This window comes from Herbaspirillum sp. UBA812, from assembly GCF_002296545.1.
Lineage (GTDB): Bacteria > Pseudomonadota > Gammaproteobacteria > Burkholderiales > Burkholderiaceae_D > Herbaspirillum > Herbaspirillum huttiense.
In genome coordinates this window covers 12,988-98,767 of sequence record NZ_DBIC01000257.1, presented here as the reverse complement: position 1 = coordinate 98,767, position 85,780 = coordinate 12,988, and the positions used below count along the sequence as shown (strand labels likewise).

Genomic DNA, 85,780 nt, shown 5'->3' with positions numbered 1-85,780 from the left:
GGCGACGTTGCCACTTGGCTTGAAAACAAATATGGTGTGATGGGGGCCTTTTCCGAGGCAAAAATGGACCAGATCACCAATGCGCTTACTGACTCAATTGAAGGCGCTATCGACAACTTGCTGATGGGGGCACCGGTGAGTGCTAATCCCTTCGCCTCCGCTGAATCAAAGATCGCCTCCATGTTCAAGGAGTTCATCCAGAACGCAGAGATTGAGCGCATGGGGATCCCCGGCGTGCCGACAGAGGCAGCCAAGAAAGGCGTCAATCACCGACTCAAGAAAAAGCGCGGCGAACGCCGGCCGTCCTTCATGGACACACACCTGTACAAGAATTCCGCCATTTCCTGGATTGACTGATGCCATCTCTTACCGAAACGTCCGCCGCCAAATCGCAGTTGGCGGCAGGGCTGGCCGAGGGCGTCAATAATCTATCGCAAGACCAGAAGATCAAGTTCACCAAGTACATGCGCTTGGTACTTCCGCTAGACGGCTATGTATTCTGGGTGAAGGCCGATCTTCTGAGCGACTCATCGCAGCTAGGTGGAGCCGCGATTGGGAAAGTTCCATTCGGCGTGCCGCGAGAGGTTTTAGAGGCAGCAAAAACCGTCGAGGTAATGGGTTCGTTGCACTACGATTCGTACACGGACCAGCGGGAAGATGAAACGCTCGGCGTGAATCGCGTGATTTTCACAGCGCTGAGCGAGATTCAAGAATTCAACATCATTGGTCCAACCGTGATGTATATCGGTGAATTCCAAGGTATCCGGTTCTCATTCAATCGGCGCCAGGAGTTCTACCAGCAGGCGGATTTGTACCACTACGTCGGGGATGCAATCTACCCGACCATGGAATCGCAGATCATTGATTCGATGAGCGGCTTTGATTCTAAGAACGTCATCGTTTCTGACAGCCTGCCGATCTGGCTGAGCCTGAACCAGATATGCCCGATGTATCCCTCGTTCTTGATTCCAGACAATTTGCGGCCACCATATGCCGCAGTTCACATTTTTCCAGACCAGACCAGGGCGATCCAAAGCGTCCCGATGTATGACCGCGACGGTTCGCATTACCAGTTGGTCGCCGACCGCGTGCGCATCACCCTGTACGGCATGCGAAATTTCAACGCATTGGACTTCCAAGATTACATCCTGGAATACATGAGCAACGATGAGAACGCTCTTGGGCTGATGAACATGCCGGTGATGCGTGATGAGAAGCGAACGCAATCTGAGCTCACCGTGATCGCTATGAAAAAGACGGTCGAATTCGAGGTTTCGTATTACCAGAGCCGCGTCAGGGATGCTGCGCGGCAATTTATTCTGAGCGCCATCCCGAACTTTTATTTCCAAGACTGACGGCAGATTTCTGCTGGATTCAAACCTTGCCCGCCTTGTGCGGGCTTTTTTATTTGAGGAACGACCATGCCCCAAGGAGCTCTGCCGTACAACAACGCGATCACCCCGACCGGTTATCGCTCCCCGCTACAGCTGGACGGTAGCAAGAACCTGCTGATCGGCACCGGCGCATCGAGCAAGTTGAACGTATCCGCTGCCACCGTCGTCAAGGCTGCGCCGGGTCGCGCATGCCGCCTGATCGTGCAGACTGCGCCTTCGGCAGGCGCCATCACCGTCAACGACACCACCACCACCGGTGCCGCCGCAGCAGCCAATCAGATTTTCACGATCGCTTTCGGCTCGGCCCCTGCCGGTTCCATTTTCAACCTGGATTTCCCCTGCTCTTCGGGCATCGTCATCTCGTCCGTCGGCACCGGAGGTGTGGTCGCTTTCTCGTATGTCTAACTGAGGCAGAAATGACGCAGATTGTACAAATCAACGTCTCGCAGACCGTCGCCCCGACTCCGAGTACGTTGCAACGCACTGGTGCGTTAATTTCTCAGGGTGGTACCACCCTGACACCCGGGGCAAAAACTCTCATCACGCAGTTGGCTGATCTGACGCCAATCCTGCAGACTCCGAAGGCCATCACATCGTTGGCATGGGCTACCGGTGTGGTCACAGTGACCACGACTGCCCCGCATGGTTACACCAATGGCACCACCATCGGCCTGACCATTGCTGGCGCAGCGCCGGCGGCCTACAACGGCTCTTTCCAGGCAACGATCACCGGCGCCAGCACTTTCACCTATCCCTTGGTCAACAACCCGGGATCGGCGACCGTGCAGGGTACCGTGGTCAGTTCTTCGGTAGCAGAACTCACTGCCATGGCAACGACGTTCTATGCCCAAGGCGCGGCGCTGTCAGTCTATGTGCTGGAGCTCGGCGCAGTTACCAATGCGGCAGCTGTCACAGCGCTCGGAACCTACATCGCCAACAATCCGGGAACCATCTATTCCTATGAGGTTCCCCGGGCCTGGGCCGATGAAGCCAGTTATGTGACCTTCGTGACGAATTACTCTTCGAATACCTCGAAGACCTATTTCTTCACCCGGGTGACCGAGGCGAATGAATCCAGTTTCCCGACCACTGTGAAATCGGTGTTCAAGATAATCGAAGCACCGACCATCCCGGCTACTGAATTCACGGCCGCGGCGCCACACTGGGTCACACTGAACTACAACCCCAGTCCAGCAAACCAGGTTACCCCGCTGTGCTTTGCTTATCTGCAGGGCGTCACCACTTTCCCCGCCACTGGCCCGCAGCAAACCACGTTCAAGGCTGACAATGTCAACTACGTGACCACGGGCGCCGAAGGTGGAATCAGCAATCTGATGTTGCTTTGGGGTCGCATGTCAGACGCTCGGCCGTTCAACTACTGGTACTCGGTCGACTGGGTGCAGATCAACCTGCAGCTGAGCATTGCCAACGAGATCATCAACGGTTCGAACAACCCGCTGGCACCGCTGTACTACAACCAGGCCGGCATCAACCGTCTGCAGGCCCGAGCGGCCAAGACCATGACCAGCGCTGTCAGCTATGGCCTGGCGCTTGGCCAAGTGATCACCACTGCTCTGCCGCAGGCCGAGTTCGTGCAAAACCTTGACGCCGGGAAATACGCCGGTCAGATCGTCATCAATGCGATTCCGTTCGCTGCTTATAGCGCACTGAACCCCAGCGATTACAAGGACGGCATCTATTCTGGCCTGTCCGCCGTCTACACCCCGGCGCGCGGCTTCGAGCAGATCATCTTCAATCTGAACGTCACTGACTTCGTTGCATAAGGATAAAACATGGCAACCAATCCTTTGATCGCACAAGGCACGCTGAACCGCCTGCGCGGTAGCGTCGTTGTGACTGACGTCCCGGAATTGAACGTGACCGCATCTTATCTGGGGAAAGCCGGCATTTCGCTTTCCCTGGATGGCGACGCAACCACCTTCATTCCCACCATGACAGGTGCCGTGACCTCGGGCGAGCCATATCAGATGGTCACCATGACCATCAACCTGCTGAAAACGCAGGGCCTGGCAAACCTGTACAAGCAGCGGGCAGAGAACCTGTCTACGCTGGGCGATCTGGTCATCACGCCTGACGCTTCCACCCTCGGAACCTATCCGCTGACCAATTGCGCTATTGGCAGCGTGCGGGAACTGAGTTTTGCCGGCGAAGATGCCGGCTATGTCGTCACCATCCGCGGCTACTACCTGATCAACAACAGTCTCTGGGACTTGACCTAAGTAGCCGCCCAAAATCACAGGGAGATTTTGAGTGAAAATCAATCGTAACCTCAACTTGGTCATGGAAGTGGACAACGGAGATTCCAAAATCTTCGTCCACTCCATGCCGATTTCTCGGCAGGTGTTTGATACCTACTACCTGCCGATTTCCAAGGCCTTCAGCGCCATTTACAGCCAAGGTCTGCACACGGCTGCCGGTCCGCGCGTGGCCAAGAACCTCCTGCGTGATGCGGCCAAAGATGTCGGCATCTGGGAGGGGCCGGAGGGAGTCGAGAATGGCCTTTTCAATGAGATCCGTCGGTTGACCAACGTCCTTGTTCCCATTTCGGGGAAGGGCTGGGAAACCATGGTCCTGGATCAGGCTATTAAAAACGGCCTGATCGATGAAGACCAGCTTTCGGAGATCGAAAACAGTGTCACTTTTTTTATTGTCGCCTCAGCCATGCATATGGCGAAGGAAAGAGAAGCGATTCTGACGGGCGCGGGGAATATCTGGGGCTGGCAAATTTCATCGTTGAATTGTACGGAGTTCGCGAAGTCCTTGCCGATATTGACCGAGGAAGAGAGTTCTGGCGAGACGGTTCAAGCATCATCCATTCCACACTAGACTGGATCTCCAACGAAGGCTTCCCGTTCTTTTTTGGGCATCAAGGGCTGGGTTTTGAATCAGCCCACGAATTCCGCCAACGTTATATGACTCGGGCTCATCGAGGGGGGTAGCATGTCGAATAAAAAAGTCATTGATATTGCCATCAATGATGGTGACTTCAATGCCTTCGTCAAAAAGTATCAGGAACTGCAGGAATCTTTGAAGTCCTCTCCCGAGGCATGGAAATCCTTCAACAAGGCCATGAAAGAGGCCACCAAAGAAGTGGCCCAAGCGGAGAAGCAAGAGCAAAAAGCTGAAGTACAAGCAAAAAAGGAGCAGCAGAAGGAGGCGTCCAGACAAGCCAAGGCTGCGCAAGACGCTCTGCGCGATGGCGAGAAAGAATCGCTGCGCTTAGCGCGCGAAAAGGAGAAATCTTGGCGCGAGATGAGCAAGAGCGCCGGGGCGTTCGCCAAGAATGTGGCGAGCTCCACAGTCTCCATCCTGAAATGGGCGGCGATCTCGGGCGGACTTGGCCTGCTTGGTGCCGGCGGCGGCCTTTTCGGCATTTCTAGCCTGGCGTCATCCGTTGGAAGCTCCCGTCGCTCCGCGCAGGGCCAGGGCATTTCTACCGCTCAGCAAAAGGCATTCGGCCTGAACTTTGGTCGTTATGTTGATGCCGATAGCAATCTTTCTCGCATCAACGAGGCAAAGAGCGATTGGGAAAAGCGCTGGGCCTTCGGCGCCATGGGGATTGGCCAGCCTGATGTCGATCGCAAAAACGCTGCGCAGCTCGGCGTCGAGATGGCGATTCGCGCCAAGGAAATTTTTGACCGCGGTGACCAGAGCCAGCAGTACGCCAAGTCCAACGGCTTGCTTGAGTTCTACACCATGGACGAGTTGAGGCGGCTGCATGCCACCTCAATGCAAGATCTGCGCGAGTCCAGTGAAGGATATGGACGCGACGTCTCCCGCCTGAACCTACAGGACGACACGCAGAAGACCTGGCAAGATTTCAGCATCCAGCTGTCGCGTGCTGGCGAGCAAATCCAGAACGTTTTCGTCAAGGGCCTGACGCCTCTGATTCCGCAGCTCAACAAGCTTTCGGACTCCTTCGCCAATGCGCTTTCTGACATTCTGCAAAATCCGAAGCTGACCAAGTGGGTTGATAACTTGGGCGGCGGTATTGAACGATTCTCGAAATATCTGCTGTCGGACGAATTCCAGCGAAGCGCGGATCGTTTTGTGACAGCGATTGGCGCATTGGCGGATGCGACGGTTGGCATTCTTGAGTTTTTCAATGTCTTGCCGTCATCAAAGAAGCCTGCACCGCCAAAGACCAGTGGTGGATCTGAGCCGACGCAAGATGAGGCGAAGAAAGCCGGATTCGCACCGCGATGGTGGAATTTCAATGGCGCCTTTGATCCCACTTACCAAAAGTGGAAGCAGGGGCGTCAAGTTGAAGGATCGGTGCCGATCGCGTCCGGCGATCAGCAGAAATACTTGTCCGAGTTGGAGAAGAAGTATCGCCTGCCATCCGGCATCATGGATAACGTCTGGCTAGCCGAATCAAGCCGCGGCAAGAAGATGCTTTCTTCTGCGGGAGCGCAAGGCCATTTCGGCTTCATGCCTGCCACACAGGCTGAATATGGCCTAAAAGACCCCAACGACTTCAACGAGTCGGCGGACGCGGCCGCGCGGAAGATGCGCAATCTACTGCGCTATTTCAATGGCGACAAAGAGAAAGCCGCCGCAGGGTACAACTGGGGCGAGGGTAACGTTTCTCGCCAGATTCGGAACTATGGTGATCAGTGGAAAGATCATCTTCCCACCGAAACCAGCGACTACATACCAAAGGTCACCCGAAACACCGGGCCGGTAGTGGTGGAAATTCGAAACAACACTGGTGGCAGCGCGATCGTCACCACTAACCAATTGGCATATTGATGAGCACAGGGCGCACTTTATTTAAGCTTGGCTATGAGGTGTCGCCCATCATCTTCACCAATGGTATTGCCAGCGCAATTCCAGGCAATATGCTTCCCATCATCTCGATCACGGAAGCGGCGAATTTCACGTTGGGCCTGCTCAATGGCGCGGATCAAAGTCTGGACACTTTTTTTGCTCATTTCCGCCCATTGCCAGGAGCCACGCTGCAGAACAACCAAGTCGGTAAGTATCCCTTTGCCAGCCAGGAAACCGCTGCCAATGCGGTCATTACACAGCCTTTGAGTGTTTCGCTTGTGATGACGTGTCCGGTGCGCGCGGTCGGAGGCTACACGTCCAAATCGGTAACCTTAACAGCCCTCAAAAAGGCCATTGATATACACGTGGCCTTGGGCGGAACCTTTATCGTGGCCACCCCCTCCTATATTTATCAGAATTGCATTCTGACGAATTTGCGGGACATTTCCTCGGGAGAAAGCAAGCAGGCGCAGACAGACTGGCAGTGGGATTTTGAGCAGCCGCTTTTGTCCCTGCAGGATGCCCAAAAATCGCAAAGTGCGCTGATGCAAAAAATCAGTTCAGGCACGGCGATTGATGGCACTCCCAGCTGGTCCGGCTTGGCGACAAGCGTAGGCAGCCAGGTCAGCGGGCTTGCATCCAGCGTGGTGCAGAACGCTCAGAACCTGGTCGGGTCGGCAATTACGAGCGCGGTATCTCTGCCCTCGGTGACGGTAAATCAGATCCCATGACGACACTCGTAACCTTCGCCCCGACGCAGTCTGCCTCGTTTCAATTCCAGGCCGTATTTGATGATACGGCCTATACCGTGGTCGTCACGTGGAACCTTTTTGGGCAGCGGTACTACGTCAATGTCTACACGGTGACTGGCACGCTTATTTACTCATTGCCCTTGATCGGCTCGCCTCAGAACTATGATATTTCGATGAATGCGGGGTACTTCGCCACCACATTCATCTATAGGACACAGAACCAACAATTCGAAATCGGTAACTGATGCGCTATTACGATATCCTCATTTCCGACCCGGATACTGGATCGACCGTCAGGCAATATACGTCGTACAAGAACGGGAAGAGCGACCCGAATGCGCTTCTGGTGGAAATGGATCTGCCGGTTGCGCCATTCAATACTCCTTACGGGAATGCATTTGCCCGGGTTTGGGGAATTACGCGCAACGATATTAGCCAGGCCACCGACCTGAACGGGAAGCGGATTACCATTTCTGGCGGCATGCAGAAGGGGCTACCGCTCGCGAATCCGGCGCAGTCTGGCGTCCTTGTTCAGGGAGTCATACAACAGGCGTTCGGGAACTGGATTGGTGTTGACATGACGCTTGATATCGTCATTTCCACTGGCACCGGATCGTCAGTGGCACCGCGGAACATCGTTTTAGACTGGAAGGCCGGCACGCCATTGTCGCAGGCGATCGCCTCCATGCTGTCGGCAGCATTTCCAGGGTATCAGCAGCAAATCTCCATTGACTCTCGTTTGATCCTGGCCAGCGATGACCCTGGATATTACGAATCGATGGAGCAATTCGCGGCCTACATCAACGGCCTGAGCAAGAGCATCATCGGCGGAACCTATGGCGGCGTGAGCATCTACTTGCGCGAGAAGACATTCTTTGTCTATGACGCGCCGGACAGCACAAAGCCGCACCAGCTGCAGTATCAGGACATGATCGGGCAGCCGACCTGGAAGAATCCCGGACAGATTCAGGTGACGCTGGTCATGCGCGCGGACCTGTCAATTAATGACTACGTCAAATTGCCGCCGTCCATCATCACGACGACGGCCAATGCGCTGCCAGCGTACCGCAAGAAGAGTATTTTTGACGGGGCCTATCAGGTGGCAGCAATTCGGCATGTCGGCAATTCCAGGCAGCCGGACAAGGAATCTTGGGTGACAGTGATAGACCTCAATCTGATCGCATAAATGTCTGACAACAGCAAAAAAACACCGCTCGGGCAATCACTCAACACGTTTGCCCAGAAGAAGGTTGCAGATGCCATCCAGGTGCTGGGGAAGGCGCTCCCTTGCTCTGTGGTCTCGGTCAGTGGTGCGATTATCACGGTCAAGTTCGAAATCAATTCGAGTTTTACCCTGCCAGAAGTCACGATACCCCTCTTCGGCCCGGAATACATCCGATACCCGATCAAGGCTGGCGATAAAGGGATGGTCCTGCCGGCCGATACCTACCTCGGTGGCGTATCTGGACTAGGTGGCGGCGTGGCGGATCTGACGCAGCGCGGAAACCTCAGCGCGCTGGCGTTTCTGCCGTTGGCAAATACAGAGTGGTTTTCGGTTGACCCTAATGCAGTCACGATTTACGGGCCCAATGGGGTGGTGCTCATGGACCAGGCCAGCTCCTGCACATTTGTGCTGACGCCGGAGAGCATCACGATGGTAGCGCCGAATAGTGTCAAGGCGACGTCTGGCGGCACGACGATGGAATTGACGCCAGCAGGATGGTCGATTAGTGGCCCGTCGGGGAATATTCAGGACGGCACCAATCACACATCGCCGGCGATCATGAACGCTGCCTGGATTGCCCTCGTTACTTGGGTCAATGCCCATACCCACACCTCGGCATCTCCAGGTAACCCGACAAGCGCGCCAATCTCCCCATTCACTGGATCGTCAATCGCACCGAGCTAAATATGCGGACATACGGAAGACTTGTACAGCCTGACGGCTCCTATAAATGGGTCGAGGTCACCACGGATGCCAATGGGTTTGATGATGATGTCTGGGTAACGACGCTGATCCAATGCCTGAAGCTGTCAATAGGAGAATCCCCTTTCTTTGCCAACTATGGCATCCCGGCTCAGCGCAGCGTGATCCAGCAGATCTTCCCGAACTTCTATGTGACCCAGACCCAGACGCAGTTCAGCCAGTATTTTGCGAGCCTGATTGTTTCGATCGTGAATTCGGCGACGCCGACGTACAACATCAACGTCACCAAGAACCAGGGTGCGAAGCTGGCTATCAGCATCCCTGTTTAGGGTGGACATCAGATAAACAAGGCGCCTTCGGGCGCCTTTTTCTTTGCCGAGAACGATGAGCATCCCAATTGTTATGACAAAAGCAGGGCGGACTAACCAGACGCCAGATGCTCTAAATCAGCAGATCATTGATGCGGCGACCGCCCTAAGCCCGGGCCTGACGGCAAACTTGCCCGGCTCGTTGATCGAGGACATTTCCAGCACCGAAACGGCCGCGGCGCTCGTCTCGGATGCTGCAGTGACTGAGCTGATCAATTCCATTACCCCATATGGCGCGAACCCCTTTTTACTGAATCAGCTTGGGGTGCTGTACCTGGGAGCGCTCAATGGTGTCCAAGGTGGTACGTCGACCAACAGCGTCAATGTAGTGATCAGTGGCCCGGCCGGATTCCTGATCGCTGAAGGCTTTACCGTATCCGATGGAACCTATCAGTACGTCGTGCAAGATGGCGGGATTATCGGATCAGGTGGACAAAGCCCTTCGCTTTATTGCCTTGCGACCCAATCCGGGTCTTGGGCAATCCCTGCGAATTCGGTAACACAGATTGCAACTTCGGTTCCCTCTGGGATCGCTCTGACAGTTACCAACCCGACTACTGGCACTCCGGGTGCACAAGCCGAAACCGAAGAGGCTTACCGCGCGCGCGTGCTGATGGCAGGGATTGCCTCTGCCGAAGGAATGGCCACGTTTTTGAAAACCCAACTCCGGAAGGTGTCTGGCGTGCAAGCTAGGCTCGTTTCTGTGCGTCAGATCACCGGCGGCGGTTGGGAAGTCATTTGCGGAGGGGGCGACCCGTACCAAGTCGCCTATCAGATTTACAGTGCGCTTTTTGACGTCTCAACGTTGACCGGCTCAGTGCTGAGTGTTGAAAGTATCACCAAGGCCAATCCTGGCGTTGTCACCACAGATCTGAACCATGGATTTTCCAATGGTCAGGTCATCAACATTGCTGGCGTCGTTGGAATGACTGAGGTCAACAATACGCCGCTGACAGTTACCGTGTTGACCGAAAAGACATTCAGCATTGGGAACACGTCAACATTTGGCAATTATGTCACTGGCGGCGTTGTCACCCCAAATTTGCGCAATCAGCTGGTGTCGATCAATGACTACCCTGATACCTACGTCATCCCATATGTGATTCCGCCTCAGCAGATCGTCACGCTGTCGCTGACATGGAATACCTCATCGACCAATTTCATTTCGCCGGCAGCGGTTGCCCAGCTGGGGACGCCTGCGCTGGTGAGTTACATCAACAGCATCCCAGTCGGGGCTCCGATTAATGTATTCGAACTGCAGAACGCATTTCAAGAAGCGATCGTTTCGGTTGTCCCTACGCCGCTGCTGACTCGCATGGTGTTTTCTGTGTCGATCAATGGAATCGGCGTCTCGCCGTCGCCAGGCACCGGAATTATCGCCGGCGACCCTGAGTCATATTTCTTCACCAATGAGTCGGGGACCGGCATCACAATCACTCAGGGGTGATACGTGCTCACACAAACCATTCCGGCATACTTGTACACGCAATATGCCGACGATCAAGATCTGCAGGCCTTTGTGCAAGCGATCAACAACCTGCAGCAGCAGTATGTTGATTTGTTCAACTCGTTGAATTTGCCGATTTATACCGGAGACGCAATCAGCGGGGACTTGCTGGACTGGGTGGCAGAAGGTCTTTATGGAATCACGCGACAGCCGCTTCCAAGCGGCAGTAGCCATGCCATAGGGCCAATTGCGACGATCCCGTTTGGGAAATACCCATTTGGGATGTACAAGCTTCTGGGGCCAGCAAACTATTACGTCACCAATGATGATGTGTTCAAGAGAATCATTACTTGGCATTTCTTCAAAGGCGATGGGAAGGTTTTCAATATCCGCTGGCTGAAGCGACGAATCATGCGGTTCCTGAATGGCGTCAACGGCACCGATTACAACATTGATCAGACATATCAGGTAAGCGTCACGTTCGGCACCGGGAACCAGGTCAATATCCGCATTTTGTCGGGCTTTACGAAATACATCAATGGAGCAATCGGAACCTACGCTTTCGGCACCCAGGCGTTTGGGAGAGCCAATCTTCAAATTCAGCATCTGACGCCTATCCAATTGGCGCCAATTCTAAAGTCAGCGATACAAGCCGGCGTATTGGAGCTCCCGTTCCAATACACCTACATCGTCACCGTCTGAGCAAATAACCACGTTCTGAGCCGCCCGCAGAAATGCCGGCGGCTTTTTTATTTCTATTCTCGGGAAAGACATGGCCCTCACGCAAATCTTTGCCAATCAGGCTCAAAGCACCTTGGCCGGTGCAATCACCCCTAGCTCACTTACCGCTAATCTGTCTCCCGGTACTGGCGCGCTCTTCCCGTCGCCCGGCGCAAACCAGTATTTCACCATGATCTTCAATGATGCGGCCACAGGCCTGATCTATGAAGAAGTCTGGGTAACTAACGTTACCGGCGACACGATCACCATGATTCGCGGCCAGGAAGGCTCCACCGCGCTGAACTGGACCGCCGGCGATATCGCTTTTAATGGTTGGACTGCAGGCAGCGCGAACAACTTAGTACAGGCAAGCCAAGCACAGTCAAACGCATTTGTCTACGCGGCAGACACTGGTGGCGCGGCCAACGTCTACGCGATTGCTTTAACTCCATCAATGCAGACTGGCATTGATGGGGCAATTGTATATTTCAAGCCCGCCCATACCAATACCGGGGCAAGTACGTTGACGGTGAATGCTGGTACCAGCTATAGCCTGTTGGGCTCGGCGCATTCTTCCCTGCAGGGCGGTGAGGTTTTTGCAAATGGCTTTGCTGCCGCTGAATTTAATTCCACGCTCGGCGCCTATGTTCTGTTGTATTGCACCGGCGGATCTCAGCAAGTCGCAGCCGCATCAGCATCAAATCAAGCGGTCCGCTTCGGTCAAGTGTCTGGCGTGGTTGGCCAGTCTCGCAACCTGAATATGAACGTCGGAACCGCATCGGCCACTGCTACTTTGACCGCTGATGAGATCGTGGTCGAGACGGCTCTTGGCGGCCTTCGCTACTGCTTGGGCAGCTTTAACCAGTCCATCAACCTGGCGACGACCGGAGCCGGTGGCATGGACACGGGCAGTGCGCCGACTAGCGGGTATGTCGCAATCTACGCGATCTACAACCCGACCGGAAACACACGCGCGCTAATGGCCGTGAATGCTTCTTCCACTGCGGCGCCATCTATTTATGGTGGCAGCAACATGCCGGCCGGCTACACAGCTAGCGCGCTGGTAAGTGTTTGGCCGACCACCTCCGGGGGCTTGCTTGGCTTGGCTAACCAGACTGATCGCGTAATCGAGACTCAGGCAATTACTGCATTGAATACGACCACCCAGTATTCAAGCTATACATCCGTGTCAACAGGGACTTCTATCCCATTTAATGCGAGAACCATTTTTGGTACGCTCGCAATTGGTTCAGCAGGAACAAGTGGAGGAACTATTAATATTGCTTCGACTGCCAATGGTGTCGGGAGTGTTACATTCAGCCAAAACACTACCAGTGGTGGTGCAACCCCATTCCTCTTGTCACTACAAGCTGCGCGCACATTCTTCATTAATAATGTTAGTGCACAAGGAGGCGCTACATTTAGTGTTTCAATTTCTTCATATGCTTTTTGAGGAGCATACTAGTGACAACCTTATATGTTCAGTTTTATGACTCATCGGAACAGGAAATAATTGCCCTGTTTGGCGGCCCTCAAGACCCTGATGTTTTTCCAAATCAGGGTACTGTTGATACAAGCGATACTCGCTGGAAAGCTTACTATGATAAGCAAGATGCATTCATAAAAACACTTTTGCCAAAACCAGATTGAAAATTGAAGTCGTAGAATTCTGCATCATTGATTTTCGATTCCGGCGCGTATATTCAGTCTTATACCAGGCTTGAAATGACACAAGACTAGGTTTTCGATTTCCTTTACCACGCCCGAGCAGAGTTCGATGGAAGTCTCCGGATACCATACGCTGCTCTTGTCGAACAACAAAAGCAGATCAGTTTTCCCTTGAAGCAGTGCGACTGGTTCCGGAGCAGTTCTATCGTAAAAATGCTTCCCGCTGGCTAGTTGGTATTCGGGGAATTGCCACCATCCGCTGGTCAGTACCTTTTCTGGAGCTGCCTTGATGACCGATGCCATGCTCAGCGCGCGTTGGTCAGCGGGGAACGTTTGAAAATCCGACCTGTTTAATGCAAGAAGTTGGCTCACTTGATCCGGATTCAAAGCCAGGGCCTTCCGTATGTCTTTCTGAAAAAGTTGCGGTACGACTAGAAAAAGAATGGCTGCGATATAGAGAACTGGCAAGCTACCAGAGCTCAATAATTTTCCGTTACGTTCCTTCATCTCTTCCAGCTTTTTGGAGGCGACCCAGGCACCGGCCAGCAGCAGAGGAAAGAAGATCGGTATTGCTCGGCGCTCATACATGCCGGAAATCAGGAGACAGGCGATCAAGAGGACGAGCGGGCTCCAGAATAGGGAGAACGTTAAGAGCAATCCGATCGCGATGAAGATCAAAGGCAAGGTCACTGCGTTCGAAAACGAACCGAAATGAAGCATCATTTCTTTTGGGGACGTTGAGCCCTGCCAAAAGTGATGCTCAATAAATTTCCAAAGGCCGGGCGCGCTCGGCGGGATTTCCGCGCTGCCAGCGTGTGCAAACTTCACCATGATCTGCGACATGAAGGTGGAGAAGTAGAATTCCGCAACGAATACCGCGAGCGCGATGATGCTCACTTGGATCGCTCGCACAGTGGTCGATTTGAAATTCGGCCAAGTCAGTTTCGGATCATGAGTGGCGCAAGCACCAAACGCGAGAAAGGGAACCACGATCCCGCTGATCAACTTAGTAGTGGTGGAAAATCCGAAAAATAATCCGGCCATGACGATAGCCGCGGCATCCGATCTGGCGGCGGTGCGATTGCTCAGCGTATGCAGGCCGAGAATCACGAACCCCATGGCGGTGATCTCCCCCATAAACGAAGTCAACTGATCGGAGAAATTCGCGCTCGTAAAGACGATCGTGATACACAGCAACCAGGCCGCCGGCGAATACTTCTTCGCAGCGTAAAAAAATGCTGCCGCTACCAACGTCAAGGTGAGTGCCAGGCCCAGGCGGTTACCGAAGACCGAGAGCAGAAGGGCGCATAGATATTGAAGCGGACCATTGGTTGTGACGCGGTAATCGTGGATATAGCCAGGGTTGTATGTGGACGAATAGACCAGGTCACTTGCGATGCTCTTGGCGATCTGCAGGTTGAACGCAGCGTCGTAGCTGAGCTCTTTTGTCATTGCCGTTACAAATACGCAGATCAAGGCGAAAAGCGACAGGAGGATAAATCCGACATTGATGAAGCGTTCCGTTTTTATCGATCTTGTGATGGATGTCATTAAATGCTTTCGTCCGAATTTGTAAGGATTAGCAGGTAGGTTAGGGGCGACATCTTAACATTTTGCTGTTTTTTCAATGGCCCGCCTTGAGCGGGCTTCTTCATTTTTGGGGGCTGAATGCCAGAACCAACAACCAGCGCGGCGACGGGGTACGCCGTTGCTGTGGGCACGGTCACGCTGACCGGATCGTTTCTCGGACTGCAGTATGACCTGCTGCTGGCCGGGATTTTCGGGGGCTGCGTGGCGCTCTCGTTCACGCGGCAGACGCCGCTGCTGCGCATGGCCATCACGCTGATCACCAGCGCCTTGGTGGCGGCCTATGGAGGTCCGGTGGCCATGGCCTGGGCCGCGCAGTCGTCCTTCTTCGAGTGGACGGCCAAGATTCCAGAACAAATGCGCTTCTTCAGCGCTTTCGCCATCGGGGTGTGCTCGCAGACGTTGGTGCCACTGGCGCTGCAGCAGCTGCAAAGTCGATTCGGAGGGGGTAATCCACAACCGGGAGCGCCCCAATGACAAACCATTACCTGCTGATCATCAATCTCGTAGCCGCCGGCCTGATCCTGGCGCACGCCGTATGCGCGCTCAACAAGATGAACGCCGGTGCTGAGCACCATTCTGATCGGCTGTTTTTCTCGTTGGTCGTGGCTGGTGAAAGCGGGATCCTGCTCGGCCCATTGTTCGGCTACTTGGTGAGGCCTGAAATGGCCTACGTGGTGCTGAACGTTGGTTTTGCCGGCCTCTATGCTGTTCCCTGGCTGTACGTAGCCGCGCGCGACCGCTTGAAAGGACGAATTCCATGGACCTCACGATAGACCAGCTGCGCCAGATCATGCCCGCCTCGATGCGGGCATCGTCTTTTCTGGGGCCGCTGAACGCCGCGATGCGCGAGTTCGGCATCAATACCGCCCAGCGCCAGGGCATGTTCCTGGCCAACGTCGGGGCCGAGTCCGGCCAGCTTTCCACGCTGGTGGAGAACTTGAGCTACAGCGCTGACCGGATCCGCCAGATCGGTAATGCGTCACCAGCAGGATCACGCTGGCGCTCGCTGGTGCCGCGTGCGGCAGACCTGGCCGGAAACCCCGAGCGCATGGGCAATGCAGTCTACTGCAACCGAATGGGAAATGGCGACGAGGCCAGCGGGGAAGGTTTCCTGTATCGTGGCCGGGGCCTGCTGCAGACCACCGGCAAGACGAATTACATGGCCCTGATGATGGCCCTTGGCATTGACTGCGCAGTTCACCCAGAACTGCTGGAGCAGCCAGAAGGTGCGGCGCGCGCTGCCGCCTACTACTGGCACGCCAACGACCTTAGCGAGTATGCCGATGCCGGCGACTTCGACGGGGTGTGCGACATCATCAACATCGGGCGGAAGACTGCCGCTGTGGGTGATTCCATGGATTACGCCAAGCGCTTGGCCATCTACAAGAACGCGAAGCAGGTGCTGTCATGATGGACGTCCTCGGAATGCTGCGTATCGTCCCATCCTGGTGCTACTGGATCTTGGCCCTGGTGGCGCTGTGCCTGGGCTGTGAGATCCACGGCGCAGGGCGCGTGCAGGCAAAGTGGGACGCGCAGGTGAAACAGCAGGCGGCCGCCGCCGAAGCTGCGCTGGAGCTGCGGCGCGAACAAAACCGGGCCATCGGCGCCGAGCAGGCGCTCAAGTCGGCCCAGATCCAGAAAGGCTATGATGATGAAATGGCAAAAGTGCGCGCTGATCTGCGCAATTCTGAGCGGCTGCGCCTCGGTGCAGCCTGGTGCGACGGTGGCACTCCCGGAGCCGCCCAAGCCGGAAGCCCCGCCGGCGGCGATGCAGGCGGTGCCGCCGGCCGGTCACTTCCTCCAGAGCTGGACAGCGCTGTTCGCGCGCTGATCGGCGAGGCTGAAGAAGCGGCAGCCACCGCGCGCGCCGCGCAGCAGTTCATCCGAGAGAACGGCATGGCCCCGCCGTGATCCATACCCCGAGCTTCCCAAGTGGAGGCTCGGGGCTTTTTTCGTTTCCGGCTTGCTATACTGTGTTTTTATCCAGTATAGCAATGCCGAAAAGCAAGAATCTCAAGCCGCCGCTGTCCAGCCAGGAACTGCGCCAGCTCTATCAGAAGAACCCGACGCCCGAGCTAGCCCGCGCGCTGTGGGAGATCGCGCGCCTAAAATTCAGGATGGAGCAGTTCACCGACGACTACATCAAGGTCATGGCCATGTGGCCGCGCGGCGTGGAAGAGCGGCCGGTGATGCTGGAGATGCTGAAGTCTTCGATGCTGGTCGAAACCCGGGAGGCCTGGCCGCGCCCGCGCGAGCAGGAAAAGCCGCTGGACTTCACCAAGGGAACGATCTTCGAAGACCTGGACGATGAGCATCCGGAGGACCGGGCACTGATGGCCGAATGGATTCGGAGGCACGGGAAACCGCCGGAATGACTTTGCCGCCCTTGTAAACCGCACATGGGCGGCGTAAACTGATCGGGTAGCATCAATACGCATGCTGATTTGCAGTCGGAGATGTGTCAGTTCGCTGTGACGACGGCGTTGAGCACAAGATGACCAGTGATAGCAGGGTGCGCACCTGTGGAGTTAATCGCCCACACACACGCAAGTCAGCAGCCGTATTGGTGTATGCCGCCGTTGCGATGCGGGAAAATGGCCCTTTGTGGCTTTCGGTAAATTGTCCGATAAGCCGGTTCGCTCCCGGCCACCAATAACCTACATGCTGCTTTAGCTCAGATGGTAGAGCATCGGTTTTGTAGTCCTAGGGTCGAGGGTTCGAAGCCTTCAGGCAGCACCAGAATTGGCGAATGCGCAGGCTGATGCGCGACTACGTTCTAGGGTGGACAGTGTGGCAAGCGGCTTAATATCGGCAGTACCGCTGTCGATGCGTGATGAACGCGCCGTGATGGAAACGGGAACGAGAGAAGCAGCCCAAGCCGGAGATCAGTACCGGCCGTCAATAGTCCCCGGCTTCGGCTGGGGATTTTTTTTGGCGGCAGTGGCAGAAAAATGCACACTACGATAAAAGAAAAGAGGGCTGCAATTGCTTGCAACCCTCTTGTTTTCTGGTAGGCCGTGCGGGATTCGAACCTGCGACCAACGGATTAAAAGTCCGCTGCTCTACCAGCTGAGCTAACGACCCGAAAGACCGCTATTATAGGCAAACTCTATCGGCGGTGTCAACACTGTGCCTTCACAAACGATCATGATCGTTCATCAAATACCACCACCGCGATGAACCCGCTTACTTGAGCGACGCCATCCTATCCTTGCCGGTCTGTGCGGCAGGAGTGTTCGGATACTTGGCGATCAACTGTTCCAGGGTCTTCTTGGCCGCTGCCTTGTCCTTCAGTTCAGCTTGCGAACTGGCGATGTTGAGCAGGGCGTCAGCGGCCTTGGGGTTGTCCGGATAATTCTTCACCACCACCTGCTGCGCAGCGATGGCACCCTTGTAGTCGCGCTGGGCGTACAGGGCATTGCCTTGCCAGTATTGCGCCGAGGCGGCGTAGCCGGATTGCGGATAGCGCTTGATGAAGTCGGCAAAGGCGTTGGCCGCTCCCTTGTAGTCGCCACCCTTGAATTGCGACAGGGCCGCATCATAGGCCTGCTGTTCGGACACGCCCACAGCCACGGTCTGGCCATCGACTTGCACCTGCTGCGGCTCGAGCTTGCGCAGGCGTGCATCCAGGTCGACGTAGAAATCCTTCTGGCGTTGCTGGGCGTTGGTAATCTCGTTGGTCAGCACCTCGATCTGGCCGCGCAGCGCCGCAATCTGGGATTGCAGGTTGTCGTTGCGGTCCGAGAGCGTCAGGACGCTGTTCTTGTCAGCCTTGTTGGCGACGTCACGCTGCAGGGCTTCGATCTTGGAACGGATGTCGAGGATGGCCTTGCGCGCCTCGTCATCATCAAACAGGCCGGCACGGGCGGTAAGCGGTAGGAAAGCCGTGGCGGCCAGCAAGGCCGCCACGGTTACCGATTTCAGTTTGAAAGCGGTATGCATGTCGATTATTGGTAAGCGATGTCAGCGCGACGGTTCTCGGCGTAGGACGATTCATCCTGGCCCAGTGCCTTGGGCTTTTCCTTGCCGAAGGAAACCGCTTCCACTTGTGCATCCGACACGCCCAGCAGGACCAGTGCCTTGCGGACGGCTTCTGCACGCTTCTGACCCAGGGCCAGGTTGTACTCGGCGCCACCGCGATCATCGGTGTTGCCCTGGATGATGACCTTGCGGTCCTTGTGGGCCACCAGGTACTTGGCGTGGTTTTCGATGACGGTACGGTATTCCGGCTTGACCGTGTAGCTGTCGTAGTCGAAGTACACGCTACGCTTGGCCAGCACGCCTTGCGGGTCGTTCAGCGGATCAACCGAACCGGCGTTGACGGTGCCGACGGCACGGGTGTCAGCGGCGCCGTTGCTGGCACCGTTCTGCACGGGAGCGTTGGCCTTGTCGTCCAGCTTGGTCGACGAGCAGGCGGCCAGCAGAACAGCGCTGGAGACGATGAGGGCGAAGGTACTGATAGTGCGCATTTTGGATTTCTCCTTGTCGTGATGAAAGCAATATTGGATTTCTTTATTTCATGAACGGACCCCAGGTCGGTTCCCTGATATCACCGGCCTGCGTCGTCAGACGCTGTTTGATTCGGCCATCGACGGAAACGACGGCCAGGGATCCGCGACGACCAGATTCCGTCGCGTACATGATGTATTTGCCATTGGGCGCAAAGCTGGGCGACTGGTCGCGGCTGCCATCGGAGAGGCGAATCTCCTGGCCATTGGTCAGGTCCAGTGCATACAGCTGGAACAGACCGTCGCGACGCGAGATGAAGGCCAGCGTCTTGCCATCCGGCGAAATGCGCGGGCTGATGTTGTAGCTGCCATTGAAGGTGACGCGCTGGGGCGAGCCACCATCCAGGCCCACCTTGTACACCTGCGGGCCGCCGCTGCGGTCGCTGGTGAAGTAGACGCTACCGCCATCAGGCGAAAACTGCGGTTCGGTATCGATGCCGGCACTGTTGGTCAGGCGGCGCAGGCCCGAACCGTCGGCATTGATCACGTAGACCTGGGTCAGGCCATCGCGCGTCAGGGCCACGGCCAGGCGCGAGCCGTCCGGCGACCAGGCCGGGGCCGAATTGCTGCCCTTGAAGTTGGCCACGATGGAGCGCTGGCGCGTCACCAGGTTCTGGATGTAGACCACCGGCTTCTTCATCTCGAAGGAAACGTAGGCGACCTTGGTGCCATCCGGCGACCAGGACGGCGAGATGATCGGTTCATTGGAGCGCAATGCCACCTGCGTGCCTTCCCCATCGGCATCGGCCACTTCCAGGCGGTATTCGTTGCCGGACTTGGTCACATAGGAGATGCGGGTGGAGAAGATGCCCGGGATGCCGGTCAGCTTCTGGTAGATGTCGTCGGCGATCTTGTGCGCGGTCAGGCGCAGCAGCTGCGGCTGGGCACCGATGGACAGGGCCGAGAGCTGGCTCGACTGCACCGTGTCGAACAGGCGATAACGCACGTCGAAGCGGCCATCGGCCAGGCGCGTGACGCTGCCCACGGCCAGCGCATTGGCCCCGCGCTTCTGCCAGTCGGCATAGTTGATGGCCGAGGAATCCGAGAGCGCATCGCTGTTGTCGATCAGCTTGAAGATGCCGCTGCGGGCCAGGTCGGCCTTGACCACCGAGGTGATCTGCTGCGGAGCGGATTCTTCACCCGGGAAGGCGGCGATGGCCACCGGGATCTGCGAGGCACCCACGCCGGTGATCTCGAAGCGGATCTGCGCCTGCGAGGCCGGGGCGAAGGACAGGCCGGCCACGGCCACCATGGCAGTGGCCATGCGGGTCAGGGACAGGGTCAGGTAACGGGCTTTAATCATCGTTTACTGATCTTTCGGATAATGGGTGAATGTGAAGCTGGACGGCACCTTGCCATCCGTATCGGCCGGGAAGGGCTGGGACTTCATGACGGCAGTCCGCACGGCATCGTCGAAGCCAGGAACACCTGAAGGCTTGTTCACACGCACGCTGCGCACCGTCCCGTCCGGGAACAATTCGACAGTGTACTCCCCGGCAGGGTTTCCGCTGACGCCGCTATTGTCGAAGACCGTGTTGCTGCGGATCTTGGCGCGCAACTTGTTGGCGTAGTTCGGGCTGCCCTTCGGACCTTGCGATTTCTCGGCGGTGCCGGTCCCACCGGTGGCACTGGTAGCCTGGCCCATCATGCGCTTCAAGTCTTCCTGGCGACGCGCTTCAGCCGCCTTGGCATCGGCCGCGGCTTGCTGCTGCTTCTTCTTGTCGGCAGCCTGCTTCTCGGCGTCGGCCTTCTTCTTGGCTTCTTCTTCCTTCTGCTTGTCTTCCTTCAGCTTCTTCTGCTTCTCGGCTTCCAGCTTTTCCTTCTTCTCGCGGTCAGCCTTGTCCTTCTCGGCCTGTTCCTTCTTCTCGCGCTCGGCCTTTTCCTTCTCTGCCTTGAGCTTGTCGGCCTTTTCCTGTTTCTCCTGCTCTTCCTTGCGCTTCTTTTCCTTCTCTTTTTGCAGGGCGATATCGGGCTTGTCGAGCTTGGGCTCGTCGATCACCTTGGGGGCGACGGTCTTGGGCTCGATCACGGGCTGCGGCTTGGGCGGCTCGACCACCGGATCAGGTTCGGGCTGCGGCTGTGGCGGCGTGGGCAGGGGCGCGGCTTCCTTGTACTGCGGATCCCAGATCTCGGCTTCCACCGTCAGCGGTGTTTCGCTCTGCCAGCGGATGCCGATCCAGAAGAACAGGAACAAGGCCACGTGCATCACCAGCGCCAGCGTGATGGCGCGCCAGCGGCCGGGTGGCTTGGGGATGGTGTAGTGTGCGTTATCGCTCATATCACTCGGCTGTGCGCTTACTTGGTGGCCAGGCCGACCCGCGCGATTCCCTGTTTCTTGGCTTCCGAGATGACTTGCACCACGTCGTCGTACTTGATTTCCTTGTCGGCCGAAATCATCACCGCCAGGTCCGGATTGTCCTCATGCAGCTTTCGCAGGCGTTCCGACAGGTCGGTCTTGCCGGTCACGGTCTCGGCCTTCTTGCCGCCGCTCTTGGGGCCGTTGATGCGGATGGTGGCCTGGGCGTTGGGCTTCAGGGCGATCTCGATGTAATCCGACGGCGGTTGCGTGGACTTGCCCGCCGTGGGCAGGTTGATCACGCTGGGATTGGTGATGGGCGTGGCCACCATGAAGATGATGAGCAGCACCAGCATCACGTCGATGTAGGGCACGACGTTGATCTCGGACTTGAACTTGCGGGGACGGCCCCCGCGCATCGATGAGCCAGCCATTAGCGTGCCTGACGTTGCAAGATGTTGGAGAACTCTTCGATGAAGCTCTCGAAGCGGATCGCCAGACGGTCGATGTCGTGCGAATAGCGGTTGTAGGCCACCACCGCCGGAATCGCCGCGAACAGGCCGATGGCCGTGGCGATCAGGGCTTCGGCAATGCCGGGTGCAACCGCAGCCAGGGTGGCCTGCTGCACGTTGGCCAGGCCACGGAAGGCGTTCATGATGCCCCACACGGTACCGAACAGGCCCACATACGGGGACACCGAACCGACCGAGGCCAGGAAGGCCAGGTGCGATTCCAGCGCATCCATCTCGCGCTGGTAGGCGGCGCGCATGGCGCGGCGGGCACCGTCGAGCAGCAGGGCGGGTTCGACCGCACCGCCACGCGCGGCCACCGACGCCTTGGCCTTGGTGAATTCACCCATGCCGGCCTGGAAGATACGCTCCAGCGCGCCACCGGCACCGGCCTTGCGGCGGTTGGACAGGGCATCCTGGTACAGCGCCGACAGGTTGCCGCCGGACCAGAAGACGCGTTCGAATTCCTCGGTCTGCACACGCGCCGAGCGGATGGTGAACATCTTGCGGAAGATGTAGGTCCAGCTGATGATCGAGGCCGACAGCAGCAGCAACATCACGAGTTGCACCAGGACGGACGCGTTGGCGATCAGTGAAATGAAGGACAGGTCTTGTGTGACGTTCATGGGAAAGTGTGGCGGCTTGAAGGCGGCGTTGGGGTAAGGAGGCTAGGTTAAAAATCTGTTGTTTTGTGTGAACGTTCAGTGAGGCGGTGACGCTATATGAAACGGTACGAAACAAAAGACGGCAAATGTGCAGAGAAGTTTTCCATGGCGCAGATTGTCCCAACCGACGGGAATGTGTCGCCACAAGGCGACAGTCCCAGCACCATAAAGGCCCGGATGAGCTTTTCCGTTGACATCATGTGGCCTTCTTGATGCGATTCAGCAAATCGTCAGGAATCGGACGCGGCCGGAAAGTGGCCTGGTCCACACAGACTACGGTGATGCTGCCTCGTGCCAGCAGACGCGGTGCGCTGCCATCGGGGCCTGCGCTACCTGAGCCGTCCCCCGACGGCAGGCGCCAGGCCTCCTGGATGAATTGCATGGAGGCATTTCGAAATTTTTCGACCACTACGGTCAGGCGGAGTTCATCGTCCAGCCGGGCGGGCGAGAGATAGTCGACGCTGGTGTTCTTGACCACGAAGATGGCACCGGTGGTCTCGGCGAGGTGCTGTTGCTGGAAACCGAAGGAGCGCAGCCATTCGGTGCGGGCGCGCTCAAAGAACTTCAGATAGTTGGCGTAGAAGACCACGCCTCCGGTGTCAGTATCTTCGTAATAGACCCGGATCTTCCAGTCGAATGGACTACTGGCGGCACTCATATGCTTCTTGTTATTGGGAAATCTGCTGTGGCAGGGGAGAAAGAATCAGGAAATCAGGAAAAGTGAACCAGGAAATCCATCGCAGTCCGCGATGATGCCGTCAGGCAAGCGAACGAATTGACGGCCGCTCGCTGCCTGCAGAACTTGTCCATCAGCCAAGGTCGGGCGAGGATGGCGTTCTTGCGGTGCCAGGGCACCTTCGGCAAAAACGCCATTCTACTCCATCCCTTACTGTTTGCGCTTGATGTTGAAGGGGCTGAAGCCCTGGCAGGTCGGCATCAGTTCCATGTAATTGATGTTCACATGGGCGGGCATGGTGGCGACCCAGAAGGCGGCTTCCGCGATGTCTTCGGCCGTCAGCGGGGTGGTTCCTTCATAGACCTTCGCCGCCGCGCCATCGTCGCCCTTGAAGCGCACGTTGGAGAACTCGGTGCCGCCGCACAGGCCAGGCGCCAGGTTGGTGGCGCGCACGCCGGTACCGACCAGGTCGGCGCGCAGGTTCAGGGTGAACTGGTCGACGAAGGCCTTGGTGGCACCGTAGACGTTGCCGCCCGGATAGGGATAAGCACCGGCCACCGAGCCCAGGTTGATGATGGTGCCGCTGCCGCGCTTGACCATCTCCGGCAGCAGGGCGTGGGTGATGGTGACCAGGCCCTTGACGTTGGTGTCGATCATGGTTTCCCAGTCCGACAGCGCCACTTCGTGGGCCGGGCCCAGGCCCAGCGCCAGGCCGGCGTTGTTGACCAGCACGTCGACCTGCTTCCACTCGCCCGACAGGCTCTCCAGGCCGGCCTTGATCGATTCCTTGCTGGTCACGTCCAGCACCAGGGGCAGCACCTTGTCGGCACCCAGTTCCTTGACCAGGTCATCCAGGCGCTCCTTGCGGCGACCGGCCGCGATCACCTTGTGACCGTTGCCGGCAAATTTGCGCGCCATGGCGGCACCGAAGCCTGCGGTTGCTCCTGTAATCAACACGACCATCTCTTGATTCTCCTGTTGTGTGGCGATGAGACCGGCGCCGGGCAGGGAAACTGGATAAAGCTTCACACCGGCGATCCGGAAGTAAAAACGAAAGAAGCGAAATTGTAGCCCAAAGCCGCTTTTTACGAGGATGGGCTCGCTTTTTTCGGGTTTTTTCCAGCTTTTTCTTTCATATCGGCTCTGGAGCGGGGCTGTTGCGCGGCCACCATGGTTCTTGCCCAAATCGCCCCGTTTCACTACAATGCGCTCACCATTTCGTCTCACGTGACTGGCGAAACGCCGGGTAAAACCGGCCAAGATGGGGATCCATCGGGAAGCGTGAGATTTCAACAGCCGTGCGCCTGGGCAGCCGAATGGACAGTACGACTGAGGCTGCCCGCAATCCCATTCCATTTTTCCGGCCCTCATTCGATTTCGGAAGTCGAGCCCCCGGCATGTCCGCATGCTGCCGGTGACGCGATCTTCGGCCCCAGCTCATCAATTTGGAGAAAAGCCATGTTTGACAAGAACCAGACTCTCGCGAAAGTCGATCCCGACCTGTGGTCTGCCATCCAGAAGGAAAACACCCGCCAGCAGGATCACATTGAGCTGATCGCGTCTGAAAACTACACCTCGCCGGCCGTCATGGAAGCGCAAGGTTCGCAGCTGACCAACAAGTACGCCGAAGGCTATCCGGGCAAGCGCTACTACGGTGGCTGTGAATTCGTGGACGTGGCCGAGCAGCTGGCCATCGACCGCCTGAAGGCCCTGTTCGGCGCCGAAGCCGCCAACGTGCAACCCAACTCCGGTTCCCAGGCCAATCAGGGCGTGTTCTTCGCCATGTTGAAGCCGGGTGACACCATCATGGGCATGTCGCTGGCAGAAGGCGGCCACCTGACCCACGGCATGGCACTGAACATGTCGGGCAAGTGGTTCAACGTGGTTTCCTACGGCCTGAACGACAAGGAAGAAATCGACTACGACGCCATGGAACGCCTGGCCCGCGAGAAGAAGCCCAAGCTGATCATCGCTGGCGCTTCGGCTTACTCGCTGCGCATCGATTTCGAGCGCTTCGCCAAGATCGCCAAGGAAGTCGGTGCCTACTTCATGGTGGACATGGCCCACTACGCCGGCCTGATCGCTGCAGGCGTGTACCCGAACCCGGTGCCCTTCGCCGACTTCGTCACCTCGACCACCCACAAGTCCCTGCGCGGTCCGCGCGGTGGCGTGATCCTGATGAAGGCCGAGCATGAGAAGGCCATCAACTCGGCCATCTTCCCGGGTATCCAGGGCGGCCCGCTGATGCACGTCATCGCGGCCAAGGCCGTGGCCTTCAAGGAAGCAGCTTCGCCGGAATTCAAGGCGTATCAGCAGCAAGTGGTGAAGAACGCCGACGTGCTGGCCAAGACCCTGATCAAGCGCGGCCTGCGCATCGTTTCCGGCGGCACCGAGTCGCACGTGATGCTGGTGGACCTGCGTCCCAAGGGCCTGACCGGCAAGGAAGCCGAAGCCATTCTGGGTTCGGCCCACATGACCTGCAACAAGAACGGCATCCCCAACGATCCGGAAAAGCCATTCGTGACCTCCGGCATCCGCCTGGGCAGCCCGGCCATGACCACCCGTGGTTTCAAGGAAGCCGAAGCTGAAAAGGTCGGCAACCTGATCGCCGACGTGCTGGACAACCCGCACGATGCCGCCACCATCGAGCGCGTCAAGGCCGAAGTGAAGAAGCTGACCGAGGCCTTCCCGGTCTACGGCTGATTGACGACGGAAATGCCGGCCCGTTGTGGGCCGGCGTGAAGTTTTCTGCCAAAAAGCGGAAACTGCACCTGTCGTAGAAGTTGTTCCGGACGGCGCCCGTTACTGCGGGCGCCGTCGCTTATTTGGACCGGCCGGTTTGCCCTCGCATACGATGGCCGGGCCGGCCTGGGGATGCAACACTGTGGTGCTTTCCATGGCGTGGCCGGCGCATCATCGAAGTACCGGGCCCCGGCCCTCATTGTCCAGCTCAATCCAACTACTGCCTCACTGCCACCATGAAGTGCCCATTCTGCAATCACGAAGATACCCCGGTGCTGGATACGCGCCTGTCCGAGGACGGCCATTCCATTCGCCGCCGCCGCCGCTGCGGCAATTGCGACAAGCGCTTCACGACTTACGAGCGCATCGAGCTGACCATGCCGGTGATCGTCAAGAAGAATGGCAGCCGTACTGACTTCGATCCGGCCAAGCTGCGCGGCAGCCTGATGCTGGCGCTGCGCAAGCGCCCGGTATCGGCCGAGGCGGTCGATATGGCCATCCAGAGCATCCAGGACAAGCTGCTGCAAAGCGGCGAGCGCGAGGTGATGTCGGGGCAGGTCGGGGAACTGGTGATGCGCGAACTGAAGCGCCTGGACAAGATCGCCTATATCCGCTTTGCCTCGGTCTACAAGAGTTTCGAGGACGTGACCGAATTTCAGGATGTGATCGATGAAGTGGGACTGGAGCGCAAGGGCGCGAAGAAACGCGAGAGCTGAGTGAGGCGAAGAGGAGGGGCTGCTTGCTCCTCCATCACGCCAGCAAACACGCATAACAAAGAGGCATTGCAAGCAGGCATCAAACAAGTATCAAAAAGGCATAAAAAAACGGCTGCGAATGCAGCCGTTTTTCTTCAATCCAAGTCCCGCCTGTGCCGCTGTGCCGGCATCCTGAACCTGACGGTTCAAGTTGGCTGCGGTAGTTCAATTTCGGGTTCATCGGACTAGCGACGCTCACGCCCATCGAACAATCCCACAGCCTATGCTCGTAAATGGTTCAAGGAATATATGGCAATCGCGAACACGGCAGGAGTACGAAGTCTAACCGATTCATCTTCGTCCTCCAAGAACTTCCTCAAAAATAAGCCGACGATTTTGTAACCGGATTTTCTTCACCGGAAGTGCTTGGTCCGGGAAAGCAAAATGGCTGCGCAAGGCAGCCATTTTCTCAAGCACGCGTAAAGAATTTCCGCGTGTCAGCATGGCGCTGACAGCGCACTCAAAACAGTTTTTCCTGCGGTGCTAGCGCCTGGTCCACCACCTCGGTGATGGCGGCAATCTGCTGCTGCCATTGCGCAATGGTCAGGCCGGCGAAGGGACCTTCAGCACGTTGCATGCTCAGCAACTCGGCAGCGATGCCCAGTCCGGCCATCACGGCGATGCGGTCGGTGCCCTTGATGCGGCCGGCGTCGCGGATGGCGCGCATCTTCTGGTCGAGATAGGCCACGGCATGATGCAGCGCGGCCTGTTCGCCTTCCTGGCAGGCCAGCGTATAGGACTGGCCCATGATCATGGCATTGATCTGGATGGTGGTCATGCGGCCTCCTCACCGGCGGCAGCCGCTTCTTCTTCCACTTCGGCCACGGGCAGTTGCGCCAGCACGGCGGAGACGCGCTGGTAAGCCTGGTCCACGCGGGAGGCGAGGGTGGTGTTGTCTTCGGAGAGCAGTTTGACTTTCCGGCGCAGCTCGGCATTTTCTTCGCGCAGGCCTTGTGCCAGCTTGGCGAGCTGAGTGACTTTTTCAGCCAGTTGCAGGAATTCGGAACTCATGTGTTGATTTGTTCGCAGGGATGGGATGACGCCGGCCGGCGTCAACGTATGTCAGAGATGTTCAGGATCACAACGTCTCAATCGCACAATTATAAGCGCATTGCCACGCCACCTGAACAAGAACGGCCGCACGGAGCGGCCGGATGGGTTTGGTCAGCGGTCAGCGCCTTTGGTTCCCCTGCGCCAGGCCGATCGCCTATTCGCTGCGCCGCGTCGCCTGGCCGTGCATGCGCATGTAGCCCTGTTGCAGGACGAAGTTGTCGAAGGCCGTCAGCAGCGGATGATATTTCTCGCTGTTGCGTTCCAGCTGCATGAGCGCGTAGCCGGTTGCTTCCAGCGTGGCCAGCTGTTCGGGCTTGTGCGACTTGCGGATGGTGTAGCGCGAGGTCGGGGTATCGATCAGCATCATGCGCGGCAGGGTTTGCAGGATCGGGTTTTCGAACAGCATCTTGCGGCTCTTGCGCCAGGTACCGTCGATGATCACCAGGCGCACGCGCTTGAGCGTCTCTTGTTTGTCCACCATCATGGTGCGCGCATCGAAGTAGCGGGTCTCGGGCGTGCAGACATCGTCCGTGTACAACAGCACCGGATGCACCGGTTCGGTCGAAGAGACGCCGCGCAGGCGGGATGGTGCATGCATCATTGCGTGCAGTTCCTCGGCATCAAATACCGAGCCGACCACCAGCTTGCTGTAGGGCAGGCTCAGGTGCAGCAGCCGCACGCTGTTCTTGGCATTGCTCACTTCCAGCGGATGCTGAAGGATCAGCACATCGACGGCATGATCGATGGGAGAGGTCCAGTGGCAGATGCAAGCCGTCAGCGCGCGTTGGCAGATGGGGCAGAGCAGTCTGCGGGCCAATTGTTGATCGTGGTTGGAAACCAAAATGTTCAGCCTTCTGTAGTTAGCGATGGTCATCCGGCGCAACGGGAAGCCGGTGAACCAGCGTGCGCCGCGCGATCCTTCATGAACCCGTTCACCGTGGGCCGTAGATTGGACTCAGTACTGCTGTCCGTCAATCGACATAAAGCGAAGAAATTCTCGATTTTTGCGGAAATGTGGTTGGCATTTTGCCGATTTGCGTTTGCAGCCCTTGCACTGGCCTGCCGCGTGAGAGATGCTGGAAAGCTTTGCAAAAGACCAAGCCCGAAGCCCGGCGAGGCGGCCTCTGCGGCGGCCTTCGCGGGTGTTTCATACCTTCAGGAAATCTTCCCGTCCGCCAAGCCAGCGGGCCAGATGGCGATCCACGATATCGGGCGTATGCTGCAGGAGTGCCTGCGCCGTATCGCGCGCTTTTTCCACCAGCCACTGGTCGGTGGCCAGATCGGCAAAACGCAGCATGGCCTCACCGGATTGTCTTGCGCCCAGGAACTCACCCGGCCCGCGAATATCGAGGTCGCGCCGTGCGATCTCGAAGCCGTCGGTAGTCTCGCGCATGGTCGCCAGGCGCTGCTTGGCGGTGCCGCCGAGGGGGCCTTGATACAGCAGCAGGCACACGCTGGCTGCCGAGCCCCGCCCCACGCGTCCGCGCAACTGGTGCAGCTGCGACAGGCCAAAACGCTCGGCATGTTCGATCACCATCAGCGAGGCATTGGGCACGTCCACACCGACTTCGATGACGGTGGTCGCCACCAGCAGGTGGATGGCCCCCCGGCTGAAGCCTTCCATGACGATCTGTTTTTCCACCGGTTTCATGCGGCCGTGCACCAGGCCGATCTGCAGGTCCGGCAGCGCGGCCGAGAGGGCTGCATGAGTGTCGGTCGCAGTCTGCAACTGCAAGGCCTCGGATTCCTCGATCAGCGGGCAGACCCAGTAGATCTGCTTGCCTTCCAGCGCCGCCGCATGCACCCGTTCAATGACTTCATCGCGGCGGTTCTGGTCGATCACGCGGGTGACGATAGGCGAGCGGCCTGGCGGCAGTTCATCGATCACCGAGACTTCGAGATCGGCGTAATAGGTCATCGCCAGCGTACGCGGGATGGGGGTGGCCGACATCATCAGCTGGTGCGGCACGGCAGCCGCTTCGCGGTCGGCCGGATTGAAGCTCTTGTTGCGCAGGGCCAGACGCTGGCCCACGCCGAAGCGGTGTTGCTCATCGACGATCACCAGGCCCAGGTTCTCGAATTGCACCGTGTCCTGGATCAGCGCGTGGGTACCGATGACCAGGCGCGCCGCACCGGATTCGATGTGGGCCAGGGCTTCGGTCTTTTCCTTTTTTTTCTGGCTGCCGGAGAGCCAGGCCACGCCGACATTGAGCGGTTCCATCCAGGCCGCGATCTTGCGGAAATGCTGTTCGGCCAGGATTTCGGTCGGTGCCATCAGCACCGCCTGGCAACCGCTGTCGATGGCCTGGGCGGCGGCCAGCGCGGCCACCACCGTCTTGCCGCTGCCCACATCGCCCTGCAGCAGGCGCTGCATGGGGAAGGACTGGCGCAGGTCGGCGCGAATCTCTTCGAGAACGCGCTGCTGGGCACCGGTCAGCTGGAAGGGCAGGACCTTGGTCAGTTCCTCGGTGATGCGCCCGGTGACCGGCAAGGCGCGTGAGGTCTTGGCGCGGCGCGCGGCCTGGGCGCGCTTTAGCGAGAGCTGCTGGGCCAGCAATTCATCGAACTTCATGCGGATCCAGGCGGGATGGGAACGTTCGATCAGGGCATGCTCATCCACGTCCGGCGGCGGATTGTGCAGCAGCCGCACGGACGGTTCGAAGCCGGCCAGGTTCAGGGTCTCCAGCATCGAAGGCGGCAGCGTATCGCTCCAGTCCAGTCGGCTCATGGCATTGGCGATGGCCTTGCGCAGATAGGCCTGGGAGAGGCCTTCGCCAGCCGGATAGACGGGCGTGAGGACATCGGGCAGCGGAGCGCCTTCGTTGACCACCTTGTAAGAGGGATGGACCATCTCGGCGCCGAAGAAACCATGCCGCAATTCGCCGCGCACCCGCACCCGGGTGCCTTCGGCCAGCTGCTTGGTCTGGCTGCCGTAGAAATTGATGAAGCGCAGGGTCAACTGCCCGCTGTCGTCGCCGACTGTCACGATCAACTGCCGGCGCGGGCGGAACTGCACGTCGCAGGCAGTGACCACGCCTTCGACTTGCACCGTCTGCAGGCCCCGCATGGAGGCCTCGGCGATGCTCATGAGGGTGGTTTCATCCTCATAGCGCAGCGGCAGGTGCAGCACCAGGTCCATGTCATTGTGCAGGCCCAGCTTGGCCAGCTTGTTTTCGGGCTTGGCAGCAGGCTTTGCGGCGGCTTTGGCAGCGGGAGCCGCTTTTTTCTTCGAGGCCGGCGGGGTGGTTTTCTTCGCGGTAGCGGGCATGCGGTCGGCGTTGTATGGACGGAGGGCCATTGTGGCTAGTCGCACGCGCATATGGGAAAAACGCGCAGACAGCGTAAAATAACGGGTTACGCTATTTTACTGTGAATATTTACAGTATCAATCCCGCCGGCAACACTTCTTGCCCGGGAAGTGCCCCGGCACCGGGCCATTTGGCCATGTTGGCTGCCGTGCGCATCGCCTCCACCCATATTTTGCAAGCATGTACTCTCTTTCCGACTTCGATTTCGAGCTCCCCCCCGAGCTCATCGCCCAGACCCCGCTGGCAGAGCGCAGCGCTTCGCGCCTGCTTCAGGTGCAGGGTGCACAACTGACCGACCGCCGCTTCTCCGACATCGTCGAGCTGCTGCAGCCCGGCGACCTGCTGGTCTTCAACGATACCCGCGTCATCAAGGCGCGCCTGTTCGGTGTGAAGGAAACCGGCGGCAAGATCGAGGCCCTGGTCGAGCGCATCCTCGATCCGCGCACCGTCCACGCTCAGGTACGCGCCTCCAAGTCGCCGCCACCAGGTACCCGCATCCGCCTGGCCGATGCCTTCGATGTCACCGTAGGTGAACGTTTCGGCGAATTCTTCACCCTGCATTTCCCCGCCGATGCCTTCGAGTTGCTGGAGCAATACGGCAGCCTGCCACTGCCGCCCTACATCGACCACGAGGCCGATGCCTATGACGAGACGCGCTACCAGACCGTCTACGCCAAGGAACCCGGTGCCGTCGCTGCACCGACCGCCGGCCTGCACTTCGATGAAGCCCTGCTGCAGCAACTCGCCGCCCGTGGCGTCAAGCAAGCCTTCGTGACCCTGCACGTGGGCGCCGGCACCTTCCAGCCGGTGCGGGTGGAAGACCTGTCGCAGCACAAGATGCACAGCGAGTGGTACACCATCTCGCCCGAGACGGTAGAGGCCGTGCGTGCCACCAAGGCCGCCGGAGGCCGTGTCATCGCGGTGGGGACCACCAGCATGCGCGCCCTGGAGTCCGGCTCGCAGAGCGGCCAGCTCCAGGCCGGCAGCGATGACACCCAGCTCTTCATCACGCCCGGCTACACCTTCAAGACCGTCGACCAGCTGGTGACCAACTTCCACCTGCCCAAGTCGACCCTGCTGATGCTGGTGTCAGCCTTCGCCGGCTATGAACACATCCGTGCGGCCTATGCGCACGCCATTGCACAGCAATACCGTTTCTTCAGCTATGGCGATGCCATGCTGCTGACCCGTACCTGAGAAACCCGGAAAGAAAACAGAGAGCACCATGCTGGAATTTACCCTGCTGAAAACCGACGGAAAGGCCCGCCGCGGCCGCGTCAAACTGAACCACGGCACCGTCGAGACGCCCATCTTCATGCCGGTGGGCACCTATGGTTCGGTCAAGGCCATGTCGCCGCTGGAACTGAAGGAAATCAACGCCCAGATCATCCTCGGCAATACCTTTCACCTGTGGCTGCGCCCGGGACTGGAAGTGGTCAGCAAGTTCGGCGGCCTGCACAAGTTCATCGGCTGGGACAAGCCCATCCTGACCGACTCCGGCGGCTTCCAGGTATTTTCGCTGGGCGAGATGCGCAAGATCACGGAAGAGGGCGTGCACTTTGCTTCACCCATCAACGGTGACCGCCTGTTCCTCTCGCCGGAGATCTCGATGCAGATCCAGCGCGTGCTCAATTCGGACATCGTCATGCAGTTCGATGAATGCACGCCTTATGAGATCGATGGCCGTCCCGCCACTCGCGAAGAAGCCGGCAAATCCATGCGCATGTCGCTGCGCTGGGCCAAGCGTTCCAAGGATGAATTCGATCGCGGCGAAAATCCGAACGCGCTCTTCGGCATCGTCCAGGGCGGCATGTTCGAAGGCCTGCGCGATGAATCGCTGGCCGGCCTGGAAGAACTGGGCTTCGATGGTTTCGCCATCGGCGGCCTGTCGGTGGGCGAGCCCAAGGAAGACATGATGCGCGTGCTGGAACACGTCGGCCCGCGCCTGCCGGCCGACAAGCCGCACTACCTGATGGGCGTGGGTACGCCGGAAGACCTGGTGGAAGGCGTCTCCAACGGCGTGGACATGTTCGACTGCGTCATGCCGACCCGCAATGCGCGCAATGGCTGGATCTTCACGCGCTATGGCGACGTCAAGATCAAGAACGCCAAGTACAAGAACGACGACCGTCCCTTCGACGAGAGCTGCGACTGCTACGCCTGCAAGAACTTCTCGCGCGCCTACCTGCACCACCTGCATCGCGCCGGTGAAATCCTGGGTGCCCGCATGAACACCGTGCACAACCTGCACTACTACCTGCAACTGATGCAGGAGATGCGCGACGCCATCGACGCCGGCACCTTCCAGGACTTCGTCAAGAAATTCAAGGAAGACCGCGCACGCGGCGTGGACTGATCCATTGATGCGTCAATCCGCTGATGTGTTGGTGACCGCAATTGCGCATCAACACATCATTGCGGATGCACGCCGCCAGCCTTCGCCGCCAGCCGCAGCAGTGCCTCCCACAATTGCGCCGGGGCCACCGGCTTGTGCAGCATGGGAATGCCGCTTTCGCTGGCTTCGCGCAGCCGGGCCGGTGCCGTATCCCCGGTGATGAGCAGCGCACCGACGTGCTCCCGGCTGGCAGCGCGTACCGCCGCGATGGCTTCGGTGCCATTGCGATGCGCACGCAGGCGGTAGTCGCTGATGACCACGTCGAATTCCTGTGAGTGGGCCAGCGCTTCCGCCTCTTCCAGGCCTTCGACGTCGATGCAATGGCAGCCCCATTGGCCCAGCAGCTGCGCCATGCTGTCGCGCACACGCTGGTCGTCATCGATCAGCAGGATGCGCAGGCCGTGCAGGTCGCGCTGTGCCGTGAGCGCCGGTGCCGGCTTGCCCGGATGCGCCGGCAGCGGCATGAGCGCCGCCGGCAGTTGCAGCCGGAAGACACTCCCTCGTCCCGGCCGTGACTGGACCGTCAGCTGCAAGCCCTGCATCTTCGCCAATCCCTCGGCAATCGCCAGACCCAGGCCCATCCCCTTGTTGTGATCGCGTTCCGGATTGCCCAGCTGGTGGAATTCGCGAAAGATTTCCTGCTGCTGCTCCGGCGCGATGCCGATGCCGGTATCCCATACCTCCAGCCACACCTGTGGACCCCGCTGACGGCAGGCCACCAGCACGCCACCACGTTCGGTATAGCGGATCGCATTGGACACCAGATTGCGCAGGATCAGTTCGGTCAGCCCCGCATCGGCGCTGGCCACTGCCTGGCTCTCGCGAGTGCGGAACACCAGGCCCCTGGCCTCGGCCTGCGCGGCCATCTCGCGGCTGATGCGATGGATCAGCGCCTGCGGGCGGAAAGGGGCTAGCTGCGGTGTCACCACGCCCGCTTCGATGCGTGAGTAATCCAGCAGGGTGTGCAGCATGTCGGCGCAATTGTCGGCGGCATTGCGCAGGCGGCCGACCACCTCGCGCTGCATGGGATCGAGCGGGGTATTGGACAGCACTTCCAGGAACAGCCCTTGCGCATGGATGGGTTGCCGCAGGTCGTGGCTGGCCCCGGCCAGGAAACGTGACTTGGCGGCATTGGCCTGTTCGGCCTGCTGCAGGGCCTGCTGGGTTTTTTCGGATTCGCGCTGCAGGCGCTCGATGAGCGCATTGTTCTCGAAGCGCAGCATGATGGCCGCGCGCGCCGCACCTGCACTGTTGCGCGCCTGGACCATGAGCGAGGCGACGTAGAGCAGGGCGGCCACTGCCAGTACCTCAAGTGCATCTTCATGCGTATGCCAGGCGCTGGCCGCCAACATGCCCAGCTCCACCAGGCAGAAGGACACGAAGGCCGGCAGCACCGGCGACAGGATCGACATGGAATTGCCGGCCACCCCCGCCAGCACCCCGATGAGCAGGATGCTGCCACCCGGGCTGGCGGTATCCAGCGCCAGCGGTGCCAACAGGCCCCAGGCGGCACCATCGATGCCATGCAATACGACCAGGCGGCGCTTGATCTGGTCGATGTTGGCGGGCGTGATTTCCATGCGCAACATGCGCCGCGCATCGGCGTAGTCGAACAGCTTGGAGGCGATCACCCCGGCAGCCCACCCCAGCAGTGGCCACAGACCGGCGCTCTCGCGCAGTGCATAGGCCACCAGCAGCGCCACCAGAATGCCCGGCAGCACCGAGCTGCCCAGATTGCCGCACAACAGCCGCACCTGCTCCACGCGGACGCGGTGCAGCGTGTCGTCGCCCGTGGCGTGCACGGGTGCGCTTGCCAGCGCGCCGTCGCTCTTCATGCGCTAGCTCACCAGACCGCGCCGGCGGGCGGCAAAGGCGGCTTCGGCGCGGTTGTCCACATCCAGGGCCAGCAGGATGGCCTGGACATGGCCGCGGATGGTGTTTTCGGAAAGATTGAGCCGGCGGCCGATGGCCTTGTTGGTCAGGCCCTGGCTGAGCAGGCCCAGTACCTCATACTGGCGCGGAGTGAACTGGGGTTTGCCGGTGGCATCGGCGGCGACATCGGGCACAGGCAGGACATGCCGTCCGCCAGCCACCTCCAGCAAGACCCGCAGGATGTGGTCAGCGGTAGCTGCCTTGGAGACGAAGGCAGCCGCGCCGCGCCGGGTGGCTTCACGCACGGTTTCGTCGGTATCGTCGGCGGAAAGAATGATTACCGGCACTTGCGGCCACTTGCGCGCCAGCACGGACATGCCGTCGATGCCATTGAGTCCGCCCAGCTGGATGTCCAGCAGCACCATGCCGGGCGGCTGGCCGTCCTCAAGGCGCATGGCGTCCTCCAGCGAGGCGGCCTCGTCGATGTTGGCGTGCGGCAAGGCGGCCTGCAGCACCAGCCGCAGGCCGCAACGAAAGAGCGCATGATCGTCAATGATCAAGAGACGTGAAGTCGGCATGTTTGGAAACCCTCCCGCAGGCATGCTCCCCCACGGGAAGCAGCCTTCGGAAACTGTTTTTGTTGTGCCGCGATTCTACGCTGTTGTGGTGGATTGGCGCACGCCGAGATGTCACGGCATGCGCTGGCTCAAGTGTTCTCTTCGAGGCAGAGCGTGAAACGGCTGCCGGTCCCGACCCGGCTTTGCACCGTGATCGAGCCGCCCATCAGGTTGGCCAGCTTCTGGCTCAGGTACAGGCCCTGGCCCATGCCCTCGTGCTTGCGCGAGGCGGTGGCGTCGAGCTGGGTGAAGGCGCGAAACAGCTTCTGCTGGTCCTGTTCGCTGATGCCGCAGCCGCTGTCGCTGACCTCGATCCAGCTGGTCAGGGTCTTGTCGTGGCGTTGCTGGCGCAGCTTTACCAGCACCTGGCCGCGATCGGTGAACTTGATCGCGTTGCCGACCAGGTGCATCAGGATCTGCGCCAGGGCGCGCCGGTTGGCATGGATGCGCACTTCGCCCGCATAGGGTGCCAGCTCCAGTTGCAAGCCTTTCTTCATTGCGGCCGGGCGCAGTACGGCCACGGCTTCCTCGATCAGTTCCGAGCAGAGCAGGGCCTCGGGGATCAGGTCTTCCGCCTCGGCCTCCATGCGCGAGACATCGAGCAGGCTGGTGATCAGTCCCAGCAGATGCTGGGCGCTCTCGTGCACGGTCTGCAGCTGTTGTTCCTGGTCCGCCGTGAGCGGTCCGCCCATGCGTGTGAGCAGGATTTCAGTAAATCCCAGGATGGCGTTCAAGGGAGTGCGCAGCTCGTGCGAGGTATTGGCCAGGAAGCGGTCGCGCGACTCCACGGCCTCCTGCAAGGCGCGGTTCTTTTCGGCCAGATCTTCTTCGATGCGCTTGCGGTCGCTGATGTCGCGCACGGCGATCATGAGGAAGGTCTCGCCCTCGATGACCAGCGGGCTCAGGCTGACGTCAACCGGGAATTCGCTGCCATTGCGCTTGAGCCCGCACAGGTCGGGCGTGGTATTGCTGGCCGGCGCGGCGCGGCCGGACAGGTACTCCGCCAGGTTTTGCGCATGCATGGCCAGGAAGCGCTGCGGGATCAGGACATCGATGGCACGCCCGGTCAGTTCGCCAACCTCCCAGCCGAACAGCTCGCCGGCGCGGCGATTGGCCAGCACCACGCGGTCCAGCGCGTTGACCACGACGATGCCGTCGGGCAGCGAATCATAAAGCCCGTGGACACTGGCCGCGATCAGGCTGATGTCACGCTGCACCGTGGCCTGGCTGATGTCCCGCTTGCAGGACAGCACGTATTGCGGTTGCCCTTGCTCATCGCGCAACAGCTTGTTGGAGACTGACAGGTGCAAGAGCGAGCCATCCTTGCGGCGGCGGATGGACTGGCATTCGGCCCGGCCCAGCGCCAGCGTATCGGCGAACACCCGCTCTTCCTCGTTGCGCCGCTCGGGCGGCACGATGAAGTCCGCCAGATGCTGGCCCAGCACTTCCTGGCCGCTGTAGCCGAAGATCTGTTCGGCGCAGCGGTTCCAGTAGACCACGCCGCCTTGCATGTCCATGAGGACATAGGCGTCGGGTGCTTCGCTGAGCAGCAGTTGTTCAAGTGCCTGCATCGTCACCGCCGACGGCCTCTTGCAGGCGCAGCAGTTTGTCGTGGACCTGCCCCGGAAGACCCTGCCACAAGGTCTTGGCGGTCAGGTGCATGGTCTGGGTCCAATCCTGCCAGTCCTCCCCTGCGGCCTGATACAGCGCCGGGAAATCATTCGGTGCCAGTTGCAGTTGCGGCAGCGCCCGCGCGATCTTGGGCAGGGCGGCCTCGGCTACCTGCGGTGTGCCGCAGCCCAGTTCGGCCATGGCGGCCGAGAGATACAGGGTCCAGATGATTTCCAGCGGACGCGGAGCCGGCAGCTCCTCCGGCAGGGCCGGGGCTTCGTAGTGCAGCACGGCATCGCAGAACAGTTCCGGGATCTTCCAGTCCTGCATCAGCGCCGCTGCGATGTTGAGGTGGTTGAAGCCAAACAGCGATTGTTCCATCGCCAGTTGCCCCGACGGTTCCAGCGGGCGCGTCAGCAGCGACGAATAGCCGGCCGGATGCGCCGAGGCCAGGGTCAGCTTGCCGATGTTGGCCAGCAGGCCGGTGGTGAACATTTCTCCCAGCGGTGCCACGCGGGTGTGGCCGCTGATGGCCTGGGCACTGCAGGCCATGGCGAAGCTGTGGGCCCAGAAGGCCGGCAGCTTGAAGTTGGCGCAGGAGGCCGGGGCCGTGGTTTCCGCCAGCGACAGCGCCAGGGCCAGCTGGCGCACGGCCTGCAGGCCGACCAGCAGCATGCTGTCCATGCTGACCGAGGCGATCGGGCGCACGCGCTCGGCATTGAGTACGTTGACGATGCGGATGATGCGCCCGGACAGGGCCGGATCGGCCTGCACCAGGTGGATCAGTTCATGCATGTCGGGATCATCCTGCGCACACAGGCGCATGATGGTCAGGCGCACCCCGCCGGGCGAGGGCAGGGCTTGGGCGCTCCTGAGCTTCTCGAACAGCGTGGGTTCAATGAAGGTGAGCATCATTTGCCGTCCTGGTTGCGGTTGTAGATATCGACCACTTCCTCCCAGCCGGCAAAGAAGGCTTCCACGCAGCGCGGATCGAAGTGGCTGCCCGCATTGTCGCGCAGATAACGCGCCGCGTCTTCCAGGCTCCAGCCTTTTTTGTAAGGTCGCGAGGAGGTCAGCGCATCGAACACGTCGGCTACGGCCACGATGCGGCCATACAAAGGAATGTCGTCGCCCTTTATCCCATTGGGGTAGCCGCTGCCATCCCATTTTTCATGATGGGTCTCGGCGATCCGGGAGGCGGTCTGCAGCAGGGAGGACGGACTACCGCGCAAGATGTCGGCACCGATCTGCGCGTGCAGGCGCATGACCTTCAGTTCTTCCTCGTCCAGCCGTCCGGGTTTGAGCAGGATATGGTCGGGGATGCCCATCTTGCCGATGTCGTGCATGGGGGAGGCCGCCAGCAGCAGGTCCTGCTCCTCCTTGGGCAAGCCAAGATGGGCGGCGATGATGCGGGTGTAATTGGACATGCGCACCAGGTGTTCGCCCGTTTCCGGATCGCGATAGCCGGCTGCGCGCGAGAGCAGGTCCACCGAATTGAGCGCCAGGCTGGTGCTCTGCTGCGCCTTCTGTTCCACCTCTTCAGACAAGTCTTCGATCTTCCGGCTCATGGCCAGCTGCGACTTGCGCATGGCCAGCATGTTCTTCACCCGCGCCAGCAGTTCCACCCGGTTCACCGGCTTCGACAGGAAATCATTGGCCGACATCTGCAGCGCCTTGTGCCGCACCTGCAGGCCCATGTCGGCGGTGATCATGATGACCGGCGTCATTTCCTGGCCCGGCATGGCGCGAAAACGCGAGAGGAAATCGAGGCCATCCATGCCCGGCATCATGTAGTCCAGCAGGATCAGGTCCGGATCGTGGCTGCCGCACCAGTCCAGCGCTTCATACGCATCGGGGCAGGTGCTGATGCTGGTATCGGGCAACTGCGCCAGCATGTGCGTGAATAGCGACAGATTGGTCTTGTCGTCGTCAACGATCAGAATCTTCATGTGTTCCCCCGGCCCTCTCTTTTAGGTGTTGTCGCAAGGCGGCGAAGGCGCTTGCGCACTCCTCGGCCAGCTTGCGCACGTGTGCCAGTTCGCCCTGGCGTGCCGCCAATTCCATGTTGCGTCCCGCCTGTCCCAGCGCCTGGATGCCCAGGTTCAGGCAGCTGCCCGCCAGCCGGTGGCCCAGCGCCTGGATCTCGCCCAGCAGCGGATCGCTGGCCTGGCAATGCCGCGCCAGATCGTCCATGACCGGCGTGGTGTGTTCGACGAACATGTCCAGCATCTGGCCAGCCAGCGCGGTGTCCTCGCCGAACAGTTCCTGCAGGCGGCTCTCGTCAAGCATGACCGGCGCAGCACCGGTGTCGGCGGCCGCTTCCTGCGCGGCCGGCAGGTAATGCTCCAGCATCGCCGCCAGTTGCGAGCGCAGCAAAGGCTTGGTCAGGTAATCGTCCATACCGGCCTCCAGGCACTGTTCCCGATCCCCGGCCATGGCATTGGCGGTCATCGCGACAATGGGGGTGTGGGCCAGCTCGCCCTGCAGACGCCGGATGCGGCGCGTGGTTTCGTAGCCATCCAGCACCGGCATCTGGCAATCCATCAGGATCAGCGCGTAAGCGCGCCGTGCCAGCTTCTCCAGCGCCTCCGCACCGTTGGAGGCGATATCGACCGCGTAGCCCATGGCATTGAGCTGGTACACCGCCACCTTCTGGTTCATCACGTTGTCTTCCACCAGCAGGAGTTCACGCTGTTCCTGCTGCCCCGGACGGGACAGCGCCCGGAGCGGGCGCGCTGCCGTCACTTCCCCATCGGCCGCATCCTTGCCGTCCGCCAGCGGATCGACCGCACGCAGCAGCTGTTGCTTGCGCAGCGGCAATTGCAGGGCCGGCGACGTTGATTTTCCGTCTATATTAAGGCCGTGTACGCCATGGTCAAGCAGCACGCACGTAACTGTCGGCCTTTCCGCGTGCAGGCGTGCCAGCACTGCGGCCGGCGGCACATCCCGGATCTCGCTGCTGACGATGAGGGTATCGATGCCGGTGGCCGTGGCCGCCGGGCCGGTCAGGGCCGCCAGGGCGTCGCTGGCACTGCTGTAGCGCACCGTTTCCAGCCCGGCCCCGCGCAGGTATTCGTGCAGCATGGCGGCACTGGCATCGTGCGTTTCGAGCAGGGCCACCTGTCGTTTTTTGGCTGCATGCGGACGGGTGGCGAACTGCGGAGGTTGCGCCACGGGAATGCCCAGTTCGAACCAGAAGCAGGAACCGTTACCGGGCGTGCTTTCCACGCCGATCTTGCCGCCCATCAGTTCCACCAGGCGCTTGCAGATCGACAGGCCCAGGCCGGTGCCGCCGTATTGGCGCGTCACCGAATTGTCGGCCTGCGAGAAGGGCGAGAACAGGCGGCGCAGCGTATCGTCATCCATGCCGATGCCGCTGTCGCGCACTTCGAAACGCACCCGGCAGTGATCGCCCGACACGTGCAAGGCCTGCACCCGCAGCAGCACTTCGCCCACATGGGTGAACTTGAGCGCATTGCCCAGCAGGTTCAGGAGGACCTGGCGGATGCGTCCGGGGTCGCCCAGCAGCCGTACCGGCAGGCGCGGGTCGACGTGCGCCAGCAAGCGTACGCGCTTTTCGTGTGCCTTGAAGGACAACGCTTCGGCGCTGGCTTCCACCACTTCCAGCAGGTCGAACTCGACCACGGCGATGTCCATCTTGCCGACGTCGATCTTGGAGAAGTCGAGCACGTCATTGACGATGCCCAGCAGGGCATTGGCCGAATCCTCGATGGCCTTGGCGAATTCGGCTTGCTGCGTATCCAGGCGCGTGGTGCGCAACAGTCCGGCCATGCCCAGTACTGCATTCATGGGAGTGCGGATCTCGTGGCTCATGGTGGAGAGGAAGGCCCCGCGCGTGAGCATGGCCTGGTCGGCCGCTTCCTTGGCCAGAACCAGGTTGCGCGCGGCGCGCTGATGGTCGCGCAGCAGGCGCAGCAGGATCAGCGCCCTGACCAGCCACAGGGCCAGCAGTCCCGCGATCAACCAGGGCGGGAGGTTGGCACGCCACAGCGCGGCCAACGTCAGCACGGCAAAGCCGACCTCGGCCAGCGCCAGCGGCAGACGCCCGTCGCGCGGGCGCGCCGGGGCGTGCTGCGCGTCATTGGGGGTGCTGCCTGGCATCACGAGCTTGTCTCCATGGTTCCTGACTCCGGTTCGATTCCGCCCGCAAGTGCAGGGAGGCACGGCGGGTTTCGATAGAATCAATTATAACGAATCGGATAATAAATTGCCGAAATTGTTTTATTTGTTCCGGCGGGAAAGCGCGACTGTGGTCAAAATGCGGCACAATGATGAGCTTGTCATTGCGATAATAATTGACCTCTGCCACGCTGCTGCAGGTACTGCGCGGCTTCCACAGCAATTTCGAAATAAACAATATTATTATTTTATTCTGTCAAATTAATTTTATTGATTTATTCGATTAATTTATTTAAGATGACAGCACAGCCAAACAATGCAGTGGCCCAACCCGACAAGGAGCCCGCACCATGAAGCATCCCCCCTCGATGGCAGGCACCCGACTGGCGCGTCCTGATTTGCTGCGCTGGCATGCCGCGCTGCTCCTGCTCACGCTCGGCTGCTGGGCCTGGCCGCATTTGCAGGCGGCCACCACGGCCAAGCTCTCCATCTCGGTACTGGTGACTACGCGCTGCAACGTGGTGGTCAATGTCATCAATGGCGTGGCGGCCGTCTCCAACACCTGTGGGGCCGTGCCTGCGGGCAGCCCGGATGGACGGGCCTTCCTGCTGGTGAATCAGCAGGAGCGTTCAGTGGTGGTGGTTTACTGAGTCCGCTGCCGCTGCTCGCCAGTCAGATCCCGTCCAGCGCCGGCAGGGTGGCGGCCAGCACCGCCAGCAGCACGACCGCCCAGGAGGGCAGTTTCAGCCACACCAGAGCGGCAAAGGCCGCCAGCGCAATGAGCAGGTCACGCCCGCCGAAGATGGCGCTGGTCCACACCGGCTGGTAGAGCGCCGCCAGCAGCAATCCCACCACCGCGGCATTGACGCCCGCCAGCACCGCCTGCATCGCGGCCTGACGGCGCACCGCATCCCAGAAAGGCAGCAGCCCGGTCACCAGCAGGAAGGACGGCGCAAAGATGGCCAGCAGGCACAGTACGCCACCGGCCACCCCATTGGGCCAGGAAGACATCACCACGCCCAGATAGGCCGCCAGCGTGAAGAGCGGGCCGGGGATCGCCTGGGCCGCGCCATAACCGGCGAGGAAGACATCCTTGTTCACCCAGCCCGTGGGCACCAGTTCGGCCTGCAACAGCGGCAGCACCACATGGCCGCCGCCGAAGACCAGGGAACCGACGCGATAAAAAATGTTGATCTGCTGCAGCCAGGCCGCCGGATGGAGCGCGGCCAGCAGCGGAATGCCCGCCAGCAGGACGAAGAACAGCAGCAGGCAGGCGCGCCCCGTGCGGCGGCTGACCACCAGTGGCAGATGTTCCTGCAGGGCAACTTGCGGGCCGTGCAGCAGCAGCCGTCCGGCCAGGCCGGCGGCCACGATCACCCCCAGTTGCACCAGGCTGCCCTGCAGTTGCCACGCCGCCAGCGCGGCCAGCACCATGATGGCCAGGCGCACCGGGCCACGGCACAGCGTCTGCGCCATCCCCCACACCGCCTGCGCCACGATGGCAACGGCCACGATCTTCAAGCCGTGCACCACCTCCCCGGAGAGCCAGTGCGCATCCTCCAGAACCGACAAGGCCACCACCATCAGCAGCAGCGCCGAGGGCAGCGTAAAGCCCAGCCAGGCCGCCAGCGCACCGCGATAGCCGCCCCGGATCAGGCCGATGGCCAGCCCGACCTGGCTGCTGGAGGGGCCGGGCAGGAATTGGCACATGGCCACCAGGTCGGCATAGGTCTGTTCGGACAGCCAGCGCCGCCGGGCCACGAATTCATGGCGGAAATAGCCGAGATGGGCGGCCGGCCCGCCAAAGGAGGTCAGCCCCAGCCGCAGGAAGACCAGAAAGATCGCCCACGCCGGTTGGCGCGGGGCAGCGGGCACGGCGGTGGGGGTGGCGGGTTCGGGAGCGGGGGAAGCTGGCATGCGGTGTCGGATCGGGTTGGCGCGCGAAGCAGGGGACCGGAGCGCCGCCTATATTAAGGGCGGCTTTAGGGCGAAATGAAGCTTTTTTCATGTGCCCTGCCATTTCATGGGCTGTACAGCGATTTTTCTTTCGCTGCAGGTGACAAAAAAGCGCGATTTTGCCTGGTTCCCCCTTGATCTGCGGCAATGCACCCCGATTTGGCGGTTTGGTGCCTGCGCAGTGCTAGAATGCAGGGCTATTTTTCAATCAACATTGGAGCCTCACGTGTTTATTTCCGACGCATACGCGCAAACGGCCGCAGCAGCCCCTGGTGGCGTGATGGGCAATCTGGCCAGTTTCCTGCCGATCATCCTGATGTTCGTGGTCCTGTACTTCCTGATGATCCGCCCGCAGATGAAGCGTCAGAAAGAACAGAAAGCCATGATGGACGCACTGGGCAAGGGCGACGAAGTCGTCACCTCCGGTGGTCTGCTGGGCCGCATCACCAAGGTGGCCGATGGCTACATCACCATCGAAGTCTCCGAAGGCACCGAAGTCATCGTGCAAAAGGGCGCTGTCACCACCTTGCTGCCCAAGGGCACCATCAAGGCCCTGTAATCGGCCTCACCGGTTGGCCGGCCTGAACCGGCGAACCCATGGGCGCATCGCTGATGCGCCCATGTCGTTAGAACGGTGTGCAGAAACTTCCGGTTCCTGGCACCCGTTCTGAACAGGGCGGCAGGTCCCTGCCTCCCTCTCCCGCAAGCAAGAAGCACAAGACCATGAATCGTTACTCTCTCTGGAAATACGCACTGATCGTCCTGGCCCTGCTGTTCGGCGTGATCTATACCGTCCCGAACTTCTTCGGCGAATCCCCCGCGGTGCAGATCAGCAGTGCCAAGTCGACCCTGAAGGTCGAGCCTGCCGTGGCCGGCCGTGTCGATCAGATCCTGAAACAAGGCAATCTCGGCGCAGAGAGCGTGGCGTTCGACAATGCCGGTTCGCAGCCGTCGGTGCGCGCCCGCTTTGCCACCACCGACATCCAGTTCAAGGCCAAGGCCCTGCTGGAGAAGGAACTCAATACCGACCCCAGCGACCCGACCTACATCGTCGCCTTCAACCTGCTGCCCAACACGCCGCAATGGCTGCAAAGCCTGCACGCCTTCCCGATGTACCTGGGCCTGGACTTGCGCGGTGGCGTGCACTTCCTGATGCAGGTCGACATCAAGGCGGTCCTGAACAAGCGCCTGCAAGGCATGCAAGCCAGCGTACGCAGCCTGCTGCGTGACAAGAACATCCGCCACAGCGGCATCAACCGCTCGGGCGACAGCATCGAGATTTCCTTCCGTGATGCCGATACCCGCAACAAGGCCCGTGCCGCCCTGGGCGAACTGCAGGAAATGGTGCTCACCGACGCCGGCAGCGGCGATGACCTCAAACTCATCGCCACCCTGCGTCCGGAAGCCCTGAAGCAGACCCAGGAAGACGGCGTCAAGCAGAACATCAGCACCCTGTCCAAGCGTGTCAACGAACTGGGCGTGGCCGAGCCGCTGATCCAGCGCCAGGGCGCCGACCGCATCGTGGTCGAGCTGCCGGGCGTGCAGGACGTCTCGCGTGCCAAGGACATCATCGGCCGTACCGCGACCCTGGAAGTGCGCATGGTCGATGAAAGCGTGGTGCGCGGCACCGAAGAAACCTCGGCCATCCCCTTCGGCTCCGAACTGTTCAAGATCGGCAAGGGCGCACCGGTGGTCCTGAACAAGGAACCGGTGCTGACCGGCGACTACATCTCCAACGCCTCGGCCAGCTTCGATGAAAACCACCAGCCGGCGGTGAGCATCGACTTGAACGGCGACGGCGGCCGCAAGATGCGCGAAGCCACCCGTGACAAGGTCGGCAAGGCCATGGCCATCGTCCTGTTCGAAAAGGGCAAGGGCGAAGTGCTGACCGTGGCCACGATCCGTTCCGAACTGGGTTCGCGCTTCCAGATCACCGGCATGGGTTCGCCCGAAGCCGCCAGCGACCTGGCCCTGCTGCTGCGCGCCGGTTCGCTGGCCGCACCGATGGACATCATCGAAGAGCGCACCATCGGCCCGCAACTGGGTGCCGACAACATCAAGAAGGGCTTTGATTCGGTGCTGTATGGCTTCCTGGCCATGGCCGTCTTCATGGTGATCTACTACCAGCTGTTCGGTTTCTTCAGCGCCCTGGCGCTGTCGGTGAACGTGCTGCTGCTGGTGGCCTTGCTGTCCACGCTGCAAGTCACGCTGACCCTGCCGGGTATCGCCGCCATTGCGCTGGCACTCGGTATGGCGATCGACTCCAACGTGCTGATCAACGAACGCATCCGTGAAGAACTGCGCGCCGGCAATTCGCCGCAGGCAGCGATTGCCGCCGGTTTCGACCGTGCGTGGGCGACCATCCTGGACTCCAACGTGACCACCCTGATCGCCGGCCTGGCGCTGCTGATCTTCGGCTCCGGCGCGATTCGCGGCTTCGCCGTGGTGCACTGCCTGGGCATCCTGACCTCGATGTTCTCGGCCGTGTTCTTCTCGCGCGGTGTGGTCAACCTCTGGTATGGCCGCAAGAAGCGTCTGTCGGGCCTGGCCATCGGCCAGATCTGGAAGCCCGAGGGCGACGTGCTCTCCACTTCCGGCAAGGCCGCCGCCAAGCGCGACGCCAAGTAATCATCAGCAGCACAGCCAGATTTGAGCCAGGCACCCCGCTGCAGGTGGTGCCGGCACCGAAAGGATAGTGATGGAATTTTTCCGCATCAAAAAAGACATTCCCTTCATGCGTCATGCCCTGATCTTCAATGCGATCTCGGCGCTGACCTTCGTGGCCGCGGTGTTCTTCCTGTTCTCCAAGGGATTGCACTTCTCCATCGAATTCACCGGCGGCACGGTCATGGAAGTGGCCTACAACAAGCCGGCCGACCTGGAGAAGATCCGCAAGTCCATCGAAGGACTGGGTTACCGCGACACCCTGGTGCAAAGCTTCGGCACCGCCCAGGACGTGATGATCCGCCTGCCCGCCCAAGCCGGCGTGAACGCCAGCCAGCAGAGCGAAAAGGTCAATGCCGCCCTGAAGGCAGAGGATCCGGACGTGCGCCTGCAGCGCGTGGAATTCGTCGGCCCCCAGGTGGGCGATGAGCTGGCCCATGATGGCCTGCTGGCCCTGGGCATGGTGGTGCTGGGCATCGTGATCTACCTGGCCTTCCGCTTCGAATGGAAGTTCGCGGTGGCGGCGGTGATCGCCAACCTGCACGACATCATCATCATCCTGGGCTTCTTCGCCTTCTTCCAGTGGGAATTCTCGCTGACCGTGCTGGCCGCCATCCTGGCCGTGCTGGGTTACTCGGTCAACGAATCGGTAGTGGTGTTCGACCGGGTGCGCGAGGCCTTCCGGGATCGCCGCTTCGGCAAGCTCTCCGCGCCCGAAGTGCTGAACCACGCGATCACCAGCACCATGTCGCGTACCGTCATCACCCACGGCAGCACTGAAATGATGGTGCTGGCGATGTTCTTCTTCGGCGGCCCGACGCTGCACTATTTCGCGCTGGCGCTGACCATCGGCATCCTGTTCGGTATCTATTCCTCGGTGTTCGTCGCCGCAGCGCTGGCCATGTGGCTGGGCGTGAAGCGCGAAGACCTGATCAAGCCGGTCAAGGTCAAGGACGAAAACGGCGGCGCAGTGGTCTGATTTCCGATTCACCAGCGTTGCACAGGGAGGGCCGCCGCGTTCACGCAGCGGCCCTTTCTCATGAAAGGCCCGCAAAGGCGGGATAATGCTGATCTTCACGACAGCACATCACTGCATTCCTCTTTTTTCATCATGACCGCATCCATCGATCTGAACGATATCGACTATGAGCGCCGCTTCGGCGGCGTGGCCCGCCTGTACGGCGCGGCGGCCTTGCAGCGCTTCAGCCAGGCGCGCGTATGCGTGGTCGGCGTCGGCGGCGTGGGCTCCTGGATCGTCGAGGCGCTGGCCCGCAGCGCCATCGGCCACCTGACCCTGATCGACCTGGACAACCTGGCTGAATCGAATGTCAATCGCCAGATCCATGCGCTCACCGGCACCCTGGGACAGGCCAAGGTGACGGCCCTGCATGAGCGCATCCGGCAGATCAATCCGACCTGCGTGGTCACCGAGGTGGAGGATTTCGTCGATCCGGAGAATGTGGAGCAGATGCTGGGCGGTGGCCGTTTCGATTACGTCATCGACGCCATCGACAATGTCCCGGCCAAGGTGGCCATGATCGCCTGGTGCCGCCAGAACGGCATGCCCATGGTCACCATCGGCAGCGCCGGCGGGCAGATCGATCCGACTCAGATCGAGATCCGCGACCTGTGCCGTACCGAGCAGGAACCGCTGCTGGCCAAGGTGCGCAAGCGCCTGCGTTCACAGCATGGTTTCCCGCGCGGGACCAAGAACAAGTTTCATATCGACGCGGTGTTCTCGACCGAACCGCTGCGTTTCCCTGAACTGGCCGAGGGCGAAGCCTGTGAGATCGCACCGGCGGAAGACCTGGATGTGGGCGAGGATGCCGCCGACAGCACGCAAGCCGGCGTGACAGGGCTGAATTGCGCCGGTTTCGGCTCGGCCATGGTGGTCACGGCTACCTTCGGCCTGGTGGCCGCAGCGCATGTCTTGAAGAAGCTGGCCGAGAAGGCCAGCTGAGGCAAGGAGGCGGGGACTTCAGTGTCCGCCGCCCTCATCGACCCGGTGCGCGGACACGCACAGCAGCACGCTGACGGTGACCAGCACCATGGCCGCGATCTCCAGCAGGGTCGGCCAGCGCTGTTCCCACAGGAAGCCGTAGAGCAGGGCAAAGAGGGTCTCGAACAGGATCATCTGCCCGATCATGGTCAGTGGCAGCAGGCGGCTGGCCTTGTTCCAGCAGGCATTGCCGAACAGCGACGCAAAGATCGCCACCCCCGCCGACACTGCCACGAAATGCATCCACTCGCTGCCCGGATGCGGCTGCAGCATCACCGTGAAGGCCGGGACTGCGATGAACAGCGACAGCAGCCCCGTGACCACGCCGATCAGCAGATTCCAGTCATGCGCAGAAACTTCATGCAGGCGCGCCAGCCAGCGGCTGTTGCCGACCGCATAGGTGGTCCAGGAGACCAATGCGGCCAGGGCGCAGAAGAAGCCGATGACACTTTGCTTCATATCGCCTCCAACCGACCCGGATAGCGACTGCCAGGCCACGCAGGCGATGCCGGCCAGACCCAAGGCCAGCGACGGGGCCAGCTTGCGCAGCGAGACCGCGCCATGGCCGCGGCTGCCGATGATGCTCACCGCCACCGGCAGGAAGCCGATCACCAGCGAGGTCATCGCCATGCCGCCCAGTTGCACGGCACTGGCCAGGAACACGTAATACACCACATTGCCCAGCAAGCTCAGCCACACCAGCGCGCGCCATTCGGCACGGCCCAGGTGCGGCAGCAGTTTCTTGATGCGCGGCGCGATCAGCAGCGCTGCGAAGAGTCCATAGGCGAGATAGCGCCCAGCCGTCAGTTGCCAGGGCGAGAAGGCGCGCGTCAGTTCAGGTGCCAGGAATACCAGGCCCCAGGCGGCACCGGCCAGTGCGCCATAAAAAATGCCTTGCAGGATCGTGTTGGAACTCATCGGGAATCAAAGCCAGCCATGTTGCAAAGGGGGGCAGTATGCCCCAGCCGGCGCGGGAAGGATTGTTGCAGGCTACGGTTTTCTTGTGGCGGGCGAACACCAAAACGAAAACGCCGGCACGAGGCCGGCGTTGGTCTGCTGTGCGGTCAAGCCGTTCAGATCGCGGTGCCGAACAAGCCCGCACCGACAAAGGCCAGCGCCACCACGCCGATGCCCATCGACAGGTAGGCCAGTACGGCCACGCCGGTGATGATGGTGGCCGAGGCCAGCACGATGGCCACTTGCAGCATGCCGGCGGCCATTTCCATCTTTTCGTATTTCTCCATGTAGGCATGCGCCTCATGCTCGGCTTCGCGCGCCTTGTGGGACAGCTCCTTCTTGCCTTCGCCGCTCTTCTCGTCGCTGTCGTAATGGGCGATGGCGTCGTCGAGCTTGGCCACGGCCGCGCTGATGCGTTCATCCTTGGGATTGCCCAGCAAGCTCAGTTGCTGCTTGGCCAGCTGCGCCGCATTGCCGCGCACCGATTTGGCCTGGAAGAAGGACCACAGGTTGGCCGCCTCCTGATGCTTCAGGATGACCTCGGTCTGGTAGGACTTGGACAGGGTTTCGGTAATGGCCAGCACCAGCGCCAGGATGGCGATGAGCAAGGCCAGCTTCTTGTTGCCGGAGGCATGGGCGTGCTCGGCGTGTTCCAGGTTTTCGGTGGCTTCCGTCATGATGGTTCTTGTAATGTGGGAAAAGGAGGACGGCCCGGCACGCGGGCAGCGTTTCATCAACGATTCACCTCCATATCGGTTGACCTGAAGAATCTCGAAACTCGTATTCTCCTGTAGGCCAGGATGGCGGCTTCCCTCAGGCAAGATTGCCCCAGCAGGCAATCTACGCATCCGATATTCGCATTTCCTCACGGTCGGGGTGATCACGTTCTCCGCTGCTGTTGCGCACGGCCTGCACAAACAATGTGCCGCAAGTTCAGCAGGAATATTTGTCTTTGGCTACACTGTTCACCCACAAATTCTGAACCTGTGGGATTGGATTTATTGACTGGCATTATACAAAAAGACAATCACGCGATTGTTTTCGATCAATTACATTAATGGTTCTTCGCAAGCACGACCGGAACAAGGCGAAGCTGGCCCCGCAGTACGGCGTCATGGTGCCGTAGCAGAACGCAGTCAGCCTGTCGCTGCAGTACAAGCCGCTATGTCCAGCCCGGCTGGAGGTAGCCACGAAGATGCCCGTTTCCCGGTCCGGGCGTCATGACCCATCGGGTCGATCAACAGGAGAGAACGCAATGTCGAACGAAGCCAAGTGCCCCTTCAACCACACCGCCGGTAGCGGCACCAGCAACCGCGACTGGTGGCCCAAGCAGCTGCGTGTGGATCTGCTGGCCCAGCATTCTTCCAAGTCCAACCCCATGGGTGAGGATTTCAACTACGCCGAAGCCTTCAAGAGCCTCGACCTGGCCGCCGTCAAGGCCGACCTGGCCAAGGTGATGACCGATTCGCAGGACTGGTGGCCGGCCGACTTCGGCCACTATGGCCCGCTGTTCATCCGCATGGCTTGGCACAGCGCCGGTACCTATCGCATCGGCGATGGCCGTGGCGGTGCCGGCCGTGGCCAGCAGCGCTTCGCGCCCTTGAACAGCTGGCCCGACAACGTCAACCTGGACAAGGCACGCCGCCTGATCTGGCCGGTCAAGCAGAAGTACGGCAACAAGATCTCCTGGGCTGACCTGCTGATCCTGACCGGCAACGTCGCGCTGGAAACCATGGGTTTCAAGACCTTCGGTTTCGCCGGTGGCCGCCAGGACGTGTGGGAACCGGACCTGGACGTCTACTGGGGTACCGAATCGACCTGGCTGGGCGGCGATGACCGCTACGGCAAGGGCAAGGCCGGCGCCAGCCACGGCGAGATTACGGCCGATGCCGACCGTCATGGCAATGAGCAGAGCCGCACCGGCCCCGCCGGCCGCAACCTGGAAAACCCGCTGGCCGCCGTCCAGATGGGCCTGATCTACGTCAACCCGGAAGGTCCGGAAGGCAACCCTGATCCGGTGGCCGCCGCCCATGACATCCGCGAAACCTTCGCCCGCATGGCGATGGACGATGAAGAAACCGTGGCCCTGATCGCCGGTGGCCACACCTTCGGCAAGACCCACGGTGCAGGCGACGCCAAGCACGTGGGCCGTGAACCGGAAGGCGAGGGCCTGGAACACCAGGGCATGGGCTGGAAGAGCAGCTTCGGCAGCGGCGTCGGTGGCGACACCATCAGCTCCGGCCTGGAAGTGACCTGGACCCAGACTCCTGCCCAGTGGAGCAATTACTTCTTCGAGAACCTGTTCAACTATGAGTGGGAACTGACCAAGAGCCCGGCCGGTGCCCATCAATGGGTCGCCAAGGGCGCCGATGCGGTGATCCCGCACGCCCACGGCGGCGCACCCCTGCGTCCGACCATGCTGACCACAGACTTGTCGCTGCGCTTCGATCCGGCTTACGAAAAGATCTCGCGCCGCTTCCTGGAACACCCGGAGCAATTCGCCGACGCCTTCGCCCGCGCCTGGTTCAAGCTGACCCACCGCGACCTCGGTCCGCGTGCGCGCTACCTCGGCCCGGAAGTGCCGGCTGAAGAACTGATCTGGCAAGATCCGCTGCCCAAGGCAGAAGGTGCGCCGATTGATGCAGCCGATGTCACGGCCCTGAAGAGCAAGATCCTGGCCTCGGGCCTGTCGGTGAGCGAGCTGGTCTCGACCGCCTGGGCTTCGGCCTCCACCTTCCGGGGTGGCGACATGCGCGGTGGTGCCAACGGTGCGCGTGTGCGCCTGGCGCCGCAGAAGGATTGGGCTGCCAATCAGCCGGCCCAGCTGGCCAAGGTGTTGAAGGCACTGGAAGGCATCCAGTCCGAGTTCAACCAAGGTGCCAAGAAGGTGTCGCTGGCGGACCTGATCGTGCTGGCCGGTAGCGCAGCCGTCGAAAAGGCGGCCAAGGATGCAGGCGTGGCCGTGACTGTACCCTTCAGCGCAGGCCGTGTGGATGCGTCGCAGGAGCAGACGGACGTCGCTTCCTTCGAGCCGCTGGAACCCGTCGTTGATGGTTTCCGCAACTTCCAGAAGCAGCGTTATGCAGTGCGTGCCGAAGACATGCTGATCGACAAGGCCCAGCAACTGACCCTGACCGCGCCGGAAATGACGGTCCTCATCGGTGGCCTGCGCGTGCTGGGCAACACGGTGGGTGGCAGCACCAAGGGTGTGTTCACTTCCAAGGTGGGCGTGCTGTCCAATGACTTCTTCGTCAATCTGCTGGACATGGGCACCGAGTGGAAGTCCACCTCGCCCGCCCAGGAAGAGTTCGAAGGCCGTGATCGCAAGAGTGGTGCCGTCAAGTGGACCGGCACCCGTGTCGACCTGGTGTTCGGCTCCAACGCCGTGCTGCGCGCCCTGGCCGAAGTCTATGCCAGCTCGGACGCCAAGGAAAAGTTCGTCAAGGACTTCGTGGCGGCCTGGGTCAAGGTGATGGATCTGGATCGCTATGACCTGAAGAAGTAAGCAGCAAAGCAGTCAAGCAGTGAGGCAGTGAAGCGATGAACGACGGCGGGCCGCAAGGCTCGCCGTTTTTCTTTGCGCGTGCGCATGTCATGGAGATGTCACGGAGTGCGCCGATGCAGGGGCTATAGTGGCGTTCGGTATTTTTCTTCACCTGCGAGGCGCATGATGGCTCTGAGCCTGGATGACATTGCCCTGCTGTTCACACGGCACGGCCACACCCAATACACCGGCGAGCCGGTCACGCAACTGGAACACGCGCTGCAATCGACGCTGCTGGCCGAGCAGGAGGGCGCAGCGCCCAGCCTGATCGTGGCCAGCCTGCTGCACGATCTCGGCCACCTGCTGGAAGACCTGGGCCAGACGCCCACCCTGGCCGGCATCGATGACCTGCACCAGTACCGCGTGCTGCCTTTCCTGCGCGGCGTCTTCCATGAATCCGTGCTGGCTCCGATTGCCCTGCACGTGGATGCCAAGCGCTACCTGTGCGCCACTGATCCGGACTACTTCGCGCAGCTCTCGGCCGATTCGGTGCGCAGCCTGCAATTGCAGGGCGGGATCTTCGATGTGGAACAGGCCGCAGCCTTCATTGACCGGCCCTATGCCGAGGATGCGGTGAGGTTGCGGCGCTGGGATGACCGTGCCAAGACGGCGGGTTTGCCGACGCCCGATTATGCGCACTATGCAGGCTACTTCAATGAATGCCTGCTGCGGCCGGGCAAGGCCAGCCGTCCTCAGGCCAGATAACTTTTCCGATACGCTGACGGGGTGGTGCCGCGCAGCTTGCGCAGCGCATGCGTGAGCGCACTCTGGTCGCCATAGCCACAGCGCTGGGCAATCTGCGCCAGCGGCAGGCTGCTGGTGCGCAGCAGCTGGCAGGCCCGGGCCACGCGCACTTCGGCCAGCCAGGCGCGCGGCGACGTGTCCAGTTCAGCGCGAAACCATTCATGCAGGCGGCTGGGTGAGATCGCCGCCAGCTCCGCCATCTGCGCCACCGTCCAGGGATGCTCGGCGCGCGCCTCCACCCGTGCCAGCATCAAACGCAGCCGCGACAGTGCCTGCGGCTGTTGCGTGAGCGCGTCCAGCAGCAGGGGAACCCAATGCTGCAGCGTGTTGCCGGCGGGGCGTGTGTCGCTGAGTGCCACCGCCATGAATTCCACCAGTTTCCCGGCGGCGCGGGACAAGGGCAGGAACGGGCGCTGTGCCAGCGCCTCCAGTTGCAGGCTGCCGACCGCATCGGGTGCCAGGTCGACCACCAGTGAACGATTCTCGCCGCCCGCGCGCGTGGCATGCCGCGCACCGGGTTCGACGAAGGCCGCCGTGGCGGTATCGGCCAGGCCTTCACGGCCGGCAATGTCCATCGCCAGATGGCCTGCCAGCGGCAGCACCAGTTGCGGAAAATCATGCCGGTGCGCCAATGACTCCTCCCGATAGCTGCGCAGGTGCAGCTGCGCCACGGGTGGGGCAGTGTCGGGATGCGGTCGCGAGGATGGGATCATGGCGGGCAGGGATGCAAAGCAATCCCGCCATGATAGCGGACTTCGCTGCTACAGCCGGATCTGCTCGAAGGCCGTGATGCGCTGGCGCGCTTCGCCGACCTGCGGCTGCTTGCCATCGGCGATGGTATCGGCGGCGCGTACCCTGGAACCGAAGTCCAGCCCGGTCATCCTTTCCAGTTCGGGAATGGCCACGCGCCAGTGGTTGACGTCCACCGAGGGCAGGTCGCGCGGCGTTCCCAGGCTGTGCCGGCTCTCCGACAGCAGGGCCGACTGGTCGGCCAGCAGGCCTACCGCTTTCAAACCTTGCTTGCCCTTCCACACCACGATCTTGAAGAAGGCCGAAGGGATCTGTACCTCATCGGCCCACAGGTCCACCTGGTCGTTGAACACCGGGCCCTGGAAGACGCACAGGCGGCCCTTGCTGCTGGTAGCCAGTACGCCGTTCTCCAGCACATAGCGCTCCAGGCCCTGCCAGTAGGTCGCGCTCTGGTTGAAGCGGAAATGCTGGGGCGAGCAATTGGTGAAATGGAAGGTATCGGCATTGGCGCGCTCGGCTTCTTCCGGGCTACCCCAGCTCGGATCGGAGCGGCGCGTCAGGTGGCCGCGATCGAAATAGGTTGACCACGCCGAATAGAAATCCTGCTCCAGCACGCTGCCGGCCGCCACGCGCGGATCGCGGAACCAGGCATCGCCTTCGGCCGCGTTGACCTGGCCACTGCCGCGATCGACTGCAAGGTAATGCGTGCCGTCGATGTTGGTGGCAGTGAAGGCGGCCATGCGGCGGCGCTTCAACAGCTTGATGCTGAAGTGTTCGTATTTCAGTTCGCCGTCGTCGCCAGCGGCCCCGGCCCCGGCCACGGTAGGCAGCAGCGGGACGATGTCGCCCGCCAGCTTCGCATCCGGCTGCGGCAGCGGCAGCTCTGCGCCGGGGATGAAAGCGGCATCGTAGCCGCTGCGATTGCCGTAATCCGGATCGATGCGCAAGGCTTCTGCGCCTGCAGAGGGGCGGGGCGGAGAGAGCCGGCGTGGTGGCTGCAAGGTCGCGTTGTTGGCAGAGAGGCTTGCGTTGGCGGCGGCGGGCGTCGTCGCCTGGGCGACGGTCGCTGCTCCTCCCGCAACCCGCACCGTCACTTCCAGCGGAATCGTCAGGGTTGCGGTCTGCAGAGCGATGTCTTTGCCACTGTTGTTCATGCTGATCTCCTGTGTCATGTCGGATGCGGTGTTGTCGGCGACGGTGAGGGCCCCGGGCGCGCTGGCCACCTGATAGCTCAAGGCTTCCTGCAGCAACGCCCGGGCCTCAGGCGGCAAGGTGGGCAGGCGTGCCAGCAGGTCACGGTAGAGGGCGCTGATGCGTATGCCTTCGTTGACCTTGCGCAGCGGTTGATCTCCCGTACCGGCATCGCGATAAGGCTCGCCCCAGTGATGCAGGGCCACCAGCTGCCAGTCGTCATTGAAGACCGGCGAGCCGGACGAGCCTTGCTGGGTATCGGTCTCGTAGAGCAGGGTGTGTTCGGTGCGCGCGGTGACGGTGTTATTGCGGATGCTGATCATCTTCATCCAGCCGGACGGATGCTGGATGATGTTGGCCGCCATGCCGATGACGTGCTTGTCGGGCTGGTCCGAGAGCGGGCAGAAGCCCAGCTCCTCCACCGTGGCCGTCCCCGACTGGCGTTCGCCCAGCGCGATGAGGGCATAGTCCAGCTGATCTGCTGGCGAGAACAGCGCCAGCCGCTCCGGTGCCAGCAGGTAGCTGGTGGTGGCACGCGGCACCCCACGGGCGTCGAGTTCGCGCAGGAAGGTGAGGCGTGTGCCGCGTGCGGCAGCGGCGTCCGCAATGACGTGCTGGTTGGTCAGGAACAGGCGCGGGCTGATCAGGAAGCCGGTGGCCAGTTCGCTGCTCTGATCGCTGTTGACCTCGACGTAGGCTACCGCTCGCGCCACCGCTGCGCCTTGCGCCAGGAAGCTGGCGCGCAGGAAATCCTCGCTGTCGCCGATGATCGATTCGGGACCGGCCGGATGGCCCAGGTTGCGCTGGCGCAGGGCATAGGCGCGCGCCCGTTCGCTGTCGGGCTCGGCCTCGCGCCATTGTCCGCAGGCTACCAGCGAGCGTACGCGCTGACGTTCACTGGCAGTGTCGGCCACGCAGGCGCGGAAATCCTTGACGGCTTGGGCATCCATGGCATCTCCAGATTCTCGGGGGAGGGTCTGGGGACGTTATTACCTTCATATGACATCGGCATGACCTGAAACATCTTGCAAAACATCAGTGTTTCCGGTGGCCAAGACAAAGCCGCCGGGCTTGCGCCACGGCGGCTTTGGGAGAAGCCTGGATGCGGGTGAAGCTTACTGCATATGCCAGCCGTGGCTGACCACCACGGACTGGCCGGTCAGCGCATTGGTCGGGAAGGCCGCCAGGAATACGGCGGTCTGGGCCACGTCCTGGGTGGTGGTGAATTCACCGTCCACGGTGTCCTTGAGCATGATCTTCTTGATGACATCCTCTTCGCTGATGCCGAATTCCTTGGCCTGCTCGGGGATCTGCTTTTCCACCAGCGGTGTACGCACGAAGCCGGGACAGATGACATTGGTGCGGATCTTGTCCTTGGCCCCTTCCTTGGCCACGGTCTTGGCCAGGCCCAGCAGACCGTGCTTGGCGGTCACGTAGGGCGACTTGAGCGCCGAGGCCTGATGCGAGTGCACCGAACCCATGTAGATGATGGAGCCGCCACGGCCCTGTTTGATCATGGCTTTCATCGCGGCACGGGTGGTCAGGAAGGCGCCGTCCAGGTGGATCGCCAGCATCTTGCGCCAGTTTTCCAGCGACAGTTCGGTGACCGGGCTGATGATCTGGATGCCGGCATTGCTGATCATGATGTCCAGCCCGCCGTAGGTGTTCACGGCATCGGCTACGCCCTTGTCGACCTGGGTTTCATCGGTGACGTTCATGGCCACCGCCATCGCGGTGCCGCCGTTCTTGACGATCTCTTCAGCCGTGGCCTTGGCGGCTTCCAGAGCCAGGTCGGCGATGACGACCTTGGCGCCTTGTTTGGCATATTCGATCGCGATTTCCTTGCCGATGCCGCTGGCCGAACCGGTAATGAGTGCGACTTTATCCTTGAGTAGCATGATCTTCCTTTATGTTTCGAGTTGACGGACATTGCAAAGCCAGACCGCCATCGGCACCGGCGCTGTCGCACACGGTGTCCGATGACGGCCATCAATCCCTGGTTTCGATGAACTGCGCACCGAAAGATTCCACGGGTGCCGATCTCGCCCTTGCACCCGTTTTCCTTGCCCTCGCGCATGCGTCTGCTCCCCGCAGGGAGGTCTCCGGACGCCGCTTTGTCATGCCATTGTAACGCTGGGCTGCCGGTTGTTGCTGCACTGCCAAAACGGCCGCAAAGGTCATGTGCGTGAAACATTCGCTGGTTAGTCTGTGCAGCGTTATCCCGGGGACATCGGCTGTTTCTCGAAATTAATCGATCAATTCTTCGATTTCATTTGAGGCAGCCGCAATTCTGAAGGGGACGCGGGAAGCAGTTCAGGTGAGGTCGCTTATGTTGTCTGGTTGACCTGGCTGACATCTTCCACGGTCTCTTTCAAACATCACCACAAAGGACAATGCATGAGACTGCTTACCATTCCTGCCGATGCCAATCCGAGTTTTGCCAAGCTCAACCTGAGCCTGGCCAGCACCCCGGAAGAAGTGCGCGAAGTTCAGCGCCTGCGCTACAAGGTCTTCATCGAAGCGATGAACCTGTCGGCCCTGGCCAACCCCGAAGGCCTGGACAAGGATGAGTTCGACGACTACTGCGATCACCTGATCGTGCGCGACAGCAAGACCCTCTCCGTGGTCGGCACCTATCGCGTGCTGAGCCCCCACGGTGCGCGCCGCATGGGCAAGTTCTACTCGGAACAGGAATTCGACCTCTCGCGCCTGGACAACATCCGCGGCGTCATCGCCGAAGCCGGCCGCGCCTGCATCCACCCGGACTACCGCAGCGGCGGCGTCATCATGATGCTGTGGGCCGGCCTGGCCGCCTACATGCGCAAGGAACGCTGCGAATACCTGATGGGCTGCGCCAGCGTGAGCCTGGCCGATGGTGGCCACAACGCCGCTGCGCTGTACCACGCCTTCCGCGAAAAGAACCTGGCGCCGCCGGACTATCGCGTCACGCCGCTCCTGCCCTTCCCGCTGGAAGACCGCCAGGCCGGCGTTGATCCGCAGATCCCGCCGCTGCTGCGCGGCTACCTGCGCAGCGGTGCGTGGGTGTGCGGCGAACCGGCCTGGGATCCTGATTTCCACTCGGCCGATTTCTTCCTGCTGCTGCCGCTCTCCAAGCTCGACAGCCGCTATGCCCGCCACTACCTCAAGGATTCGAGGACCGCATGAAGCCACGCGAACAGTTCATGGAAAAAGCCCAGGGGCTGTTCGCCGACCTGGGTCCCGACCACGATGCCGGTGACGAGGAAGCCAAGCGCGATCCGCTGCGCTTCCGCACCATCTGGATTTCCGATATCCACCTGGGTACCACCGGCTGCCAGGCTGAACGCCTGCTGGAGTTCCTGCGCGCCACCGAATCCGAAACGCTCTATCTGGTCGGCGACATCATCGACGGCTGGCAACTCAAGCGTCGCTGGTACTGGGACCAGTCCCACAACAACGTGGTGCAGACCGTGCTCAAGAAAGCCAAGAAGGGCACCAACGTCATCTTCGTTCCCGGCAATCACGATGAAGTGATCCGCCAGTTCATCGACCTCGATTTCGGCGGCATCAAGATCCGCGACGAGCTGGTGCACGTGACCGCCGAAGGCAAGCGCATGCTGGTACTGCACGGCGACCGCTTCGATGGCGTGATCGCCTGCGCCAAGTGGCTGGCCTACGTGGGCGACAGCCTCTACACCATGATCCTCAAGTTCAACCAGTGGTTCAACAGCTGGCGCGCGCGTGCCGGGCTGCCGTACTGGTCGCTTTCGCAGTACCTGAAATCCAAGGTCAAGAATGCGGTGAACTACATCACCTCCTTCGAAGACGCGCTCGCTGACGAGGCCAAGAAGAAGGGCCTGGATGGCGTCATCTGCGGCCACATCCACAAGCCCGAGATCCGCGACATCGGCGGTGTCGTCTATTGCAACGACGGCGACTGGGTCGAGAGCCTGTCGGCGCTGGTGGAAGATCCGAACGGTGAACTGCGCCTGGTGACCTGGCAGGAAATCATGCAACTCAAGCGCGCGGGCAAGGAAGCGCGCCAGGCCGCCCGCGAACTCGCCACCGTCTGAGGCAGCGGGTTCCTCGCGAATCATATCGTTTATATTGTTTATATAGTTTATGCGCATTGCCATCATCAGCGACGCCGGAGAGCCGCAAGTCAACGGCGTCGTCAACACCTTGCGCTCCACCGTGCGTTGCCTGCGCGGTCTTGGTCACGAAGTGCTGCTGCTGTCGCCGCGCGACTTCCGCACCTTCGCCTGTCCGACCTATCCTGAAATTCGCCTGGCCTACAAGCCCTATGCCCGCATCGTGGCGGCGCTCGAAGCCTTCCAGCCCGATTGCATCCACATCGCTACCGAAGGACCGATGGGGCTGGCGGCGCGCCGTTATTGCGTGCGCCACAAGCTCAGTTTCACCACGGCCTATCACACCCGTTTCCCGGAATACCTGGCGGCGCGCAAGCTGCTGCCCAAGGCGATCACGTATCGCCTGCTGCGCTGGTTCCATGGCCGCTCCGAAGCCATCATGGTGCCCACTCCCGCGATGAAGACGGCGCTGGAAGAGGAGGGCTTCCGCAACGTCGTCCTGTGGGGACGGGGCGTGGATACCAATCACTTCCGCCCGGCGGTGGAAGACCATGCCTGCATCGAACGTCCACTGTTCCTCTACGTGGGCCGCGTGGCGGTGGAAAAGAATATCGAAGCCTTCCTCAAGCTGGACCTGCCCGGCACCAAGTGGGTCGTGGGCGATGGCCCGCAACTGGAAGACCTGAGCGCGCGCTATCCGGAAGTGCGCTTCCTGGGGGCCAAGGGCCACGATGAGCTGCCGGCGTATTACAACTGCGCTGATGTATTCGTCTTCCCCAGCAAGACCGATACCTTCGGCCTGGTGCTGCTGGAGGCCATGGCCTGCGGCATTCCGGTCGCGGCCTACCCGGTGGAAGGTCCGATCGACGTGGTCGACAACGGCGTGTCCGGCATATTGCGCCAGGACCTCAAGCAAGCCTGCCTGCAGGCCATGAAGCTCGACCATGAAGCCGTGCGCGCCCACGCCGCCACCCGATCCTGGGAATCGGCCACCCAGCAGTTCCTGCAGCACCTGCACCTGGCGCAGCGCAGTGCGCCCGGCAAGGCTGCGGCCATCAAGCCGGTGCGAGAGATTCGCTGACCCGCCAACGGCTTCCTTGCGCAGCCGTTCAGTTCTTCATCTTTTGATAACTATGCAAGACGCACATGAGGGCATGCCGACAAAGCATTGGCATGCCCGCGCACCCCTCTTCTAAGATGCGCCACGCCCGCGCGCGCCAGCTGTAATACTGATTACAAAAAACCAAGAAACCAGGCTGGATGCACGCTGCAGACCGCCCGTCTCGGCCTGAAAGCCGCGACCGGCGCGCCTTGCCGGGGCAAGGTGGCGGGGCGGGCATGAATCATGCTCCACCGCGAGCGCAACAACACGCAGTAAAAAGAGCAACTCGCAGGGTGCTGGTTCACCCTGCGCGCAATTGCATCACCGTCGACGTTCGCGTTATCAGGAAGAGACACGCCATGATTCAACATCTCAAGATCGGCAGCCGCCTGGCATTCGGCTTCTGCCTCATTCTGCTGCTGGCCACCGCCATCCTGCTGATCGGCCTGTGGCGCATGGCCGAGCTGGAAGCCAGCAGTGAATACGTGATTGACCAGAAGGTCGCCGCCATGACCAGCGCCATGAACATGCGCGAAGCCGGCAGCCAGCTGGCCCTGGCGCTGCGCAAGGTGGTCACGCCCACTGATGCCGCTGAGGGCAAGGCCGAGGACGCACACCTGGGCGAGATCCTGAAAGCCTATGCCGGCTTCGAGAAGCAGATCACCGGCCTGTCCGCCGATGGCCGTGGCAAGGATTTGCTGGCAGCCACCAGCGGCGAGAGCAAGAAACTGTTCCCGCTGGTGGAGCAGATCCGCCAGCAGGTGGCCAGCAACAATTACTTCGATGCGGCCCAGCAGCTCAAGAGCGATTTTCTCCCTGCGCATGAGAAGTGGATGGCCAGCGTGGCGGCCCTGGCGGCGTTCCAGCAGGAGGACATGAAGCAGGCCCACGCTGACGCCAAGGACAGCTACCGCAAGGCGCAGATCGGCATGCTGGCTATGGGTGTGCTGACGCTGGGGCTGGGCTTCTTCTTCACCTTCATCATTACGCGCTCCATCGTCAATCCGCTCAAGCGCGCCGGCAGTATTGCGGAAACGATTTCCCGTGGCGATCTCACCCACGACTTCCACGACCAGGGCCGCGATGAAGCCGCGCATCTGGTCAACGCCCTCGATGCCATGCAGGGCAATCTGGCGACTACGCTCAACGAGGTCAAGGAGAGTGCGGCCGTCATCGCCGTGGCCTCGCATGAAATCGCGCGCGGCAACGTGGATCTGTCGAACCGCACTGAATCGCAGGCCTCCAGCCTGGAAGAAACCGCCAGCTCGATGGAACAACTGACCTCCACCGTGCAGCAGAACGCCGCCAACGCGCAGCAGGCCAACCAGCTGGTGCTGTCGGCCTCGGATTACGCCACCAAGGGTGGGCGTGTGGTCGGCGACGTGGTCGCCACCATGGGTTCGATCAAGGAGAGCTCGGGCAAGATCGTCGACATCATCGGTGTGATTGATGGCATTGCTTTCCAGACCAATATCCTCGCGCTCAACGCGGCAGTGGAAGCGGCCCGTGCCGGCGAGCAGGGACGCGGGTTTGCGGTGGTCGCCTCGGAAGTGCGCGCGCTGGCCCAGCGCAGCGCGGCGGCCGCCAAGGAAATCAAGGAACTCATCAGCGACTCGGTGGACAAGGTCGATGCCGGCGGCAAGCTGGTCGATGAAGCCGGGGCCACCATGAGCGAGATCGTGGCCTCGGTCAAGCACGTGGCTGACATCATGGGCGAGATCACGGCCGCCAGCCAGGAGCAGAGCGCCGGTATCGCCGAGGTCAACAATGCCATCGCGCAGATCGACGAGATCACCCAGCAGAATGCCGCACTGGTCGAGCAGGCCGCCGCCGCTGCCGAAAGCCTGCAGGAGCAATCCGATGTGCTGGCCCGTGCCGTGGCCGTGTTCAAGCTGAAGACGGCGGCGCAGGCGCGGCCTCAGTCACAGCCTCAACATCCGGCGCACAAGCAGTCCGCCGCGCCGGTGATGAACAGTCCGGCAGCGGCGCGCATGGTCAATCCGCCGCCCGCGGTGGCTGCCGCCAGGAAGCCAGCCGTGGCCAGCTTGCCGCCTGCCTCCGGTGCGTCCAAAGGCAAGCCGGCGACGGCCGCACGCGATGATGATTTCGAGGAATTCTGATCGGATGTGCTGTTGCAAGAACTTGTAATTCTGGTTAAGCATTAGTCAATAAAAAATCAAGTTCGCGTGCAAGCGCCGCCACCCTTCAAGGTGGCGGCGCTTTTATTTTTTCAGGGTGGCAAGCACGCTGTGTGAGAATTCAAGATAATTGCGAAGTTGCCGTAAAGCTATATCAAATGTTGCAGGCGGATTGCCCCGGCAAGGGGAGGGCGGTCACCTGCGCACCCGGGGGGGAAGAGCGCGGCGTCGCAGAAGCGGCCACACAGGCCGGACGACGACCACGCCGATTGCGCAGAGTGCGCAGTACGCGGCCCCGGGGATTACAGTGCGGCACTTTCCCTTCATCCACCGGAACTAGTCCATGTCCATCAAGAACCTTTCGATCAAGGCGCAACTCGCCATTGCCGTCCTTGTCCTGTCCCTCCTGCTGCTTGCGCTCGGCCTGTCGGGCCTGCTGGGCATGTCGGCCGCCGTGAGCATCAACCGCCAGCTTTCCGAAGAACGCATCCCCAAGACCGTAGCCGCCGACAACACCCTGATCTGGATCGGCCGCCAGCGTACCTCGCTGGACCAGGCCGCCATGAGCCTGGATGCGGCCTGGACCGAGCGCATGTTCGTCATGGAAGCCAATGCCCGCAAGGAAGCCCTGCAATGGTGGGCCAAGTACAGCGCACTGCCGCAGACCGACGAGGGCAAGGTGATGCTCAAGAAGGTCTCCGAGGGACTGGCCGCCACCCAGGTCGAACTGGACAAGTTCATTGCCGCCATCAAGTCCGGTGATCGCCAGGCCATCGCCGACCAGGCGCGCAAGGTGGGCTCGGTCTATACCGCCATGCAGCTCGATGGCCAGGCACTCAACAAGTACGAAACCGAACAGGCCGCAGAGAGCCTGGCTGCCTCCAATGCACGCTACGAAGCCTCACGCCTGTTCTCGATTGCCGCCGTCATCGGTGGCCTGCTGCTGGCCTTCTTCAGCTGGTGGTCGTTGCGCCGCGCCATCGGTGAGCCGATGCAGCGCGCGCTGGGCCACTTCGATGCCATCGCCAATGGCGACCTGACGCAGCCGGTCCACGTGCATTCGAAGAATGAAATGGGCCAGCTGCTGCAAGGTCTTTCCCGCATGCAGGAGAGCCTCTCGCGCACCGTGCGTGCCGTGCGCGGCGGCAGCGATGCGATTGCCACGGCCACCCGCGAGATCGCGTCCGGCAACCTGGACCTGTCCGCACGCACCGAGCAGCAGGCGGCCTCGCTGGAAGAAACCGCCTCCAGCATGGAAGAACTGACCGGCACCGTGAAGCACAACGCCGACAACGCCCGCCAGGCGACGACCCTGGCAGTCAATGCCTCCACCATCGCCGCCGACGGCAATGCCGTGGTCGGTCGCGTGGTGCAGACCATGGAGGAGATCCGCGAGAGCTCGGCGCGCATCACCGACATCGTCAGCATCATCGACGGCATCGCCTTCCAGACCAACATCCTGGCCTTGAACGCCGCTGTGGAAGCGGCCCGTGCCGGTGAGCAGGGCCGCGGCTTTGCGGTGGTGGCCACCGAAGTGCGGGCGCTGGCGCAGCGTTCTTCCAGTGCCGCCAAGGAAATCAAGGAACTGATCATGCACTCGGTGGAACGCGTGCAGGCCGGTTCCGAACTGGTCGGCCAGGCCGGCGACACCATGAGCGACGTGATCCAGGCAGTGCAGCGTGTCACCGACATCATGAGCGAGATCTCGGCCGCCTCCAATGAACAGAGCGCCGGTATCGATCAGGTCTCGCGCGCGGTCACGCAGATGGATGAAGCCACCCAGCAGAATGCCGCCCTGGTGGAACAGGCCAGTGCTGCGGCCAAGTCGCTGGAGCAGCAGGCGCAGGCATTGATGCAGGAAGTGGCGATCTTCCGCGTGGGGCAGGGCGATGTGGTGAGCGGTCGGCCGCAGGTCAACGTGCAGCAGCCTGCCGTCAGTCCGGTCAAGCCGGTTGCGGCGACCAAGCCGTCCGCGCCCAAGGCGGTCCCGGCACTGAAGCGCCCGGCCTTGCCGGCAGCCGCCGCCAGTGCCAAGCCCGCCTCGCGGCTGCCGGCGGGGGATGATGGCGACTGGGAGACCTTCTGATTTCCTGATCTGCTGATCTCCTGATCTCCTCCGCTCCGGACGAACTGGAGTTTTTGCCAGAAACTTCACCCCGCTCCATGAAGAATCGCCGCAGCCCGCTTGCGCAGGGTGCGGCGATTTTTTCATTCACTTTTCACGCAAAAGGGGGCGATCCACCCCTCCTGTGCGAGGGTCAGCGCGGCGGATGCTTGCCCGGGCTGTTCAGCAATTCCGGGGCGACCACGGCCTTGAGGTAATTGGTGGTCACGTCGCCGCGGTCGCGCTGCGCGATCCACCACACGTTGCCCTTGCGCAGCGACCATTCCTGCGGCTGTCCCGAGATCAGCCGTGCCGCCACCTGGCCCAGCGTCGGCTGGTGGCCCACGATCAGCACCGGCTCGCGGCTGTCGGGCCAGTTGGCCGCGCGCAGCAGGTCGTCGGCGCTCATGTTGGGAGCCAGGTCGGCCACCACCTTGTACTTGCGCTTCAAGGCTTCCACCGTTTGCAGCGTGCGCGTGGCCGGGCTGACCAGGATGCGGCAGCTCTCGGGCAGGTTGCGGTCCAGCCATTCGGCCATCTTGGCCGCCTGCTTGTGCCCCTTCGGGGTCAGGGCGCGGCCCTCGTCGGGCTCGCCCAGTTCAGCCTCGGCATGACGCCACAGAATCAGGTCCATCTCAGCTCCTTGAGGAAATCAGCAGGCCGCCATGCGCGGCATTACACAGGCTCTTCCGGCGGCGTGGCCGGAATGCCCAGCGTGGTCATCAGATGCTGCTGGGCGTTGAAGGACTGCTGCTTGCTGCGCGCTTTCTTGAGGGTATAGACACCATTGACATCAAGGTGCCAGGCGTTGGTGTTGTCCTTCAGGTAGGGATTCAGACCCTCGTTCATCACGCGTTTCTTGAGCGCCTTGTCCAGCACCGGGAAGCCGACCTCGATGCGGCGGAACAGGTTGCGGTTCATCCAGTCGGCGCTGGCCAGGTAGACGTCGTGCTTGAGGTCGTTGCGGAAGTAATAGATGCGCGAGTGTTCCAGGTAGCGGCCGATGATGGAACGCACCTTGATGTTCTCCGACAGGCCCGGCACGCCCGGCCGCAGCGCGCACGCACCGCGCACGATCAGGTCGATCTTGACGCCGTCGGCCGAGGCCGCATAGAGCGCGCGGATCACCGATTCATCCAGCAGCGCATTCATCTTGGCGATGATGCGCGCCGGCCGGCCTTCCCGCGCGATCTGCCCTTCGTTGCGGATGGCGCGGATGATTTCCTTCTGCAGCGAGAACGGGGCCAGCCACAGGTGCGTGAGATTGCGCGGCTTGGTCAGGCTGGTGAGGTGGATGAAGACTTCGTTGACTTCGGCGGTCAGCTCCTGGTTGGAGGTCAGCAGGCCAAAGTCGGTATAGAACTTGGTGGTATTGGGGTGGTAGTTGCCGGTGCCCAGGTGCGCATAGAAGCGCAGGTTCTGGTCGTCGTCACGGCGGATCACCAGGGCCAGCTTGGCGTGCGTCTTCAGGCCGACCACGCCGTAGACCACCTGCGCACCGGCCTGCTCCAGCTTGACGGCCCAGTTGATGTTGGCTTCTTCATCGAAGCGCGCCATCAGCTCCACGATCACCGTCACTTCCTTGCCATGCTGGGCGGCGTAGATCAGGGCCTCCATCAGGTCGGAGTTCATGCCGGTGCGGTAGATGGTCTGCTTGATGGCCAGCACGCGCGGATCGTGGGCGGCGGTGCGGATGAAATCGACCACCGGCTGGAAGGACTGGAAGGGGTGGTGCAGCAGCACGTCCTTCTTGTCCAGCGCGGCGAAGATGTTTTCGTTGGCCAGCTGCGGCGGCAGCGTGGGCGAGAAGGGCGGGAAGCGCAATTCCGGCTGGTTCACCAGGTTGACGATCTCGCCCAGGCGCACCATGTTCACCGGACCCTGCACGGCGTACAGACGATTGCGCTCGATGTTGAACTGGTTCAGCAGGAACTGCGCCAGGTGTTCCGGGCAGTTGGCCGCCACTTCCAGGCGCACCGCCACGCCGAACTGGCGGCTCTGCAATTCGGTCTCCAGCGCCTGGCGCAGGTTCTTGACCTCTTCTTCATCGACCCACAGGTCACTGTTGCGGGTGACGCGGAATTGCGAATAGGCGGTGATGTCGCGGCCCGGGAACAGGTCCGCGATATGCGCATGGATCACCGAGGACAGCAGGCAGAACGAGGATTGCCCCTTGGCCGACAGGTGGTCCGGCAGCTTGATCACGCGCGGCAGCACGCGTGGTGCCTTGACGATGACGATGGCCGTGCCGCGTCCGAAGGCATCCTTGCCGGAGAGCTCGATGATGAAATTGAGGCTCTTGTTGTGCACCTGCGGGAAGGGGTGGGCCGGATCCAGCCCGATGGGCGTCAGCAGCGGCCGCACGTGCTGCTCGAAATAGTGCTTCACCCAGGCGCGCTGCGCTTCGTTGCGGTCGTCATGGCGCAGCAGGTGGATGCCGTTGGCGGCCAGCTGCGGCAGGATCTCTTCGTTCAGGAGTTCATATTGGCGCGTGACGATGCGGTGGCATTCGGCGCTGGTGCGTTCGAGCGCGGCGCGCAGTTCGGGCGGGTCGATGTTCTCGCCCTCGATGCGGTTGGCCAGCAGGCTGGCGATGCGCACTTCGAAAAATTCATCGAGGTTGCTGCTGCAAATGCACAAATAGCGCAGGCGCTCCAGCAGCGGCACGCTGTCATCTTCGGCCTGGGCCAGCACGCGGCGGTTGAAGGCCAGTTGTGACAGTTCACGGTTGAGGTAAATCGTACTGGCGGGAAGTTCAGGTTGGGTACTGCTCTCCGGCTTTGCTTTTCTGGTCATCAATGGTCCCTGTCCATCCACTTAGAGCGGGCAGTGTATTTAGGAGGTATGACGAGTTTATGACAACACCTTGGCTGCTTTGTCATATTTGCTTCAGTATAAATCCATCTCTATATGATGACAAAATCATATTTGTCTGCAGGCAATCCTTGGTGTCATCTTCGGCGCCAGTGACATCAAACTGTCAGGAAAGCCGCACTGCGCGTGGCATGCGGGTTTTCGGCCGGTTGCCGGGGGCCGGGGAGGGGATGTTGCAGTGCGGCGTGGAGGGCCGTGCAATCTGGACTGAATGACAAGTTCGGGTCATAAACTCGTCACATTAGCTGGTTAAAGTTCGCCCTGTCTCGAAAGTCATCCCTCCCGACGTGATGTTTCTCGGTGACCGTCCTCTCTTCAAAATCATAGGAGTAGCAGAAATGGGTTTTAACCATCTGATCAAGTCTGTTGCAATCGCAGTGGCTGGCGCTTTCGCTTTCAGCGGTGCCGTGCATGCAGCAGAAATCACCGGCGCAGGCGCCTCCTTCCCGTACCCGGTCTACGCCAAGTGGGCTGAGCTGTACAAGGCCGCCACCGGCAACAGCCTGAACTACCAATCCATCGGCTCGGGCGGTGGCATCAAGCAGATCAAGGCCAAGACCGTCGATTTCGGCGCCTCCGACGCCCCGCTGCCGCAAAGCGAACTGGCTGAGGCCGGCCTGACCCAGTTCCCCGCCGTCGTCGGTGGCGTGGTTCCCGTGGTCAACCTGGACGGCGTGACCCCCGGCCAGATCAAGCTGTCGGGCCAAGTGCTGGGCGACATCTACGCCGGCAAGATCACCAAGTGGAACGCCGCTGAAATCACCGCCCTGAACCCGGGCGTGAAGCTGCCGAATGAAGACATCACCGTCGTCTACCGTTCGGACGCATCGGGCACTTCCTACGTCTTCACCTCCTACCTTTCCAAGGCCAACGCCGACTTCAAGAGCAAGATCGGTGCCGGTACTGCCGTCAAGTGGCCGACCGGCGTGGGTGGCAAGGGTAACGAAGGCGTTGCCGCCAACGTGCAGAAGGTCAAGGGCGCAATCGGCTATGTCGAGTACGCCTACGTCAAGAAGAACAAGCTGAACTACACCCAGCTGAAGAACAAGGATGGCAACTTCGTCTCCCCGGACGATTCCACCTTCAAGGCTGCCACCGCCGCTGGCGACTGGGCCAAGACCCCGGGCTTCGCTGTTGACTTCACCGATGCAGCCGGCAAGGAATCGTGGCCGATCTCCAGCGCCACCTTCATCCTGCTGCACAAGGAACAGGCTGGCGATGGCGCCAAGGGCAAGGAAGTCCTGAAGTTCTTCGACTGGGCCTACAAGAACGGCGGCAAGGTTGCTGCTGAACTGGACTACGTGCCCCTGCCGGATTCGGTCACCAAGCTGGTGGAAGATTCCTGGAAGAGCAACGTCAAGGACAGCAGCGGCAAGGCTCTCTGGTAAGCCAAGCCCAGTCCGGCCGGATGCCATGAACATCCGGTCATAGCAGCCTCTCCCCTACGGAGCATTCGGGTCATCGCAGCGAGAACGAGCAACTCTGGAGCACAGAGCATTCGCGGCGATGGCCCGTTTTAATGGTGAATTCAAATGAGCGCTAATTATTCCACCACGGCAATGTCGAATACCGAAGTCAAAAAATCCCCGACAGAGACTGAAAGCGCGCAAGCTGCGCGCGAGAAGCTGATGGTCGTCATGCGCCACCAGCGTCTGCAGGATTTCTTTTTCCACAAGATCACCCTGATCTTCGCCCTGTCCGTGCTGCTGATGCTGGGCGGGATCATCGTTTCCCTCATCATCGGTGCCGCCCCGGCGTTCCAGGCCTTCGGCCCCGGCTTCATCACGCGCGTCGAATGGGATCCGACCAATAACGAATTTGGCGCCATGATCGCCATCGTCGGCACGCTGTCGACCTCGATCATCGCCTTGCTGATCGCCTTCCCGGTCAGCTTCGGCATCGCCCTGTTCCTGACCGAAATCTGCCCGGCCAGGCTGCGCCGCCCGCTGGGCACCTGTGTGGAACTGCTGGCGGGTGTGCCCTCCATCATCTACGGCATGTGGGGCCTGTTCGTGTTCGCGCCGCTGTTCTCCGAATACGGCCAGCCCTTCCTGAAGGCCACCCTGGGCCAGATCCCCGGCATCGGCGTGCTGTTCTCCGGCCCGACCATGGGTATCGGCATCCTGACCGCCGGCCTGATCCTGTCGGTGATGATCATCCCCTTCATCTCCTCGGTGATGCGCGACGTGTTTGAAGTCGTCCCCGCAGTGCTGAAGGAATCGGCCTACGGTCTCGGCTGCACCCGCTGGGAAGTGGTGCGCAAGGTGGTGCTGCCCTACACCAAGACCGGTGTGGTCGGTGGCGTGATGCTGGGCCTCGGCCGTGCGCTGGGCGAGACCATGGCGGTCACCTTCGTGATCGGCAACTCGCACCGCTTGTCCTGGTCGCTGTTCTCGGCCGGCAACTCGATTGCCTCGACCCTGGCCAATGAAATCGCCGAAGCCTCCAGCAAGCTGCACGTGTCCTCGCTGTTTGCACTGGGCCTGATCCTGTTCGTCATCACCTTCATCGTTCTGTCCGCCGCCAAGATCATGCTCATGGGCATGACCCGCAAGGAAGGAGCCAAATAATGAGCCAGACCGTACAAGCCGGTGTGAAAAGCACCGACCAGGCGCAAGCCATGAACCCCGTCTACCGCCGTCGCCTGATGCAGCATCGCATGGGCATGCTGTTCTCCTTCCTGGCCATGGGCCTGGGCCTGTTCGTGCTGGCCTGGATCCTGCTGACCCTGGTCTTCAAGGGCGTGGCCGCGCTGAACCTGGGCCTGCTGACCGAAAACACCCCCGGTCCGGGCGATGCCGGCGGCGGCCTGCTGAACCCCATCGTCGGCTCGCTGCTGATGGTCGGTATCAGCACCATCATCAGCACCCCGATCGGCATCCTGGCCGGCGTCTATCTCGCCGAATACGGCGAGGAAAGCAAGCTGGCCCAGGTCACTCGCTTCGTTACCGACATCATGCTGTCGGCACCGTCGATCGTGATTGGCCTGTTCATCTACGCCATCTACGTGGCCAACGTGAACCACTTCTCGGGCTGGGCCGGTACCTTCGCCATTTCGCTGATTGCCATTCCGGTGGTGGTGCGTACCACCGACAACATGTTGAAGCTGGTGCCGAGCGGCCTGCGTGAAGCGGCCTTCGCGCTGGGTGCCCCGCGCTGGAAGGTGGCCATCATCGTGCGCCTGCGTGCCGTCAAGGCGGGCGTGGTGACCGGCGTGCTGCTGGCCGTGGCGCGTATCTCGGGTGAGACCGCTCCGCTGCTGTTCACCGCGCTGAACAACCAGTTCTTCAGCACCAACATGAACCGTCCGATCGCCAACCTGCCGGTGGTGATCAACCAGTTCGCCATGAGCCCGTATGACAACTGGGTCTCGCTGGCATGGGGCGGCGCCTTGCTGATCACCTTCAGCGTGCTGCTGCTCAACGTGCTCTCGCGCACCCTGTTCAAACAACAAATCCCCGGCTAATTCTCCAAGTGACCGACATGACTACTGCTCATCAAATGGCAAGCCACGCTTCGACCGCACCTCTCAACGCCGCTGCGGCCCAGAAGACCACGCTGGAAGTTTCGCAACTGAACTTCTACTACGGCGGATTCCAGGGTTTGAAGAACATCAACCTGAACATCTTCGAAGGCAAGGTCACCGCCTTCATCGGCCCCTCGGGCTGCGGCAAGTCGACGCTGCTGCGTACCTTCAACCGCATGTATGACCTGTACCCCGGCCAGCGCGCCGAAGGCAAGATCATGTATGCCGGCAACAACATCCTCGAACCGGGCCAGGATCTGAACATGCTGCGCGCCAAGGTCGGCATGGTGTTCCAGAAGCCGACCCCGTTCCCGATGTCGGTGTACGACAACATCGCCTTCGGTATCCGCCTGTATGAAAACCTGCCCAAGGGCGAGATGGATGAGCGCGTCGAATGGGCGCTCAACAAGGCGGCACTGTGGGGTGAAGTGAAGGACAAGCTGCACAAGAGCGGCCTGTCGCTCTCCGGTGGTCAGCAACAGCGTCTGTGTATCGCACGCGGCGTGGCCGTGAAGCCGGAAGTGCTGCTGCTGGATGAACCGACGTCGGCACTGGATCCGATTTCGACGGCCAAGGTGGAAGAACTGATCGGTGAGCTCAAGAACGACTACACCATCGCCATCGTGACCCACAACATGCAGCAGGCGGCGCGCTGCTCGGATTACACCGCTTACATGTACCTGGGCGAGCTGGTGGAGTTTGGCGAGACCGACCAGATCTTCATGAATCCGGTGCGCAAGGAAACCCAAGACTACATAACCGGCCGTTTCGGCTGAACCGCCGTCTCGGCTACTGCGCGCTCCGATTTCGCGTCTGCGATGCTCGCCGTACCCCAGTACGGCTGCGCTTCTCGACGCGAACTCGAAGCGCTCGCTACGCCGATACGACGATTCCACAGAGTAGTCATTGCACCGTATATATTATTTATAGAAATTCTTTTTAGGGACGTCACATGACCGGCGATCATTCCTCCAAACAGTATGACCAGGATCTGGAGCAGATCCGCTCCAAGGTGCTCGCCATGGGCGGCATGGTGGAACACCAGTTCCAGGACGCGATTGCGGCCTTCCGCAACGGCAACCTCGACGTCGCCCATCGCGTGATGAAGGACGACGAAGCCGTCAATCGCCTCGAAGTCGAACTCGACGACGCCTGCAGCCACCTCATCGTGCGTCGCCAGCCGACCGCCAATGACCTGCGTACCGTCATGGCCACCATCAAGATCATCACCGATCTGGAACGCGTGGGCGACGAGGCGACCAAGATCGCCCGGACCGCCATCCACCTGCACAAGCGCGGCATCGGCCTGGTCTCGCACTACGAAACCGTGAGCCTGATCGCCGAACAGGCCATGGACCAGCTGCGCAGCGCCCTGGACTCCTTCGCCCGCCTCGATGACAAGCAGGCTGCCGAACTGATCAAGCAGGACGAACGCATCGACCACGGTTTCCGTTCCATCACCCGCAGCCTCATCACCTTCATGATGGAAGACCCGCGCACCATCTCCGGTTCCATCGACACCCTGTGGGTGGCCAAGGCCATCGAACGCATCGGCGACCATGCCAAGAACATCGCCGAATACGTGGTCTACGTGGTCGGTGGCAAGGATATCCGCCATACCGACTTCGGTTCGGCCAAGACGCTCGAGGAAGAAGACTAAGCACGACGGCACCGGTACTGGCAGCGGGGGAAGCGCTGCCAGCACCGGATTGCGGAGGGGAGACCCGCGATACTGCTTACCAGCCTGACTATCATGACTACTATCCTCATCGTCGAAGACGAACCCTCCATTGCCGAACTGATTGCCTTCACGCTCAAGGAAGCAGGCTGGTCCAGTTTCGTCGTCTCCAACGCGGCCGCGGCCTGGGATTTCGTCCAGCACCGCGCCCCGCAACTGGTGCTGCTGGACTGGATGCTGCCCGACCGCAGCGGGTTGCACCTGCTCTCGCGCATCCGCGCCGATCGCCAGCTGCAGCAACTGTCGGTCATCATGCTCACCGCCAAGAGCATGGAAGAAGACAAGATCGCCGGCCTCGACAACGGTGCCGACGACTACATCACCAAGCCCTTCTCGCCGCGCGAACTGACCGCGCGCATCAAGGCCCTCCTGCGCCGCAAGAGCCCGGAGCACGCCCAGGAAGTGATGTCGGCCGGTCCGGTCACGCTCGATCCTGCCAGCTGCTCGGTGAGCCTGTCGGGCGCACGCATCGATATCGGCCATGCCGAATACAAGCTGCTGAAGTTTTTCCTGGCGCATCCTGATCGCGTGTTCTCGCGCAGCCAGCTGCTCGACCGCGTCTGGGGCGACCACGTGGTGATCGAGGAACGCACCGTGGATGTCCACGTGCTGCGCCTGCGCAAGGCCCTGCGCGATGCCGAGTACCTCATCAAGACCGTGCGCAGCGTCGGCTACATGCTCTCGACCAAATAAAGATCGAGTAAATAAAGATCAAAGACCAAACAGCCCGCGTCGTTCATAATCAATAAAATTAAAAATCCGGCGCGCGGGCGCTTCCCAGATTTATCTGTCAAATCAATGAGTCCACAACTTCTGTTCTGGATTCCTGCTGTATTGCGCCTGGTGTTGTGCCTGGCCGGAGCAGGAGTCGTCGGTTTCTTCTTCGGCCCCATCATCGGGCTGGTCACGGCGGTGCTGGGCGTGGGCGCGATGATGATCACGCACCTGCACTACCTGCTGCGCCTGTCGACCTGGCTGGATGATTCCGGCCAGTCGCGCCTGCCCGATGGCTGGGGGGCCTGGACCGATGTCTATGCGCGCCTGTACCGCATGCGCCGCGACGATGAACGCAACCAGGCCGAACTGGCCGAGTGGCTGGCGCGCTTCCGCCAGGCCATGAGCCTGCTGCCGGATGGCGTGGTGATCATGGACGACGTGCTCTTCCTCGAATGGTGCAACCCGGCGGCGCAGTCGCACCTGGGCCTGAAGCTGGACCGCGACAAGGGCATGCGGGTCACCAACCTGATCCGCAATCCGGCCTTCATCGACTACATCATCCTGGGCCGCTACGAGCAGCCGCTCACGCTGGCCCTGCATGAGCGCAAGCTGATCATCCAGATCATCCCCTTCGAGAACCGCCGCCAGATCCTGGTCACCCACGACGTCACCGAATCGCAGCGCATCGACATGATGCGCCGAGACTTCGTGGCCAATGCCTCGCACGAACTGCGCACGCCGCTGACCGTCATCAACGGTTTCCTGGAAATTGCGCTGGCGCAGCCGAACCTGGAAGAGTCCACTCGCATGGCCCACCTGAAGCTCATGACCGAGCAGGGCCAGCGCATGCAGAACCTGATCGACGACATGCTCACGCTGACGCGCCTGGAATCGATCGACTATCCCTTACGCTCCGAAGTGCTGCGCGTACAGCCGCTGCTGGAGCGCATCGCCGAGGAAGGACTGGCACTGTCGGCGGGCAAGCACGACATCCGCCTCATCGTTGACGGCCCCGACCTCAAGGGCAATGCCGAGGAATTGCGCAGCGCCTTCACCAACCTGGTCACCAATGCCGTGCGCTATACCCCGGAAGGCGGCACCATCACCCTGCGCTGGCAGAGCGATGAGCAGGGCGCACATTTCGCGGTGCAGGATACCGGCATCGGCATCAGTCCCGAACATATCTCGCGCCTGACCGAACGCTTCTATCGCGTCGACAAGAGCCGTTCGCGCGAGACCCAGGGTACGGGCCTGGGCCTGGCCATCGTGCGTCACGTGCTGCTGCGCCACCATGCCACGCTGGATATTGCCTCGGTGCCGGATCACGGCAGTACCTTCACGGTGCACTTCCCGGCGACCCAGACCATCGCGGATTACGCGGCGCAGCAATAAACTGCCCACATCCGGTCAAACCAAATGGAAAGGATGCTTCGGCATCCTTTTTTCATCTTTGAATCGGCCGCAGGCGCGTACCATTGCGCCATAGCTCAACGCTGACATGTCGTCAGTAAGTGAAATTACGAATGCCTGCCTTCTGTCTTCACGGCAACAATGGCGCCTCGCAAGCCGGCGCGAGCCTCCGTATTGCTGAGGCGTTGTCGAGTGCATGTGCGCGTCACGGGCAGGCTTCGTACTCCAGGTTGGCACAGGGCGCATCCCGTCGTGTGCAAGCCAGCAAGCTGAAGTGGCTGCGGTCTTGCCGTTGCCGCGATGACAGCTTGTTGTCAGGAAATCCCTGATCGCACCGCGGCGGTATTCGTCGCACCATGAAGCCGAAGCGCCTGAGACCGGTCCGTAGATGTGCCGGTCTACCCCTCCACCTACTGCGCATAAGAGAAAACGATGAGCTATTTCGCCAACATGAAGATCGGCCGCCGCCTTGGCCTGGGTTTTGCCGTCATCCTGGCCGCAGCCAGCGTGGTCGTCGCGCTGTCGATCTGGCGTCTGCAAGGCATCGCCGCCGCCACCGACGAAATGATGCACGAGCCGCTGACCAAGGAACGCCTGGTCTCCGACTGGTATCGCACCATCCACACCAGCGTGCGCCGGACTACGGCCATTGCCAAGAGTGCCGATCCCAGCCTGGCCAGCTTCTTCGCGGCCGATGCGGCCGAGGCCAGCCGCATGTCCACCGAACAGCAGAAGGCCATCGAAGCCCTGATCGAATCGCCGGAAGAGAAAGCTGTCTTCTCCAAGCTGGGCGAGGTGCGCAAGGATTACATCAAGCATCGTGACGCCATCTCCAAGGCCAAGGCCGACGGCAACGCCGAGGAAGCTGCCAAGATCCTGGCCGGCCCCTTCGATGTCGCAGCCAAGGGCTATCTGGATCTGCTGCAGCAGTTGCTCAATCTGCAGCGCGCCAATATCGACCAGGTGGCCAAGGACATCCAGCAGGTCTATCACGAAAGCCGCAACCTCATGATCGGCCTGGCCATCCTGCAAGTTGTGCTGGGCTGGCTGTTCGCCCGTAGCCTGGCGCTGGGCATCACGCGGCCGCTGGAAAAGGCAGTCAATGTGGCCGAAGCCGTGGCCGCCGGCGACCTCACCACCCGTGTCGATGACGAGCTGGTCACCCGCAAGGATGAAACCGGCAAACTGATGCACGCCTTGCACGCCATGACCGGTAACCTGGCGCGCATCGTCGGCCAGGTGCGCAGCGGCACCGATGCCATCGGCACCGCCTCGCGCGAGATCGCCACCGGCAACCTCGACCTCTCGGCGCGTACCGAACGCCAGGCCGGTGCCCTGGAAGAAACTGCCTCGGCCATGGAAGAACTGACCTCCACCGTGGCCCAGAATGCCGACAACGCCCGCCAGGCCAACCAGCTGGCGGCCTCCGCTTCCTCGGTGGCACAGCAGGGCGGGGAAGTGGTGTCGCAGGTGATCTCGACCATGGGTTCCATCAATGAATCCTCGCGCAAGATCGTCGACATCATCAGCGTCATCGACGGCATCGCCTTCCAGACCAACATCCTGGCCCTGAATGCCGCCGTGGAAGCGGCCCGTGCAGGCGAGCAGGGCAGGGGCTTCGCGGTGGTGGCCTCGGAAGTGCGTTCGCTGGCGCAGCGCTCGGCCTCGGCCGCCAAGGAAATCAAGACCCTGATCGATGACTCGGTGGCCAAGGTCGGTTCCGGCAGCGAGCTGGTGGAACGTGCCGGCACGACCATGGACGAAGTGGTGGCCAGCGTGCGTCAGGTCGCCGACATCGTCTCCGAGATCACGGCCGCCAGCAGCGAGCAGAGTGACGGCATCAGCCAGGTCAATCTGGCCATCACCGACATGGACCAGACCACCCAGCAGAACGCCGCTCTGGTCGAACAGGCTGCTGCTGCCGCCGAAGCCATGCAGGAACAGGCCGCACGCCTGTCCGAGGTGGTGAGTCAGTTCAAGGTGCTGGCGCAGGACCAGGTGGGCTACGGCAGCGAGGAAGTGGCGAGCCGCCCACCGGTAGACATCACGCCGCCGCGACCGGCCTTGCGCTGACAAAGCGCCGAAGCGACGAAGCCGACGCCACAAACAAGAAACCCGCCATTCACATCCTGGCGGGTTTCTTGTTTTGGGCAGGCCGCAACCACGGTGGGTAGCGGCGCAAATGAAGCATTCTGCGTCACTTCCACCGACGATGACCGGGGGCCGCGCCCCGCGCCATCAGTAGGTAGCTCGTCCGCCCGAGAGATCGAAGACGGATGCCGTGGTGAAGGAATTCTCCTCGGACACCAGCCACGCCACCATCGCCGCCAGCTCTTCCACTTTCACGAAGCGCGCACGCGGGATCTTGGAGAGCATGTAATCGATGTGGGCCTGGGTGCATTGCTCCAGGATGCGGGTCTGCGCGGCGGCCGGGGTGATGGCGTTGACGGCGATGTTGCGGGTCGCGGTTTCCTTGCCCAGGCTCTTGGTGAGGGCGATCATGCCGGCCTTGGCGGCGCTGTAGGCGGAGGCGGTGGGATTGCCTTCCTTGCCGGCGATGGAGGCGATATTGACGATGCGGCCGTAGTTCTGCGCGATCATGCGCTGGACTACCACCTGGTTGACGTAGAAGGCGCCGTTGAGATCGATGTCGATCACGCGGCGCCATTCTTCAGGCGAGTAGTCCGCCACCGGATTGTTCTGTCCGGCGATGCCGGCGCTGTGCACCAGAATGTCGATGGACTGGGTGAGTTTTTCGGTGGCTTCGATGGCTTGCTGGACGTCGGACTGGTCGGAGATATCCACGCGGACAGTCTCGACATTGCCCAGCGGTTCCAGCTTGGCGCGGGCCTCGGCCAGCGCTTTATCGTCCATGTCCCACAGCACCACCTTGGCCTTGCCTTGCAGCAGGCGTTCGGCCACGGCATAGCCGAAGCCCTGGGCACCGCCGGTGATGATGGCGCTGCGGCCCTGGAAATCGTAGTGATTCATTGTGTCTTCTCCTTCCCTGTTGCGGTCATTGGATCGCGCAGGCGGACATGCGCCCGCGCATGGTCGTTCTTGTTCTTGTGGACTTCGATGGGGATGCAACCGCGCCGCCGACTGGCGGCGCGGGGTAACGCGGTGATCCTGATGGATCAGGCGTCGATGGTCTTCTGCTGCTGTTCGCCGAGGCCGTCGATGCCCAGGCGCATGGTCTGGCCGGCGCGCAGGTAGACGGCTTCCGGCTTGACGCCCATGCCCACGCCCGGCGGCGTGCCGGTGGAGATGACGTCGCCTGGCTGCAGGCTCATGAAGCGCGACAGGTAGGAAACGATGTGCGCCACGCCGAAGATCATGGTGCTGGTATTGCCGTTCTGGTAGCGCTTGCCATCCACTTCCAGCCACATGCCCAGCTTTTGCGGATCAGCGACTTCATCGCGGGTGACCAGCCAGGGGCCGATGGGGCCGAAGGTATCGCAGCCCTTGCCCTTGTCCCAGGTGCCGCCGCGTTCGATCTGGTATTCGCGCTCGGAGACGTCGTTGACCACGCAATAGCCGGCCACGTGGGACATGGCGTCCTTCTCGTCGATGTAGCTGCCGCCCTTGCCGATGACCACGCCCAGTTCGACTTCCCAGTCGGTCTTCTTGGAGCCGCGGGGGATCTTGACGTCGTCATTGGGGCCGACCACGGCGGAGGTCCACTTGTTGAACACGACGGGTTCGGCCGGGATGGGCAGGTTGGATTCGGCGGCGTGATCGGCGTAGTTCAGGCCGATGCAGATGAATTTGCCGATGTTGCCGACGCAGGCGCCGATGCGCGGCGAGCCTTCCACGGCGGGCAGGCTTTCCAGGTCCAGCTTGCGGATCTTGTCCAGGGAAGCGTCATCCAGTACGGCACCGTTGACGTCCTTGATGTAGGCGGACAGATCGCGGATCTTGCCGGATTGGTCGAGGACGCCGGGCTTTTCCTGCCCCACCGGGCCGTAACGCAGTAATTTCATCGTGTTTCCTTTGAGAAATGATTGTCTCTGAATGACGCCTTTTTGCCGTGGCTCGGCCTCAGCGTGCCGAGGGCGGGCGACAGGTCGAGGGCTGTCGTTTGGGGAAACTGGATATTACCAGTTTATTGGTAAGACCAATACCCTTGAAGCTGTCGAAGAGAGCCTGGCCGCTTGCAGCGACTTCGATCAGGAAGACCCGCAGTCCTTCAGCGCACAGTCGGCCAGCAGCTCAAGCCAGCTTGTCCAGCGGGTATTGTCCCTTGAGCGAGGGCGAAGCGATGACGATGTAACTGAAGTATTTCTCGACGTTTCCTTTTTCTCTCAGCACGTCTTCTGCCACACGCTGGTAATGCCCCAAATCGCGCGTCACGAATTTCAGAAGATAGGTAAACGCACCGCTGATGAGATGACACTCCACGATTTCATCCACGTCACGCACCAGGGTTTCAAATTTCTCAAAATCGCCGCGCGTGTGACCGGAGAGCGTGACCTGGGTGAACACGAACTGAACATGCCCCAGCTTTTCCAGATGGATGTGGGCACCATATCCGGCGATATAGCCAGCCTTCTCCAGACGTCTCACCCGATGCAGGCATGGGCTCGGCGACAGGCCGATCTCGTTGGAGAGATCCACATTCGTCATGCGGCCGTTGCGTTGCAAGAGGCTGAGGATCCGGATATCGAACCGGTCAAGCTTCACTAATTCCGACATGTTTCCATCGTCCCCAATGATTCAGCGTCAATTGGATTTATCTGGTCGTCGTGGAGGGTGACTGCCGATCCGGCTCACGTTACGGCCTGCCAGAATCAGCCGATGGCCCTGCGCGGGTGGCAGGTCATGCGGCGTCAAAGGCTGGCCATCGCATGACTGTCTGCTGGAAGCGGTGGACAGAGTCGCTTCCTGCAGTGAAAAATGCAATGAAACAACGCCGGAAGCTTCCCTTCGAACGTTCAACGCAATATGACATTGTTCAATATAATGATCAACAAGTTTTCCGGCATCCGCCATGTGCTCCTGCAATAAAATGTGCGAAGGCACCAGCTTCCGGTGTCCTGAAATCACCATGAGGTTTCCAGAGAAAGCAAATGAAGCAATGACGCAAATGAAAATCAAGAAAAAGGATCCGGCTGCTGCTCCGCATGCGGATGTGGGGGCGCGCCTGAAGGCGCTTCGTCTGGAGCGGGGGATGTCGGTCAACGAGCTGGCGGCTGCCGCCGGCGTTTCCGTGGGGACGGTCAGCCAGGTCGAACGTAACAAGGCCAATCCGTCGATGCGTATCCTTGAGCGTCTGAGAGTGGCGCTCTCAGTTCCGCTGAGTGCCTTGCTGGAGGATGCCGAGGCCACCCCGGATTATGTTGCCCGCGACGTGGTGCGGCGCGCCAAAGACCGCCCGGTCTTCGATGTAGGCAGTCAAGGCATGCAGAAGGAGTTGCTGTCGCCGCAGGGAAATCATGATCTCAAGATGATGATCATCCTGATCCCGCCAGGGGCCGGTTCCGATGAAGTGCTGATCGGGGTTGGCGAGAAGGCCGGGGTGGTCATCGAGGGATCGGTAGTCCTCAATCTTGGCGGCAGCCGGGTCGAACTCAAGTCCGGTGACAGCTTCCAGTTCGCCAGTACCATTCCACACAGCGTGCATAACGAGAGCGCAAAGCCCGCACGTCTCCTGTGGGTGATGAATACGCAACCCCCCATTGTTCATCTCTGAAATCCGGCCCCGATATGGGGCCTTCGTGCGTCCAATCAGGGGCGCGGCGCACCGAAAAAGTGAACAGGAAGCAGGCCGGATAAAAACATGAGTTATTTTAACCACAGGCCTAGAATTTCATTCTGAATTCACTATAATGAAATTTATAAATAATATTTCACGCGCTTGATTCAGTAGGGAAAACGATCCCTGGTCGGAGTTCACGGGCATCCTGGCAGCGAATGCTTGAAGGTGCCGTTGAGCTGCGATGGTTCACTCCGCCCGTAGTGCGGTTTGTATTGGTGAGTATGTAGCGGTCATCGCATTTTTCAGGAGACGGCGGGCAGACATTCTGTCTTGGAGCAGGCCCGAGGCAACAATGCCGGGCGAGGCACATTTTTTGCACGGGCGACGGGGTTGCCCGGGAAGGTACGGCAGCGGCAGGGGTCTTCCGCCATTTGTCAAATCATCGTGATGAGCCATGCGGCATCACGGAAGCTTGCGATGGGAAGGTCGCCAGCGCCATTGAGCTTGCACGCCGCCTGGCACGTTATCTCATGCCGCGGCTGGCAACTTTGCTCGCTTCCTCCTGATTGGAGTGGCTTTCAGGTGCGTTCGCCGCCTGAAGAAATCTTGTATGCGTTTTGGAATGTGCAGTTTTCTTTTGAAGAAAACGCGGTAGCCGGTACGCCCCGAGCTCAGGGCGGCCAGTGCCCGTAGTCACGTTTGCCAGCAGATTGCCGGAAAGTTTCGCTTTGCGGCAGGTAGTGCAGATGGGTAGTCACGAAATTGCAGTGTGTCTTGCGCGGCGCTTCAATTATGTAGTCGTTCAATTATGTAGTCGTTCAATTGTGCAGTCGTTCAATTGTTCGAATGTTCGATTGAAAAGAAGAGTCCTCCTCTTCATTGCCTGTTTTCCAGAACTTGTCAGAACCACTTTGTTAAGGATCGGCTATGCACCCCTGTATCTCTCCCCGTGCTTCCAAGAAGCACATCGCTCGCGCCTTGCGCAACCTGGCCTCCGGCCTGGCGACCTGCCTGATGCTGGTCACGATGACTCAGGCTCAGGCGGCAGGGCCCGCCAAAGTCTCTGCCGGAACGACACCTTCCAGCGTGCCCAATGCATTCCTGAACATCAAGACGCAGCAGATTGAAGGCGTGATGCCGGATGTGATCCGCGAAATCGGCAAGCGGGAGGGATTTGAAATCTCCTTCGACATCGTTCCTTTTTCCGCACTGGTGCAGTCCGTGGTCTCGGACAAGATCGATCTCATTGTGGCCGGGATGTCGCCCACCCCGAAGCGCAAGGAAGTCGTCGATTTCTCTGAGCCGGTAGCCGAATTCGGAAAAGGCATCATCGTCAGTGCCTCGGACAAGAAGCAATATCGCACCATCCAGGATCTGGCCGGAACCGTCATCGGTGCCGGTGCAGGAGAAGAGACGTCGGAAGAGTTGATGAAGCTTGGCATCTTCAAGGAAGTGAAGCTGTACAACACCGCTGCCGATATGGCGCGTGACGTTGCCTTGGGCCGCATTACCGCAGGCTTCAATGATTACCCGATCTGGAAAGCCCAGGAAGCCAACGGTGCCCTGCAAGGATGCCGTGTAGTCGATGGCTTCAAGCCACTGCGCAAGGTGCCGATTGCCTTTGGCGTCAAGAAGGGCAATACCGCGCTGCTGACCAAGATCAATGATGGACTGGTCAAGATCAAGGCCGATGGCACGTTGGACCAGATCCTGAAGAAATGGAACTTCGTCGACTGACGTGTCTTTCAGCCCGGGTTCGGGACCGGCGTGACGGAGGCTGCTCCGTCACCTCCAGCAATCATCATCAGAGGGAAGACAATGCGTTGGAATGATATGGCGGACTTTGTGCCGATCCTGTTGCAAGGGGCGGGGATGACGATTTTCATCACCCTCAGCTGCCTGGTGTTGAGCACGCTGCTGGGTCTGGTCTGGGCCCTGCTGAAGATGTCCCGCCATGCCCCGGTGCGGCAGGTCACGGCGACCCTGATCAACATCGTCCGCGGCCTGCCGATGATCGTCTTGCTGTTCTATATCTACTTCGTCTTTCCCTCGATTCATATTCAGCTCAGCGCCTTGCAGGCCAGTATCATCGGTCTCGCGTTCGGCTATTCGACTTATGTGGCCGAGATCATCCGGTCCGGCATCGAATCGGTGGACATGGGGCAATATGAGGCCGCGCAGTCGATCGGCATGGGCCGGGTCAAGACCATGACGCGGGTCATCCTGCCGCAGGCCATCAAGGTCGCCCTGCCACCGTACAGCAATACGCTGGTCTCGATGCTCAAGGATTCCTCGCTGGCCTCCACCATCACCGTCACGGAAATGACGCGGCAGGGAACCTTGCTCGCAGCCGCCACCTTTCAGAACCTTGAGGTCTATACGCTCATTGCCGTGGGCTACCTGGCGATGAGCCTGCCATTGATGAGTCTCACCAAGATGCTGGAGAGACGTTTTGGAAAACACAAGGTGAAGTGAGCCGGCGATGATTGAAATCAAGAACGTGACCAAGAATTTCGGGGACTTCTCCGTCCTCAAAGGGATTTCCCTGGAGGTGAAGGAAGGCGAGGTCGTTTGCCTGATCGGCGCATCCGGCTCCGGTAAATCGACGCTGCTTCGCTGTATCAATGCGCTTGAATCCTACGATTCGGGGGAAATCCGGTTGTTGAATCAGGTGGTCGAGCAGCGTTCGCGCCACATCAATCAATTGCGTACCCAGGTCGGCATGGTCTTTCAGCGATTCAACCTGTTCCCGCATCGGACCGCGCTGGAGAACGTGATGGAAGGCCCGGTGCACGTCAAGCGGCTGCCGGTTGAACAAGCGCGCCGGGAAGCCATCGAGATGCTCAACAAGGTCGGATTGGGGCAGAAGATCCATGCCTATCCGCATCAGCTATCGGGCGGCCAGCAACAGCGGGTGGCGATTGCAAGATCACTGGCGATGAAGCCCAAGGCCATCTTGTTCGACGAGCCGACTTCTGCACTCGATCCCGAGCTCGTCGGCGAGGTCCTCAGTGTCATGCGGACCTTGGCGCGGGAAGGCATGACCATGCTGGTCGTCACGCACGAAATGGGCTTTGCGCGCGAAGTGGCTGACCGCGTTTGCTTTCTCCACGCCGGCCTCATCATCGAAGAGGGGGAGGCCAGACAAGTCCTTGGTGCGCCCCGCGAAGCGCGCACCCGGGAGTTTTTGCGCCACGTGCTGACCAATCGGGCCGACGATGAGCGTCCCGCCGCGCCTGCAGAGCAGGCAATGCCTGAGGCAAAAGAGTGAATGCGGGTATCGCTGTCCTCAGCGATCCGCAGATGCCGTTGATTCTGCCACGGGTAATCGCATCCCGGTGAAGTTGCAACAGGATTTCGCAAGACATGTGACCGCCTGGTGCAGGCGTTCATGGCCACCGCTGTAAGGCGGATTTTTCTTGTAGACCAGAGACTGAGAGATCGGACCAGTGCCATGCTGAGAGTGGAAGAAGTTTATGATTCGCCCGAGTTTGTCAGTGAAGTCGATGTCGTGGTCATCGGTGCCGGCATCGTCGGCACCTCGATCGGCTATGAGCTGGCCAGGCGCGGCATCTCCGTGGCCATCCTTGAAAAGGGCATCGTCGGCGGCGAACAGTCTGGCCGCAACTGGGGATGGGTGCGCCAGCAGAACCGTGATCTGTTCGAATTGCCGCTCGCCATGCGCAGTCTGCGACGTTGGAACGAACTGCGCGACGAGATCCAGATCGATCTGGGCTTCCGCCGTGAAGGAATTCTGTACGCCACCAACGAAGAGAAGGATCTCGCCAAGTGGAGCGCGTGGGGCCAGCGCGCGAAGGAGATCGGCTTTGTCAGTCATATCCTCAGTGCGTCCGAAGTGAAGGCGCGTACGCCTTCGGGCGGGCCGGGCTACAAAGGCGGCGTCTGGTCTCCCACCGATGGCCGAGCCGAGCCCTCGCGAGCCGCGCCTGCGTTGGCGGAGGGCGCCAAGCGCCTGGGAGCGCACCTCTACCAGCAGTGCGCCGTCCGAGGCCTGGAGACCAGCGGGGGACGTCTCAGCGGTGTGTGGACCGAGCGCGGTCTGATCAAGGCCTCCACCGTGGTCTGCGCCGGCGGTGCCTGGAGCGGGCGCTTGTGCCGGCGTCACGGGATTGCGTTCCCGGTGGTCAACGTGGTCGGAACCACCATGCGGACTTCGGTTGCGCCGGAGGTCGTGAGCGGCTGCTTCAGCGGCCCGGGCTTCGCGCTGCGTCGTCGTCTTGACGGTGCCTATTCGGTCGCCGTGCCCGGTTTCGGACGCATTGACCTGGCCCCCGTCGGGCTGAAGAATGGGCTTCAGTACTATCGCAATTACAAGAACGACATCGGCAAGAAACTGACCTATCGTCTTTCCCGGGCGTGGATGGAGGGGCCCGAAGCCACCAGTACCTGGGCGTTTGATCAAGTGTCGCCATTTGAGCGGTGCCGGGTACTTGATCCGCGTCCCGATCCCGATTTTGCCAGGCGTGCGCTGGATAACGTCAAGCGTGCCATTCCGCAATTGTCGGAGTTGCGCGTGGCCTATGCGTGGGCAGGCGCGATTGATACCACGCCCGATCTCATCCCCGTCATCTCTGACGTCGCCGCCTTGCCGGGCCTCTATCTCGCCACCGGGTTCAGCGGTCATGGTTTCGCGCTGGGGCCGGCGGCAGGGGAACTGGTGGCGGATATGGTCACGGGTGCAAGCCCGATGATCGATGTCTCTCCCTATCGCCTGAGCCGTTTCAACGATGGTACCTCGCTCAAGGTACCGGAAATGATGTAGCTGTCATCACT

The 85,780-nt window shown here is 60.9% G+C and carries 81 protein-coding genes, 2 tRNA genes, 1 other RNA gene and 1 riboswitch; of the genes, 51 read left to right on the top strand and 33 right to left on the bottom strand.

What is annotated here, in order from left to right; translation table 11 throughout:
• From B3873_RS17235 to B3873_RS17160, 16 genes are all read left to right on the top strand, one after another.
• On the top strand, nucleotides 1–357 hold a 357-nt coding region (locus tag B3873_RS17235), incomplete at its 5' end, for a hypothetical protein (protein WP_286867508.1).
• Entirely contained in the window at nucleotides 357–1,355 is a 999-nt protein-coding gene (locus B3873_RS17230) for a hypothetical protein (RefSeq protein WP_286867507.1), read from the top strand. The genes B3873_RS17235 and B3873_RS17230, both read left to right, overlap by 1 nt.
• Nucleotides 1,356–1,421: 66 nt before the next feature.
• Nucleotides 1,422–1,799 carry a hypothetical protein gene (locus B3873_RS17225; protein ID WP_286867506.1) on the top strand — a complete coding sequence of 126 codons (378 nt, stop codon included), beginning with the start codon at nucleotides 1,422–1,424 and terminating at the stop codon, nucleotides 1,797–1,799.
• An 11-nt stretch (nucleotides 1,800–1,810) separates the two neighbouring features.
• Nucleotides 1,811–3,178, top strand: coding sequence for a hypothetical protein (locus B3873_RS17220; RefSeq protein ID WP_286867505.1), 1,368 nt, complete (start codon nucleotides 1,811–1,813; stop codon nucleotides 3,176–3,178).
• A 9-nt stretch (nucleotides 3,179–3,187) separates the two neighbouring features.
• On the top strand, nucleotides 3,188–3,634 hold the full coding sequence (locus B3873_RS17215; protein WP_286867504.1) for a hypothetical protein: 447 nt from the start codon (nucleotides 3,188–3,190) through the stop codon (nucleotides 3,632–3,634).
• Nucleotides 3,635–3,665: 31 nt separating this feature from the next.
• Complete coding sequence (locus B3873_RS17210) at nucleotides 3,666–4,241, top strand: hypothetical protein (RefSeq protein WP_286867503.1); 576 nt, start codon at nucleotides 3,666–3,668, stop codon at nucleotides 4,239–4,241.
• A gap of 114 nt (nucleotides 4,242–4,355) precedes the next feature.
• Nucleotides 4,356–6,167 (top strand): transglycosylase SLT domain-containing protein, encoded by a 1,812-nt coding sequence (locus B3873_RS17205; protein ID WP_286867502.1) that lies wholly within the window; start codon nucleotides 4,356–4,358, stop codon nucleotides 6,165–6,167.
• Between the two features lie 38 nt (nucleotides 6,168–6,205).
• Nucleotides 6,206–6,916, top strand: a complete 711-nt coding sequence (locus B3873_RS17200; protein ID WP_286867501.1) for a hypothetical protein — start codon at nucleotides 6,206–6,208, stop codon at nucleotides 6,914–6,916.
• The gene (locus tag B3873_RS17195) at nucleotides 6,913–7,182 is read left to right on the top strand and encodes a hypothetical protein (RefSeq protein ID WP_286867499.1); all 270 of its coding nucleotides are present in this window, start codon (nucleotides 6,913–6,915) and stop codon (nucleotides 7,180–7,182) included. The genes B3873_RS17200 and B3873_RS17195 overlap by 4 nt, the downstream gene beginning before the upstream one ends.
• Nucleotides 7,182–8,123, top strand: coding sequence for a hypothetical protein (locus tag B3873_RS17190; RefSeq protein ID WP_286867498.1), 942 nt, complete (start codon nucleotides 7,182–7,184; stop codon nucleotides 8,121–8,123). The genes B3873_RS17195 and B3873_RS17190 overlap by 1 nt, the downstream gene beginning before the upstream one ends.
• On the top strand, nucleotides 8,124–8,846 hold the full coding sequence (locus tag B3873_RS17185; RefSeq protein WP_286867497.1) for a hypothetical protein: 723 nt from the start codon (nucleotides 8,124–8,126) through the stop codon (nucleotides 8,844–8,846). It begins immediately after the preceding gene.
• Nucleotides 8,847–8,848: 2 nt separating this feature from the next.
• The gene (locus B3873_RS17180; protein WP_286867496.1) at nucleotides 8,849–9,193 is read left to right on the top strand and encodes a hypothetical protein; all 345 of its coding nucleotides are present in this window, start codon (nucleotides 8,849–8,851) and stop codon (nucleotides 9,191–9,193) included.
• A gap of 55 nt (nucleotides 9,194–9,248) precedes the next feature.
• The gene (locus B3873_RS17175) at nucleotides 9,249–10,679 is read left to right on the top strand and encodes a ubiquitin-activating E1 FCCH domain-containing protein (RefSeq protein ID WP_286867494.1); all 1,431 of its coding nucleotides are present in this window, start codon (nucleotides 9,249–9,251) and stop codon (nucleotides 10,677–10,679) included.
• Nucleotides 10,680–10,682: 3 nt separating this feature from the next.
• On the top strand, nucleotides 10,683–11,381 hold the full coding sequence (locus tag B3873_RS17170; RefSeq protein ID WP_286867492.1) for a hypothetical protein: 699 nt from the start codon (nucleotides 10,683–10,685) through the stop codon (nucleotides 11,379–11,381).
• 70 nt (nucleotides 11,382–11,451) lie between these two features.
• The gene (locus B3873_RS17165) at nucleotides 11,452–12,852 is read left to right on the top strand and encodes a hypothetical protein (protein WP_286867490.1); all 1,401 of its coding nucleotides are present in this window, start codon (nucleotides 11,452–11,454) and stop codon (nucleotides 12,850–12,852) included.
• An 11-nt stretch (nucleotides 12,853–12,863) separates the two neighbouring features.
• Nucleotides 12,864–13,049: a hypothetical protein gene (locus B3873_RS17160; RefSeq protein ID WP_286867488.1), complete on the top strand. Its 186-nt coding sequence runs from the start codon at nucleotides 12,864–12,866 to the stop codon at nucleotides 13,047–13,049.
• 24 nt (nucleotides 13,050–13,073) lie between these two features.
• Here B3873_RS17160 and B3873_RS17155 read toward each other — a convergent pair whose 3' ends face one another.
• Complete coding sequence (locus B3873_RS17155) at nucleotides 13,074–14,618, bottom strand: hypothetical protein (protein ID WP_286867486.1); 1,545 nt, start codon at nucleotides 14,616–14,618, stop codon at nucleotides 13,074–13,076.
• Between the two features lie 117 nt (nucleotides 14,619–14,735).
• Between B3873_RS17155 and B3873_RS17150 the strand changes: the two genes are divergently transcribed.
• The 6 genes from B3873_RS17150 to B3873_RS17125 all read left to right on the top strand — a co-directional run bounded on the left by B3873_RS17150 (nucleotide 14,736) and on the right by B3873_RS17125 (nucleotide 17,396).
• Nucleotides 14,736–15,131 (top strand): restriction endonuclease, encoded by a 396-nt coding sequence (locus B3873_RS17150; protein ID WP_286867484.1) that lies wholly within the window; start codon nucleotides 14,736–14,738, stop codon nucleotides 15,129–15,131.
• Nucleotides 15,128–15,430, top strand: coding sequence for a hypothetical protein (locus B3873_RS17145; protein ID WP_286867482.1), 303 nt, complete (start codon nucleotides 15,128–15,130; stop codon nucleotides 15,428–15,430). Before B3873_RS17150 ends, B3873_RS17145 begins: the two co-directional genes overlap by 4 nt.
• A complete protein-coding gene (locus tag B3873_RS17140; RefSeq protein ID WP_286867480.1) occupies nucleotides 15,415–16,068 on the top strand; it encodes a glycoside hydrolase family 19 protein in 654 nt (217 codons plus the stop codon). The genes B3873_RS17145 and B3873_RS17140 overlap by 16 nt, the downstream gene beginning before the upstream one ends.
• A complete protein-coding gene (locus B3873_RS17135; protein WP_286867478.1) occupies nucleotides 16,065–16,568 on the top strand; it encodes a hypothetical protein in 504 nt (167 codons plus the stop codon). The genes B3873_RS17140 and B3873_RS17135 overlap by 4 nt, the downstream gene beginning before the upstream one ends.
• Nucleotides 16,565–17,032: a hypothetical protein gene (locus B3873_RS17130; RefSeq protein WP_286867476.1), complete on the top strand. Its 468-nt coding sequence runs from the start codon at nucleotides 16,565–16,567 to the stop codon at nucleotides 17,030–17,032. The genes B3873_RS17135 and B3873_RS17130 overlap by 4 nt, the downstream gene beginning before the upstream one ends.
• 288 nt (nucleotides 17,033–17,320) lie before the next feature.
• Nucleotides 17,321–17,396, top strand: a tRNA-Thr gene (locus B3873_RS17125).
• Between the two features lie 269 nt (nucleotides 17,397–17,665).
• On the opposite strand, the gene B3873_RS17120 is transcribed toward B3873_RS17125, so the two are convergent.
• From B3873_RS17120 to B3873_RS17080, 9 genes are all read right to left on the bottom strand, one after another.
• Nucleotides 17,666–17,741, bottom strand: a tRNA-Lys gene (locus tag B3873_RS17120).
• A gap of 102 nt (nucleotides 17,742–17,843) precedes the next feature.
• Nucleotides 17,844–18,599 carry a tol-pal system protein YbgF gene (ybgF, locus tag B3873_RS17115; protein WP_121037855.1) on the bottom strand — a complete coding sequence of 252 codons (756 nt, stop codon included), beginning with the start codon at nucleotides 18,597–18,599 and terminating at the stop codon, nucleotides 17,844–17,846.
• Between the two features lie 5 nt (nucleotides 18,600–18,604).
• Nucleotides 18,605–19,126 carry a peptidoglycan-associated lipoprotein Pal gene (gene pal, locus B3873_RS17110; protein ID WP_209531891.1) on the bottom strand — a complete coding sequence of 174 codons (522 nt, stop codon included), beginning with the start codon at nucleotides 19,124–19,126 and terminating at the stop codon, nucleotides 18,605–18,607.
• Nucleotides 19,127–19,169: 43 nt separating this feature from the next.
• On the bottom strand, nucleotides 19,170–20,468 hold the full coding sequence (gene tolB / locus B3873_RS17105) for a Tol-Pal system beta propeller repeat protein TolB (RefSeq protein WP_039788991.1): 1,299 nt from the start codon (nucleotides 20,466–20,468) through the stop codon (nucleotides 19,170–19,172).
• A gap of 3 nt (nucleotides 20,469–20,471) precedes the next feature.
• Entirely contained in the window at nucleotides 20,472–21,443 is a 972-nt protein-coding gene (gene tolA, locus B3873_RS17100) for a cell envelope integrity protein TolA (protein WP_286867475.1), read from the bottom strand.
• Between the two features lie 17 nt (nucleotides 21,444–21,460).
• Nucleotides 21,461–21,895 (bottom strand): biopolymer transporter ExbD, encoded by a 435-nt coding sequence (locus B3873_RS17095; RefSeq protein ID WP_039788988.1) that lies wholly within the window; start codon nucleotides 21,893–21,895, stop codon nucleotides 21,461–21,463.
• Nucleotides 21,895–22,596, bottom strand: a complete 702-nt coding sequence (gene tolQ / locus B3873_RS17090; protein ID WP_039788986.1) for a protein TolQ — start codon at nucleotides 22,594–22,596, stop codon at nucleotides 21,895–21,897. Before tolQ ends, B3873_RS17095 begins: the two co-directional genes overlap by 1 nt.
• Before the next feature lie 235 nt (nucleotides 22,597–22,831).
• Nucleotides 22,832–23,293, bottom strand: coding sequence for a tol-pal system-associated acyl-CoA thioesterase (locus tag B3873_RS17085; protein ID WP_286867474.1), 462 nt, complete (start codon nucleotides 23,291–23,293; stop codon nucleotides 22,832–22,834).
• Nucleotides 23,294–23,521: 228 nt separating this feature from the next.
• Nucleotides 23,522–24,274: an SDR family oxidoreductase gene (locus B3873_RS17080; RefSeq protein WP_039788983.1), complete on the bottom strand. Its 753-nt coding sequence runs from the start codon at nucleotides 24,272–24,274 to the stop codon at nucleotides 23,522–23,524.
• Between the two features lie 254 nt (nucleotides 24,275–24,528).
• A riboswitch (ZMP/ZTP riboswitch) is annotated at nucleotides 24,529–24,628 on the top strand.
• Nucleotides 24,629–24,769: 141 nt separating this feature from the next.
• On the opposite strand from B3873_RS17080, the gene glyA reads away from it, so the two are divergent.
• The gene (glyA, locus tag B3873_RS17075) at nucleotides 24,770–26,014 is read left to right on the top strand and encodes a serine hydroxymethyltransferase (RefSeq protein WP_154132635.1); all 1,245 of its coding nucleotides are present in this window, start codon (nucleotides 24,770–24,772) and stop codon (nucleotides 26,012–26,014) included.
• Between the two features lie 275 nt (nucleotides 26,015–26,289).
• On the top strand, nucleotides 26,290–26,769 hold the full coding sequence (nrdR, locus tag B3873_RS17070; protein WP_121037869.1) for a transcriptional regulator NrdR: 480 nt from the start codon (nucleotides 26,290–26,292) through the stop codon (nucleotides 26,767–26,769).
• A gap of 139 nt (nucleotides 26,770–26,908) precedes the next feature.
• Here the strand turns inward: nrdR and ssrS are convergent.
• The 5 genes from ssrS to recG all read right to left on the bottom strand — a co-directional run bounded on the left by ssrS (nucleotide 26,909) and on the right by recG (nucleotide 31,129).
• Nucleotides 26,909–27,085, bottom strand: a non-coding RNA gene (ssrS, locus tag B3873_RS17065) — 6S RNA.
• A gap of 183 nt (nucleotides 27,086–27,268) precedes the next feature.
• On the bottom strand, nucleotides 27,269–27,586 hold the full coding sequence (locus B3873_RS17060) for a cell division protein ZapA (RefSeq protein WP_121037871.1): 318 nt from the start codon (nucleotides 27,584–27,586) through the stop codon (nucleotides 27,269–27,271).
• Nucleotides 27,583–27,819, bottom strand: a complete 237-nt coding sequence (locus B3873_RS17055; RefSeq protein ID WP_034330350.1) for a hypothetical protein — start codon at nucleotides 27,817–27,819, stop codon at nucleotides 27,583–27,585. Before B3873_RS17055 ends, B3873_RS17060 begins: the two co-directional genes overlap by 4 nt.
• Before the next feature lie 196 nt (nucleotides 27,820–28,015).
• Entirely contained in the window at nucleotides 28,016–28,702 is a 687-nt protein-coding gene (locus B3873_RS17050; RefSeq protein ID WP_039789792.1) for a tRNA-uridine aminocarboxypropyltransferase, read from the bottom strand.
• Nucleotides 28,703–29,008: 306 nt separating this feature from the next.
• The gene (recG, locus tag B3873_RS17045; RefSeq protein ID WP_286867512.1) at nucleotides 29,009–31,129 is read right to left on the bottom strand and encodes an ATP-dependent DNA helicase RecG; all 2,121 of its coding nucleotides are present in this window, start codon (nucleotides 31,127–31,129) and stop codon (nucleotides 29,009–29,011) included.
• 220 nt (nucleotides 31,130–31,349) lie between these two features.
• Between recG and queA the strand changes: the two genes are divergently transcribed.
• Together queA and tgt are read left to right on the top strand one after the other, a co-directional pair.
• The gene (gene queA / locus B3873_RS17040) at nucleotides 31,350–32,366 is read left to right on the top strand and encodes a tRNA preQ1(34) S-adenosylmethionine ribosyltransferase-isomerase QueA (protein WP_039788976.1); all 1,017 of its coding nucleotides are present in this window, start codon (nucleotides 31,350–31,352) and stop codon (nucleotides 32,364–32,366) included.
• 28 nt (nucleotides 32,367–32,394) lie between these two features.
• Nucleotides 32,395–33,525, top strand: coding sequence for a tRNA guanosine(34) transglycosylase Tgt (gene tgt / locus B3873_RS17035; RefSeq protein WP_039788974.1), 1,131 nt, complete (start codon nucleotides 32,395–32,397; stop codon nucleotides 33,523–33,525).
• Between the two features lie 56 nt (nucleotides 33,526–33,581).
• Here the strand turns inward: tgt and B3873_RS17030 are convergent, their stop codons facing one another.
• From B3873_RS17030 to B3873_RS17005, 6 genes are all read right to left on the bottom strand, one after another.
• Entirely contained in the window at nucleotides 33,582–35,399 is a 1,818-nt protein-coding gene (locus B3873_RS17030; protein ID WP_286867473.1) for an ATP-binding response regulator, read from the bottom strand.
• 3 nt (nucleotides 35,400–35,402) lie between these two features.
• Nucleotides 35,403–36,014, bottom strand: a complete 612-nt coding sequence (locus tag B3873_RS17025) for a response regulator transcription factor (protein ID WP_039788972.1) — start codon at nucleotides 36,012–36,014, stop codon at nucleotides 35,403–35,405.
• A 128-nt stretch (nucleotides 36,015–36,142) separates the two neighbouring features.
• Nucleotides 36,143–37,624 carry a PAS domain S-box protein gene (locus B3873_RS17020; protein ID WP_286867472.1) on the bottom strand — a complete coding sequence of 494 codons (1,482 nt, stop codon included), beginning with the start codon at nucleotides 37,622–37,624 and terminating at the stop codon, nucleotides 36,143–36,145.
• Complete coding sequence (locus tag B3873_RS17015; RefSeq protein WP_286867471.1) at nucleotides 37,611–38,579, bottom strand: HDOD domain-containing protein; 969 nt, start codon at nucleotides 38,577–38,579, stop codon at nucleotides 37,611–37,613. The genes B3873_RS17020 and B3873_RS17015 overlap by 14 nt, the downstream gene beginning before the upstream one ends.
• A complete protein-coding gene (locus B3873_RS17010; RefSeq protein ID WP_039788967.1) occupies nucleotides 38,576–39,613 on the bottom strand; it encodes an HD domain-containing phosphohydrolase in 1,038 nt (345 codons plus the stop codon). Before B3873_RS17010 ends, B3873_RS17015 begins: the two co-directional genes overlap by 4 nt.
• Nucleotides 39,594–41,786 (bottom strand): ATP-binding protein, encoded by a 2,193-nt coding sequence (locus tag B3873_RS17005; RefSeq protein ID WP_286867511.1) that lies wholly within the window; start codon nucleotides 41,784–41,786, stop codon nucleotides 39,594–39,596. Before B3873_RS17005 ends, B3873_RS17010 begins: the two co-directional genes overlap by 20 nt.
• Before the next feature lie 368 nt (nucleotides 41,787–42,154).
• Here B3873_RS17005 and B3873_RS17000 point away from each other — a divergent pair, with 368 nt between their 5' ends.
• Nucleotides 42,155–42,454 (top strand): hypothetical protein, encoded by a 300-nt coding sequence (locus tag B3873_RS17000; RefSeq protein ID WP_286867470.1) that lies wholly within the window; start codon nucleotides 42,155–42,157, stop codon nucleotides 42,452–42,454.
• Between the two features lie 22 nt (nucleotides 42,455–42,476).
• On the opposite strand, the gene chrA is transcribed toward B3873_RS17000, so the two are convergent.
• Nucleotides 42,477–43,721: a chromate efflux transporter gene (gene chrA, locus B3873_RS16995; protein WP_286867469.1), complete on the bottom strand. Its 1,245-nt coding sequence runs from the start codon at nucleotides 43,719–43,721 to the stop codon at nucleotides 42,477–42,479.
• 265 nt (nucleotides 43,722–43,986) lie between these two features.
• On the opposite strand from chrA, the gene yajC reads away from it, so the two are divergent.
• The 4 genes from yajC to tcdA all read left to right on the top strand — a co-directional run bounded on the left by yajC (nucleotide 43,987) and on the right by tcdA (nucleotide 48,384).
• A complete protein-coding gene (gene yajC / locus B3873_RS16990; protein ID WP_276843085.1) occupies nucleotides 43,987–44,319 on the top strand; it encodes a preprotein translocase subunit YajC in 333 nt (110 codons plus the stop codon).
• A gap of 164 nt (nucleotides 44,320–44,483) precedes the next feature.
• A complete protein-coding gene (gene secD / locus B3873_RS16985) occupies nucleotides 44,484–46,388 on the top strand; it encodes a protein translocase subunit SecD (RefSeq protein ID WP_134221651.1) in 1,905 nt (634 codons plus the stop codon).
• A gap of 70 nt (nucleotides 46,389–46,458) precedes the next feature.
• Nucleotides 46,459–47,403 carry a protein translocase subunit SecF gene (gene secF / locus B3873_RS16980; protein ID WP_039788956.1) on the top strand — a complete coding sequence of 315 codons (945 nt, stop codon included), beginning with the start codon at nucleotides 46,459–46,461 and terminating at the stop codon, nucleotides 47,401–47,403.
• 132 nt (nucleotides 47,404–47,535) lie between these two features.
• Nucleotides 47,536–48,384 (top strand): tRNA cyclic N6-threonylcarbamoyladenosine(37) synthase TcdA, encoded by an 849-nt coding sequence (tcdA, locus tag B3873_RS16975; protein WP_039788955.1) that lies wholly within the window; start codon nucleotides 47,536–47,538, stop codon nucleotides 48,382–48,384.
• 18 nt (nucleotides 48,385–48,402) lie between these two features.
• On the opposite strand, the gene B3873_RS16970 is transcribed toward tcdA, so the two are convergent.
• Entirely contained in the window at nucleotides 48,403–49,341 is a 939-nt protein-coding gene (locus tag B3873_RS16970) for a DMT family transporter (protein WP_286867468.1), read from the bottom strand.
• 155 nt (nucleotides 49,342–49,496) lie between these two features.
• Complete coding sequence (locus B3873_RS16965) at nucleotides 49,497–50,057, bottom strand: DUF4337 domain-containing protein (RefSeq protein ID WP_134221654.1); 561 nt, start codon at nucleotides 50,055–50,057, stop codon at nucleotides 49,497–49,499.
• A gap of 578 nt (nucleotides 50,058–50,635) precedes the next feature.
• Between B3873_RS16965 and katG the strand changes: the two genes are divergently transcribed.
• Nucleotides 50,636–52,885: a catalase/peroxidase HPI gene (gene katG / locus B3873_RS16960; protein ID WP_039788949.1), complete on the top strand. Its 2,250-nt coding sequence runs from the start codon at nucleotides 50,636–50,638 to the stop codon at nucleotides 52,883–52,885.
• Between the two features lie 165 nt (nucleotides 52,886–53,050).
• Nucleotides 53,051–53,629 (top strand): phosphonate degradation HD-domain oxygenase, encoded by a 579-nt coding sequence (locus B3873_RS16955; RefSeq protein ID WP_286867510.1) that lies wholly within the window; start codon nucleotides 53,051–53,053, stop codon nucleotides 53,627–53,629.
• Here the strand turns inward: B3873_RS16955 and B3873_RS16950 are convergent.
• From B3873_RS16950 to B3873_RS16940, 3 genes are all read right to left on the bottom strand, one after another.
• Nucleotides 53,617–54,339: a helix-turn-helix transcriptional regulator gene (locus B3873_RS16950; RefSeq protein ID WP_286867467.1), complete on the bottom strand. Its 723-nt coding sequence runs from the start codon at nucleotides 54,337–54,339 to the stop codon at nucleotides 53,617–53,619. The two genes, B3873_RS16955 and B3873_RS16950, sit on opposite strands and share 13 nt — an antisense overlap.
• A gap of 90 nt (nucleotides 54,340–54,429) precedes the next feature.
• Nucleotides 54,430–56,559, bottom strand: a complete 2,130-nt coding sequence (locus B3873_RS16945; RefSeq protein ID WP_286867466.1) for a DNA/RNA non-specific endonuclease — start codon at nucleotides 56,557–56,559, stop codon at nucleotides 54,430–54,432.
• Between the two features lie 165 nt (nucleotides 56,560–56,724).
• Nucleotides 56,725–57,507 (bottom strand): 3-hydroxybutyrate dehydrogenase, encoded by a 783-nt coding sequence (locus B3873_RS16940; protein ID WP_034332649.1) that lies wholly within the window; start codon nucleotides 57,505–57,507, stop codon nucleotides 56,725–56,727.
• Between the two features lie 499 nt (nucleotides 57,508–58,006).
• Between B3873_RS16940 and B3873_RS16935 the strand changes: the two genes are divergently transcribed.
• From B3873_RS16935 to B3873_RS16915, 5 genes are all read left to right on the top strand, one after another.
• Nucleotides 58,007–58,774 (top strand): GNAT family N-acetyltransferase, encoded by a 768-nt coding sequence (locus tag B3873_RS16935; RefSeq protein WP_039788946.1) that lies wholly within the window; start codon nucleotides 58,007–58,009, stop codon nucleotides 58,772–58,774.
• Nucleotides 58,771–59,661 (top strand): UDP-2,3-diacylglucosamine diphosphatase, encoded by an 891-nt coding sequence (locus B3873_RS16930; protein ID WP_286867465.1) that lies wholly within the window; start codon nucleotides 58,771–58,773, stop codon nucleotides 59,659–59,661. The genes B3873_RS16935 and B3873_RS16930 overlap by 4 nt, the downstream gene beginning before the upstream one ends.
• Before the next feature lie 49 nt (nucleotides 59,662–59,710).
• Nucleotides 59,711–60,760 (top strand): glycosyltransferase family 4 protein, encoded by a 1,050-nt coding sequence (locus B3873_RS16925; protein ID WP_209531873.1) that lies wholly within the window; start codon nucleotides 59,711–59,713, stop codon nucleotides 60,758–60,760.
• Nucleotides 60,761–61,140: 380 nt separating this feature from the next.
• Complete coding sequence (locus tag B3873_RS16920; RefSeq protein ID WP_286867463.1) at nucleotides 61,141–62,901, top strand: methyl-accepting chemotaxis protein; 1,761 nt, start codon at nucleotides 61,141–61,143, stop codon at nucleotides 62,899–62,901.
• 361 nt (nucleotides 62,902–63,262) lie between these two features.
• Nucleotides 63,263–65,005 carry a methyl-accepting chemotaxis protein gene (locus B3873_RS16915; RefSeq protein WP_286867461.1) on the top strand — a complete coding sequence of 581 codons (1,743 nt, stop codon included), beginning with the start codon at nucleotides 63,263–63,265 and terminating at the stop codon, nucleotides 65,003–65,005.
• 172 nt (nucleotides 65,006–65,177) lie between these two features.
• On the opposite strand, the gene sixA is transcribed toward B3873_RS16915, so the two are convergent.
• Both sixA and ppk1 read right to left on the bottom strand, forming a co-directional pair.
• A complete protein-coding gene (sixA, locus tag B3873_RS16910) occupies nucleotides 65,178–65,657 on the bottom strand; it encodes a phosphohistidine phosphatase SixA (RefSeq protein ID WP_039788936.1) in 480 nt (159 codons plus the stop codon).
• A 41-nt stretch (nucleotides 65,658–65,698) separates the two neighbouring features.
• On the bottom strand, nucleotides 65,699–67,819 hold the full coding sequence (gene ppk1 / locus B3873_RS16905; protein WP_286867458.1) for a polyphosphate kinase 1: 2,121 nt from the start codon (nucleotides 67,817–67,819) through the stop codon (nucleotides 65,699–65,701).
• A gap of 416 nt (nucleotides 67,820–68,235) precedes the next feature.
• Between ppk1 and pstS the strand changes: the two genes are divergently transcribed.
• The 8 genes from pstS (at nucleotide 68,236) to B3873_RS16865 (ending at nucleotide 77,361) form a co-directional block, all read left to right on the top strand.
• Entirely contained in the window at nucleotides 68,236–69,285 is a 1,050-nt protein-coding gene (gene pstS / locus B3873_RS16900) for a phosphate ABC transporter substrate-binding protein PstS (RefSeq protein ID WP_039788931.1), read from the top strand.
• Between the two features lie 144 nt (nucleotides 69,286–69,429).
• Nucleotides 69,430–70,467: a phosphate ABC transporter permease subunit PstC gene (pstC, locus tag B3873_RS16895; RefSeq protein ID WP_414651549.1), complete on the top strand. Its 1,038-nt coding sequence runs from the start codon at nucleotides 69,430–69,432 to the stop codon at nucleotides 70,465–70,467.
• Nucleotides 70,467–71,363, top strand: coding sequence for a phosphate ABC transporter permease PstA (gene pstA / locus B3873_RS16890; RefSeq protein ID WP_039788929.1), 897 nt, complete (start codon nucleotides 70,467–70,469; stop codon nucleotides 71,361–71,363). The genes pstC and pstA overlap by 1 nt, the downstream gene beginning before the upstream one ends.
• 35 nt (nucleotides 71,364–71,398) lie before the next feature.
• A complete protein-coding gene (pstB, locus tag B3873_RS16885) occupies nucleotides 71,399–72,199 on the top strand; it encodes a phosphate ABC transporter ATP-binding protein PstB (protein WP_134224048.1) in 801 nt (266 codons plus the stop codon).
• 176 nt (nucleotides 72,200–72,375) lie between these two features.
• Nucleotides 72,376–73,083: a phosphate signaling complex protein PhoU gene (gene phoU, locus B3873_RS16880; protein WP_039788928.1), complete on the top strand. Its 708-nt coding sequence runs from the start codon at nucleotides 72,376–72,378 to the stop codon at nucleotides 73,081–73,083.
• A gap of 93 nt (nucleotides 73,084–73,176) precedes the next feature.
• Nucleotides 73,177–73,854 carry a response regulator gene (locus B3873_RS16875; protein ID WP_034332673.1) on the top strand — a complete coding sequence of 226 codons (678 nt, stop codon included), beginning with the start codon at nucleotides 73,177–73,179 and terminating at the stop codon, nucleotides 73,852–73,854.
• Between the two features lie 105 nt (nucleotides 73,855–73,959).
• Nucleotides 73,960–75,270: a phosphate regulon sensor histidine kinase PhoR gene (phoR, locus tag B3873_RS16870; protein WP_286867455.1), complete on the top strand. Its 1,311-nt coding sequence runs from the start codon at nucleotides 73,960–73,962 to the stop codon at nucleotides 75,268–75,270.
• A 450-nt stretch (nucleotides 75,271–75,720) separates the two neighbouring features.
• Nucleotides 75,721–77,361: a methyl-accepting chemotaxis protein gene (locus B3873_RS16865; RefSeq protein WP_286867452.1), complete on the top strand. Its 1,641-nt coding sequence runs from the start codon at nucleotides 75,721–75,723 to the stop codon at nucleotides 77,359–77,361.
• 165 nt (nucleotides 77,362–77,526) lie between these two features.
• Here the strand turns inward: B3873_RS16865 and B3873_RS16860 are convergent, their stop codons facing one another.
• The 4 genes from B3873_RS16860 to B3873_RS16845 all read right to left on the bottom strand — a co-directional run bounded on the left by B3873_RS16860 (nucleotide 77,527) and on the right by B3873_RS16845 (nucleotide 80,337).
• Nucleotides 77,527–78,279 (bottom strand): SDR family NAD(P)-dependent oxidoreductase, encoded by a 753-nt coding sequence (locus B3873_RS16860; protein WP_039788922.1) that lies wholly within the window; start codon nucleotides 78,277–78,279, stop codon nucleotides 77,527–77,529.
• Between the two features lie 146 nt (nucleotides 78,280–78,425).
• On the bottom strand, nucleotides 78,426–79,271 hold the full coding sequence (locus tag B3873_RS16855; RefSeq protein ID WP_039788920.1) for an ureidoglycolate lyase: 846 nt from the start codon (nucleotides 79,269–79,271) through the stop codon (nucleotides 78,426–78,428).
• Nucleotides 79,272–79,500: 229 nt separating this feature from the next.
• A complete protein-coding gene (locus B3873_RS16850) occupies nucleotides 79,501–79,983 on the bottom strand; it encodes an Lrp/AsnC family transcriptional regulator (protein WP_134134619.1) in 483 nt (160 codons plus the stop codon).
• 27 nt (nucleotides 79,984–80,010) lie between these two features.
• Nucleotides 80,011–80,337, bottom strand: coding sequence for a hypothetical protein (locus B3873_RS16845; protein ID WP_286867447.1), 327 nt, complete (start codon nucleotides 80,335–80,337; stop codon nucleotides 80,011–80,013).
• 37 nt (nucleotides 80,338–80,374) lie between these two features.
• On the opposite strand from B3873_RS16845, the gene B3873_RS16840 reads away from it, so the two are divergent.
• The 5 genes from B3873_RS16840 to B3873_RS16820 all read left to right on the top strand — a co-directional run bounded on the left by B3873_RS16840 (nucleotide 80,375) and on the right by B3873_RS16820 (nucleotide 85,769).
• Nucleotides 80,375–80,980 carry a cupin domain-containing protein gene (locus tag B3873_RS16840; RefSeq protein ID WP_286867445.1) on the top strand — a complete coding sequence of 202 codons (606 nt, stop codon included), beginning with the start codon at nucleotides 80,375–80,377 and terminating at the stop codon, nucleotides 80,978–80,980.
• A gap of 933 nt (nucleotides 80,981–81,913) precedes the next feature.
• Nucleotides 81,914–82,723 (top strand): substrate-binding periplasmic protein, encoded by an 810-nt coding sequence (locus B3873_RS16835; RefSeq protein ID WP_084320241.1) that lies wholly within the window; start codon nucleotides 81,914–81,916, stop codon nucleotides 82,721–82,723.
• Nucleotides 82,724–82,804: 81 nt separating this feature from the next.
• Complete coding sequence (locus tag B3873_RS16830; RefSeq protein WP_039788912.1) at nucleotides 82,805–83,461, top strand: amino acid ABC transporter permease; 657 nt, start codon at nucleotides 82,805–82,807, stop codon at nucleotides 83,459–83,461.
• Between the two features lie 7 nt (nucleotides 83,462–83,468).
• A complete protein-coding gene (locus B3873_RS16825; RefSeq protein WP_039788908.1) occupies nucleotides 83,469–84,257 on the top strand; it encodes an amino acid ABC transporter ATP-binding protein in 789 nt (262 codons plus the stop codon).
• Nucleotides 84,258–84,440: 183 nt separating this feature from the next.
• Nucleotides 84,441–85,769, top strand: coding sequence for an NAD(P)/FAD-dependent oxidoreductase (locus tag B3873_RS16820; protein WP_039788906.1), 1,329 nt, complete (start codon nucleotides 84,441–84,443; stop codon nucleotides 85,767–85,769).
• Nucleotides 85,770–85,780: the final 11 nt, after the last annotated feature.

Bases quoted from the DNA above. Each gene is read 5' to 3' on its own strand.
- B3873_RS17175 (WP_286867494.1), top strand. From the start codon at position 9,249: ATGAGCATCCCAATTGTTATGACAAAAGCAGGGCGGACTAACCAGACG.
- B3873_RS17005 (WP_286867511.1), bottom strand. From the start codon at position 41,786: ATGCCAGGCAGCACCCCCAATGACGCGCAGCACGCCCCGGCGCGCCCG.
- B3873_RS16970 (WP_286867468.1), bottom strand. From the start codon at position 49,341: ATGAGTTCCAACACGATCCTGCAAGGCATTTTTTATGGCGCACTGGCC.
- katG (WP_039788949.1), top strand. From the start codon at position 50,636: ATGTCGAACGAAGCCAAGTGCCCCTTCAACCACACCGCCGGTAGCGGC.
- tgt (WP_039788974.1), top strand. From the start codon at position 32,395: ATGCTGGAATTTACCCTGCTGAAAACCGACGGAAAGGCCCGCCGCGGC.
- B3873_RS16935 (WP_039788946.1), top strand. From the start codon at position 58,007: ATGAGACTGCTTACCATTCCTGCCGATGCCAATCCGAGTTTTGCCAAG.
- sixA (WP_039788936.1), bottom strand. From the start codon at position 65,657: ATGGACCTGATTCTGTGGCGTCATGCCGAGGCTGAACTGGGCGAGCCC.
- B3873_RS17085 (WP_286867474.1), bottom strand. From the start codon at position 23,293: ATGAGTGCCGCCAGTAGTCCATTCGACTGGAAGATCCGGGTCTATTAC.
- B3873_RS17080 (WP_039788983.1), bottom strand. From the start codon at position 24,274: ATGGTCGTGTTGATTACAGGAGCAACCGCAGGCTTCGGTGCCGCCATG.
- B3873_RS17025 (WP_039788972.1), bottom strand. From the start codon at position 36,014: ATGCCGACTTCACGTCTCTTGATCATTGACGATCATGCGCTCTTTCGT.
- B3873_RS16820 (WP_039788906.1), top strand. From the start codon at position 84,441: ATGCTGAGAGTGGAAGAAGTTTATGATTCGCCCGAGTTTGTCAGTGAA.
- secF (WP_039788956.1), top strand. From the start codon at position 46,459: ATGGAATTTTTCCGCATCAAAAAAGACATTCCCTTCATGCGTCATGCC.
- tolB (WP_039788991.1), bottom strand. From the start codon at position 20,468: ATGATTAAAGCCCGTTACCTGACCCTGTCCCTGACCCGCATGGCCACT.
- phoU (WP_039788928.1), top strand. From the start codon at position 72,376: ATGACCGGCGATCATTCCTCCAAACAGTATGACCAGGATCTGGAGCAG.
- pstC (WP_414651549.1), top strand. From the start codon at position 69,430: ATGAGCGCTAATTATTCCACCACGGCAATGTCGAATACCGAAGTCAAA.
- B3873_RS17000 (WP_286867470.1), top strand. From the start codon at position 42,155: ATGAAGCATCCCCCCTCGATGGCAGGCACCCGACTGGCGCGTCCTGAT.
- B3873_RS17190 (WP_286867498.1), top strand. From the start codon at position 7,182: ATGCGCTATTACGATATCCTCATTTCCGACCCGGATACTGGATCGACC.
- B3873_RS16845 (WP_286867447.1), bottom strand. From the start codon at position 80,337: ATGGTGATTTCAGGACACCGGAAGCTGGTGCCTTCGCACATTTTATTG.
- B3873_RS17230 (WP_286867507.1), top strand. From the start codon at position 357: ATGCCATCTCTTACCGAAACGTCCGCCGCCAAATCGCAGTTGGCGGCA.
- B3873_RS16940 (WP_034332649.1), bottom strand. From the start codon at position 57,507: ATGCTACTCAAGGATAAAGTCGCACTCATTACCGGTTCGGCCAGCGGC.
- pstS (WP_039788931.1), top strand. From the start codon at position 68,236: ATGGGTTTTAACCATCTGATCAAGTCTGTTGCAATCGCAGTGGCTGGC.
- B3873_RS16865 (WP_286867452.1), top strand. From the start codon at position 75,721: ATGAGCTATTTCGCCAACATGAAGATCGGCCGCCGCCTTGGCCTGGGT.
- B3873_RS17165 (WP_286867490.1), top strand. From the start codon at position 11,452: ATGGCCCTCACGCAAATCTTTGCCAATCAGGCTCAAAGCACCTTGGCC.
- recG (WP_286867512.1), bottom strand. From the start codon at position 31,129: ATGCCCGCTACCGCGAAGAAAACCACCCCGCCGGCCTCGAAGAAAAAA.
- secD (WP_134221651.1), top strand. From the start codon at position 44,484: ATGAATCGTTACTCTCTCTGGAAATACGCACTGATCGTCCTGGCCCTG.
- B3873_RS17020 (WP_286867472.1), bottom strand. From the start codon at position 37,624: ATGCAGGCACTTGAACAACTGCTGCTCAGCGAAGCACCCGACGCCTAT.
- B3873_RS17015 (WP_286867471.1), bottom strand. From the start codon at position 38,579: ATGATGCTCACCTTCATTGAACCCACGCTGTTCGAGAAGCTCAGGAGC.
- B3873_RS16930 (WP_286867465.1), top strand. From the start codon at position 58,771: ATGAAGCCACGCGAACAGTTCATGGAAAAAGCCCAGGGGCTGTTCGCC.
- phoR (WP_286867455.1), top strand. From the start codon at position 73,960: ATGAGTCCACAACTTCTGTTCTGGATTCCTGCTGTATTGCGCCTGGTG.
- chrA (WP_286867469.1), bottom strand. From the start codon at position 43,721: ATGCCAGCTTCCCCCGCTCCCGAACCCGCCACCCCCACCGCCGTGCCC.
- B3873_RS17140 (WP_286867480.1), top strand. From the start codon at position 15,415: ATGGACCTCACGATAGACCAGCTGCGCCAGATCATGCCCGCCTCGATG.
- pstA (WP_039788929.1), top strand. From the start codon at position 70,467: ATGAGCCAGACCGTACAAGCCGGTGTGAAAAGCACCGACCAGGCGCAA.
- B3873_RS16835 (WP_084320241.1), top strand. From the start codon at position 81,914: ATGCACCCCTGTATCTCTCCCCGTGCTTCCAAGAAGCACATCGCTCGC.
- pstB (WP_134224048.1), top strand. From the start codon at position 71,399: ATGGCAAGCCACGCTTCGACCGCACCTCTCAACGCCGCTGCGGCCCAG.
- B3873_RS16860 (WP_039788922.1), bottom strand. From the start codon at position 78,279: ATGAATCACTACGATTTCCAGGGCCGCAGCGCCATCATCACCGGCGGT.
- B3873_RS16920 (WP_286867463.1), top strand. From the start codon at position 61,141: ATGATTCAACATCTCAAGATCGGCAGCCGCCTGGCATTCGGCTTCTGC.
- nrdR (WP_121037869.1), top strand. From the start codon at position 26,290: ATGAAGTGCCCATTCTGCAATCACGAAGATACCCCGGTGCTGGATACG.
- pal (WP_209531891.1), bottom strand. From the start codon at position 19,126: ATGCGCACTATCAGTACCTTCGCCCTCATCGTCTCCAGCGCTGTTCTG.
- ybgF (WP_121037855.1), bottom strand. From the start codon at position 18,599: ATGCATACCGCTTTCAAACTGAAATCGGTAACCGTGGCGGCCTTGCTG.
- glyA (WP_154132635.1), top strand. From the start codon at position 24,770: ATGTTTGACAAGAACCAGACTCTCGCGAAAGTCGATCCCGACCTGTGG.
- B3873_RS17185 (WP_286867497.1), top strand. From the start codon at position 8,124: ATGTCTGACAACAGCAAAAAAACACCGCTCGGGCAATCACTCAACACG.
- B3873_RS17180 (WP_286867496.1), top strand. From the start codon at position 8,849: ATGCGGACATACGGAAGACTTGTACAGCCTGACGGCTCCTATAAATGG.
- B3873_RS17215 (WP_286867504.1), top strand. From the start codon at position 3,188: ATGGCAACCAATCCTTTGATCGCACAAGGCACGCTGAACCGCCTGCGC.
- B3873_RS17195 (WP_286867499.1), top strand. From the start codon at position 6,913: ATGACGACACTCGTAACCTTCGCCCCGACGCAGTCTGCCTCGTTTCAA.
- queA (WP_039788976.1), top strand. From the start codon at position 31,350: ATGTACTCTCTTTCCGACTTCGATTTCGAGCTCCCCCCCGAGCTCATC.
- tolA (WP_286867475.1), bottom strand. From the start codon at position 21,443: ATGAGCGATAACGCACACTACACCATCCCCAAGCCACCCGGCCGCTGG.
- B3873_RS16875 (WP_034332673.1), top strand. From the start codon at position 73,177: ATGACTACTATCCTCATCGTCGAAGACGAACCCTCCATTGCCGAACTG.
- B3873_RS16840 (WP_286867445.1), top strand. From the start codon at position 80,375: ATGAAAATCAAGAAAAAGGATCCGGCTGCTGCTCCGCATGCGGATGTG.
- B3873_RS17010 (WP_039788967.1), bottom strand. From the start codon at position 39,613: ATGAAGATTCTGATCGTTGACGACGACAAGACCAATCTGTCGCTATTC.
- B3873_RS17155 (WP_286867486.1), bottom strand. From the start codon at position 14,618: ATGACATCCATCACAAGATCGATAAAAACGGAACGCTTCATCAATGTC.
- B3873_RS16945 (WP_286867466.1), bottom strand. From the start codon at position 56,559: ATGGATGCCCAAGCCGTCAAGGATTTCCGCGCCTGCGTGGCCGACACT.
- B3873_RS17145 (WP_286867482.1), top strand. From the start codon at position 15,128: ATGACAAACCATTACCTGCTGATCATCAATCTCGTAGCCGCCGGCCTG.
- B3873_RS17095 (WP_039788988.1), bottom strand. From the start codon at position 21,895: ATGGCTGGCTCATCGATGCGCGGGGGCCGTCCCCGCAAGTTCAAGTCC.
- B3873_RS17225 (WP_286867506.1), top strand. From the start codon at position 1,422: ATGCCCCAAGGAGCTCTGCCGTACAACAACGCGATCACCCCGACCGGT.
- B3873_RS16830 (WP_039788912.1), top strand. From the start codon at position 82,805: ATGCGTTGGAATGATATGGCGGACTTTGTGCCGATCCTGTTGCAAGGG.
- B3873_RS17135 (WP_286867478.1), top strand. From the start codon at position 16,065: ATGATGGACGTCCTCGGAATGCTGCGTATCGTCCCATCCTGGTGCTAC.
- B3873_RS17205 (WP_286867502.1), top strand. From the start codon at position 4,356: ATGTCGAATAAAAAAGTCATTGATATTGCCATCAATGATGGTGACTTC.
- B3873_RS16850 (WP_134134619.1), bottom strand. From the start codon at position 79,983: ATGTCGGAATTAGTGAAGCTTGACCGGTTCGATATCCGGATCCTCAGC.
- B3873_RS17150 (WP_286867484.1), top strand. From the start codon at position 14,736: ATGCCAGAACCAACAACCAGCGCGGCGACGGGGTACGCCGTTGCTGTG.
- B3873_RS16915 (WP_286867461.1), top strand. From the start codon at position 63,263: ATGTCCATCAAGAACCTTTCGATCAAGGCGCAACTCGCCATTGCCGTC.
- B3873_RS17220 (WP_286867505.1), top strand. From the start codon at position 1,811: ATGACGCAGATTGTACAAATCAACGTCTCGCAGACCGTCGCCCCGACT.
- B3873_RS16925 (WP_209531873.1), top strand. From the start codon at position 59,711: ATGCGCATTGCCATCATCAGCGACGCCGGAGAGCCGCAAGTCAACGGC.
- B3873_RS16825 (WP_039788908.1), top strand. From the start codon at position 83,469: ATGATTGAAATCAAGAACGTGACCAAGAATTTCGGGGACTTCTCCGTC.
- B3873_RS16965 (WP_134221654.1), bottom strand. From the start codon at position 50,057: ATGACGGAAGCCACCGAAAACCTGGAACACGCCGAGCACGCCCATGCC.
- B3873_RS17060 (WP_121037871.1), bottom strand. From the start codon at position 27,586: ATGACCACCATCCAGATCAATGCCATGATCATGGGCCAGTCCTATACG.
- ppk1 (WP_286867458.1), bottom strand. From the start codon at position 67,819: ATGACCAGAAAAGCAAAGCCGGAGAGCAGTACCCAACCTGAACTTCCC.
- B3873_RS17030 (WP_286867473.1), bottom strand. From the start codon at position 35,399: ATGAAGAGCGACGGCGCGCTGGCAAGCGCACCCGTGCACGCCACGGGC.
- tolQ (WP_039788986.1), bottom strand. From the start codon at position 22,596: ATGAACGTCACACAAGACCTGTCCTTCATTTCACTGATCGCCAACGCG.
- B3873_RS16855 (WP_039788920.1), bottom strand. From the start codon at position 79,271: ATGAAATTACTGCGTTACGGCCCGGTGGGGCAGGAAAAGCCCGGCGTC.
- tcdA (WP_039788955.1), top strand. From the start codon at position 47,536: ATGACCGCATCCATCGATCTGAACGATATCGACTATGAGCGCCGCTTC.
- B3873_RS17055 (WP_034330350.1), bottom strand. From the start codon at position 27,819: ATGAGTTCCGAATTCCTGCAACTGGCTGAAAAAGTCACTCAGCTCGCC.
- B3873_RS16955 (WP_286867510.1), top strand. From the start codon at position 53,051: ATGGCTCTGAGCCTGGATGACATTGCCCTGCTGTTCACACGGCACGGC.